Below are 114275 nucleotides of genomic sequence, written 5' to 3' on the forward strand. Positions count from 1 at the left end.
GACTTGCATGTGTAAAGCATGCCGCCAGCGTTCAATCTGAGCCAGGATCAAACTCTTCAGTTCAATCTCTGTTTGTTGACTCTTTCGAGTCACCCGTTATTGCTAACGGGGTCGCTCACTCAAAATACTGACCGTTACTTCATTGCTGAAGCAACGTATTTCTTTTTTGTGAACATTTGATAATTTAAGTAATCAAGAACGGAAGTTCCTGGCACCTTCATCAAACGCCCACACTTATCGACTGTTAATTTTTAAAGAACTTTATTCGGTACTGCATCTGCCGTTTGCTTCGAATCGTTGTGTTCGTCAGCAGCAGAGGAAAGAGAGTATGAAGTGTTTTTCGTTTTTCGTCAACCCCTTCGTTTCGCTTCGTCGCAGTTTTCACTGCTGACCTCATCACGCTAACCGTTTGATTTGGCTTGCGTTTTTCGGTCAGTGCCGAAGCGGAGGCGAACTATAGCAAACCGACTGCCGAGTCCGCAAGAGGGTGCGAAAGAAAGTGTGGCGGCTACAACAGCCAGTCGATCGGCAGCCAGGACAATGCCTTTACCGCGGCCCGCTTGAACCAGCTGGCCCCGGGCTCCGTCTCATGGCGAATCACCTGATCTCCGCGCCGTTCCAGCCAGACCACCGAACCACGATCATCGAGCTTTACTTCATAGGCGCGCGTCGGCAAGGTCCGGTCCAGCGTCTCGGTCAGGCGTGTCGCCAGGGCCGGGCTGTCGATCACCATCCCCATTTCGGTATTCAGGTGAATGGAACGCTGGTCGAAGTTGAACGATCCGACGAAGATCCGATTCCCGTCCACGCCAAAGGTCTTGGCATGCAAGCTGGCATCCGAACTGCCGATTCCGCTGCCGCTACCTCGCTTTCCCCGCGACGGCTCGTCGGTCGCCTCCCGACGCAGCTCATACAGTGTCACGCCCGACTCGAGCAGCGGCTTGCGCCATTTGGCATAGCCCGCATGCACAGCCGCGACGTCGGTCGCTTCGAGCGAATTGGTCAATATCCTGGTTCGGGTGCCTTTTTTGGCCAGGTCGACGAAAGCGGCGGCCCCCTCCTTGCCGGGAACGAAATACGGCGAGACGAGGTCCAGGCTGCGCTGCGGCTCGCCCAGGAGGTCCTTCAATTTGAAAGCGATATTCGCTTCCGGCGCCGCCGTCCCCATCACCTTGGCCGGATCGTCGCTGACGAACCTGGCGCGCGCCCACTCCAGCGGCAAGCTCCCCTCCACCAGTTGCTCGAGGAAGGCCGAACGCTTGATCGCTTCTATATAGGCCTGCGCTTCGGCATCGGGTTTCAAGGCCGGCGCGGCGACGGCGTCCGGCGCCAGCAGCACCAGCGGGTAGGCGGATGGACTGTTCCAATACAGGTCGAAGTCGTCCGAAACGGCACGTACCACCGGGCCGGCGGCAATGACGTCGAGGTCGGCGAACGAGATTTCGCCAGCCGCACCGAAATACTCGTCGCCCACATTGCGCCCGCCAATGATCGTGACCTGGTTATCGGCGGTGAACGATTTATTGTGCATGCGCCGGTTCAGGCGCATGAAATCGGCGGCCATGCCGGCCGCCCGCACTGAACGGATGCCGTTCGGATTGAACAACCGTACCTCGATCATCGGATGCGCGTCGAGGGCAGCCAGCGCCCCGTCGAGCCCAGCCGTATTGTTATCGTCGAGCAGAAGCCGCACACGTACGCCGCGCTCTGCCGCGCTCCTGAGCGCGTCGAACATCAATCGGCCGGTGGTGTCGTCACGCCAGATATAGTATTGGACGTCCAGGCTGCGGTCGGCAGCCTGCGCCAGCACGGCGCGCGCGGCGAAGGCGTCGCGCCCATCCGCAAGGGCGTGGATGCCGGCCAGGCCGGGATGGGCCATCGTCAGGGGCATGAGCGCCTTGCCGAGACGCGTATCGTCGGTGTCGACAATCGCCGTGCTCGCCACCCTGCCCTCCAGCGGCGGCAGCGACGAGCAACTCGTCAACGCCAGGGACAGCGCCAGCAGCGCCCCCGGCAATACCAGCCACACCCTGCGCGCGCCCATCGATTACAGCCCTTCGAAGTCCGGCTTGCGCTTTTCTAGAAAGGCCGACATGCCTTCTTTCTGGGCAGGCGTGCCGAAACCGGCGTGGAAATAGCGGCGCTCGTAGGCCACGCCCTGGCTCAGGGTCGTCTCATACGCCTGATTGACGCAATCCTTGATCTGCATCGCCACCGACACCGGCATCTCGGCGATGCCCTGGGCGATCTTGATCGACTCTTCCATCACCTCGGCCGCCGGGTACACGCGCGACACCAGGCCGGTACGCTCGGCTTCAAGCGCGTCGATCATGCGCGTGGTGAGCAGCATGTCCATCGCCTTCGACTTGGAAATCGCGCGCGGCAGGCGCTGGGTGCCGCCTGCGCCAGGGGTGACGCCGACCTTGATTTCTGGCTGGCCGAATTTGGCGCTGTCGGCGGCGATCAGGAAATCGCACATCATCGCCAGCTCGCAACCGCCACCCAGGCAATAACCCGAGACCACGCCGATGACCGGCTTGCGGATGTCGAGGATGTGCTCCCAGTTACGGCCGATGTAGTTATTGCCGTAGGTTTCCTGGTAATCGTAGTTGGCCATCGCGGCGATATCGGCGCCCGCCGCGAACGCCTTCTCGCTGCCCGTCAGCACGATCACATTGATCGCCGGATCCTTGTCGAACTTGCGCAGGGCCTCGCCCAGCTCGTTCATCATATTGTCGTTCAGCGCATTCATCGCCTTCGGACGGTTCAGACGCACCACGACAACCTTGCCATGGTTCTCGATCAACAGGTCAGCATATTCCATATCACACCCTTATTTGGTTAATCACGACTCTGCGATTCTAGCGCTTTACGCGCACGTCAAGTCGAGCGGGTTGTTGAGTCAGGGTAGATACGCTGCAAATGATCTGCCGGACGCAAGCCTAGCGGGCCGTGTCCGGCGCCGCTGCCTTGGGCAGCAGCACCCACAACGAACCCTGCTGCTTCATCAGGCCCGCGTTCTCGGTCGCCTCCGGCCCGAAGCCGAAGAAGAAGTCGGCCCGCACCGCGCCGCGGATGGCGCCGCCCACGTCCTGCCCCATCACCAGGCGCTGCAGCGGCGCGCCATCCTTGGGCATGGTGGTCGACAGCCAGACCGGCGCGCCCAGCGGCAGGATGCTGCGATCGATCGCGATCGAGCGGCCCGGCGTGAGCGGCACGTTCAGTGCACCGCGCGGGCCGGCGTTCGGATCCGTCACCTTCTGCTCGGTGAAGAAAATATAACTGGCGTTCACGTTCAGCACTTCCTGGCGGCGCGCCGGATTGGCCGCAAGCCAGGCGCGGATCGACTGCGCCGACACCTGGTCGGGGCTCAATATGCCCTGCTCCACGAACCAGCGCCCGATCGCCTTATATGGATGGCCATTCTGGTCGGCATAGCCGACGCGCACCGTGCCGCCGCCCTCGAGCTGCACGCGGCCCGAGCCCTGCACCTCGAGGAAGAAGGCCTCCACCGGATCGTTCACCCACAGCAGTTCCCTGCCCTTCAGTGGCGCGCGGTCGATCTCGGCGCGACTGTAATAAGGCACCAGCGACTTGCCGGACAGCCGCCCGCGCAGGCGCCGGTTCTGCAGGTCGGGATAGATGCCGCCCAGGTCGACCGTGATCAGGTCGTCCGGCACCCGGTACAACGGGGTCTGGTAAGCGCCGCCGCGCTTGCGCGAACCGTACAGCATCGCCTCGTAGTAGCCGGTGATCATGCCGGTGTCGCTGCCGTCGGGATTGCGCACCTGGTTGGGCACGAAATACGTCTCGAAGAAGCGGCGCACCGCCGCCGTATCGCCGGCATCGACCGAGCGCGCCGCCACGCATGGCGTCTTCCACTCGGCCGCGCGCGTGGCCAGCACGCTGCACGACTGCTGGAAGGCCGGCCAGGCCTGGCGCACGTCGTCCTGCTGCCAGCCGGGCAGCGCCTCGAAACTCACCGGCGTCAGGGGCGGCGTCGGTGCGGGCGGAGGTTCGGGTGCAGGCGCCGGCTGCTCGGTGGGCGGCGTTGGCGGCACCACTACCGGCCCTACCGGCGGCGGCATCGTGATGGGCGGCTGTTCCGGCTGCGGCGTACTCGAGCAGGCGCTCAGCAGGCAGACGAAGGCGATCAGGGAAGGTACACTGCGGCGTGTCGTATACATAAAAGGCATGGAGACGAAAATGTGGATCCTGATGGTGGAAGCCGGCGTGGCGCTGTTCCTGCTCGTATTTATCGTCTGGTGGACCATGTTCGCCGGCCGCAAGGACGTCGACCGCAAGGACGACGACAGCAGCGACAAGCGGCCCTGATCAGTGCAGCGAACGTGGCGGCGACAGCACGAATTCGGGAATCGGGGTCTCGAAGCGATGGCCATCCTCGGCCACGCAGAAGTATTCGCCGCGCATCGAGCCCTGGGCGGTGCCGAGCTGGGTGCCGCTGGTGTACTCGAACTGTTCGCCCGGCTGCAGCAGCGGCTGGTGGCCGACCACGCCCAGCCCGCGCACTTCCTGCATCTGGTTGTTGGCGTCAAGGATCACCCAATGGCGTGAGATGAGCTGGGCCGCGATGCTGCCGGTGTTCTTGATCGTGATCGCGTAGCTGAACACGAACTGGCTCCGGTCAGGGTCGGACTGCTCCGGCAGGTATTGCGTTCTGACGGTAACAGTGAAATCGTAGGCGGGCATCGGGTTTCCTTGGATGATCATTAACAAGGCCGCGGCACTCTGGGCGGCGGCCGGCGCGCCGTGTGGCGCAAACAACAATAATGATACCGCCTGCGGCCCGATCCCGGCGCTGCAAGCGGGAAGAACGGGCCGCAAGACGCCAACCCGGGCCCCGACCGGCGTAGAATAGCGGCTTCTTGTTCAATCCCGCCCCATCGTCCCATGACCACCTACCGCATCGCTCCCAGCATCCTGTCCGCCGATTTCGCCCGCCTGGGCGAGGAAGTGCGCAACGTCGTCGCCGCCGGCGCCGACATCATCCACTTCGACGTGATGGACAACCACTACGTCCCGAACCTGACCATCGGCCCGCTGGTGTGCCAAGCGATCCGCCCGCATGTGGACGTGCCGATCGACGTGCACCTGATGGTCAAGCCGGTGGACCGCATCATCCCCGATTTCGCCAAGGCCGGCGCCAACATCATCACCTTCCACCCCGAGGCTTCGGAACACATCGACCGCACCCTGCAACTGATCCGCGACCACGGCTGCAAGGCCGGCTTGGTGTTCAACCCGGGCACGCCCATGCACTACCTGGAACACGTGATGGACAAGATCGACATGATCCTGATCATGTCGGTCAACCCGGGCTTCGGCGGCCAGTCCTTCATCCCCGAAGCACTGAAGAAGATCGCGATCGCGCGCCGCATGATCGATGAATCGGGCCGCGACATCATGCTGGAAGTCGATGGCGGCATCAAGGCCGAGAACATCGCCGCCGCCGCCGCCGCGGGCGCCGACACCTTCGTCGCCGGCTCGGCCATCTTCGGCAAGCCTGACTACAAGGCCGTGATCGACGCCATGCGCGCTGAGTTGGCGACGGTGGGTAAATAATGCGGGCCGGCGCAGCAGGCATCCGGGCCGCCATCGTCGACCTCGACGGCACCATGCTCGACACGGTGCCCGACTTCGAAGCGGCCCTGAACGGCATGCGCGCCGACCTGGGCCTGGGTCCCATCACCCAGGCCGTCATCAAGCCGCTGGTCGGCAAGGGCTCCGAAAAGCTGGTGCGCGATGCGCTCCTGCTCGACTGGGACGCGGCGCGCGTGGAAGCCGTGTACGAAGAAGCGATCGCCGGCTACCAGCGTCACTACCTCGCCATCAACGGCGACCGCAGCACGCTGTTCGACGGTGTGCTCGAGGGCCTGCAAGCCATGCGCGACCTCGGCCTGCGCCTGGTATGCGTGACCAACAAGCCCGTCGCTTTCACGCTTCCATTGCTCGAGCAGAAAGGCCTGGCGCCCTACTTCGAGCAGGTGTTCGGCGGCGATTCGTTCGCGAAGAAGAAACCGGACCCGATGCCGATGCTTGGCGCCTGCGCCGCGCTCGACCTGCCGCCGGGCTGTGTGGTGGCGATCGGCGACTCGTCCAACGATGCCGAAAGCGCCCGTGGCGCGGGTTGCTTCGTGTTGACCGTCCCATATGGTTATAACCACGGACGCCCTGTACAAGAAATTCAATCCGATGGTATAGTTGATTCGCTACTGGATGCGGCGCGCCTCATCGGCGCCCATAATTCGGCGGCTCTTTAATCAGACACCTACTTATCTATACATGTTTTTCACCAAAAAACACACTGTCAACCAAACCGGTGCCCTTGAGGCCTGGCTTTGGCGACGCTGGCAATCCTGGGCTAACTAAGCCGTATCGATTGCTGCCGGGTGCGTTCGTTTGCACACTTCCCCCGGCAGGTTTTTTGAAGTACACCACCGCCCCACCATATCCGGGCGGCACGGAGAAAACATGACCGAACTCGAATTCAAGTCGCTGGCCAACCAGGGCTACAACCGCATTCCACTGATCGCGGAAGCCTTCGCCGACCTCGAAACCCCGCTCACGCTCTACCTCAAGCTGGCCCAGTCCCAGCACACCGGCAAGAACACCTTCCTGCTGGAGTCGGTGGTGGGCGGCGAGCGCTTCGGCCGCTACTCCTTCATCGGCCTGCCGGCCCACACGCTGCTGCGCACCACCGGCAACCTCACCGAAATCGTCCGCAACGACGAAGTGATCGAGACGCACGAGGGCAATCCGCTCGACTTCATCGAGCAATTCCAGGCGCGCTTCAAGGTGGCCCTGCGTCCCGGCCTGCCGCGCTTCTGCGGCGGCCTGGCCGGCTACTTCGGCTACGACACGGTGCGCCACATCGAGCGCAAGCTGGCCGACACCGCCCCGCGCGACGAACTGGGCCTGCCGGACATCCAGCTGATGGTGACCGAAGAACTGGCGGTGATCGACAACCTGTCGGGCAAGCTGTACCTGATCGTGTACGCCGACCCAGGCCAGCCAGAAAGTTATTCGCGCGGCCGCCAGCGCCTGAAAGACTTGCGCATGATGCTGCGCCGGAGCGTCGACGCGCCGGTCACCTCGAGCTCGGTGCGTACCGAAGCGGTGCGCGACTTCAGCAAGGAAGACTATCTGAAGGCCGTCGCGAAAGCCCATGAATACGTGATGGCCGGCGACCTGATGCAGGTGCAGATCGGCCAGCGCATCCGCAAGCCCTACGTCGATTCGCCGCTGTCGCTGTACCGCTCGCTGCGCTCGCTGAACCCGTCGCCGTATATGTACTACTACAACTTCGGCGACATGCAGATCGTCGGCGCCTCGCCCGAGATTTTGGTGCGCAACGAGCTCTCGCTAGACGCCGGCCGCAAAGTCACCCTGCGCCCGATCGCCGGCACCCGCGGCCGCGGTGCGACGCCCGAGCAGGATGCGGCGCTGGCCGAAGAACTGCTGAACGATCCGAAGGAAGTCGCCGAGCACGTGATGCTGATCGACCTGGCGCGCAACGACATCGGCCGCATCGCCGACATCGGCTCGGTCAAAGTCACCGACCGCATGGTCATCGAAAAATACTCGCACGTGCAGCACATCGTCTCCAACGTCGAGGGCAAGCTGAAAGACGGCATGTCGAACCTCGACGTGCTGCGCGCGACCTTCCCGGCCGGCACGCTCACCGGCGCGCCGAAAGTACGGGCGATGGAAGTGATCGATGAGCTGGAACCCGTGAAGCGCGGCATCTACGGCGGCGCCTGCGGCTACCTGAGCTTCGGCGGCGAGATGGACGTCGCCATCGCGATTCGCACCGGCGTGATCAAGGACGGCAACCTGTACGTGCAGGCCGCGGCCGGCATCGTGGCCGACTCGATCCCCGAGATGGAATGGCAAGAAACTGAAAAGAAAGCGCGCGCCGTGCTGCGCGCGGCCGAGCAAGTGCAAGATGGCCTGGATGGGGAGTTCTGACATGCTGCTAATGATCGACAACTACGACTCGTTCACCTACAACATCGTGCAGTACTTCGGCGAACTGGGTGAAGACGTGCGCACCGTGCGCAACGACGAGATCACAATCGAACAGATCGCAGCATTGAGGCCGGACCGCATCTGCATCTCGCCGGGCCCGAAGGCGCCGAAGGACGCCGGCATCTCGCTCGATATCCTGCGCGAATTCAAGGGCAAGCTGCCGATCCTGGGCGTGTGCCTTGGCCACCAGGCGATCGGCGAAGCTTTCGGCGGCAATGTGATCCGCGCCAAGCAGGTCATGCACGGCAAGACCTCGAGCATCGCCCACATCGGCGAAGGCGTGTTCACTGACCTGCCCAGCCCTTTTACCGTCATCCGCTACCACTCGTTGGCGATTGAACGTTCCTCGCTGCCGTCCTGCCTCGAAGTGACGGCGTGGACCGACGACGGCGAGATCATGGGCGTACGCCACAAGGACTACGACATCGAGGGCGTGCAATTCCACCCCGAATCGATCCTGTCCGAGCACGGTCACGCCCTGTTCAAAAATTTCCTGACGCGCTAAGCGCGCGCTTGAAGTCGCTGCACGCACGCCGACACGTCACCGAACACCCGCGTCCCCAGCACGTCATTCCCGCGAAGGCGGGAATCCAAGTCCTCTCCGCAACCCGGTAATTATTGAATACCGGGTACGCAACGAACTTAGGTTCCCGCCTCCGCGGGAACGACGGCTCAAGCGCTAGCGAATACTGAAACCCTACTGGAACCGCCATGCCGATCACCCCACAAGAAGCGCTGCTGCGCTGTATCGAACACCGCGAGATCTTCCACGACGAGATGCTGCATCTGTTCCGCCAGATCATGGCGGGAGAGATGTCGCCGACCATGGTCGCGGCCCTGACCATGGGCCTGCGGGTCAAGAAGGAAACCATCGGCGAGATAACCGCCGCCGCCCAGGTGATGCGCGAGTTCTCGTCCAAGGTGCCGATGGCCGACACCACCCACCTGCTCGACATCGTCGGCACCGGCGGCGACGGCGCCAACACCTTCAATATCTCGAGCGCCTCGATGTTCGTGGCCGCCGCCGCCGGCGCGCGCGTGGCCAAGCATGGCGGCCGCAGCGTCTCGTCCTCGTCCGGCAGCGCCGACGTGATCGAGGCTTTCGGCGCCCACATCGACCTGAAGCCCGAGCAGATCGCCCAGTCGATCGCCCAGACCGGCATTGGCTTCATGTTCGCTCCCAACCACCACGCGGCCATGAAGCACGTGGCGCCGGTGCGGCGCGAACTGGGCGTGCGCAGCATCTTCAACATCCTCGGGCCGCTGACCAATCCGGCCGGCGCACCCAACATCCTGATGGGCGTGTTCCACCCCGACCTGGTCGGCATCCAGGTGCGCGTGCTGCAGCGCCTCGGCGCCGAGCATGCGGTGGTGGTGTGGGGCCGCGACAATATGGACGAAGTCTCGCTCGGCGCCGGCACCCTGGTCGGTGAGCTGGTCAACGGCGAGATCCGCGAATACGAGATCCACCCGGAAGACTTCGGCCTGTCGATGATCTCGAGCCGCAACCTCAAGGTGAGCAATGCCGAGGAGTCGAAGGCGCGTATACTGGAAGCGCTGCGCGGCGAGCCGGGTCCGGCGCACGACATCGTGGCCCTGAATGCCGGCACCGCGCTGTATGCGGCCGGCGTGACCGATTCGATCGAAGCCGGCCTGCAAAAAGCGCGCGAAGCGATCGCCTCCGGCGCCGCCATCGCCAAGCTGGAGCAGTTCGTCCAGGTCACGCGCCAGCTCGGCGCCGTCAATTAAACGTATTGCGAGAGCATCGATGTCCGACATCCTCAACAAGATCCTGGCCGTGAAGGCCGACGAAGTGGCCGCAGCGCGCAAGCACCGCGACCTGTATAGCCTGCGCAGCGAGGTCGAAAGCGACCGCGACGCACGCGCCGCCCTGCGCGGTTTCGAAGCAGGCCTGCGCGCCAAGATCGCTGCTGGCCAGGCCGGCGTGATCGCCGAAGTCAAGAAAGCCTCACCGTCGAAAGGCGTGCTGCGCCCCGACTTCCAGCCGGCTGCGATCGCACAGAGCTACGCCGAACACGGCGCGGCCTGCCTGTCGGTGCTGACCGACGTCCAGTTCTTCCAGGGTTCGACCGACTACCTGAAGCAGGCGCGCGCCGCCTGTGCCCTGCCGGTGCTGCGCAAGGATTTCATGGTCGACCCGTATCAAGTGTATGAAGCACGCGCGATGGGCGCCGATGCGATCCTGTTGATCGTGGCGGCGCTCGACCACGGCCTGATGGCGGAACTGGAAGCCTGCGCCATGGACCTCGGCATGGACGTGCTGGTCGAAGTGCACGACGGCGATGAACTCGATGCCGCGCTCAAGCTCAAGACGCCGCTGCTGGGCATCAACAACCGCAACCTGCGCACCTTCGACGTCACCCTCGACACCACGCTGGGCCTGCTGCCGCGCATCCCGAAGGACCGCCTGGTGGTGACCGAATCGGGCATCCTCGGCACGGGCGATGTGCAGCGCATGCGCGAAGCCGACGTCCACGCCTTCCTGGTCGGCGAAGCCTTCATGCGCGCGGAAAATCCTGGCCGCGAACTGCAGCGCCTGTTCGCCTGAAGTAAAGGAACGGTAGAGGAACTCCGGATGCACGGATGGGTCGAACTGGTACGCCAATACCGGCGCGACCTGCGACTGTCCTGCATCCGCCATGAAGAACTCTTATCGCAGCATCTTCGTCTTTTTCTCACTGGTCGTGCTCGCGGCCCTCGCAGCATGCGGCACGTCGACCCAGCCACCGGCGCCGGCGCCACAAGCCTCAGTGGTGACCATTCCGCTGACACCGATCCCAGCCCCTCCGCCAACGCGCACGCTCGACGCCTATAAAGCCGACGTCGCGCGCCACGTCATGCAGCGCAATCCAGAAAGAGTGTTCGAGGGAGAATTGCCGCCCATGCTGCCAGCGGTGGTGGTGCTGAACATCACGGTCGATCGAGCGGGCCAACTGACCGACGTCCAGGTGCAGCGCTCGCGCGACCAGGGCGCCTCCGAGGTCGCGCTGGCCTCGCTGCGCCGCAGCGGTCCGCTGCCGCCACCCGATGGACTGGGGCCGGCACATGCCGACCTGATGACGTTTTCCGAGACCTTCCTGTTTGGCGAGCGTTACCGCTTCCAGCTGCGCACGCTGGCGGGGCCGCAGCGCGCAGGCTTGTAGTCTGGATTAGTGAGGGTGGCAGGATGCCGGCGCCGGATGGCCGGCGGCGTCCTGTGCGCGAGCGCCGCAACGCTTGCAGTGACGGCGGTTGCGCAGGTGCGCATACAGCAGCATGAAGCCGCTGATGACGGCCAATACCGCTTCGGCGGTTTCGCCGAACAGCGGGCTGACGACGAAGACGGCGCCCAAGAAGATCGCCAGGCCGGCGCAGCCGACCAGCAAGGTGGTCTTGTCGCGATGCTTCAGGTAGCCAGGCACCAGCGCCAGCAAGACCGGCAAGGTGATCGCCGCGATCAGCGTGTCGTGGAAGGTGTCGTGCACGTGGGCCAGTCCGAGCATCGGAAACGCCAGGATCACGAGCGGCATGGCCATGCAGTGCAGCAGGCACAGGATCGATGCCGCCATGCCGGCGACATCGCCGTATTTGATCAGGGATTTCATGAACCCTGTTCCTTTCTTTAAAACCGGCTTCGCGAGAAGAGTCCGCGACGCCGGTGGATTGGGTTCGTTTAGAACAGTACGCGCAGGCCGGCCGTCAGGTTACGGCCGGTGAGCGGTGCATAGTCCTTGATGAACGAGGTGTGGCTGTAAGCCAGGCGATCGGTCACATTGTTCAGGCGCAGGTACAGTTGTGCCGGCAGCGTGCCGATGCGGGTCGAATAGTGCGTGCTGAGGTTCAGCGTGGTGTAGCCGGGCGTCTCGGTTTCGAACTCGGCGATCTTGTCCTGCTTGCCCACGCGGACCAACTCGGCCAGGCCATTCCAGGCGCCCCAGTCGCCTTCGAGCTTGACGCCGATGCGGTGCGCCGGGGTGCGCGGGATGTCGCGGCTGCCCGGGCCTTCGTCGAAGCGGGCGCGGACATAATCGCCGAACAGGGTCGTCTTCCACACCGACGACAAGTTATGCGCAACCTCGCCTTCCAGGCCGGTGAAGGTGGCGTCGCGCTGGGCGTAGTTGATCAGCTGCAGGCCCTGGAACTCACCGCGCGTCTGCGAATAGATGTAGTCGCCGATGCGGTTGTGGAAGGCGCTGAGCGAAAAGGTGGTGCGGCCGGCGAACTTGCGCAGGGTCAGGTCGAGGTTGTTCGACGTTTCCTTGACCAGGTTCGGGTTACCGATCTCATAGGTGTTGGTCGCCAGGTGCGGGCCGTCCGCGAACAATTCTTCGGCGGTCGGCAGGCGGTGCGTGTGCGACAGCGAGGTGCCCAGCGAGTATTCCGGCGCGAATTTCCAGACCGCGCCGACCGACAGCGAGGTGCCGCGCGTGTGGCTGTCGGGCTTGTCCACCTCGACGTCGACGTCCTGCCATTCATGGCGTGCGGCGGCCTCGAAGCGCACATTGCCCAGCTTGTATTCCTCGGTCAGGAAGGCCGCATGCTTTTTGGTCAGGGTCGGCGGCACATAGGCCTCGGCGCCGATGGCCGAGAAATCGCGGCGCGTGGTCTGCAGGCCGAACACGCCATGCCAGCCCGCAATCGGCGCATGCACGAATTCCAGGCGGCCGTCGTGGCCCTTGTTCTTGAAGGTGGTGGCGACCGCGCTACCCTCGACCTCGTCGTGGATGTAGTCGGTGAACGAGGCGCGCAGGCGCACGCGCTCGATGCCGGCCACCGGATTGCGGTATTCGCCGCGCACGTCCCAGCGCTCGCTATCGAGGTCCACCACCGGCGCCTCGATCTCGCCCGCCTCGTTCTCGAAGCCGTGGCCCGGCAGGCCGTACTTGCCGCGCTCCTTGGTGAAGGCGGCGCCCAGGTAGCCATCCTTGCCGACCCAGGACAGGCCGACGGTGCCGGTCTCGGTTTCCTTGTAGCTGCCCGGGACGCGGCGGCCGCCTTCCCAATCCTTGCCGACACGGTAATCGTCGGCATCGCGCTTGACGCCTTCGAGGTGCAGGGCCAGGTTGCTGCCGGCGGCCACGGTGAACTCCGCCGCGCCGGTCTTTTCGCGCGCCGCCGAATTGGCGCGCACTTCGGCGCTGCCTTCCAGGCCGTTCTCGGGCATCGCGGTCGGCACTTTGCGGTCGATGATGTTCACCACGCCGCCGACGGCGCCGCCGCCATAGGCCAGGGCTGACGGGCCGCGCAATACTTCGATGCGCTCTGCCAGGACAGGTTCAAAGGCAACAGCGTGATCGGGGCTGATGGTGGACGCATCCTGGATCTCGGAACCGTCGGACAGGATCTTCACGCGCGGGCCATCCATGCCGCGGATGATCGGACGGCTGGCGCCGGCGCCGAAGTGGCTCGATGTAATGCCCGGCATGCTCGACAAGGTTTCGCCCAGGGTCGACTGACGGGTCCGCACCAGCTCATTGCCGCCGATCGACGTCACCGGCGTGACCATATCGTCGCTGGCTACGCCGAGCCCACTGGCGGACACGACGACAGTCGCAGGGGCCGCGGTCGATTGCGCATGGGCGGCCAACGGCGCGCCAAGCGCCAGCATGCAGGCCAGTGCGAGCGGCGTGCGCTTGCCGGTGAAGTCAGTCATGGGAATCCTTGGTCGTCGAATGCGCCGTGGTGACAATGGTGCACCATAAGCAGAATCTAATGATAACCGATTATCGTTAAGGATTCAACGCAGCGCAGCAATTGTGTGCAGCTATAAAACGGCTGTACACCATCAACGTCGTTCTATCGGCACCATAAATACGTCGTCCCCGCGCAGGCGGGGACCCAAGTCCTTCGCGCAGCCACTACGCTCTACGTAGTCGCGACGCTGGAAAACTTGGGTCCCCGCCTGCGCGGGGACGACGTGCTTGGGCTAACGGTGAACGGTGATCAGAAAATGACGCGAATACCCGCCGTCAGATTACGCCCGGTCAGCGGCGCCGCATTCTTGATGAACGAAGTGTGGCTAAACGCCAGTTCGTCCGTCAGGTTGTTCAGGCGCGCATAGAACTGCGTCGGCACGCCGCCAATGCGGGTCGAGTAGTGGGCGCCGACGTTGAGCATATTGTAGCCGGCGGTCTCGGTCTCGTAGTCGGCCAGCTTGTCCTGCTTGCCCACGCGGTAGAACTCGACCATGCCGTGCCACTGGTTCCAGTCGCCGTCCAGCTTGACGCCGAGGCGCGAAGCCGGGATGCGCGGCAGGTTGCGGCTGCCCTCGCCCTCGTCAAAACGGGCGCGCACGTAGTCGCCGAACACGGTCGCGCTGATCGCCGGGGTCAGCTTCTGGCGAATTTCTCCTTCCAGGCCGGTGAAGGTGGCGTCGCGCTGGGCGTATTCCACCAGCTGGAAGCCTTCGTGGTTGTCCAGCGTGTGCGCGTAGATGTAGTTGTCGACGCGGTTGTGGAAGGCGCTGACCGAGAAGGTGGTGTCGCCTTCGAATTTGCGTAGGGTCAGGTCGACGTTGTTCGAGGTTTCCTTGTCCAGGTCCTGGTTGCCGACTTCATAGGTAGCGGTGGCCAGGTGCACGCCGTCGGCGTACAGTTCTTCGGCGGTCGGCAGGCGGTGGCTGCGCGACAGGGAGGCGCGCAGCGAGTATTGCGGCGCCAGCTTCCAGACCGCGCCGACCGAGGCCGAGGTGCCGCGCGCATCGGTGTCGCGCAGGCCCGGGGCATCGACCTCGATGTCCTGCCATTCGTGGCGGAGGCCAGCCTCGAAGCGCCAGTTCTCGAGCTTGTACTCCTCGGTCAGGAAGGCGGCGTGCTTCTTGGTGAGCGTCGGCGGCACATAGGCTTCCTCGCCGATTGCGGAGAAGTCGCGGCGCGTGGTCTGCAGGCCGAACACGCCGCGCCAGCCGGCCAGCGGCGCATGCACCGCTTCCAGGCGGGCGTCGTGGCCCTTGTTGCGGAACGAGGTCGAGACGACGTTGTCTTCCAGCTCGTCGTGGACGTAGTCGGTGAACGAGGCGCGCATGCGCACGCGCTCAATGCCGGCCACCGGGTTGCGGTACTCGCCGCGGATGTCCCAGCGTTCGCTGTCGAGCTTCACGACCGGCACTTCGCCGTGCTCATGATCATGGTCGTGATCGTGGCCTTCTTCGCCGTGCTCGTCATGGTCATGGCCCTCTTCCTCTTCGTGGCCGCCGCAGTGCAGGTGCGAGCCATGCGGGTGGCAGCTCTCGAACTCGTGGCCGTGGCCCGGGATGCCGTATTCGGTGCGCTCCTTGGTGAAGGCGGCGCCGATATAACCGTTCTTGCCGATCCACGACAGGCCGACGGTGCCGGTCTCGGATTCCTTGTAGCTGCCGTTCACGTGGCGGCCTTCGCTCCAGTCCTTGCCGACGCGGTACTCGTCCGCATCGCGCTTGACGCCTTCCAGGTGCAGGGCCAGGTTGCTGCCGGCGGCGGTGGTGAATTCGAAGGCGCCGGTCTTTTCGCGCGCCGCCGAGTTGGCGCGTACTTCGGCGCTGCCTTCCAGGCCCTTCTCGGGCATCGCGGTCGGGATCTTGCGGTCGAGGATGTTCACTACGCCGCCCACCGCGCCGCCGCCATAGGCCAGGGCCGACGGGCCGCGCAGCACTTCGATGCGCTCGGCCAAAACAGGTTCAAAAGCGACGGCGTGGTCGGGGCTGATGGTCGAGGCGTCCTGGATCTCGGCGCCGTCGGACAGGATCTTCACGCGCGGGCCGTCCATGCCGCGGATCACCGGACGGCTGGCGCCGGCGCCGAAGTGGCTCGAGGTGATGCCGGGCTGGTGGGCCAGGGTTTCGCCCAGGGTCGATTCGCGGGCGCGCACCAGTTCACTGCCGCCGAGCGAAGTCACCGGGGTGATCATGTCGTCGTGGACCACGCCCAGGGCACTGGCGGACACGACCACGGTCGGCACGCTGTCCGGATCCGAAGCCGCACGGCTCGTCGTCTGGGCCTGGACGGCCAGGGGCGCGCCAAAGGCCAGCATCAGCGCCAGGGTCAGCGGTGTGCGCTTGCAGGAAAAGTGAGACATGGTGGTTCCTCGAAATGATTGAACGGCAGGATGCATATAAAGCCGATAACGATAATCCGTTATCATTAACAGTGAAATGATAAGGCATTATCATTAAGCATTCAACCGCTTTTTGATCCTGGTGCGCGCTTTGAGGTATCCTTCGGCCTATGCAACGCAATACACGTCAAAAAACCGCCATCCTGCATGCGATCGAGCATGCGCAGCGCCCGTTATCGCCACAGGAGATCCTGGACGAAGCCAGCCGCGAGGTCAGCCAGCTGGGCATGGCGACCGTGTACCGCAACCTGAAGTCGCTGGTGGACGACGGCGCGCTCAAGGTCGTCACCCTGCCGGGCGAAGGCGCGCGCTACGAGTCGACCAGCGCCGCCGAACACCACCATCATCACTTCCAGTGCACCGTCTGCCAGCGCGTATTCGACGTGCACGCCTGCCCCGGCGACATCGAGCACATGGCGCCGAAAGGCTTTAGCGTCGAAAGTCACGAGCTGACCCTGTACGGCCGCTGCGTCGACTGCCTCAAGTCCTGAACAACCGCACAAAAACAAAAACGGCCGGCGCGCAAGCGACCGGCCGTTTTCATATGGCTTGGCTGTTTATTTGCCGAGCACGTTCAGCACGGCCAGGGTCATCGCCTGGGCGCCGGTCTTGATCGACGGTTCCGGCACCGGCGCGTAGAACGGCGAGTGGTTGAAGGCGATCGGCTTGCCGCCCTCGCGCTCCGCTTCGGCCACCACCTTCGGATCGTAGACGCCGGTGAAGAAGAACATCGACGGCACGCCTTCATTGGCGTACAGCGAGAAGTCTTCGCTGGCGGTCATGGCCGGCATGCGCTTGGCCTTGTCGGCGCCGAAGGCTTCCTTGAACACCACCTCGGTCTTGTTTACCAGCTCGGTGCTGTTGACGATGGCCTGGCCGCCGCCGCCGATCAGCATGTCCGGCTTCGGCGCGCCGGCCATCGCGGCCGAACCCTCGGCCACGCGGCGCACGCCTTCGAGCAGCTTGGCGCGCACAGTCGGGCTATACGAGCGGATGGTGCCGCGCACCTGCACGCTGTCCGGGATGATGTTGCCAACCGTGCCGCCCTGGATCGAACCGACCGTCACCACGCCGAATTCCTTCGGATCCTTCTCGCGGCTGACCACGGTCTGGACGTCGACCACGAACCGCGCCGCGATCGCCACCGGGTCGATGGTTTTATCAGGCGCTGAGCCATGGCCGCCACGGCCCTTGAATGTGATCTCGAGCCAGTCCGAGTTGGACGATACCGGGCCGTCGTTGAAGCCCACCGTGCCATGGGCCAGCGGCCAGGAATGCAGGGCGAAGGCGTAGTCCGGTTTCGGGAAGCGCTTGAACAGGCCGTCGTCCAGCATGGCCTTGGCGCCGGCGACGATTTCCTCGGCCGGCTGGCCAATGAAGACCAGGGTGCCCTTCCACTGCGATTTCAGCTCGACCAGGGTGCGGGCGGTTGCGAGCCAGCTGGTCATGTGAATGTCGTGGCCGCAGCTGTGCATCACGAAGGTGTCGCGGCCTTCGCTGGTGGCGCGGGCGCGGCTGGCGTACGGCAGGCCGGTGCGCTCTTCCATCGGCAGGCCATCCATATCGGTGCGCACCAGGACCGTCGGGCCGGCGCCGTTCTTGAGCACCGCGACGATGCCGGTCTTGCCGACCTTCTCGGTGACGGTGAAGCCAAGCTTGCGCATCTCGGCCGCCAGCTTGCCGGCGGTGCGCACTTCCTGGAAGGCGATCTCGGGATGCGCGTGCAGGTCTTTATAGACCGCGTCGAGCCATGGATACATGGCGTCGACCTTGGCGACGACGTCATTCTTGAGCGGCGCGGCCTGCTGGGCCTGGGCGACGTTTGCGGACAGGGCCAGCGACGCGAAAACGGCGGCTGCCGCGGCGATACGGGTAAAGGTCATGGGATGCTTATCGTTGTGAAGATTCTTGTCCATTACACGGCGCTCGGCCGCTTGATCGCGGCCGACTTGCGCCCGGCCACCGCCTGCGCCAGGCTGATGCCCGGCACGCGGTCGCCCTGCAGGGTGACGTCGAAGGCCATCAGCTCGTCGCGGCGGAAGGCGTGCACGGTGACGCGGTCGCCGACGCGGTAGCGCGCCAGCAGCGCGTCGATGTTGGGCGGATTGCCGTTCACGCGCAGGCCGTCGATCGCAATCACGACGTCCAGCGCCGACAGGCCGGCCTGGTGGGCAGCGCCGCCCTCGTGCACCTGGGTGAGCTTGGCGCCCAGCGGGTCGCGGCCGATGCCGGCGTCCAGCGAGGCCTTTCCGCCCTTGCGCTCGTCGACCAGCTTCACGCCCAGCGGCGCGTACAGCTTGACCAGCGGCAGGTCTTCGGTGCCGCGCACATAGCGCTCGAACATGTTCTTGAGTTTGAGGCCGCTGATCTCGTCGAACAGCGCTTCGACTTCGTGTTCCGTCACGCCGCGGCCGGCGCCGTTGTAGAAGTCGCGTCCGTAGCGCTCCCACAGCGCCAGCATGATGTCGTCCAGCGATTTCGCGCCGCCCGTTTTGGCGCGGATGGTCAGGTCGAAGGCCAGCGCGATCAGCGAACCCTTGGTGTAGTAGCTGATGATCGCGTTCGGCGAGTTCTCGTCCTGGCGGTAGTACTTGCTCCAGGCGTCGAAGCTCGAATCGGCCACGCTCTGCTTGAGGCGCCCGCTGCCGCGCAGCACGCCGCCGACCGTCTTGGCCTGCAGCTTGAAATAAGTCGCTTCGCCGATGATCCCGGCGCGCACCAGCATCAGGTCGTCGTAATAGCTGGTGAAGCCTTCGAACAGCCACAGGAGCGGCGTGTAATTCTCGGCCTGCAGGTCGTAGGGGGCGAAGGCGGCCGGCTTGATGCGCTTGACGTTCCAGGTGTGGAAATACTCGTGGCTGCACAGGCCCAGGAAGCGCAGATAACCCTCGCCCGGTTCGGCCGCCTTCGGCGTGGCCAGGCTAGGCAGGTCGGCGCGCGCGCAGATCAGGGCGGTCGAGGCGCGGTGTTCGAGGCCGCCGTAGCCATCGCCCACGGCCATGGTCATGAACACGTAGCGCTCGAGCGGCGCGCGCTTCGTTCTAGGTTCGAAGAAGGCGATCTGGGTCTCGCAGATCGCTTGCAGGTCGGCCTGCAGGCGCGCCATGTCGAGGTTGGGCACGCGGCCGGTGATCACGATGTCGTGCGGGATACCATGGGCCTTGAAGGTGGCCAGCTCGAAGTCGCCCATCTCGACCGGATGGTCGATCAGTTCGTCGTAGTTGGCGCAGGCATAGGCGCCGAAGCCGTAGCGCTTGGCGCCTGCTTCAGGCATCGCGGTGGCCACGCGCCAGGTTTTGGCGGCCGGGTCGGCGGGGCGCTGGATGTCGACCTGGTGGGCGAGCGACTCCTGTCCCACCACGCGCAGGAACACGCTGGTGCCGTTGAAGAAACCATGGGTCTGGTCGAGGTGGGCGGCACGCACCGACAGGTCCCAGGCATACACCTCGTAGTGCAGGGTCAGGGGGCCGGCGCTAGGGGCGGCGCGCCACGCGTGTTTATCCAGCTTGGTGAGGGCCACGGCATTGCCGCCGCTCTCGGCGCGGATGCGCACGATATTGCGCGCAAACTCGCGGATCATGTAGCTGCCCGGGATCCAGGCCGGCAGCACGAACGCCTGGCCGTCGGGATCGGGATTGGCGACCGTGACGGTGACGTTGAACAGGTGACCGGCCAGGTCCTTGGGGACGATGGTGTAGTGGATGGCGTTCTGCTTTTTCTGCGATGGCTTTTTCATGATCTTCTTGAATGGTCTCTCGGGACGCGCCGAATGGACATAGTGTAATCCATCGAGCGAAGCAAAACGCGCGCCATGCATGGCGGGTGGGTGGCGCGTCGCTTAGGAAGGCAGGTCGGAAGGGGAATCGATGTCGCGCAGGACGCCGGGGTCGGGCACGTCGATCGTGGCGACCGGGCTGCTTTGCAACAGGCGCCGCGCGCCCTGGTCGCCGTCCAGCGCCAGCAGGGCGTCGCGGTGCTGCGCGCCGAAGGCGACCGGATTTCCGCGCCGGCCCTCGAACAGGGGCGCGGCGATGGCGGCGCCCTCCCTGACCGCAGCGTCCAGCGCATGCAGGGTGGATGGGGCGACGAAGGGCATGTCGCCCAGCGCCACCAGCCAGCCCTGGCCGGGCGACTGGTCGTGCAACTGAGCATGCAGGGAATGACGGATCGCGTGCGCCAGCGACAGGCCCATGCCGCTGTCAGCATCCGGGCACACCGTCACCTCGCAGCCGAGCTGGCGCAGCACGTCCCCTACCCCACCGTCGGCGGGCGGCACCACCGCCACCACGCGTGGGAACACGGCCAGCAGCGTGCGCGCGCTGGCGGCGACCACCAGTTCGCCGCCGGGCAGGCGCTGCAACAGCTTGTTGTGATTGCCGGCCGGGTCGAAGCGGCGGCCCCGTCCCGCGGCCAGCAGGATGCCCGTCAGCGCCATGGGGTCATGCCTCCAATGCCGCGGCGGCATCCTTGATGGCCGCGCGGATCCGCTGATAGGTGCCGCAGCGGCACAGATTACCGCTCATGGCGTTGTCGATGTCGGCGTCCAGCGGGCGCCGGTTGGTGCGCAGCAGCGCGACGGCGCTCATCACCTGGCCGCTCTGGCAGTAGCCGCATTGCGGTACGTCGTGGCGTACCCAGGCATCCTGGACCGCCTTGCCGACCGGGTCGTCCTGCATCGCTTCGATGGTGGTGATCGCCTGGCCCGCGACCGCCGCGATCGGGGTGACGCAGGCGCGGATCGGGACGCCGCCCAGGTGCACGGTGCAGGCGCCGCACAGGGCCGCGCCGCAGCCGAACTTGGTGCCGGTGAGGTTGAGGTTGTCGCGCAGCGCCCACAGCACGGGCGTGGCGGGATCGGCGTCGACTTGCAGGTCTCTGCCGTTGATGTTCAAGGTCAGCATGCACGCTCCTGGGCGTCAACCATGACCGGCGGCTGCCTTATTTTGCCGGCTTCGCTTCCAGCGAATCGAATTTGGCTTCGAGCGCTTTCAGGTCGATCGCGCCCGGGATGCGGGTGCCGTCGCTGAAGAAGATGGCCGGCGTACCGGTGATGCGCAGCTTCTGGCCGAGCGCCAGCACCTTGTCGTTGGGCGATTCGCAGGCATTCGGCGCCGCCGGTGGCACCTTACCGTTGATCATCCAGTCATCCCAGGCCTTGTTGCGGTTCGGCGCGCACCAGATGTTCTTCGACTTCGTGAACGAATCCTGGGACAGGATGTTATACATGAAGGTATAGATGGTGACGTTGTCGATCTCGTTGAGCGTCGTCTGGCGCAGGCGCTTGCAGTAGCCGCAGTTCGGATCCTCGAACACCGCGATCACGCGCTTGCCATTGCCCTTGACCTGCTTGAGCGCCATCTCGAGCGGCAGGTCGCTGAACTTGATCTTGTTGATGTCGTCGATGCGCTCGCGCGTCAGGTTGCGCGAACTCTTGACGTCATACACCTGGCCGATCACGAGGAACTCGCCCTTCTTGTCGGTATACAGGATGTCGCCCGCGACCCGTACCTCGTACAGGCCGCCGTACGGAGTCTCCTTGACCGATTCGATCTTGGCGCCGCCCAGGTGCGGTTCGAGCGCCTTCTTGATGTTTGCCTCGACCGTGTTCTGCGCATCGACACACGATGCGAGCAGCGCCGTCGCCAGCAGGACGGCGAGCTTCATTTTGATCATGCTTGATTCCTCAGATTGATGACTTGCCCATCGCATGCGCCATCAGGCGCCGCTTCAAAGCAGGCATTTTATCAAGCAAGTTGAGTCCAAGATTGCGCATTACGCGTACAGGCTCCAGATTTGCCCCGAACAGGCGCTCCAGCCCATCGGTGGCCAGCTGCATCATGACCACGTCTTCCTTGCGCTTGCGGGCATAGCGCGCCAGCACCCGCTCGTCGCCGATGGCGCGCCGTTCCTCGCGCTCGCGCACGGTGGCGAGCAGGTCGACCACGTCGCCGAAACCCAGGTTCATGCCATGCCCGGCCAGCGGATGCACGGCGTGGGCGGCGTCGCCCACCAGCGCCACGCGCGGCGCCACGATCGCATGCGGCTTGACCAGCGCCAGCGGCACCGCCGCCACCGCCTCGGGTTGCAGGGGACGCAGGGCGCCCAGTTTCTCGTCGGCGTACTCGCCGAGCCGGATCGCCAGTTCGCCCAGCGACTCGTCCATCAGGGTGTCGGCCAGGGTCTCGGGCGCCGACCACACCAGCGAGACGCGGTTGCCCGGCAACGGCAGCAAGGCGATGATGCCGTCGGCGCAGGTGAACCACTGGTGGGCCACGCCATGGTGCGGCTTCTCGCAGGCGAAGTTGGTGACGATGGCGCGCTGGTGGTACATACGGTAGTCGACGCCGATGTCGCACTGCCCGCGCACCCAGGATTCGCGGCCGTCGGCCCCGACCAGCAGCGCGCATTCGAGGCGGCGGCCGTCTTCCAGGCGCAGCGCGGCGCCCTCGTCGCTGCAGGTGAGCTCGCAGGCCCGGCCTTCGACCCGCTGCACGTTGTGGGCGAACTTGAGCGCGGCATCCAGCGCGCCGTTCAGGTTATGGTCTTCGACGATCCAGGCCAGGGTGCCGACCCGGGCGCCGAAGGCGTCGAAACCGAGATTGCCGCCACCCTCGCCGTCGCCATGCACGTCCATCGCATCGACCGCGGCGACGCGCGCCAGGTCGAGGGCGCCCCAGACCTTGAGCGAGGCCAGCAGGTCATGGGCCGTATGGTTGAGCGCGTAGACACGCACGTCCCACGGACGCTCCGCAGCCGAGGATGACGACGGCGCCTCGGCCCCGGGACGCGCGGGCGGCGCCAGCAGGGTCACGCTATGCCCGGCCTGGGCAAAGCCGAGGGCGGTGGTCTTGGCGATGGCGCCATTGCCGACGATGCAAACATCGGTCCGGGTAGTGGAGGTCGTGGGCGTGGTCATGGTGCTCATTATAGCGATATGCCAAGCCATGCCTTGCCGGCGTCGCCATGGATTGACGGCTGAGCCAGGGTCGATATGCCGCCCGGCACACACAAAGCATTCAAGAGTACTTGCGCAACTGAAAATCGCTGGCTATAATCATGCCTCTCTTGGCCTGGTAGCTCAGTTGGTAGAGCAGAGGATTGAAAATCCTTGTGTCGGTGGTTCGATTCCGCCCCGGGCCACCAAGAATAAGCCTAACGCAACGCCCACTCATGCAAGTGGGCGTTTTTGTTTCTGCTGTATTCCCGGCCTCCCAGGACGCTTGCCGCCTGACTCCCCAGATCCTGCTTTGGGAGTTAAATCTCCGGCAACGCCACTTCACACCCGCAAACCCCAAAACCTGGCTGCGCGCCGCGCTCGCCCGACGCCAGCCAGTCGATCTTCTTGCGAAGGTAGTCCGTCATCCTCGCCAGGTCGGCGGCCTTCGCCTCCAGTTGCGCCAGCTGCGCCCGCAAAATTTCCACGGCGCGAGCGCCATCGATGCCGTTCTCACGCCGCTCCGTATCCAGCGCCGCAATGTCCTTCAACGACCAGCCCAGCGCCTGACCGATGCGTATGACCTCCACTGCCTGCATGTCCTCGCTGTTAAAAAAATGGTAGGGCTTGCTGCCGCCCTTGCCATTCGTCTTGGGCTGTAACAAGCCCAGGCGCATGTAGTAGCGCACCGTATCGCGGCTCAATCCCGCTGCCGCCGCAAACTCCGAAATCAACATGTCCTATCCCTTGACTGTGGAGCGTGCTCCACACTTACAGTTCCTGCATCCGCAACCCCGGAAGAGTGGCGAATTCTACTCCAGCTGAAATCCGGCAATTGCGGCCTGTCACTACTGTTATCAAACCAACACAGGACTTCACGCATGAACAAAATCAAGACATGGCTGATCACAGGCTGCGCCCAGGGACTGGGCCGGGCCATCGCGGAAACCGTATTGGCCAACGGCGACCGCCTCGTCGCCACGGCGCGCCGCCCCGAACTGCTGGCCGAGCTGCAGCAGCGCTACCGCGCGCAGATCGTCGTGGGCCATCTCGACGTCACCGATGCCGTCGCTGCCCAGGCGGCCGTCCAGCTCGCCGTCAAGCACTTCGGCGGCCTCGATGTGCTGGTCAACAATGCCGGCTACGCCTCGCTGGCGCCGTTCGAGCAAATGGCGGAGGACGACTTCAAGACTCAGATGGACACGAATTTCTACGGCGTCGTCAACCTGACGCGTGCCGTCCTGCCGCTGATGCGCGGGCAGCGGGCCGGCCACATCATCAACATCTCGTCGGGCGCCGGCCGTCTTGGCATGCCCGGCATGAGCGCCTACCACGCCGCCAAGTTCGCCGTGGGCGGCTTTACCGAATCGGTGGCGAAAGAGCTGGCTGCGCTTGGCGTTCAGATGGTGGCCGTAGAACCAGGCAGCATGCCCACCAGCTGGGCGCCAACGGCGCTGAACAGCGCAGCCGCGCTGCTGCCCGAGTACGAGGCCACCGTGGGCCACATGCTGGCCATGCTCGGCGGCCTGCCCGGCAACGAAATAGGCGACCTAAGCCGCTATGCCCAGGTGATCTTCGACCTTTCCCGCGCCGATAGGCTGCCTAATCACTTGATACTCGGCAGCGACGCGCTCTACGCCGTGCGCATGGCCGAAGCAGCGCGCGACCAGGCCACCACCGAATGGGAGCATGTCAGCACCTCCACCGATCGTCCCGGCGCGGACCTGTCCTTCCTCGATGGACTCAAGCACTGAGACGCGTACCAGGCAGATACGCCCAGCCCGGTAATCATTGCGCGCCTTGGCCTGGTAGCTCAGTTGGTAGAGCAGAGGATTGAAAATCCTTGTGTCGGTGGTTCGATTCCGCCCCGGGCCACCAAGAATATCGAAAAAACGCCAACCCTCACCGGTTGGCGTTTTTTTTGTGCCTGCGATCACATTGCACGCGGATCGGCGTTGCTTGCCGGCGTCAGCAGTTTTTCCATGATCGCCAGGCGCACGCCACGGTATTGGGGAGACAGTTCCGGACCGCTCGACGCCGTGCGCTCGCCCATGTGGACGAAACCGAAGCGGGAATAATAGTCGCTCAAGCGTGGGTTGTCCGCCCAGGTATCCAGGCGCAGCCGGTCGAATCCCAGGCGCAGCGTCTCGCGTTCGCTCCAGGCCAGCATCAGCCCGAACAACGACCTCCCTTTCCATAGACGCCCGACGATGATGCGGTTGATATAGCGGGCCGCATGCGGTTGCAAGCCCTGCCACAGATCCTCGTCCATGGGCGATGGCGGACAGAAACTGAAGATGCCGACGGTGTGCATATCGACCGACAACAGATATTGGGCCCCCACGGCAATGTCGGCCTCGACCACTGCCAGGTCCAGCGCATTCCAGTAGGGCAGCCCCTGCCGGCGCTGGAAGGCGATCGCTTCCTCATACAATTCCTTGATTTTCGGTATGTCCGCAGTGTGTGCTCGATGGATGTACATGGTTCTGCCGGGAAGTGGAAAGCGTCCAGTGTGCTGCGGGGCCGATGACCTCGTCTTGTATGGCTGTAACCTCGGCCGCTGCCCGGTTGGCGTGTTTACAGCTGTACAAGCATGCTGAGCAAAAGCCTGCCATCATGTGTTGCGGCTGACGCGACGCCAGGGCAAGCGCGGCCGTGTGCGGCCTTTCGTTTCATTCCTGGCATTTCTTGCAGATAGCGATGGACACAGAGAACCACGACCAAACCGGACCGGAACCGCCATCGAAGGCCGACTGGGTGCGCTATCGCCCCACCGGTGTGCAGGGCGTGACCCTGATGCGCGCTCATTTCACCGACTACACTTTCGAGCGGCACAGCCACCCTGAATTCGGGATCGGCCTGACCTATCGCGGTGTCCAGACCTTCAACTGCCAGGGCAGCAGGCAGGTCAGCGCGCCGGGCAACGTCATCTTCCTGAACCCGGACCAGGCCCATGACGGCTTGCGCGGCAAGACCGACAGCTACGACTACAGCATGCTGTATGTCGATCCCGCCGTGATGACGGTGCTGCGCGAGCAGGCGGCAGGCGTTCTTCCTGCGAGTTATTTTCGCGATGCCGTCGTGCATGCGCCAGAAGCAGCAAGGCAATTGCACGACGCCATAGAGGCCACCGGCCAAGCGCAGGAAGCGCTGCGCGCGGAGTCGCTGCTGCTCAAGGCCTTCATGGGCTTGCTCCTGCGCTTCGGCGAGACCCAGGCGGCGGCGCAGGCGCCTGTGCTCGCCGGCCTGGCCCGGCTGAATCGGGTGCGCGACTATATTCGCGCCCATGCGGGCAACGATATCTCGATTGCCGAACTCGCGCGCGAAGCGGGCGTGTCACGCGTCTACCTGAGCCGTGCGTTCGAACGGCAGTTCGGCGTGCCGCCCCATGTCTACCTGAACGCGGTCCGGCTGGCCAATGCACGTCAGCTCTTATTGAGCGGCATGTCGCTGGCGACGGTCGCGGTGAGTGCGGGGTTTGCGGACCAAAGCCATTTCACCCGGCGATTCAAGGGCGCGGTTGGGCTGTCGCCAGGGGCGTGGCTAAGGCAGATGCGTAGAGGCTGATGTGGCAACCATCATGCCAAGCCTGCATGCCGGGGCCGTGGCGCTGGCTGAGGAACGCGCCGCGACCGCCAGTCGGCATGTTTCCTTCTGGTATCATACGCGCTGACTGATGGTAGTCGGCGCCTGCCCTAAGCTCTAGATCGTCGACGATGCACGCTCAGTCCGATGGTGCGCATCCGCATCGACGACGCGACGTCCGATTACCACCCTCCCTGTTTGCGGCCCTCCCTGGCCAGCGTTTGATATTCCAAGGTTCACATGCACACCCTCCCTCCATGCCCCCAATGCCAGTCCGCCTATACCTATGAAGATGGCGGCGGCCAATATGTCTGCCCGGAATGCGCCCATGAGTGGCCAGTCCAGGCAGCCGCCGCGGCGACCGACAGCGTGCGCGTCTATAAAGATGCGTCAGGCAATATCCTCCAGGATGGCGACACCGTCACCGTGATCAAGGACCTGAAACCGAAAGGTTCGGGCGGCGTGATCAAGCAAGGCACCAAGGTCAAGAATATCCGGCTGGTCGACGCCGACCACGACATCGACTGCAAGATCGACGGCTTCGGCGCCATGAGCCTCAAGACGGAATTCGTGCGCAAGGTATAAGCACGCACGGCTCCCGGCCCCGGGAGCCTAATGCAGCGCGCCCGCCGCCTCGCGGGTCAGTACGATCTCGAGGTATTCGGCCGGCGCCACCATTGAATCCGGCCCGGCCGTGTTGAAGCGGTCGATCAGGGCCAGCAAGTCTTGTTCGAGCGCGTCGGCGGCAGACGGCGCGAGGGCGGCGAACGCCCGGTTGAGCGGCCCGTAGTAATCGCGGAACACATGCACCCAGTGCGTGGGCGACGCGTAACGGAAGTTGAACATCCTGCGCGTGATGCGCGCCTGCAGCGCGTCGGCGCCGAACAGCTGGCGCACATGGTCTTCATTCCCCCACAGTAGCGGCGACGCCACCCCGGCCGGCGGCGCAATGTGCTTGCCGACCGCCTTGAACAGCTGGCCGATGAAGCCTTCGGGCGTCCAGTTCGCCATCCCGATGCGTCCACCGGGCCGCACCACGCGCCGTATCTCGGCGGCGGCGCGCGCCTGGTCGGGCGCGAACATCACGCCGAAGGTGGACAGCGCCACGTCGAAGCTGGCATCCGGGAACGGCAGCGCCTCGGCGTCCGCTTCACGAAAATCGATCGCCAGGCCCTCGGCGGCGGCGCGCGCCCGCCCCTTCTCGAGCAGGGCCGGCACATAGTCGGTGGAGGTGACGCGGGCAAAGCGGCGCGCCGCGGCCAGTGTGGCGTTGCCGTTGCCGGCGGCGACGTCGAGGACGCGCTCGCCGGCGCGCACGTCGACGGCCTCGGCCAGCAGTTCGCCGACGATCTGCAGGGTGACGCCGACCACGGCGAAATCGCCGCTGGCCCAGGTGGCCTGCTGGCGCTGCTTGATGGCCGCGAGGTCGGGGCCGGGAGTGGCCGATGCCGGCTGAGACGACGGCGCGGGTTGGGCTGGCTGGGTCATGATCGGTTTCCTTGAGCAGGCATGTTCTCGATATGACTGGCCGCGCCACCCGTGGTTCGGCGCCACACCTTGTGCCTTCTCAATCCCGAAGTGGGAAATCGGCGCGCCGATGCGACTCCAATGACACAGCAGGCACCGCAGACACGGCGCCGCCTTGGGAGGAAGTATGAAACCGCGCCTTGTTTCGCGTGGCGTCGCCGCCATTACCGCACTCGCCGTGCTTGCCATCGCCGTCATCGGCGCAGTGGCGCTCGCCGCCATGCCGTCGCTCTGGTCCGGGCGCGGCACGGCCAATACCGGTTTCGACCCGCTGTTCGCCGAAACCACCGGCGCCACCTGCGCGCCGGCGCGCGCCGGCACGCCGCCCCTGCTGGCCCATCTGGTGCAGGCCCAGGCCCAGGCACAGACCCAGCCCCAGACCCAGACCCAGACCCAGCCCCAGCCCGAAACCCGCCCCTTCACGCCCGGCCAGCAGGCGCCAGCCAGCCCGGGCGACAAGCCCGCGGACAAGCCGGCCAGGGCCGCACCGCCGCCCCTGTACGACAACCTAGGCAAGCTGCACGTGCCGGTCACCACCGCCAGCAAGCGCGCCCAGGCCTATTTCGACCAGGGCATCCGCCTGACCTTCGCTTTCAACCATGCCGAAGCGGCGCGCGCCTTCCGCGCCGCGCAAGACGCCGACCCCGACTGCGCCATGTGCTACTGGGGCGAGGCGCTGGTGCTGGGCCCGAACATCAACGCCCCCATGTTCCCCGAGGCCGTGGCGCCGGCGGTGGCCGCCGCGGCCGAGGCCAGCCGCCTGGCGCCGCGCACCCGGCCCGAAGAGCAGGCCGTGATCCGCGCCGTGGCGCGCCGCTACAGCGCCGATCCCGGCGCCGACCGCGCCGCGCTCGACAAGGCCTATGCCGATGCCATGACCGAGGCCGCGCGCGACTTCCCGACCCACGACACCATCCAGGTGCTGTTCGCCGAATCGCTGATGGACCTGTCGCCCTGGGACTACTGGGCGGCCGGCGGCGCCAAGCCCAAGAACCGCACGGCCGAGCTGGTCGCCGCACTCGAGAGAGTATTGGCGCGCAACCCGACCCATGCCGGGGCCGCCCACTACTACATCCACGCCATGGAAGCCTCGAGCCGGCCCGAGAAAGCCCTGCCCGCCGCGCGCGTGCTGGCGAGCCAGATCCCGGGCGCCGGCCACATCGTGCACATGCCCTCGCACATCTATTACCGGCTGGGCATGTACCGCGACGCGCTGCGCTCGAATGTCCTGGCGGTCGCCACCGACGAACGCTACTTCGCCGACGCGGCCAGCGATCCCGTCTATCGGGGCGCCTATTACCCGCACAATATCCACTTCGTGATGGTGTCGGCCCTGATGGGCGGCGACGGCCGTACGGCGCTCGAAGCCGCAGGCAAGCTCGACAAGGTAATCACGCCCGATCTCCTGACCGCCATCGGCGCGCTGCAGCCGGTCAAGTCGGCGCCCTACTTCGCCCACGTCCAGTTCAGCGATGCGGACACCCTGCTCGCGCTCCCCGATCCAGGCCCCCAGTTCGTGCTCGTTCAGGCGATGTGGCATTACGCGCGCGCCGTCGGCCATGCACGCAAGGGTGACTTCGATGCGGCCGCACGACAAGTCGCCGCGCTCGACAAGATCGAGAAGAACGGCGACTTCAAGCCGGTGAACGACTGGAATATTCCCGGCCGCGAGATCGTCCAGACCGCCCGTTCGGTGGCCCAGGCCCGGATTGCCGATGCGCGTGGTGACTTGCCGCGTGCGGTCAAGGCCTACCGCAGTGCGATCGCGGTGCAGGACGCGCTGCCCTATATGGAGCCGCCCTACTGGTATTACCCGGTGCGCCAGTCGCTCGGCGTGGCGCTCCTGCGCAGCGGACAGCCGGACGCTGCCGAAAAAGTCTTCCGCGATTCGCTGGCACGCACCCCAAGCAATGGCTGGGCATTGCGCGGCCTCATGGAGGTGTACCGCAAGCGTGGTGACGAAGCCGCGCTCGCGGCCGTGCAAAAGCAGTTCGCGACCACCTGGCTTGGCAAGTCGGATGGGCCGGCGCTGTCCGCACTGTAGGCCTGGAGGCGGTTGCGCGCGCGGCATGGCAAGTACCGTCATGAGCGCGTATGCAAATCATGCGACACAGCAATCCCATTGTCATTTATGCTAGGAGCCCGAATATTTACAAGAGGTTCCGATGAACGCCAAGCCTTCGTTCTTCGCGTCATGCGCCGCCCTGGCCCTGTCCGCCCTGTGCGCCGTTCCGGCGCTGGCAGCAGACAGCGCCCGGCCGCTGCAGCCGATCGAATCGCTCGTGGTGCCGCGCTATATGGGCATCTGGTACGAGATCGCAAAACTCCCCAACGACTTCCAAAAAAAATGCGTCGGTGATACCACCGCCACCTATAACCTGGGCGAAGATGGGCGGGTGCAAGTCGTCAACCGCTGCCGCACCGCCGAGGGCAAATTCGACATGGCCGACGGCGTGGCGCGCCAGCTCGGCGGCGCCACCTCGCCCAAGCTCAAGGTGCGTTTCGCGCCGGCGATCCTGTCCTTCATCCCGATGGTGTGGGGGGATTACTGGGTCATCGACCTCGACGACAAATACCAGTTGTCCGCGGTAAGCGAACCCAAGCGCGAATACCTGTGGATCCTGTCGCGCACGCCGCAGGTCGAACCGGCCGAATACGACGCCCTGCTTGCACGCCTCACGGCCCAGGGACTGGATGTGTCCAGGCTGGTGCGCACGCCGCAAACGCAATTGCAACAACCCGCACAGTAAGACCAGACCGGGCAGACCGCGGCGACCGATGCCGCGTCGCTTGCCACGGTCGATGCCGCCGCACCTGCTGCAGGCGCCAATGCATCTGGAAATCCCGGCAGCCGTCCCCATCTCTCCCACCAGCCCAGAAAACCGCGCCGACTCCATTGGCGTTCTTGCTTTTTAAATTTTTCATCCCCAGTCCATATGGCGCACCGGCTTTGCCTGCAGTCATGCCGTCCTTGAAGAGTTCGATGCCAGGTCCACAATCCCCTGCACTGCGCCGGGCGCTGCTGACGGTGGCGGCCACCCTGCTGGCGCTGCCTGCCGCGTATGCCCTGCCCGCCCAGGCCGGTAGTAGCGATTCCTTGGCAACACTGGTCAATGCCTACCGCGCCAATCCCGGCGCCTGCGACGGCCTTCCCGCCGCGGCCGCGACCGCGCTCGATCCGCAACCGGCCCTGGCCCAGGTACGCATCGGCGCCGGCACCTTCATCGAATCCGCACTGGAACGCGCCGGTTACGCTGCGGCGCAGGCCCAGGCGGTCTACGTCACCGGCCCCGAGGATGCCCAGGCCGCTATGAATGTGTTGGCACAGAAATACTGCAAGGTATTGCTGAGCGATCGTTTCTCGGCCGTCGGCAGCTACCGCGAGGGCACGACCTGGACCGTCGTGCTGGCGCGCCCGGCGCCGCCGCTACCCTCGGCCACCTATCCAGACTGGCGCGAAGCCGGCCGCGCGATCCTGGATGAAGTCAATGCCGCGCGCGCCAGCGCCCGCTCCTGCGGCAAGCAAGCGTTCCCGGCAGCGCCGCCCCTGAGCTGGAACTCCGCGCTGGGCGATGCCGCGCTGGCCCATAGCCGCGACATGGCAACGCGCCGCTACTTCAGCCACCGCGCCAAGGATGGCAGCCAGGCCACCGACCGCGCCCTGCGCGCCGGCTACAGCTGGCGCCGGGTGGGCGAAAACATTGCCTTCGGCCAGCGCTCGCCGCGCGAAGCCGTCGAAGGCTGGCTCGAGAGCCCCGGGCATTGCGCCAACATCATGAACCGCGATTTCATCGAGATGGGCGCCGCCTATGGCGTCACGCCGGAGCGGCAGAGCGGCGTCATCTACTGGACCCAGGTATTTGGCGCGCCGCGCTAAGTTAGTCGTGCAGGGCAAGCGCCATGCCTGCCCCGCCTTCGACCCGGATTGCGTCCTGACTGGTGCATCTCCTTAAAGCTGCTTCGGATAGACTGCCTCTCAACATCAACCTCCCGTCCGCGTCTCGCTGCGCCGGCCCAGAACACATGACCCAGTCCGCCCCGCAACCACGACTCGGCCTCGTCTGCATCACCGTTTCCAAAGACGTGCGCTATCGCGCGCTCACGCGCAAGCGCCTGCTCGAACATTCGGAAGATGGCCAGCGCCGCGTGCTGGAAGACATTTATCGCGACAATATCCAGACCCTGGACAATGCGCTGCGTTATTGTGAGCGCGAAGGTATCGCCCTCTACCGCATGCCCTCGTCGATCTTCCCGTTTTCCGATACGCCGTTCGGGCTGGAGATCCTGCAACAGTTCAAGGAAACCCTGGGCCGCTCGGGCCGGCGCGCGATCGAGCGCGGCATCCGCCTGGTGATGCATCCCGACCAGTTCGTGGTGCTCAGCTCGGACTCGGACGACGTGGTGGCCAACAGCGTCAAGATCTTGCAGATGCATGCCGACATCATGGATTTGCTGGACCAGCCGCGTTCGCCCTGGGCACTGCTGGAAATCCATGGCGGCAAGGCCGACCGCGAAGACAAGCTGGTCGCGCGCATTGCCGAACTGCCGGACGCGATCCGCTGCCGCATCGGCCTGGAGAATGACGAATACGCCTACAGCGCCGACGAGATCCACGCCGTCTGCGTGCGCGCCGGTGTGCCGATGGTGTTCGACGCCCACCACCACATCGTCCACGAAAAACTGGACAGCTACGAACATCCGAGCGTGGCCGAGATGGTGGCCAGGGCGCGCGCCACCTGGCCCGACCCGGCCCAGCAGCTGGTGCACATCTCGAACGGCCGCGAAGGCTTCAACGACCGCCAGCATTCCGACCTGATCGCGACGATGCCCTCGTCCTATCTCGCCGCGCCGTATATCGAGATCGAGGCAAAACTAAAGGAAGAAGCGATCCGCGGCCTGGACGGCTGGTGCGCAAGGTTCACGCCGGCCTGATTCAGGCTTCCGGCACCTGCACCCGCAGTTGCGCCAGCCACGGCACGATCACATCGCACAATGCTTGCGGCGCCTCGAGCGGAATCATGTGCCCGCTATCCTCGACCAGCGCGAACTGCGCCCCCGCGATCCCCGTATGCAGCTCTTGCGCTTCCTCCAGACTGCGCAAACGGTCATGCCCTGCCGCCACCACCAGGGTCGGACAACGGATCTCGCCCAGCAGATGCAGGTCGCCCGGCCGCTCGACCATCGACTGATTACGAAAAGCCTCGCCGCCAAGCCGCACGCCCATCATGCGCACGCGCTCGATCAGCGCCTCGTTATCCACCTCGCGCGGATGCAGTGAGCTGGCGATCGCGGTGCGGCTCAGCCCCGCGAACGAGACCGACGCCGCCGCCCGGGCCACCGTGCGTTTGCCCTGGCGGACGGCGTCGGAATCGGGCCGGGTCGAAGTGGCGATCAGCACCAGCGCGCGCACGCGTTCGGGCGCCTGGCGCACAATCTCGCGCGCGACGTAGCCGCCCATCGAGAAGCCGATCAGGATGAAGGACGGCGGCGCCTCGGCCAATACGCGGCGCGCCAGGTCCTCGAGAGTGGAATCGTGACGCAGGTCGGCATGCGCCAGCGGGCCGAAGGGGGCCAGCCGGTCGCGCATACCGTCCCACAGCGTCTCGTCGGCCATATAGCCGGGAACCAGCAGGATAGTCATCGCGCCATCATAGCAAAGCGCGATCAAGGTCGTATCAAGCGGCCTTCTTGGGCAGGATATCGCTGGCCATCATCTCGCCGAACGGTCCGGTGATCGACTGCTCTCCGTGCTCGGTTCCTTTCCCCAGCAGCGGGAACACCAGCTCGGCGAAGCGATACGATTCTTCCAGGTGCGGATAGCCCGACAGGATGAAGGTCTCGATGCCCAGATCCGCGTACTCGCGCACGCGCGCCGCCACCGTCTCGGGATCGCCCACCAGCGCCGTCCCCGCGCCGCCGCGTACCAGGCCCACGCCAGCCCACAGATTGGGCGAGACTTCGAGCTGGTCGCGCCGCCCGCCATGCAGGGCCGCCATGCGGCGCTGGCCGACCGAATCCATCTTCGCGAACGCGGCCTGGGCCTTGGCGATGGTGTCGTCGTCCAGGTGACTGATCAACTCGTCGGCCGCGCGCCAGGCTTCTTCATTGGTCTCGCGCACGATCACGTGCAGGCGGATGCCGAATTTCAGCGTGCGGCCGTGCTTCGCGGCCCGTGCGCGGATGTCGGCCAGCTTCTCGGCCACCGCAGCCGGCGGTTCACCCCAGGTCAGGTAGACGTCCATCTGCTCGGCCGCAAGCTCGTGCGCCGGTTCGGACGAGCCGCCGAAGTACAGCGGCGGATACGGCTTCTGCACGGCCGGATACAAGGTCTTGGCGCCCTTGACCTGGATGTGGGTGCCCTCGAAATCATAGCCGGCCGCGCCGCCCTCGCCCGCCATGCTGGCGCGCCAGACCTTGAAGAATTCGCTCGAGATCTCGTAGCGCTTGCTGTGGTCGGCGTACAGGCCGTCGGCTTCGAGCTCGCCCTGGTCGCCGCCGGTGACGACATTGATCAACAGGCGCCCGTTCGACAGGCGGTCGAAGGTGGAGGCCATGCGCACCGCCAGCCCCGGCGTCGACAGGCCGGGACGGATCGCAACCAGGAATTTCAGCCTGGTGGTGGCGTTGATCAGCGACGAGGCAACGATCCAGGCGTCTTCGCAGGACCGCCCGGTCGGCAGCAGCACGCCGTCGTAGCCGAGGGTATCGGCGGCAACCGCGACCTGCTTCAGGTAATCGGCATTGACCGGGCGCGCACCCTTGGTGGTGCCGAGATAACGGCTGTCGCCGTGAGTGGGGATAAACCAGAAAATGTTGGGAGTCGACACGGTAAGTCCTCGGGGAATCAGGCAGCAGCCGCGGTCTGCACGCGCGCCTGCAATTCGGCATCGAGCTGTTCGATACCCTCGGCGACACGCTCGGCGATCGGGCCCGCCAGGCGCGTGCCGCGCTCGCTGTCCCAGGCGACCTGCTCGGACGTGGCATAGATGCTCGACAGGATGGCGCGCGCCGACATCGACGCCAGCACCGGACGCAGCGCATAATCGAGCGCCAGCAGGTGCGACTGGCTGCCGCCGGTCGCCAGCGGCAGCACGACCTTGCCGCGCAGACCGTCCTGCGGCAGCAGGTCGAGGAACAGCTTGAGCATGCCGGTATAGGCCGCTTTATAGATTGGCGTGGCCACCACCAGCGCGTCGGCCTGGGCCACCAGCGCCAGCGCGCGCGCCAGTTCCGGGTCGTTCGCGTCCATGCGCAGCAGGGCGGGGCCGGGCAGCTCGCGCACCTCGAGGCGCGTCGTGCGCCAGCCGTGGACGGCGAGTTTATCTCCCACGTGCTGCAACAGGCGGCTGCAGGACGATTGCGACGACGGGCTACCGCCCAGCAAGATGACGCTCATGGTGAATTCCAGTTCTGACAACGATCGCCACAGCGTACGCCGCGCGCGAGATCCGCCCAACGAATCGTTTCGCTCATCGATATGCGTTTGCCGTTTTAACTTTTCGCGCATATTCATGGCCGGTTTTCTTCGTTCACGCGGCGCCGGCTTGGGATGCAAGATGGCAGTTCACCCAACATCGGCACACGGTCCCATGTCCTCCATCCTGCAGCAATTGCGTCCACAAGACGACTACGCCACCGCGGTCACACCCGATCCGCTGGCCATCGCCGCCGACCTGGCCGAGCGCCTGGCCGCCACCGCCGTCGAACGCGACCGCGCCGGCGGCCACCCGAAGCACGAGCGCGAACTGATCCGCGCTTCAAGCCTGCTCACGCTGTCGATCCCCACCGAGTTCGGCGGCCAGGGCACCGACTGGGCCACCGTGATGTCCGCCGTGCGCATCCTGGCCAAGACCGACAGCGCGCTGGCCCACCTGTTCGGCTTCCACCACCTGCAGCTGGCCGGCATCCAGCTCTACGGCACCGAACTGCAGCAACGCAGCCTGCTCACCGCCACCGTGCGCCAGAAGCTGTTCTGGGGCAACGCCCTGAACCCGCTCGACAAGCGCACCCGCGCCACCGCCTCGCCGGCCGGCTACATACTCGACGGGGTCAAGAGTTTTTCGTCGGGCTCGGTGGGTTCCGACTGGCTGACGGTGTCGGCCTGGGACAGTGAAGCCGACGCCGCCCTGATCGCCGTGGTGCCGACCGAGCAGGCCGGCGTGCACGTGGAGGCCGACTGGGACGCCTTCGGCCAGCGCCAGACCGACAGCGGCAACGTCCACTTCGAGAAGGTCTACCTGCCGACCGCGCTGGTGCTGCAGGCCCCCGGCCAGGCGCCGACCGCCCGCTCCACCTTGCGTTCCCAGGTCGCCCAGCTGATCATGGCCAATCTGTATCTCGGCATCGCCCAGGGCGCCTTCGACGCCGCACGCGACTACACGCTGGAGCAGGCCCGGCCCTGGTTCGCATCCGGCGTGGACGATGCGATCGACGATCCGTTCACCCAGCACCGCTACGGCCAGCTGTGGCTGACGGTGCGTCCCGCCGCGCTGCTGGCCGACGAGGCCGCGCGCCAGCTCGATGCCGCCATCCGCAAGGGCGAGGCCGTGACGGCGCGCGAACGCGGCCTGGTGGCGATCGCGGTGGCCGAAGCCAAGGTGCTGGCCCACCGCGCCGCGATCGACATCAGCAACCAGATGTTCGAACTGCTCGGCGCGCGCGCCACGTCGGGCCGCTTCGGCTTCGACCGCTTCTGGCGCAACGCGCGCGTGCACACCCTGCACGACCCGGTCGACTACAAGCTGCGCGACCTGGGGCGCTACGCGCTCAGCGGCCGCGTGCCCGATCCGACGCCCTATTCCTGACCGGCCCGACATGACAGCTTCCGTACCCGTCATCCGCGTCGAACGCGCCAGCAAGGCCTTTCCGCTGCCCGAAGGCGGCCGCTTCGACGCCGTGCGCGACGTCTCGCTCGACATCCTGCCGGGCGAGATCTTCGGCCTGGTCGGCCGCAGCGGCGCCGGCAAGTCGACCTTGCTGCGCCTGATGAACCTTCTCGAAAAGCCCGATAGCGGCAGCATCAGCGTCGCCGGCCAGGAACTGACCGCCCTCGGCGCGCGCGAGCTGCGCGAGGCACGGCGCCGCATCGGCATGATCTACCAGCACTTCAACCTGCTCGCCAACGCCACCGTATTCGAGAACGTGGCCTTCCCGCTGCGTATCCACGGCGCGATGAATGCGCCGCGCCTGAAGGCGCGCGTGACCGAATGCCTGGAACTGGTCGGCTTGCTCGACAAGGCCGGCAGCTATCCGGCGCGCCTGTCGGGCGGCCAGAAGCAGCGGGTGGCGATCGCGCGCGCGCTGGCCAGCTATCCCACGGTACTGCTGTGCGACGAGCCGACGTCGGCCCTCGACCCGGACACCACGCGCAGCGTGCTCGATACGCTGCGCGACATCAACGCGCGCCTTGGCGTGACGATCGTCATCGTCAGCCACGAGCTGCAGGCGCTGGGCAGCCTGTGCCAGCGCGCGGCCGTGGTCGAGGATGGCCGCATTGCCGAGCTGTTCGACCTGCGCGACCACCGCGAGCCGCGCAAGACCTCGCTCGGCCGCGAGCTGCTGTATCACGCCACCGAAGCTCACGCCGCCGAAGCCCATGCCGCCGCCGCCCATGCCGGCCTTCCGCCAGGAGAACTGCATGCTTGAAAAATTCCTGATCGTCGCCCCCGAGCTGTGGCGCGCCTTCGGTGAGACCCTGCTCATGCTCGGCATCGGCCTCTCGGCCGCGGTATTGCTGGGCGGCCCGCTTGGCGTGGTCCTGTTCCTCAACGGATCGGGCGAACCAGGCCGTGGCCGCAGCATCGGAAAAGTGCTGGGATGGCTGGTGAACACCGTGCGCTCCTTCCCCTTCATCATCCTGATGGTGGCCCTGGTGCCGTTTACGCGCATCGTCGCCGGCACCTCGATCGGGCCGCTGGCCGCCAGCGTGCCGCTGTCCTGCGCCGCCATCCCCTATTTCGCGCGCCTGGTCGAGCAGCAGCTGCACGAAGTGCCGCGCGGCGTGATCGAGGCCGCCGAAGCGATGGGCGCCACCCGCCTGCAGATCGTCACCCGGGTGCTGTTGCTGGAGGCCAGGTCGGGCCTGGTGCTTGCGCTGACCGTGCTGGCCATCAGCTTCCTGTCCTATTCGGCGGTGGCCGGCGTGGTGGGCGGCGGCGGCATCGGCGATCTCGCCATCCGCTACGGCTACTACCGCTTCGAGACCGACGTCATGGTGGTCACGGTCGCGATCCTGATCGCCATGGTGCAGCTGATCCAGTTCGGCGGCGGACGCATCGCGCGCCGCCTGGACAAGCGTTGAACCGTCAATGAAAAAAGAAACGGAAGGAACCCCAATGAGCCTGAACCGCCGCATCCTGCTCGCCAGCCCGCTGATCCTGGCCATCGCCCTCGCCGTCGCCACCAATGCGCAGGCGAAGGACCCGAAGGAAATCGTCATCGGCACCAGCGCCGGGCCTTATGCCGACCAGGTCAGGCTGGGCATCAAGCCGATCCTCGAGAAACAGGGCTACAAGGTGCGCATCGTCGAATTCAACGACTACATCCAGCCCAACTTCGCGCTGGCCGAGGGCTCGCTCGACGCCAACGTGTTCCAGCACGTGACCTACCTGGACCGCTTCGCCGCCCAGCACAAGCTGGCGCTGTCCGAACTGGTCAAGGTGCCGACCGCGCCGATCGCCATCTACAGCCGCCGCCACAAGAGCCTCGACGCCGCCAAAAGCGGCACCACCGTGGCGCTGCCGAACGACCCGACCAACCAGGCGCGCGCACTGGTCATGCTCGACCAACTGGGTTGGATCAAGCTGCGTCCCGGCATCGATCCGATCCGCGCCTCGGAACGCGACATCGCCGCCAACCCGAAGGGCATCAAGCTGCTGCCGCTGGAGGCTGCCCAGCTGCCGCGCTCCCTGCAGGATGCCGACTACGCCTTCGTCAACGGCAACTACGCGCTGGCCTCGGGCCTCAAGTTGCGCGAGGCGCTGCGCACCGAGAAGATTTCGCCGGCCTACGCCAACCTGGTGGCGGTCAGGACGCCCGACCGCGACAAGCCCTTCGCGCGCGACCTGGCCGCCGCCTACAAGTCGCGCGCCTTCCTGGACGTCACCAACAAGCATTTCGCCGACTACGCCAAGACCGATTACCAGCTGGCGCTGCAATCCCCTGGAGCCAGGTGATGGCGCGCCGCATCCGTTTCAACGCCTTCCAGATGAACACCCCGAGCCACCAGTCTCCGGGGTTGTGGACCCATCCGAGAAGCGACAGCGAACGTTACCTGACGCCCGGCTACTGGATCGAGCTGGCGCAGTTGCTGGAGCACGGCGGCTTCGACGCCATCTTCCTGGCCGACGTGCTGGGCGTGTACGACGTCTACCGCAAGGGACCGGAAGCCGCGCTGCGCCACGGCGTGCAGGTGCCGCTGAACGATCCGCTGGCCCTGGTGCCGTTGATCGCCCACGCCACCACGCGCCTGGGGATCGGCGTCACCGCCGCCCTGACCTACGAACATCCCTATACCTTCGCGCGGCGCATGTCGACGCTCGACCACCTGAGCGGTGGCCGGATCGGCTGGAACATCGTCACCGGCTACCTCGACAGCGCCGCACGCAACCTGGGCCTCGGCCAGCAACTCGGCCACGACGAGCGCTACGACCTGGCCGACGAGTACATGGAGGTCGTCTACAAGCTGTGGGAGCGCAGCTGGGAGGACGACGCGGTGAAGCGCGACAGGGAGCGCGGCATTTACACCGACCCGGCCAAGGTGCATCCGATCCGGCACAAGGGCCGCTACTACGAGGTGCCGGGCTTTCACCTGTGCGAACCGTCGCCGCAGCGCACGCCCTTCCTGTACCAGGCTGGCGCCTCGCCGCGCGGCGCCCGTTTCGCCGCGCGCCATGCCGAAGCCACCTTCATCAGCGGTCCGAGCAAGGCGGTGGTGAAACGCGGCGTCGACGCCGTGCGCGCCGCCGCGCGTGTGGAGGGCCGCGATCCGGATGCGCTGCTGGTGTATGCCCAGGCCCTCGTCGTCACCGGCGCGACCGAGGCCGAGGCGCAGGCGCGGCTGGAGGAATACCGGCGCCACGTCGACGTCGAGGCCGCGCTCACCCTGCTGTCCGGCTGGACCGGCGTCGACTTCGCGCGCCACCACCTGGACGACACCATCGAGTACATCGACACCGACGCCGGCCGCTCGGCCCTGGCCTCGCTCAGCGCCGCCGACCCGGGCCGCGACTGGACCGTGCGCGAAGCGGCCGAATTCATCGGCCTGGGTGGGCGCGGCCCGATCATCGTGGGCGACCCGCGCCAAGTGGCCGACCAGCTCGAATCCTGGATCGACGACACCGGCGCCGACGGCTTCAACCTCGCCTTCGCGCTGCCGCTGGAAGACATGACACTGGTCGTCGAGCACATCGTGCCCGAACTGGCGCGGCGCGGCCGCTACGACGCTGCACCACGCGGCGGCACGCTGCGCGGGCAACTGCTCGGCCAGGGCCCGCGCCTGGCGCCCGGCCACCCGGGAAGCCGGGTCGACATCGCATCCCCGCTGTCTGGCATCCAGGCAGCTTGACGCATCACACCAGAACCACACCAAAGGACCATCATGAAACGAAGAAGCCTGTTGCAACTGGCCGCCAGCGGCGCCGCCCTCGCCGCCTTGCCCGCACGCGCAGCGCCGCTGCAGGAGCTGCGCCTCGACTACGCCCACTACTCGCCTACCAGCCTGGTGCTGCGCCATTTCGGCTGGCTCGAAGAAGAATTCAAGGCCGACGGCACCCGCATCAAATGGGTGTTCAGCGCCGGCAGCAACCGCGCGCTCGAGTACCTGAACGCGAACAGCATCGACATCGGCTCGAGCGCCGGCCTGGCGGCCCTGCTGGCCCGCGCCAACGGCAATCCGATCCGCACGCCCTACCTGTTCTCGCGGCCCGAGTGGACGGCGCTGGTGGTGCCCAGGAACTCCCCAATCCGCAGCCTGGCCGACCTGAAGGGCAAGAAGGTGGCCGCCACCACGGGCACCGATCCCTATCTGTTCCTGCTGCGCGCCCTGCAGACCGTGGGCCTGAAGCGCAGCGACATCGAACACGTCAGCCTGCAGCACGCGGACGGCCGGGCGGCGCTGGAACAGGGCCGTGTGGATGCCTGGGCCGGCCTCGACCCGCATATGGCGGCGGCCGAACTCGATGGCGGCGCGCGCCTGCTGTACCGTAACGTCGGCTTCAACACCTATGGCTTCCTGAACGTGCGCGAAGAGTTCCTGGCCACCCGCGCGAACGAGACCGCGCGCGTGATCAAGGCCTACGAGCGCGCCCGCGCCTGGACCCGCGCCAATCCGTCCGAAGCAGCGAAGATCCTGTCGACAGAGGCCAAGGTGCCGCTGCCGGTGGCGCTTCTGCAGGTCAAGCTGCGCTCGGACTTCAGCAACGCCCAGCCAACCGCCGAGCACCTGCGCGCGCTGCAGCTGGCGGCGCCGATCCTGCGCGACGAGGCGCTGGTGCGCCCCGGCACGGACCTGGACAAGGCCATCGCCGGCCTGGTCGACACCGGCTTCGCGCGCCAGCTCACCAAGGCCTGACATGGAACGGCAGGCCATCACCCTGGAAGCGCCACCGCAATCACCACCGCCGCGCGCATGGCGCCGCCTCGGCTTCCCTTTGGGCTTGCTGCTGCCGGCCTTGGTTCTGATCGGCGCGGAAGCCGGCGTGCGCGCCGGCCTGGTGCCGGCCAACCTGCTGCCGCCGCCGAGCGCCATCCTCGAATCCCTGTCCTGGCTGCTGGAGAACGGCCTGGCCGGCCACGTCGGCGCCAGCACGCTGCGGGTGGCGGCCGGCTTTGCCGCCGGCGCCCTGCTGGCGCTGCCGCTCGGCGCGCTGGTGGCGCTGAACCGGCGCGCGGAAAGCGTGCTCGATCCCAGCTTCCAGGCGCTGCGCGCGATTCCGTCACTGGCCTGGGTGCCGCTGCTGCTGCTCTGGTTTGGCATCGACGAGGCGCCCAAGATCATCCTGATCGCGATCGGCGCCTTCTTCCCCGTGTACATGGGTGTGGTGGCCGGCATCCGGGGCGTCGACCGCGGCCTGACCGAGGTCGGCTTGCTGTACCGCCTCTCTCCCCTGGCGCTGGCGCGCCGGGTACTGCTGCCGGCGGCCCTGCCCTCGGTGCTGACCGGCCTGCGCAACGGCCTGAGCCTGGCGTGGATGTTCATGGTGGCGGCCGAGCTGATCGCCGCCAGCCGCGGCCTGGGCTATCTGCTGACCGACGGCCGCGAATCGAGCCGCGCCGACATCATGCTGGCGGCGATCGTACTGCTGGCCCTGCTGGGCAAGGCCAGCGACAGCGCGATGCAGGCGCTGGAACGGCGCTGGCTGGCCTGGCGCGACAGCTATGTGGAAAGGACGACGCGATGAGCTTCCTCGAGATCGCCATCGATGACAAGCGCCACGGCGCGCGCACCGTGCTGCGCGGCCTGCGCCTGGGGGTAGGCCAGGGCGAGATCGTCAGCCTGGTCGGCGCCAGCGGCTGCGGCAAGAGCACCTTGTTGTCGATCGTGGCGGGACTGGACGGCGACTACCGCGGTGCGGTGCGCCTCGAAAGCCGCCAGTTGACGGGGCCGGATGCGGACGTCGGCCTGGTATTCCAGGCGCCGCGCCTGTTCCCATGGCTGACCGTGGCACAGAACGTCGTCTTCGGCGGACACGCGCGGCCGAACCTGGATCGGGCCCACGCCCTGCTGGAAGAAGTTGGCCTGAAAGGCTATGCCGATGCGCTGCCCAAGCAGCTGTCGGGCGGCCAGGCCCAGCGCGCAGCCATCGCGCGCGGCCTGTACCTGGAACCGCACGTGCTGCTGCTGGACGAACCGTTTTCGGCGGTCGACGCCTTCACCCGCATGCGCCTGCAAGACCTGCTGGCGGAAGCGGCTCGCCAGCGCGGCCTGACCGTGCTGCTGGTGACGCACGATATCGATGAGGCGATCTATCTGAGCGACCGCGTGGTGCTGATGGATGGCGTGCCCGGCCCGGTACGCGCCGAATTCACGATCGACGCGCCGTGGCCGCGCGAGCGCAGCAAGCTGGCGCTGTCGCCGTTGAAACCGGCGATCCTCGACAGCCTGCATGCGGTGCACGCCATCTGATGACTCAGGTGTTGCGCATCTGCGCCTGCGACACATTGCTGCCTGGCGGGACGCTCTGGGTCAGCCAGACGTTGCCGCCGATGGTCGAACCAGCGCCGATCGTGATGCGGCCGAGGATGGTGGCGCCGGCATAGATAACGACGTCGTCCTCGACGATCGGATGGCGCGGCGTGCCTTTGACCAGGGCGCCGCTCTCGTCGACCGGGAAGCGCTTGGCGCCCAACGTGACGGCCTGGTACAGGCGCACGCGCTCGCCCAGGATCGCGGTTTCGCCGATGACGACGCCGGTGCCGTGGTCGATGAAGAAGCTGCCGCCGATCTGCGCGCCGGGATGGATGTCGATGCCGGTGAGCGAGTGGCCGATGTCGGCCGCCACCCTTGCCAGGAACGGCACGCCGAGGCGATTCAGGCAATGCGCGATGCGGTGGTAGAGGATGGCGATGGTGCCGGGGTAGCACAGCATGATCTCGGCCACCGAGGTGGCGGCCGGATCGCCAGCCAGCGCGGCCTGCACGTCGGACACCAGCAGCGCACGGACGCCGGGCAGGCTGGCGGCGAACTCGCGCGTGATGGCGCGGGCGCGCTCGGCCAGCACGGCATCTTCGGTCTGGTCATGCTCGGAAGAGAACTCGGGCGAAAAACGCAGCGCGCGCCGCACCTGCTCGGCCAGGCGGTCGAGCGCCACGTTGAGCGTGTCGGCGACGAAGTAGTCGATGCTTTCGTCGTTCAGGTCGGGGCGGCCGTAATGCGTGGGGAACAGGGCGGCGGAAACGCCGTCCACGATCTGGCGCACGACGTCGCGTGACGGCAGCTCGCGCACCCTGCCCTGGTGCCGGATATTGTGGGTGGATTCGCGCGAGGTGCGCAATGCGTCGATGACGGGACCGAGCTGCCACTGCACCGATCCGCCTTGATGGAAAAATTCGCTGTTCATTCGCCGAGCCTATACGATTCGTTTTTCAATGACTACGATTTTATTGGTATGTCGATATGCGTGCTTTGACGCGTTCAAAAACGGCCTCCACCTACGGCCGAACTTGCCGCGCAGCAGTTTCTAAGGCAACATCAAGCACCGAATACCTTTTGTAACGACACGACCATGAACCTGCCTTCCCACCAGCTCAGCATGACGGTGCTGATGACGCCCGACACTGCCAACTTTTCCGGCAACGTCCACGGCGGCACCATCCTGAAACTGCTCGACCAGGTCGCCTACGCCTGCGCCAGCCGCTACGCCGGCCGCTACGTGGTGACGATGAGCGTCGACCAAGTGACCTTCCGCCAGCCGATCCACGTGGGCGAGCTGGTGACTTTCCTGGCTGCCGTGAACTACACCGGCCGCAGCTCGATGGAGATCGGGATCAAGGTGATTGCCGAGGACATTCGCAGCAAGGTGGTGCGGCACGTGAACAGCTGCTTCTTCACGATGGTGGCGGTGGGCGACGACAAGAAGCCGGCGGCGATTCCGCCACTGGAACCGTCGACGCCGGATGAATTGCGCCGCTTCGAGGAAGCCAAGGGCCGGCGCGAGTCGCGTCTGGCGCTGGAGCGGGACCATGCGCAGCGGATCTCGTCCAGGGGATAATGGTTGCCGCGCCTGAGTTGTTGACCGGGCGCAAACGCTGCTATAATTGCGGCCTCTTGGCCTGGTAGCTCAGTTGGTAGAGCAGAGGATTGAAAATCCTTGTGTCGGTGGTTCGATTCCGCCCCGGGCCACCAAGATTCAACCCAATGCCCACTCATCGAGTGGGCATTGTCGTTTCTGGGCTGCATTGATGGCGCCGCCGGAGCGGCGCCCCCTGATCTCGTCAGCGCTCCGCCGGATAGTCATACGACGAGCCAATCCCCAACGGCAGCTCCAGCGCCCAAAAAGCGAGCAGGAATGCGGTCCACGTCACGATCAGGCTGAGCGAATAAGGCAGCATCAGTGCAATCAGCGTACCGATCCCTGTCGACTGCACATATTTCTTGCAGAAGACGATAATTAGCGGGAAATACGGCAGCAGCGGCGTGATGATATTGGTCGACGAATCGCCCACCCGGTAAGCTGCCTGCGTCATGTCCGGCGACACGCCGAGCTCCATCATCATCGGCACCATCACCGCCGCGATCAGAGCCCATTTGGCGGACGCGGAACCGATGAACAGATTGACCGTGGCCGACAGAATCACGATGCCCGCCAGCGTGAGGCCCAGCGGGAACGCCATCTCCCTGAGCCACAACGCGCCCTTCAGGGCGATGAGGGCCCCCAGGTTGGACTGTCCAAAGGCGAAGATGAACTGCGCGCAGAAAAATGCCATGACCACGTAGTAACCCATGCCGCTCATCGCATGGCTCATGCCCTTGACGATGTCGCGGTGGTTCTTCGCTGTGCCGGCGACGTAGCCGTAGACGACGCCGGGAATCAGGAAGAAAATGAAGATCAGCGCGACAATCGACTGCATCAGTGGCGCCGACGAATGCGTCAGCTCGCCCGTACTCGGCGAGCGCCAGGCCGAGCCTTCCGGCATCAGCGAGAGCAGCAGCAAGGCCAGGCTGGCCACCATCGCAATGCGCGCCCAGCGCAAGCCCGTGATCTCATTCGGCTGCAGCGCATCCATCGTGGGCAGGCCGGCAGGATCGCCGTCGACCGGCGAACTCTTGTTCAGCCGCGGCTCGATCACCTTGTCGGTGAGGAACCAGCCGACCAGGATCACGAGGAAGGTCGAGGCCGTCGTGAAATAGTAATTATTGAGCGGATTGATCACGATCGATGCAGCGGCCGGGTCGGACGACAGCCGCGCCGCGACCTGGGTCAGGCCGGCCAGCAGCGGATCGAGGCTGGAGGGCACGAAGAAGGTCGCCGAAAAGCCGCCCGATACGCCGGCGAAGGCGGCCGCGATACCGGCCAGCGGATGGCGCCCGGCGGCGTAGAAGATGACGGCGCCCAGCGGAATGACCAGCACATAGCCGGCGTCGACGGCTACGTGGCTCAGGATGCCGACACCGATCAGCACGGGCGTCAGCAGGAACTTCGGTGTCACCGCCAGGATCTTGCGCAGCCCGGCATTGATGAAGCCCGTGTATTCCGCCACGCCCAGCCCCAGCATCGCCACCAGCACCACGCCGAGCGGCGGGAAGGTGACGAAGGTATTGACCATCTTCGCCATGAAATCCGTCAGGGCAGCCGGGGCCAGCAGATTCCTGATCTCGATCGGCGCACCGGTGCGCGGGTCGATGTCGTTGAAGACCAGGCCGGACATGGCCCAGGACGTGGCCCAGACCACGGCCAGCAGCAGTGCGAACAGGATGGCCGGATCGGGCAGCTTGTTGCCTGCCACCTCGATCCAGTTCAGGACACGGTTCAATCCACGCGGTTTGGCGCCAGTTGCTTGTGCAGTCATCGTAGCCTTTGCTTAAAAGGGACTTTGAAATCGTCGATACACGCAGCTGCAAGCCCTGCCTGCCAGCTGTTATCTCCAAGACACATCAAGCCACATAGTACGCAGAAGCCGCGCTGTCGAAAAGCTCCTTGATGAGCAAATATCCTGAGGAAGGATAGTCGTATTTACCGATGCGAGGCAGGTACGGCCGCCAGGCGCGGTCGTGAGAAACAACGCACACCGACAGTGCGCCGAGATGGCGTTGTTGATCTGGGCGAGCAATCCTAACGAACGCAGTCGTTGTGCCCGCTGCGGTACGCTGGCGGCAACCGCACGCCCGTGCGATGGGAGGATCGACCATGCATCACATTCGTTGCGGCACCGGCAAGCCTTTGCTTCTGATTCATGGCCTTGGCGGCCATTGGCAGAGCTGGAATCCCATTCTGGCCGATCTCGCGACGCGGCGCGAAGTCATCGCGGTGGACCTGCCCGGCTTTGGCCAGACGCCGCGCCTGGCCGGCGAAACCTCGATCCGCACCCTGGCCGATGAAACCGCCGCCTTCCTCCATGCCCATGGCTTGAGCGGCATCGATGCAGTCGGCAGCTCGATGGGCGCGCGGCTGGTGCTGGAACTGGCGCGACGCGGTGGGATCGTCGGCGGCGTGGTGGCGCTCAATCCGGGTGGTTTCTGGCAGGGATGGGAGCGTCACGCATTCTTCAGCTCGATCTACCTGTCGATCCGGTTGCTGCGGCTGCTGCGTCCTGTATTGCCGGCGGTCTGCGCGAATCCCCTTGGTCGCGCTTTATTGCTGGCACAATTTTCTGCGCGGCCGACCAAGCTGGCGCAGGACATCGTGAGCGATGAATTGTGCAGCTATGTGGCCTCGTCGGCGTTCGATGAACTGCTGGCCCAGCTCGCCTACGGTGAGGAACAACAAGGGGCTCCTCGCAACAGCATCGCGCATCCGCTCGTCATCGGCTGGGGACGGCGTGACCGGGTCTGTTTTCCACGGCAAGCAAGGCGCGCGCTGGCCTTGTTCCCGGATGCTCGACTGCACTGGTTCGAGCGGTGCGGCCATTTCCCGCACTGGGATGCGCCAGCAGAGACCGCAAAGCTGATTCTAAGCGCACTTGCCGGTGAGCGCACGGATGCCGCGGTCACGCTTTCGCACAATGGCCATGGAGGCCATCCTGAACTACCCTCCAGCCTGCAACTGCCACAATCCACGCTGCTGGTGTAACGCCGCGATCAGCCGTCATGCGACAGTCGCAGCGAAGAATGGACCAACGTGGGAAGATGTACTTTTTGGTACATCACTCGTTCAAGCAAAGGAAATCAATGACGACGCAAACTGAAACCGCCATCCTGGCCGGCGGCTGCTTCTGGGGCATGGAGGAATTGCTGCGCAGTATGCCCGGCGTGCTGTCAACGCGCGTCGGCTACACTGGCGGAGACGTGCCCAACGCCACCTACCGCAACCATGGCACGCACGCAGAAGCGCTCGAACTGGTGTTCGATCCGGGTCAGATCAGCTATCGCCAGATCCTCGAATTCTTCTTCCAGATCCATGATCCGACCACCGAGAACCGTCAGGGCAATGATCGGGGGATGAGCTATCGCTCTGGCATCTATTATCTCAATGACGCACAAAAGCGCATGGCCGAGCAGACCATCGCCGACGTCGACGCGTCCGGCCTTTGGCCCGGCAAGGCCGTCACCGAGATCGCCGCGGCGGGACCTTTCTGGGAGGCCGAGCCAGAACACCAGGACTATCTGCAACGCATCCCGAACGGGTACACGTGCCACTTCATCAGGCCGGGCTGGAAGCTTCCCGTCAGCCAGTGATCTGAGTAATGCTGGTACGGACTGGTCGCCCGCTTGCCAAAGCAGAAGATCGCAAATTCGTGTGTCGGTGCTTCGATGTCACCCTGGGCTCAGCTGCTGATTTAGCTAGTCACTTCCCTGGCGCATCCAGATAGAAGATGGCGTACAGCTTGGCGCCGGAACTGACGGTCGGCTTGTCGATCTTGATCTGGGCGCAGTCCTCGGCCACCAGGCTGCGCCAGTTGGTGATGCCTGCGTTGGCGAACACGGAATTGACCTTGCACGCCAGGCTCATGTCGAGCGCCAGGCGGGCGTTGCGCTGCTCACCCTTGGCGTAATTGACGCCGCGGATCTCGATGCCGAAGCTGCTCAGCCACGGCTCCCACAGGCCCATTTCCACACCCTGCACGATCCGTTCCAACATGGTATCCAGCGATACCCCTTTCTTGACGACTGCACGCAGCAATTGCAGCGACGGCGCCGTGCGCATGTCGGTGCTCTGCTTGCCCGCGCCGCTTTCATTGATGGCGGCCAACTCTTTCGAGAAGGCGGCATCGCGTTCGGTGTAGTCGCGCATCCGGTGGTAGAACTCGGCATCGAGGAAGGGATTTGCCACTCGGCCGGTGGATGCCCCGGCTGGCTGTTTGGCTGGAGGCTGTTGTTTGTTGGTCATGGCAGTGGCTTTGGAGTGTAAGGCGCGCAGTGTAGCACCCGCGCCCAGCGCGTTGCGCGCAAGGAGAGTGCTTACGACGCGGTTTTCCGCATGTGGCCGGCAGCAATCGAGCTCATTCTTTCCGTTCCCTGAATTCACCTTCAATGACCGTATCGTCGGTGCGCTCGGGGCGCTTTTGGCCGGCGAATGTGAACACAGACGAAGACATGCGATCGACAATCGCTCGCCGCAGCCATGGGTAAGCGAGGACAAACGCCGTCGCGACACCGGTAAACAGTGCAGGCACGTAGTCGCCTCGCGCCACGAAGGTGAACAGGCCCAGTGCAAGTATGCTCACGATAAGCGGTCGACGGACAGGCTTGGGCAAGAGGCCGACAATGCGCAGCTTGCCCTGACTTATCCAGGGAAATCTCGCGAAAAGAATGCCGAGCAGCAGCCCTGCCGCGATCCGGCCCGTGCCGAGATAATCGGCCACCACCCCGATGACGAGATAACCCGTATAGGTCATCGTCCCGGCCAAGGCGGCCAACATGAATATCGCAACGGCGGCCGTCAATCTTGGCCTGCCGATTGCCGCAGTGATGAGAAAACGTAGGATGTCTGTACTCCTGAAAATGGGCAGTGAGGCTATGGCAAATTCTAACAGCCGCACCTGTTTCAGGGCGCCTGGCGCCTAGCGCGCCCCGCCCTGCGCCTGCGCCATTTCCACCGCCGGCAAGGTGACGGTCAAGAACGACGACACCTGCCCGATCAAATCCGCCGCCTGCTGCCGCACCTGCTTCATCTGCAGCACCGACAACTCCGCCTGGCGCACCGCCTGCTGGATCAAGGTGCGGCGCTGCACGAGCGCATCGCGCAAGGCCGCATCCGGCGCATCCTCGACGAGTGTCGACACCACGGCCAGCACGAGCAGGTGCAAGCCCAGCCCCTTCGCCGATTCCTCCAGATTGCGCATGGCGACCTCGCTGTCGGCCATCAACTGCATGAGCTGCGTGCGCGACGACGTCAGCACCGGCCGGTACTCGGCAGGCGTTGTCGGGCGACGGAACAGCCGGCCGAACATGCTCGGCGCCCCCTTGGTGGTCTCGAGCGCCGCTTCCAGCAGCGCCGGCACGCCCATCTGCGTGAATTTCAACACGAGTTCGGTGATGGGCTGGAGCAGCGCCGCCTGCTCCATCAGCGGCCCTTCGGCCCACTCGGTCACCAGCGCCAGCCTCACTGGCAAGATGCGGCGAAACAGGATGGCCAGGCGCTGCTCCGAATGCACGAACACATTCGGATACTCGGCGTGGACGGTGGCAAGCGCATCGCGCACCGCCGGATGGTCTTCGCTGTCGAACAGCGGCCGGGCCACGGTTTTCCTGGTCACGGCAGACGCAGCCGGAACCGCAGGAACATCGTCGAAGGACAGCGCCCTGGGCGGACTATTGCGGTCTGGCGTCGCCGGGTCATCGTGCTCGTCGCCGAAATCGAACGCCCGCGGCCCAGCCGGACGGTCGACCGGATCGGAGGGCGGCTCTGGCGCATCGCCGAAGTCGAATGCCTTGGGCTTCTGGTCTGTCATCGGTCTACCCGCCGGCGCAAGCCATTAGCGCTCAGGAAGAGAAAACGTACCGCTGCTCAGACAGTGCCGCCCAGCTTGCGAATAAACGTCGCCAGGTTCAGCTTGAACCCCGCGCCAACGGCCTGGAAGCGCCACTCGCCATCCTTGCGGTACAGCGAACCGAATTGCAGCGCGGTCTTGTCCGAGTAGTCTTCGTTCAGGTTGTATTCAGCGATCGTCTCGCCGGTATCGGCGTTGTACACCTTCACATAAGCGCCAGAGACGCTGCCGAAGTTCTGCTTGCGCACTTCGGCATCGTGGATGGTGACCACGATCGGCATTTCCATCACCGCCGCATCGACCTTGCCCAGGTCGACGGTGATGATTTCGTCGTCGCCATCCTTGTCGCCCGTGCGGTTGTCGCCCGAGTGCACCACGGCGCCATCGGGCGAGGTCGTGTGGTTGTAATAGACGAAGTGGGCGTTGCTGATCATGACCGGATGGTCGTCCACGTCCTTCTTGCACAGGAACACCGACGAGTCGAGATCGAAGGCATGGCCCTCGGCCGCATTGACCTTCCATCCGAGGCCGATCCGTACGCGCTTCAAGCCCGGTGCGGATTTTTCGAGGTTGATGCGGTGGCCAGTCTGGAGCGTCGTCGACATGAGCTCTCCTTGTATAGTGAGTTGAAATTACGCCGCGCCTGGCGAGAACCGGGCGATCAGCTCCTGCTCCAGCGCCTGCAGTTTCGGCAGCTCGTCGCGGCGGCGTTGCTGGCCTTCGTTCGAGATCTGTTCGAGCTTGTCGAACGCGGTCACCAGCTGCGTCTGCACGTGCTGCGCGGTTTCAAGGCTGACGATGGAGCGCTGCTTGGCGCGCGCGACCGTCTCGGTATTTTCCAGCAGCATATCGGCCTGGGCGCGGAAGGCCGCGTCGGTGGCGTCGTAGGCGGCGTTGGCAACCGCCGCGCTCTGCTTGGCTTCCAGCTGCAGCAGGTAGAGCGAGAACACATTGCGCCAGGCCGGGATCGACACGTTGACGATGTCGGTGAAGGTGTCGGTCAACGCGCGCGCATTGTCTTGCGACAGGCGGATCTGCGGCACCATCTGCGTGGCCATCAACATCGCGCGGCGCAGGTCGTCGATGCGTTTTTCGAGACGCTCGAGACGGCGCCTGAGTTCCGTCGCCTGCTGCGCCTCGAAGGCATTGGCCGCCGCGGTTTGCTGCGCGACCGCCTGGCGCAGGCGGTCGGCCCAGGCCTCGCCCTTCTTCACGTCGGCATCCAGGCCTTGATAGTAGATCTCGAGACCCTTGTACATCTCGTCGAAATCGTGGATGCGCGCCCGGTGCACATTGGCGTGGCGCGTCATCTCGGACACCAGGGTATCCATGCGCGACTCGACCACCTGGTATTGCGACAGCATCTTTTCCTTCACCGAGCCGAACATGTTCGACACGCGCGACAGCAGGCCGCCCGATTTGAGCTTGGCCGGGTCCAGCCCCTTCGAGGTGGCGATCAGTTCGTTCAGCTGCGTGCCGAAGACGTCCGCGTCCGAGGCGCGCACGGTGCCCAGCAGCTTGGCCGACACCTTCGCCACACCCGGGCCAGCGGCGCTGCCCAGGGTCTCGATGGCCTTGTCGTCGATGCCGGTGAGGTCGACGGGGATCACCGGTGCTGCGCTCGCCTCCGGCCGCAGTGCCGGCAGCGCGTCCGGCGTGATGGACGGATCCAGCAAGGGCGGCAGACCGGCGGCAGGCGTCACGGGGGTCGTCGACGCGGCCTTCGCTTCGTCATCGGAGGAGAACAGCGGTTTCATGGAATCCCTCTGGGTTGGTATGACAACATCAATAGCTTACCACTGGACAATCGGGCTGCAAGGGTTTCTGCGGCGAGCAGTCTGCCTCTTGTATTGCACCTGGACCATCATGCTATTCTTACATTGCCCTGACCACCTAGAGAAGACATGACCCGCTCGCTCCCCAATACCCTACGCACTGCGCTGCGCACGGCGCTGTGCACTGCGCTATTCGCCGCCCTCCCCGCCGTCGCCCAAGTCAAGACGCCGGCCACGCCGGAAAAGATGAACCAGTTGTATAGCGACTACTGGGAAGACTACCTGCGCGAAAACCCGATCGCCGCCACCTTCAATGGCGACCATCGCTACAACGACCGCTTCGGCCCGACCTCGTCGGCCGAGAGCCGCAAGCAGACCCGCGCGCTGGCCGAAAAATACCTCGCCAGCAGCGACAAGTTCGATCCGGCGCCGCTGCCCTCGGAAGACCGCATCAGCTATGACCTGCTGCGCTACCGCCTGCAGCAAGACCTCGACAGCCTGCGCTTCCCGTCCGACCTGGTGCCGGTGGATCAGTTCTCGGGCCTGCATCTGTTGATGGCCCAACTGGGTTCCGGCGCCTCGACGCAGCCGTTCCAGACCGTGCAGGATTACGAGAACTGGCTCAAGCGCGCCGCCGGCTACGCGCCGGCCGTCGACGACAGCATTGCCAATATGCGCGCCGGCATCAAGCAGGGCATCGTGATGCCGAAGGCGCTGATCCAGCGCGTGCTGCCGCAGCTCGAGAACGTCGGCAGCGACAATCTCGACACCAGCACCTATATGGGGCCGACGAAGAAATTCCCGGCGTCCTTCAGCGCCGCCGACAAGGCACGCCTGACTGCAGCCTACGGCAAGATGGTGCGCGAACAGCTGGCGCCGGCTAACCGCAAGCTGCTGGCCTTCATGAAGGATACCTACCTGCCTGCGGGCCGCGACACGGCCGGCATCGGCTCTCTGCCAGGCGGCAAGGAGTGGTATGCCTTCCTCGCGCGCCGCTCGACCACCACCGATCAGACGCCGGAGGAAATCCACGAGATCGGCCTGCGCGAAGTCGCGCGCATCCGCGCCCAGTTCGAGGAAGCCAAGGTCAAAGTCGGCTTCCAGGGCACGCTGAAGGAATTCTTCAATCACCTCAATACCGCGCCCGAGCTGCGCTTCAAGTCGCGTGAAGAGATCCAGGCGGCCTACGAGGCGATGCGTCCGCGCGTCGAGGCCAAGGTCGACCAGCTGTTCGCGCGCGTGCCCAAGGCGCCGTTCGAGATCCGTCCGGTGGAAGCCTTCCGCGAGGTGAGCGCGGCCCCGGCCTCTTACCAGCGCGGTTCGGTCGACGGCAAGCGTCCGGGCGTCTTCTACTTCAACGCCTACAAGCCGGAGACCCGCACCAACTTCACGACCACCGCCTTCTTCCTGCATGAAGCCATTCCCGGCCACCACTTCGAGCGCAGCCTGGCGCAGGAAACCACTGGCCTGCCGGCCTTCCGCCGCTTCGGCGGCAGCACCGCCTTCTCGGAAGGCTGGGGCCTGTACAGCGAAATGCTGGGCCAGGAAATCGGCATGTACAACGACCCATGGCAGTGGGTGGGCCGCCTGACCGCCGAAATCTGGCGCGGCGTGCGCCTGGTGGTCGATACCGGCATCCACTCGAAAGGCTGGACGCGCGAACAGGCGATCGCCTACTTCATGGACAACGTGCCGCAGAACGAAGTGACGGCGGTGCAGGAAGTCGAGCGCTATATCGCGATTCCGGGCCAGGCCCTGAGCTACAAGATCGGTGAACTGAAGCTGCGCGAACTGCGTACGCGCGCCGAGAAGACCTTGGGCAAGGACTTCGACCTGCGCGCCTTCCATAACGAGGTGCTGTCGCACGGCGCGGTGCCGCTCGACGTGCTCGAAGCGGCGACCGACCGCTGGATCGCGGCCCAGAAGAAGGGTTGATTGCCTCCTACGGCGCAGTCACTTCCACCTCCTGGCTGACCACGGTGCGACGGCCATCCCGGCCGACCACCGTGGCCGTCACCGTGTAGTTCCCCGGCGCCGAGAAACTGTGGCTGGCGCGCGCGCTGGCCACGCCGCCGCGCTCGTCGATCCGGCGCGCCGCCCCACCACTGCCGTCTCCCCACGACCAATCCACGCCGCGCGTGCCGACCTGGTCGCCATCCACGAACGACACCGACGCCTGCAGCGGCGCACCGACCTCGATCGTGCGTGCTGCGACAATCGGCCCGACCGTGGGTCCGGCTTTGCGCCCATCATTCGGCCTGAGTAATACCAGTCCGGCATTCGAACTGGCCACGATTTCACCCCGCTCGTTGATCGCCATCGCGTGTTCAAGCACCAGCGTCGGCGGCACGCGCCGCAGGCGCCAATTCAGGTCCAGCATGCCGCTGCCCGCGGTCCAGACGAAGGCGCGCATGGCGCCGGCCTTGTCCTCGGCAAAGCCGACGATCTGCCCCTTTGCATTGACGCCGCGCGCGACCGAGGTCCTGCCTCCCAGGGTGCCGAGTTCGCGCATGCCGCTGCGCCGTGTCCATGACATCGCACGCTGGCGTCCGTCGGCAAAACCGATGCCGCCGGCGATGTGCAGGCCCGGCGTCATCGCATTGACCCAGGCCGTGGTGCCGCGGCCGATCCCGAGGTCGACCATGCCGGTGGCGCGCGTCCACAGGAAGGGGCGATCGCCGCCATCGTCCCAGGAAGCCAGGCGATTGCCCGCCACCTCGCCCCCGGCGCCTACGGCCACAGGCGAAGATTCGACGCTGCCCAGCGTGTCGATGTCGACCAGGCCGCTCGCACGCGTCCAGGCGAACACGCGCGTGAATTCGTCGTCGATCGTGGTCACGCCCGCGATCAGGCCGGCGTCGTTGAGTACGCGGCCGGCAGGTTGCTGGAAGGCCGGCGTGACGCCCAGGTCTTCCACGCCGCCGGCGTGACTCCAGCGGAACGGACGCGCCGAGTCGCCGAATGAGCCAGTGACGACGCCGCGGTTGTTGATGGCCCAGCCATACGAGCGGCCCCGGCCCGGTTCGGCGCGGATGTCGAGCATGCCGCCACCCGTGCTCCAGACGAAGGCGTTCTCGACGCCCTGTTCGTTGATCGAGGTGCCGGCGATCTGGCCGGCCTCGTTCAGGTCGTTCGCATACGTGATGCCGCCGCCCAGCGAGCCGATGTTTTTTATCGCGGCGCCGTCAAAGAAGAAACCCGTCGTGCGCCCGCCGTTCACCATCGAGAATGCCACCTGGCCGGCGGCGTTGATGTCGGGGTAGGTCGCGATCGTGCCGGGGCCGAGGTTGATTACGCGGTAGCTCGTGCGCTGCGTGCCATTTTTTCCATCCACCTCGCCTGACGCCGGCTGCGCAAGCGCCGTTGCGGATGTCCACATCGCGACCACCAGCAAGGCCAGGCGGGACAGCCCCGATATCGGGCTGCCGGTCGACACATCGTTTCTTCGAGCGATACGCATGCATGTCTCCATTAAAAGTGGTACGTCGGGCCGGTCGCCATGGATGGCGCCGGGAAGGGGCTCCATCATGCGTTGCAGCCGATGCGCACGGTATGTCGCAGCTCGCACTTGCGCCGCCGTTTGTGCTGGACCAATGGCCTCTTCCATGGCCCGACGTTGTCGATTCTCCAGTTCCTATTCCTGCGCTCTATTTCCATCTCATGAGCTTGCGTCAACGCACATCGCCTTCCTATCATGAAGCGAGGCGTCGAACCAACCATCTGCGAGGTGCGTCATGAACACGTTGACGAATGGGCAGTTCAATGAGTTACGGGGTGTAATACGAGGAGAAATCCTCCAGGCCAATGATCCGGGCTACGACGATGCCCGTGCCGTCTGGAATGCGATGATCGACCGGCATCCGGCCATCATCGTGCGCTGCGCCGGCACGGCCGACGTACGCGCGTCGCTGGCCTATGCGCGCAACCACCAGCTGCGGCTGGCCGTGCGTGGCGGCGGCCACAATATCGCCGGCAGCGCGCTGTGCGATGACGGGCTGGTGATCGACCTGTCGCGCATGAAGTCGGTGCAGGTCGATCCGGAGCGACGCCGCGCCTGGGTGGAAGGCGGCGCCACCCTGCGCGACTTCGACCACGAAGCCCAGGCCTACGGATTGGCGACGCCGCTGGGCATCAACTCCACCACCGGCGTGGCGGGCCTGACCCTGGGTGGCGGCTTCGGCTGGCTCAGCCGCACGCTGGGCCTGGCGGCCGACAATCTGCTGTCCTCCGAGATGGTTACTGCCGACGCCGGGCGCCTGCAGGTGAGCGCGACCGAGCATCCCGACCTGTTCTGGGCCATTCGTGGCGGCGGCGGCAATTTTGGCGTGGTCACGCGTTTCGAGTTCGCCCTGCACCCGGTGGGCCCGCACATCAAGGCCGGGCTGATCGTCTATCCGTTTGACCAGGCCCGGTCGGTGTTGCAGCAATACCGCGATGCCGTCGCTACCATGGCGCCCGACCTCACGGTCTGGGCCGTCCTGCGCAAGGCCCCGCCATTGCCGTTCCTGGCGCCGCAAGTGCATGGCCAGGACGTGCTGGTGCTGCCGGTGTTTTCCCCATCGCCGAGCGACGCCGTGGACGCCGGCATCGCGCGCATGGCCAAGCTGGGCGAACCGCTGGGCATGCATGTCGGCCCCATGCCCTATGCGGCCTGGCAGCAGATCTTCGATCCGATGCTCACGCCAGGCGCGCGCAACTACTGGAAATCGCATAATTTCGCGCAACTGAGCGACGGGGCCATCGATGTCGTCATGCGCTATGCCGGCAACCTGCCCACCTCGCAGTGCGAAATCTTTCTTGGTCTGTTGGGCGGCCAGGCCGGGGCGCCGCCGCCGCAGGCGACCGCCTATCCGCACCGCGACGCGCTGTACGTGATGAACGTGCACACGCGCTGGGACGATCCGGCCGACGACGAACGTTGCATTGCCTGGGCACGCGATTTCTTTGCGGATGCCACGCCGTATGCGAGCGGCGGCGTCTATGTCAACTTCATGCCGCAGGACGAAGGCGAGCGTACGTCCGATGCGTATGGCGCCAACTATGCGCGCCTGGCGCAGATCAAGGCGACCTACGACCCGGACAATCTGTTCCGTACCAATCAGAATATTCGGCCGGCGTCCGCTGCAGCTGCGGCCGGCTGACCCGCTGCGGCTTCGCTGGCGCCGCAGAAACGGCGCCAGCGGCCGGAACTCGCCATCGTTGTGTCCGCACTGCTCATTGCAGCAAGCTCGTCGCACGCGCGCACGATATGCGGCGTTGTCTGACACGTGCCTGCCGGGATCGGTTTTGCTGTTAGATTATTAATATCGAATACGCCCGTCAGCCCACTCTTATTTCTGCCATGAAAACCTTTCACTGCGACAAGTGCTCACAACAGATTTTTTTTGAAAACACCCTCTGCTTCAACTGCGACAGCACGCTCGGCTACCAGCCGGCCACGCGCAGCGTCAACAGCTTCGAGCAGACCGAGGAGGGCCTGTGGCGCAGCCTGAACCGCACCGACGCCGGCAAGGTCTATAAACAATGCAGCAACTATGTTCAGCACAATGTATGCAACTGGATGCTGCCTGCGGATGACCCTCACGATTTATGTGCCTCGTGCCAGCTGACCGTGATCATCCCGGCGCTGACCTCCGAAAAAAACCGCATCCTGTGGGCGCGTCTCGAAGCGGCCAAGCGCCGTCTGCTGTTTTCGCTGGCGACGCTGAACCTCACCCCGGCGTCGAAGGAAAACGAGCCGGAGACCGGCCTTGCATTCCAGTTCCTGGAAGACGGCGTGACGGACCAGTGCGTGATGACCGGCCATGCCGACGGCGTGATCACCCTGAACATCGCCGAAGCCGATCCGGCCGAGCGCGAACGCACGCGCGAGCAGATGCACGAGCGCTATCGCACGCTGCTGGGCCATTTCCGTCACGAAAGCGGCCATTACTATTTCGACCGCCTGGTGGCCAATAGCCCGTGGATCGACGAATACCGCTCCCTGTTCGGCGACGAGCGCCAGGATTACGGCGAGAGCCTGAAGCGTCACTATGAGAACGGGCCGGCCGACGACTGGGCGGAGCGCTTCGTGAGCAGCTATGCCAGCTCGCACCCATGGGAAGACTGGGCCGAGACCTGGGCCCACTACCTCCATATGATCGATACGCTGGAGACGGCGCACTCCTGCGGCCTGCAGCTCAAGCCGCGCAAGGCCGACGAGCCGGCGCTCGACGGCATCACCTTGCCGACCAGGACGGACGCGTTCGACGATACCCTGAGCGACTGGTTCGCGCTGACTTATGTGCTCAACAGCCTGAATCGCAGCATCGGGATGCCGGACTCCTATCCGTTCACGCTCAGCCCACCGGTACTGGAAAAGCTGCACTTCGTGCACCGCGTCGTGCGCGCCCAGATCAAGCAAGCGACGGCGCCGGTCAAGCCGGCCGCGACGCCGGCGCCTGCCACGCCGGGCGCCTGAGCCGACGCACCGTCATGAAGCCCGCACCGCCGTTTTCCTCAAAACGGTGCGGCGCGCGCCATGCCGGTGCATCCCGTCACGCCGTCTGGGTCTGGGTTTGCGTCATCCCGCCCAGGGTCTGCGTCTGGGATTGAGTCTGTCCTTCTTCGGAAGAAACCGGCTCGATCGGGATCAGGAAGTCGCGGCTGATGCCGTTGCCCAGTGCGTCGACCGACGCCAGGAAGCGGGTCAGGAAGGCGTGCAAGCCTTCTTCGAGGATGTCGCCGATCGGGGCCGACTGCAGCATGGCGTACAGTTCCATGGCCAGGCGCTCGGTATCGTGCGACTGCGCATTGCGCACGTCCTTCAGGTTGGCCACCACCGCGGCGATGCACGCCACCAGCGAGCGCGGCATTTTCTCTTGCAGGATCAATAGCTCGGCCACGCGCTTCGAGGTGATGGCGTCCCGATAGACCTTGCGGTAGGTCTCGAAGGCGGACACCGAGCGCAGCAGCGCCGCAAGCTGGTAGAACTCCGCCTGCGTCCCGGCCTGGACCGCATCGTGCGCTCCGAACCTGAACTTGACGTCGAGGATGCGCGCCGTGTTGTCGGCCCGTTCCAGGAAGGTGCCGAGGCGGATGAAGTTGAACGCCTCGTCCTGGAGCATGGTGCCCAGCGTGACGCCGCGCGACAGGTGCGAGCGGTACTTGACCCATTCCAGGAACTGGCCGGGATCGTGCTCGAAGGTGCGCTTGCCGAGATGCTGCTGCAGCATCAGCCAGGTCGTGTTCTCGGTTTCCCATACCTCGGTGGTCAGGGAGCCGCGCACGGCGCGCGCGTTCTCGCGGGATGCGCGCAGGCAGCTGGTGATCGAGGACGGGTTGTCCGGATCGCGGACCATGAAGTCGATCACGTTCGCTTGCGTCAGCGCGGGGTACTTGGCCTCGAACTGCGCCTCCAGCTCGGACACGCCCAGCATGCTGCGCCAGCCCTTTTGCTCGGCCTGCGCCGACTGCGGCATCAGCGAATACTGGACCCGGACATCGAGCATGCGGGCCGTGTTTTCGGCCCGCTCGGTGTAGCGGGCCATCCAGAACAAATGATCTGCGGTGCGGCTCAACATGCTAGTTCTCCAAAATCCAGGTGTCCTTGGTGCCGCCGCCCTGCGACGAATTGACCACCAGCGAACCTTCCTGCAGCGCCACCCGGGTCAGGCCGCCCGGCACCATCGACACGGTCTTGCCCGACAAGACGAAGGGACGCAGGTCGATGTGGCGCGGCGCGATGCCCGCTTCGACATAGGTCGGGCAAGCCGACAAGGCCAGCGTGGGCTGGGCGATATAGCCGTCCGGGTTGGCCACCAGGCGCTCGCGGAAGGCCTCGATCTCGGCGTGGGTCGAGGCCGGCCCGACCAGCATGCCGTAGCCGCCCGCGCCGTGCACTTCCTTGACCACCAGCTCGGGCAGCCGCGACAGGGTGTACGCGAGATCTTCTTTCTTCCGGCACTGGTAAGTCGGCACGTTGTTCAGGATCGGTTTTTCGCCCAGGTAGAACTCGATCATGTCCGGCACATAGGGATAGATCGACTTGTCGTCGGCCACCCCGGTACCGATGGCATTGGCCAGGCCGACCCGTCCGGCACGCACCGCGTCGAGCAGGCCCGGCACGCCCAGGGTGGACTCGGCGCGGAAAGCGCGTGGATCAAGGTAGTCGTCGTCGATGCGGCGATAGATGACGTCGACCTGCTTCGGCCCGCGCGTGGTGCGCATATAGACGGTGTCGTCGCTGACATACAGGTCTTGCCCCTGCACCAGCGCCACCCCCATCTGCTGGGCCAGGAAGGCGTGTTCGAAATAGGCAGAGTTATGCATGCCCGGCGTGAGCACGACCACGGTCGGATCGTCGAGGCCGTGCGGCGCCACGGTGCGCAGGTTATCGAGCAGCAGGTCGGGATAGTGCTCGACCGGCGCCACGCGGTTGCTCGCGAACAGCGCGGGGAACAGCCGCATCATCATCTTGCGGTTTTCCAGCATGTAGGACACGCCGGAAGGCACCCGCAGATTGTCTTCCAGGACGTAGAACTCGCCCTCGCCCGCGCGCACGATGTCGACCCCGGCGATATGGGCGTAGATATTCGAAGGCACCCTGACGCCCTTCATGGCGGGCCGGTACTGCGCATTGTTCAGGATCTGTTCGGGCGGGATGATGCCCGCCTGCAGGATATCCTGGTCATGGTAGACGTCGTGCAGGAAACGGTTCAGTGCGGTCACCCGCTGCACCAGGCCGGCCTGCAGCTTGGCCCACTCGGCGGCGTCGATCACGCGCGGGATGATGTCGAAGGGGATCAGCCGCTCCTTGCCGGCATTGTCGCCGTAGACGGCGAAGGTGATGCCCACCCGCTGGAAGGTCAGCTCGGCCTCGGCCCGCTTTTGCGCGATCAGTTGCGGCGACTGCAAGGCAAGCCAGCGCGCGAAGGCGTCGTAGTGAGGCCTTGCTGTTGCCGCAGAGGAATACATTTCATCGTAAAATTTCGGCATCGGATCCTCCAGTGGCATAGGTGCAATCAAGAAACGTGCCAGCTCGGCGGCGCCGCACCAGCGAATTATATTGCGGGTATGAATCATGCTTGTGCACAGTTGAAACAGGAATATATCGATGTGCTGGTATCGTTCGTGACCACCCCTATAAAGGCATTCCCGCATGGCTATCCGGATCGCGCTGCACCACAAGACCAGCTACCGTTATGACCGGCAAGTCGCCCTCTCGCCGCATGAGGTGCGCCTGCGTCCGGCCCCGCATGCGCGCACGCCGATCCTGTCGTATTCGCTGTCGGTGCTGCCACAAGAGCATTTCATCAACTGGCAGCAAGACCCATACGGCAATTACATCGGCCGTTTCGTGTTCCCGGAAAAAACGGACACACTCGAGTTCACGGTCGACCTGATTGCGGACATGACCGTCATCAATCCCTTCGATTTCTTCATCGAGAGCTATGCCGAGAATTTCCCCTTCGCCTATCCGGCGCAACTCAAGGCGGAGCTGAGCGCGTATGCCCAGGCCGAGCCGCCCGGTCCCCGCCTGCTGGCCTGGGTGGAGGCGGCGCGGCGCGAGCTGCTGGCGCAGCCGATGAATACCAACGACTTCCTGGTGGCGATCAACCAGCGCCTGCAGCGCGATATCGCCTACCTGTTGCGGATGGAGCCTGGCGTGCAGACGCCGGAAGACACACTGGAAAAGTGTTCCGGCTCATGCCGCGACACCGGCTGGCTGCTGGTGCAGATCCTGCGCGAAATGGGGCTGGCGGCGCGCTTCGTCTCGGGCTACCTGATCCAGCTGCGCGCCGACCAGGAAGCACTCGACGGTCCGAGCGGCCCCCTCGAAGACTTCACCGACCTGCATGCCTGGACCGAGGTGTACATTCCCGGCGCCGGCTGGATCGGACTCGATCCGACCTCGGGCATGCTGGCGGGCGAAGGCCATATCCCGCTGGCCTGCACCGCGCTACCCTCGTCGGCGGCGCCGGTGACGGGCTTCAGCGACCAGGCCGAGGTCACCTTCATCCACGAGATGACGGTCACCCGCATCCATGAAGACCCGCGCGTAAGCAAGCCGTACACGGAAACCGACTGGCAGGCCATCGACCGTCTCGGCCAGCAGGTCGATGCCGATCTGCTGGCCCAGGACGTGCGCCTGACCCAGGGCGGCGAGCCCACCTTCGTCTCGATCGACGATATGGACGGACCGGAATGGAATACCCTGGCACACGGCGACAAGAAGCGCGAACTGGCCGGCAATCTGATGCACCGGCTGAAAAACCACTTCGCGCCGGGCGGCATGCTGCACTATGGCCAGGGCAAATGGTATCCGGGCGAGCCGCTGCCGCGCTGGGCCCTGAATATCTTCTGGCGCGTCGACGGCCAGCCAATATGGCTCGATCCGTCCCTGTTCTCGGACGAATATATCGACGATGGCTATGGCAGCGAGGAAGCCGGCCACTTCATCGTCGAGCTGGTCAAGTCGCTCGGCCTGCCGGCGGGCAGCGCCATCGCGGCCTATGAAGACGTGCTGCTGCAGGCCCAGCGCGAGCAGGCGCTGCCGCGCAACCTCGATCCCTTGCAAGCCGACCTCAAGGCGCCGGAGGAACGGCGCCGGCTGGCGCGCCTGCTCGAGCGCGGCCTGGGCCAGGTGGCCGGCTATGTGCTGCCGCTGCAGGCGAAGGAATACGACCCGGCCGTCATGCTCGGCACCAGCTGGCGCACCTCGCCCTGGCCGCTGCGGCGCGAAAACCTGTACCTGCTCGAGGGCGATTCGCCGATCGGCCTGCGCCTGCCGCTGGCCACGCTGCCGTGGGTGCTGCCCGAAGAACGCGATCCCGGGTTCGATGTCGATCCGTTCGCGCCGCGCGCCGCCTTGCCGGCCGTGAAGAAGGACCGGCGCCCGGTGCTGGGTCTGGCCGCCGGCAAATCGGCGGACAAGGCCGCCAGGGCCGGCAAACCGGTTACGCCGGCCGCGCCAGCCGAACCGGCCGCGCGCGACGTGATCCACACCGCGCTGTGCGTCGAAGTGCGCGCCGGGCGCCTGTATGTGTTCATGCCGCCGCAAAAGCGCATCGAGGATTACCTGGCGCTGGTCAGTGCGGTCGAAACCACTGCCGCCAGGCTCAAGATGAAGCTGCGGATCGAAGGCTATGCACCGCCGCGCGACCCGCGCATCAAGTTGCTCAGCGTCACGCCCGACCCTGGCGTCATCGAAGTCAATATCCATCCGGCCGCCACCTGGAATGAGCTGGTGCACAACGTGACGACCCTGTACCAGGAAGCACGCCTGACGCGCCTGGGCACCGAGAAATTCATGCACGATGGCCGCCACACAGGCACCGGCGGCGGCAACCACGCCACCCTGGGCGGCGCCAGCGTCGACGACAGCCCGATGCTGCGCCGGCCCGACCTGCTCAAGAGCCTGATCACCTATTGGCAGGTGCATCCGGCCCTGTCCTACCTGTTCTCGGGCACCTTCATCGGGCCGACCAGCCAGGCGCCGCGGGTCGACGAGGCGCGCGACGACAATCTGTACGAGCTGGCGATCGCCTTCCAGCAAATGGACCAGGTGCTGCCCACCCTGCACCCGGGCGACAAGCCGTGGATGGTCGACCGCCTGCTGCGCAACCTGCTGGTCGACCTGACCGGCAATACGCACCGCGCCGAATTTTCGATCGACAAGCTGTATTCGCCGGACGGCCCGACCGGCCGCCTGGGTCTGGTCGAATTCCGCGCCTTCGAGATGCCGCCGCACGAACGCATGAGCCTGCTGCAGATGCTGTTGCTGCGCGCGCTGGTGGCGCGCTTCTGGAAACAGCCCTGCCAGGCCCGTCTGGTGCACTGGGGCACCGCCCTGCACGACCGCTGGATGCTGCCGCATTTCGTCGCCCAGGATATCCGCGACGTCGCGCGCGACCTGCGCGCGGCCGGCTATGCCTTCGAAGACCGCTGGTTCGATCCCTTCATCGAGTTCCGCTTCCCGCGCTTCGGCAGCGTCGTCTACGAGGGCGTCGAGATGGAGTTGCGCCAGGCGATCGAGCCGTGGAATGTGCTGGGCGAGGAAGTCTCGGCCGGCGGTACCGCGCGCTATGTCGATTCGTCGGTCGAGCGCATGCAGCTGAAGGTCACCGGCCTGACCGACGGCCGCCACGTGGTGGCCTGCAACGGCCGCATGCTGCCCTTGCAACCGACCGGCGTGCCCGGCGAGTACGTGGCCGGCGTGCGTTTCCGGGCCTGGAGCCCGTGGTCGGCGCTGCACCCCAGCATCAAGGTGCAGGCCCCGCTCGTCTTCGACCTGGTCGACACCTGGAATGGCCGCTCGATCGGCGGCTGCACCTATCATGTGGTGCATCCGGGCGGGCGCAACGAAACGGGCTCGCCGGTCAATGCCAACGCCGCCGAGGCGCGCCGGGTTGCGCGGTTCTGGCCGCATGGCCATACGCCGGGCCCGTTCACGGTACGCAAGGAAGAGCCCAATCCGGGCTTCCCGATGACGCTGGATTTGCGCTGGCAGCCGGTTTGACCTATTGTTTCGTACCAAACGTATTGCTGCCTTCATGTCCAACCAGTTACTAGCCCATTATCTCGCCGCACCGGACGGTTTCGATGAAATGCTCGACGCGGCGAAGATGCCGCGTGCCCACTGGCGTGCGCTGCTAGCCAACCTGGAGCAGGAAGCGCCGGGCATGATGCGCCAGCGGCGCGAGATGGTGCAGCGCCAGGTGCGCGAGAACGGCGTGACCTATAACGTGGCCGCCGACGCCCACGGCAAGCAGCGGCCATGGGACCTGAACGTGCTGCCGCTGATCCTGCCGCACGAGGAATGGAGCGGCATCGAGGCGGCCGTGATCCAGCGCGCCACCTTGCTCAACAAGATTCTGGGCGATGTGTATGGCAAGCAGGAGATGCTGCACGAGGGCCTGCTGCCGCCGGCGCTGGTCGACGGCCATGCCGGCTTCTTGCGCCCTTGCCACGGCATGCGGCACCACGACGACGTCGCCCTGCATTTCTACGCGGTCGACCTCGCGCGCGCGCCGGATGGCCGCTGGTGGGTCATGGCCGACCGCACCCAGGCGCCGTTCGGCGCCGGCTATGCGCTGGAAAACCGCGCCATCATCGCCCCCACCTTCCCCGACCTGCTGCGCCAACTGAAGGTGCAGCCTCTCGGCAGGTTCTTCCGCACCATGCACGACAGCCTGGTGCACTGGGGGCGCTTGTGCGCGGCGACCGGCGACCATCCCGCGCCGCTGCGCGAGGGCGAGGCGCCGCTGATCGTGCTGCTCACGCCAGGCCCGCGCAGCCAGAGCTACTACGAACAGGCCTACCTGGCGCGCTATCTCGGCCTGCCGCTGGTCGAAGGCGGCGACCTGACGGTGCGCGATGGGGTGGTGTACCTCAAGACCCTGGCCGGCCTGCACCGGGTGCATGTGATCATGCGCCGGGTCGACGACGAATCGTGCGATCCGCTCGAACTGCAGCACTCGCTGCTGGGCGTGGCGGGCCTGACCCAGGCCGCCATGCGCGGCAATGTGCTGGTCGCCAACAGCCTCGGCTCGAGCCTGCTCGAATCGGGCGCCCTGCTCGGCTTCCTGCCGGCGCTATCGAAGCGCCTGCTGGGCGAGCCCCTGAAAATGCCGTCGGTGGCCACCTGGTGGTGCGGCGAGCCGAGCGCGCTGGACACCGTCATCGCCAGGCTCGATCGCCTGGTCATCAAGCCCAGCTTTTCACAGCGTCCGCAGGCTGCGCTGTTTGGCCAGGACCTCGATGGCGAGGCGCGCGCGGCCTTCGTCGCCAGGATGCGCGCCAATCCCAACGATTACATTGCCCAGGAACTGGTGCGGCTGTCGCAATCGCCGGTATGGCGGGACGGGCCGGCGCCTGGCCTCGAGGCGCGCGCCGTCGGCCTGCGGGTGTTTGCCTGCGCCACCCCGAACGGCTATGTGGTGATGCCCGGCGGCCTGACCCGGGTGGCTACCGGACCGGATGCGCGGGTGCTGACGATGCAGATGGGCGGATCCAGCAAGGACACCTGGGTCCAGGCGCGCGCCAGGGTCGAAGTGCACCGCCTGCAGCAGCGCAGCATCTCGGGCCGCGACCTGGTGCGGGAAGACACCAACCTGTCTAGCCGCGTGGCGGAAAACCTGCTGTGGTTCGGACGCCATGCGGAACGCACCGACAATATCTGCCGCCTGCTGCGGGTCGCGCTCGATTTCTTGTTCAACGTCCGTTTCGACCAGCGCGGCGCGGAATGGCCGACCGTCGAGGCGCTGTGCATCTGGTTCGGCCTGCTCGACGAAGGCAAGAAGCCGGCCGGCCCCGGCGCCAGCCAGGCCGGTCCCATCTTCACCGATGCCGAGATCGAGTCGGCCCTGCTGACGGCGGTCGTCTCGCCCACGGTCCCCGGCCTGGCCCGCCAGCAGCAGCAGTTGCACCGGCTCGCCGGGCTGCTGCACGAACGCTTCTCGGTCGACAACTGGCGTGCACTGAACCGGATGGTGCAGCCCGCCGCCGCCGCCGGCGAGCGGCCTTCGCAGTCGGGGGTCATGACGATCCTCGACGATGCCGCCGCCGCGCTGATGACACTGGCCGGCTTCGCCCTCGATGGCATGACGCGCGATCTTGGCTGGCGTTTCATGTCGATCGGACGCCGCCTGGAGCGCCTGCAATTCCAGAGCGTGGTGCTGCAGCGCGCGCTCGCGATGGACGGGAGCGGCAACCTCGACTGGCTGCTGGAGCTATCCGACAGCATCATCACCTACCGGGCCCGCTACCGGGCCCAGCCCGAATGGCTGCCGGTGCTCGACCTGCTGCTGCTCGACGAGACCAATCCGCGCTCGATCGTCTTCCAGCTCAACGGCATCCTGGGCACGCTGGGAAAGATCGAACAGACCAACGGTCCTTGCGGCACGCATATGCTGGCGCCCCTGAAAACGGAGCTGCTCGCGCTCGCTCCGGACACCGACCTGAAGCACGGCAATCCCCTGCTCGGCGGTTTGCTCGACCGGATCGGGCGCGCCAGTGCGGCCCTGTCCGAGCAGATCAGCGTGCAATTTTTCAGCTATACCGACAACGGCCGCCAAAGGAACCGCACGTCATGATCGATTTCGCGGCGAACGGCGTATGCGCGCGCTATCGCGTGGTGCATGAAACCCGCTACCGATACAGCAGCACGGTGACCCTGTCGCAGCAATTCCTGCACCTGACGCCCCGCTCCTTCGCCTGCCAGCAGACCGAATCGCACCTGATCTGGCTCGACCCGGCCGTCAATGACGGCAAGGATGGCGTCGATTACTTCGGCAACATCACCCGCCACGTGGCGCTGGCCGTGCCGCACGACAGCCTGCTGGTGCATGCCGAATCGACGGTCTCGCTGCGCGCACGCTACACCCTGGCGCAGATCGCCGCCACGCTGCCCTGGGAGTGCGTGCGCGACATGATGGGCAAGGAAAAAAGCGCCGCGACGCTCGAAGCCTGCCGCTATCTGTACACCTCGCCCCACGTCAAGAGCTTCCCGGAGCTGGAAGCCTATGCCCGTGCCAGTTACACCCCCGGCCGGCCGCAGCTCGATGCTGCGCTGGACCTGACGCACAGGATCTTCGACGACTTCGAGTTCGATGCCAAGGCGACCGAGATCTCGACCCCGCTCGATCAGGTATTGCGCGGCCGGCGCGGGGTCTGCCAGGATTTCGCCCAGCTGATGATCGGCTGCCTGCGCAGCATCGGCCTGCCCGCGCGCTATGTCAGCGGCTACATCCTGACCCATCCCCCCGAAGGCAAGCCGCGGTTGATCGGCGCCGACGCTTCGCACGCCTGGGTGTCGGTGTTCTGCCCGGCGCTGGGCTGGGTCGATTTCGATCCGACCAACCGCTGCCTGGTGCAGCATGAACACATCACGCTGGGTTGGGGCCGCGACTTCAGCGACGTGACCCCGTTGCGCGGCATCGTGCTCGGGGGAGGCAAGCAGGAACTCGAGGTCCAGGTGACGGTGACGCCTTTGCCCTTGCTCGAAGGGGCGTAACTAGGCGCCATCCTTGTGCCCAAGTCCGGCGGGGATGGGCATGCCCCCGCCGCCGCCGTCCATGCCGCCGCCCCGGTTTCCACCGCCGCCGGCCTCGCCTTTCGCACGACCGCCACCACCCTGCGTGCGCGTCGGTCCTTGCAGCGGAATCATCACCTCATCCGGCATCGGATCAAGATCCAGCGCCGCGCGAATGAAGGTGCGCAGGCTGACGACCAGCTCCGCCGTATGAATCGGCCGCCCCGCCGCAAGGTCGGCCGCCGCCTGCGCCGCCAGCCGGCAGTGCTCTTCGGTGCCAAGCAGCAGGATGTCCGCCAGCGCGGCTTCGACGGCATCGCGGATGCGGCGTGAGCGGTCCGAGCTCGCGGTTCCATCACTTCCCCCCTCTTCGCCCGATCCGGCCCGCTCGCGCAGGTCGCGCAGATGCGTCGGATCGACCGTCAGCTGCCCGGTGAACGAGCCGCCCAGGGTGCGGTAGGCGGCGATCAGGGTTTTCAGGCGCTCGTTGATCTGGCGGTTCATGCGCTCGCGGCGCTGCTGGATGGTCTGAATCATGAGGATGCGGATGCCCACCCCCAGCAAGGTAAACACGGCAAGCCCGATGATCGTCGTCATCGCGCCTTGCCACGAACTGAAATCCATATAGCGCATGCTGGTTCCGGTGCTTGTCATCGATGCAAGACAGTGTACCGATTCAAGAAAATACGCCTCGGCCGATTGATTTTTTGCGCGCGATGTCACACAACCGTCGCCTCGCTCGTCTACCAGGCAGCCGGCCTGTTCGCCGGCATCGACTCGTTCAACCTGAGGAAACAAGACAAATGAATCGCGAAAACTGGATCCAGGCCTCGCCTGAAGGCGCCCAAGCGCTGGGCGGCGTCCATCACTACGTCACGAAGAACACCAATCTTCCCTCCCCACTGATCCACCTCGTCTTCCTGCGGGTGTCGCAAATCAACGGCTGCGCATATTGCATCGACCTGCACTCGCGCGACCTGGTCAAGGAAGGCGTGTCGGTCGACAAGCTGGTTCTGGTCCCGGTCTGGCACGAAGCGGCCTACCTGTTCTCGGACCAGGAACGGGCGGCGCTGGCCTGGGCCGAAGAAGTTACCCGCGTCAGTGAAACCCATGCGTCCGACGAAGCCTATGCCGCAGCCTCGAAAGCATTCGATTCCAGGGACCTGGTCGACCTGACGATCGCCATCGCCGCCATGAACGCGTTCAATCGCATGGGCATCAGCTTTCGCCTGAAACCGGCCGCCAAGGCCTAGCCGCAGGCAGGCTTGAATGAAGCTGTGTCCTGAAAACCTCAGTCAAGCCTGCATCCTCACGTCGCGCATCGCAAACGGCGAACATCCGCCGTTTTGTCACACGCCTGTCATTACGTGGGCGGATGATGGTCAAAAGTGAGCTCCGGCATGTGTTCACGCCGGACCGGCCAACGCTACCCGGATGCGCAGACATCATGTACAAAAGCGACAAGAAGCTCTTGATCCTCGATGCGGACGGCACCACCATCGATGCCTTCTCCGCCATCGAAGCGGCATTCTCCCACCATGGACTGGTGATCGGCGACGAGACCCGGTTCCAGAAGCGGCACAAGCTGCTCAAGTACATGGGCGGGCTGAAGGAATTCCCCTCGATCATCCGCAAGAACCTGCGCAAGAACAGCCGCGCCCAGCTGATCGACACCCTCACCGGCATCTACCGCCAAGAGGCCCGGCTCTATGACGGCATCGCCGACCTGATCCGCGAGCTGATCGCCGCGCCCGACATCACGGTCGGCATCGTCACGCGCAACGTCACGATCGAACCCCTGGAAACCCTGCGCCAGCTATTCCTGCGCCACGACATCGACATCGCCGAACTCGACTTCCTGGTCCACATTCCCCTCAAGGAGACCAAGACCGCCCAGTTCCGCGCCACGCGCGAACAGTTCGGCGTCAACCCGGCGCGCGCCTTCATCTGCGGCGACGAACACAAGGACTTCATGGCGGCGGTCAGCACCGGCATGCACCCGTTCATGGTCTCCTACGGCTTCGAATGCCACGACCGGCTGACGACCAAGTTCGAGATCCCGCACGAGCTGATCTCACGCAGCTCGGCCGAGCTGTGCTGCCGGATCCGGCACGCGCTCGACCTGGGCGTGCTGGCTCAGGCGCCGTACCAGAACAGCAGCAGGCTGATGGCGCCGAATATCCAGTAGTCGACCGGCGCGCCGAACGCCCAGTGCTTATGCCAGGGCACGAGTTCCTGCTTGAAGCGGCGCCAGCCGAAGGCCGGGTTGATGACGAACCACAGGTAGTCCTCGACGATCCAGAACAGCATGATCGACGCCGCCACGCAAGCTTCCAGCTTCCATGACCACTGCCCCATGAAGAACAGCGGGAAGTGGAAGATCAGGCCGATGAAGGCGAACATCCACAGATGGTAGCCGGTCAGCGCGCGCCCACCCATGAAGATGTCGAGCAGCGGATGCTGTTCGATACGCCAGGTCGGCAGGTTCGCCGCCCAACCGGCTTCGCCCTCGATTTCCACTTCCACCCGCGCGAACAGGTAGGCCGCCACCAGTACCGCACCCACCATCGATACGACCCTGCCACCATCCGACAATTCAACCATAAGCCTCTTCACATAGATGTTCACACTGCGGTTTGCACTGCGGTTCCAACTGGCCCAGCACGGTTTCCAGCACCTGCATGGCGGCGTGCGGCCGGCCCAGCGCCCGCGCACGGGCGGCCATGGCCTGCAGCTGTTCGGGATGCGCCAGCAGGTGGCGGACCCGGTATTCGAGGGTGGACAGGTCGGACGCCTTGAGCGCCGCCCCCTGCTCGAGCAGGTAGTTCGCGTTGTGCTCTTCCTGCCCCGGGATCGGCGCATTCACGATCATCGGCACCCCCATCGCCAGGCATTCGGCGCTGGTGGCGCCACCCGGCTTGGTCACCACCAGGTCGGCGCAGGCCATCAGGCGCTCGACACGGTCGATAAAGCCCTGCGGCGCCAGCCGGCCCGGATAACGCACCGCCAGCCGCTGCAGGGCGGCCAGCTCGGCGGCATTCTTGCCGGCCAGGGCGATCAGCTGGAAGTCGCCGGGGATGTAGAGGAGTTTTTCCGCCACCCGGCTCAAGCCGCCCAGCCCGGCCCCGCCGCCCATCAGCAGCAAGGTCGTCAGCGCAGGGTCGAGGCCGAGCTCGCGGGCGCATTCTTCACGTTCGTGCACCTGGGAAAACGCCGGCATGGTCGGAATGCCGGCCACGTGGACCGCCTGCGCCGGGATGCCCTGCTCGCGCATGCGGAACGCCACTTCGTCGTTGGCGGCGAAGTAACCGGCGACGTGCGGGTGGATCCACATGCGGTGCAGGTCGAAGTCGGTCACCTGCACCCAGACCGGGCAAGCCAGCTTGCCGGCCGCGATCTGCTGCGACAGGATCTCGGCCGGCTGGAAGTGGGTACAAATGACGGCGTCCGGCGCCAGCGCGGCGATCTCGTCGGCCAGCAGGCGGCAATCGCGCCGCTCGACCCAGCGCCGCAGGCGGTTGAACCAGCCGTCCGGATTGGCCTCGTCGGTCAGCCGGTACACATGGCGCCACAGGCCGGGCGCGCGGCCGATCAGGAGCAGATAGAAGTTGGTGTAGACCTTGCGCAGGCGCGGCGCGGCGAAGGCCATCGCGTCCAGGTGAATGACCTTGACGTCGCCATAGTCGGCTGCAGCGCGGGAACGGATGGCCTCGGCGACCCGGGTATGGCCGGCGCCAGCAGGAATGCTGAGCAAGAGAATCTTTTTCCCAGCAATGCCTTGTTGAAAGTCGCCCTGCCTCATGCACACGCCCCTCGGGTCACGGTATGCAGGCGAATGTAATCGCGAAATATGACCCGCCCATGACGGCGGGGTGGACAATTACGCCAGGGCCAGCGACTCGCCCTGCTTGAGGATGGAGCGGAACAAACGCAGCTGGCCGGCCGTGGTGTCATCCCAGCTGAAGCCTTCGGCATAGCGGCGCACGGCGGCGCGGTCGGGGTAGTTCGCGCGCAGCCGCTTGACGCCTTCGGCCACACCGTCGGAGGTCCGCTCGTTCATCAGCACACCCGCCTCCGGCGCCGCCACGACTTCGGGCGTGCCATATACGCGGCTGGCCACCACGGGGGTGCCGCAGGCCATCGATTCGAGCAGCACATTGGCCCAGCCTTCGCGGCTGGACGACAGCACCATCGCGTCGGCCTTGCCATACTGGACGCGCAATTCCTGCTGCGAGACGGCGCCCAAAAAGGTGACGCGGTCTTCCAGTTTCAGTTCGCGCACGAGATTTTCGAGCATGCCCCGGTTCGGGCCTTCGCCTGCGATCACCAGGCGCACGCCCGGCAACTGGGGCAAGGCGCCAATGGTCAGTTCCTGGGCCTTGACCGGCACCAGGTGGCCGACCGTGATCAGGGTGAACGGCCGCTCTTCACGCTGCTCCGGCGGCCGGAACAGCTGCAGGTCGACGCCATTGCGCAGCGCGACGACGCGCGCCGGATCGATGCCCAGCTTGACCACCTCATCGCGCAGCGCATTGGCCACCGTGATGATGCCGTCGGCGCGGCTGGCGGCCCAGTGGATCATCTTGCGCGGCAGCGCGAATTTGGGGAATAGCGTGATGTCCGAACCGCGCGCCGTGATCACGAAAGGCTTGTTGAAGTAGCGCGCCAGCATGGCCGCCGCCACGCCGTCCGGATAAAAATAGTGGGCGTCGATCAGGTCGAAATCATAGCCCTCGTCGATCATGCGCGCGATCGTGCCCTTGGCCGACTGGAACAGCAGCGCCGGCGCCACGTTCATGCCGATCTTCGGCACCACGAGATAGGGCGGATGCTCGACCTGGATGCCGTGGCGCACCTCGCGCCGCGGCACCCTGGCCTGGCGCGCATACTGGCCGAAGCGCGGGTTCTGCGACGGGAACCACGGCGCCGGCGCCACCACGCGCGCCTCGACCTGGCCGCTGGCGACCAGGTGGCGCAGCCGGGTTTCCACAAAAATGCCGTGGCCCGGCTTTTCGCTGTTCGGGAACAGCGTGCTGAACGTCAGGATCTTCATCAGGCCGCGGCTCCGGTCAGGCGGCCGTAGATGCTCTTGTAGCGGCCCACGCTGGCTTTCCAGTTGCGCTCGCTCTCCACGAACTGGCGGCCGGCCGCGCGCAGCGCCGGCCATTCGGCCTGGGCGTCGATCAGGGCGCCGACCTTGACGGCCAGCGCCTGCGGATCGTCGGCCTTGAACAGCACGCCGGTCTTGCCGTCGACGATCAGTTCCTTGTGGCCGCCCACGTCGGACGCCGCCAGCACCCGGCCCTGGGCCATCGCCTCGAGCGGCTTGAGCGGCGTGACCAGGTCGGTCAGGCGCATCGACAGGCGCGGATAGACCAGCACGTCGAGCAGGTCGTAATACATCTGCACCTGCTCGTGCGGTACGCGGCCCGTGAACACCACCTTGTCGACGATGTCCAGGTCCTTGGCCAGCTGGCGCAGGCGCGCGTCTTCGGGCCCGCCGCCGACCAGCAGCACGCGCAGGTCTGGACGCTCGGCGGCCAATGCCGGCACCGCGCGCAGCAGGATGTCCAGGCCCTCGTAGGCGTAGAACGAGCCGATGAAGCCGATCAGGCGCGCGCCTTGCAGGCCGAGCTTGGTCTTGAGGTCCTGGTCGGCCACGCCGCCGACGGCGAACTTGTCGATGTCGACCGCGTTGGGGATCACCGTGATCTTGTCGGCCGGGATGCCGCGCGCCACGATGTCGCGGCGCAGGCCTTCGCAGATGGTGGTGACGGCGTCGGCCTGCTTGAGCGCATGGGTTTCCAGCGCGCGCGTCAGGCGGTAGCGCAGGCCGCCCTCGCTCGAGGTGCCGTGGTCGACCGCGGCGTCTTCCCAGAACGCGCGCACCTCGTACACCACCGGGATGCCGAATTTTTTACCGGCGCGCAGGGCCGCGATCGCGTTGAGCGACGGCGAGTGGGCGTGCAGCACGTCCGGCTTGATCTGCGGGATGATCTCGGACAGGCGGCGCTCGAGACCGTCGATCACCTGCTTCTGGTTCAGCACCGGCAGCTTGGCCAGCGGGCTGTCCGCGACGGCCGTGCGGTAGAAATGCAGGCCGTCCACCGTTTCTTCGCGCATGTCTCCCGAGTTCTGCTTGGAACCCGTCACATGGAAGGTCTCCCAGCCCAGCGCGCGCTGTTCGCGCAGGATCGATCGGGTGCGGAAGGTGTAGCCGCTGTGCAGCGGAATCGAATGATCCAGGACGTGGAGAACACGCATGAGGAATTCCTTTACGAGCGTTAGCGGCCGGTGGCGCTGAGGTAGCCGCAGGTATCGATGATCACCTTGTCGGCGAACAGCGACTCCTTGAGCGCCAGGAACGGCTTGTGATTGACCAGCATGACGACGATCTGCGAACGCGCCAGCGCATCCTGCGGCGTGCGCAGCTCGCCCTTGTCCAGGCTGGCCGGCAGCGCCGAGATGTTCGGCTCGACCACGATCACGCGGCTGCTGTGCGTTTTCGCGATCTCGGCGGCGATGTCGAGCGCCGGGCTTTCGCGCAGGTCGTCGATATCGGGTTTGAAGGCCAGGCCGAAGCAGGCAATGGTGACGTCCGATTCCTTGCGCTCGGGGTTGGCGGCCAGGTAGTTCTGGACTTCTTCCCTCACCTTTTCCAGCACCCAGTGCGGCTTGTAGTCGTTGACTTCGCGCGCCGCCCTGATCAGCTTCGACTGCTCCGGCGCGCTGTGCACGATGAACCACGGGTCGACCGCGATGCAGTGGCCACCCACGCCCGGACCCGGACGCAGCACGTTCACGCGCGGATGGCGGTTGGCCAGCGCGATCAGTTCCCACACATCGATATCGAGCTTGCCGCAGATGACGGACAGTTCGTTGGCGAAGGCGATGTTCACGTCGCGGAAGGAATTCTCGGTGAGCTTGCACATCTCGGCCGTGCGCGAGTTGGTCTCGATGCACTCGCCCTGCACGAAGGTCTGGTACAGCGCGATGGCGCGCTCGGAGCAGGCCTTGGTGATGCCGCCGATGATGCGGTCGTTCGACACCAGCTCGTGGATCACCTTGCCCGGCAACACGCGCTCGGGGCAATAGGCCAGGTTGATGTCGGCTTCGTCGTCCGGGCCCAGCGGGATCTTGAGGTCGGGGCGTTCTTCGGCCAGCCATTTGGCCAGGCTTTCGGTGGTGCCCACCGGCGAGGTCGATTCGAGGATGACCAGGTCGCCTTTTTTGAGCACCGGCGCGATCGAGCGCGCCGCCGCTTCGACGTAGCTGACGTCGGGTTCGTGGTTGCCGCGGAACGGCGTCGGCACGGCGATCAGGAAGGCGTCGGCCGGCTGCACCGTGGTGGACGCCTTCAGGTAGCCCTGGTTGACGGCCGCGGCGACGATCATGTCCAGGTCGGGCTCGACGATGTGGGTCTGGCCACTGTTGATGGTGTCGACCGCATCCTGGTTGATATCGACGCCGATGACGTTTTTCTTGCGGGATGCAAACATTGCAGCGGTTGGGAGACCAATGTAACCCAGACCGATCATCGAGATAGTATCAAAGGTGCTGCTCATGTTTTTCTCTTAAAAAGTTAAGGATGCGGGTCGCGGCGGTGCCGTCGCCGTAGGGATTGGTGGCCGAGCTCATGCGTTCGTACTCGGCCGGGTCGGTGAGCAGCGTGCGGATGCCGCCGACGATGGAATCGATGCCGGTGCCGACCAGGCGCACGGTGCCGGCCGCCACGGCTTCGGGCCGCTCGGTGGTGTCGCGCATGACGAGCACCGGCTTGCCGAGCGATGGCGCTTCTTCCTGGATGCCGCCGGAATCGGTCAGCAGGATCGCCGCGCGGTTCATCAGGTAGACGAAAGGCAGGTAGCTCACCGGATCGATCAGGTGCACGTTCGGGTTGCCTTTCAGGATACGTTGCACCGGTTCCTGCACGTTCGGATTCAGGTGCACCGGATACAGCACTTCGACATCGGGCATGCGGCTCACTTCATCCAGCGCGCGGCAGATGTTCTCGAAGCCGTCGCCGAAATTTTCGCGCCGGTGACCGGTCACGAGGATCAATTTCTTCTTGCTGTCGAGGAAGTCGAATTGGGCTTCCATCTCGCGCTTGAGCCCGGTATCGGTTTCCAGCCGCTTGACGACGTCCAGCAAGGAATCCACCACGGTATTACCCGTGACGCAGATATTCGCGGCCGGCACGCCTTCGTTCAGCAGATTCTGTTGCGCATGCTCGGTCGGGGCGAAGTGCAGGCTGGCGATCACGCCGGTCAGGCAGCGATTCACCTCCTCCGGCCACGGCGAGTAGATGTTTCCGGTACGCAGGCCCGCTTCCACATGGCCGACCGGTATCCGCTCGTAATACGCGGCGAGGCTGGTCGCAAAAGTCGTGGTAGTATCGCCGTGAACAAAAACAACATCCGGACGCCACTCGCGCAGCACGCCGCGCATCCCGGTGAGCACCTTCGAGGTGATGTCGGAAAGGTCCTGCCCCGGGGTCATCAGGTTCAGGTCGAAATCGGGCGTGAGCGAAAACAGGCTCAATACCTGGTCCAGCATTTGCCGGTGCTGGGCGGTGACGCAGACCTTGACGTCGACGTCGGGCGATTCGGACAGTACGCGCACCACGGAAGCCATTTTGATTGCTTCCGGTCGCGTCCCGAAAACGGTGAGAACTTTAATAGTCATCTAATTGATTGCTGTCGTGAGACGATCGGAGGCGGCAAACGCCAGTGCGCATTCTGGAAGGATGTCAACGGCGTTATGTTTCCTGGTGGATAATTTTTTGACCAGGAAATTATACATCAAGCAATCTGATACGATTTTCAATCGTGCGTTCCTATCGGAAAGCCCAACACCCCCTCCCAGCCCCACCGGATGCGGCCTCAAGGCGTAAAGACACCTGCGATACTACCGCATCCGTTAAAAATAAAATAAGCGATTTTTGTGGTCAATAGCACAACCATACCGTGGTTGCGCCATTGATAACTTGACCATACCCCGCTACACGACGCTATTCCACGACTTCGACAGACGCATGGCGCAGTTGATCAGGCCAACCATCGAATACGTCTGCGGGAAGTTGCCCCACATTTCACCGGTGACCGGATGCGTGTCTTCCGACAGCAGCCCCAGGTGGTTGCGCGCCGCCAGCATGGCCTCGAACACCTCGCGCGCTTCCTTCGTGCGCCCGATCCGCGCCAGCGCGTCGATGCGCCAGAAAGTACAGATATTGAAAGCGGTCTCGGGTACGCCGAAATCGTCCGGCGCCTCGTAGCGGCGCATATAAGGGCCGTCGCACAGCGATTTTTCCAGCGCGTCGACGGTGGCGACGAAGCGCGGATCTTTCGGATCGATGAAATTGATCTCGGCCATCAGGAGCACGCTGGCGTCCAGGTCGCGTCCGCCCAGGCTTTCGGCGAAGGCCTGGCGCTCTTCGCTCCAGGCTTCGGCCAGCAGGCGATTGCGGATCAGTTCGGCGCGCTCGGCCCAGTAGGCGGCGCGGTCCGGCAACTCCAGCACGTCGGCGATCTTGGCCAGGCGATCGCAGGCGGCCCAGTTCATCAGCACCGACGAGGTGTGCACGCGGGCCCGGGTGCGCAGCTCCCACATGCCGGCGTCCGGCTCGGCCCACACGCGGAAGGCTTGCTCGCCGACCGCCTCCAGCAGGCGGAACTCGGGAAGGCCTGCGCGGCGGAACAGGCGGTGGTCGAAGAAGGCCTGGGCTGCGCCGAGCACGATATTGCCGTACACATCGTGCTGGAAGTGTTCTTGCGCCTGGTTGCCGATGCGCACCGGGCGGTGGTTGCGGTAGCCGGGCAGGTGCTCGACGATCGATTCCGGCAACTGCTCCTCGAGGCCGATGCCGTACAGCGGCTGGATGTGCCCGCCCTTGGCGCGCGCCACCACATTGCCCAGCCAGCGCAGGTAGTCTTCCATGGTGCCGACCTCGGACAGGCTGTTCAGGGCCCGGATCACGAAGAAGGCGTCACGCAGCCAGCAGAAGCGGTAATCCCAGTTGCGCTCGCTGCCCGGGGCTTCCGGGATGCTGGTGGTCATGGCGGCGATGATGGCGCCGGTGTCCTCGAACAGCGACAGTTTCAAGGTGATCGCGGCGCGGATCACGACGTCCTGCCATTCGAGCGGCAGCGCCAGGCGGCGGGTCCAGGTGCGCCAGTAGCCGATCGTTTCTTTCTCGAAGCGGTGGGCGGTGTCCTTGATGCCGTCGGCCAGGGTCTCGTCCGGTCCCAGCATGAAGTTCATCGGCCGGTCGAGCAGGAAGAACGATTCGGACAGCACGTAGCTGAGCGAGGCGTCGGTGTTCAGGCGCAGCGTCTGGTCCGGTCCGACGTAGCGGATGTGGTGGCTGCCCTGGGTGACCTCGGGCTTTTTCGCGCCATATTCAAAGCGCGGCCGCAGCTTGATGCGCACGCGCACGCCGGCGCCGAGCGGTTTCACGCGCCGGATCAGCATCAGGGGCCGGAACATGCGGTCGCGGCTCAGGAAGCGCGGCGCGAAGTCGGTGATCTCGATGCCGTTGCCGGCCGCGTCGTACAGGCGCGTGCGCAGCACCGCCGTGTTCGGCTCATAGGCTTGCTCGCTGCGCACGACGTCCTCGAGCTCGATGCTCCACAGGCTGCCGTTCTCGCTCGGGTCGAGCAAGGCGTTGAACACCGGATCGCCGTCGAAGCGCGGCAGGCAGGACCACACCACGCGACCCATGCGGTCGATCATGGCGCTGAAGGCGCAATTGCCGACCACGCCACAATCGAGGGAGCCCGGCGCGTCGTGCACTGCGGTCGATGTGCACTCTGGGGAAATATCATTCATGCTGAATCCTTTCCTAAGGTTGACGTGGCGGCGGCGTGCGCCAGCGCATCGCGCACCGCCTGGCTCGATGCGATGCGGCAGCTGGCCACTGTCGGCCCCGGCCCGACCTTGAGGCCGATGCCGCCGACGCGCTCTACGTGATCGAAACCGGCTTCGTCGGTGGTGTCGTCGCCGATGAACAGCGCGCGATGACCGAGGAACGGCGCCTCGGCCAGGAAGTCGCGGACCGCCGTGCCCTTGCTGACGCCGGCGGCCTTGATCTCGACGATCATCTTGCCTTCCATCAGGAGCAAGCCCAGGCTGCTGCGCACCGCGTCCGCCATGGTCTCGACGCACAGCGCCTGCAGTTCCGGCGCCTGGCGATAATGCAGCGCCAGCGCGCCATGCTTTTCCTCGACCCAGAGGCCAGGATGGCGCGCCGCCAGCGCGTGGGCCTGGGTGCGCACCGCCGTGAAGTCGGGCGCCGGCAGTTGGCGCAGCACGCCGTCGAAGCCGCGCCGCTCCATGCCGTGCACGCCCGCGGCCGGCAGCACCAGCGGCGCCAGCAGCCGATCGAGTTCGGCGACGGGGCGGCCCGAGACGATGGCCAGCCGGCCGTCCAGCCGCGCTTGCAAGGTCGCGAGCGATGTCAGTAATTCGGGCGTGACGACCACTTGGTCCGGGCGCGGCGCGATGTCCACCAGCGTGCCGTCGAAATCGAGGAACAGGGCGCAGTCGGACGCGGCCAGCAGGTCCAGCGCCGACTGTTCGTTGGTCAGGATAGTTGAGCTCATGCGTCCCCCTTTCTCACCCGGTTCTGGCTCAGCGAATTGATCCTGGAGCGCACGCGCTCGCGCTGACGCAGGCGCGCCGCGTCCTGCAGCATGCGGCCGGCCCAGCGGTAGACGTTGAAGTCGCGCACCCGCAGGCGCATGGTGCGCATGCGTTCGCGCTGCTCGTCCTGCGGCATGCGCAGGGCGCGGTACAGCGCCTCGGCGCCCTCTTCGATGTGATACGGGTTGACGATCAGCGCCTCGTGCAGCTCGCGCGCGGCGCCGGTGAACTGGCTCAGGATCAGCACGCCCTGCTCGTCGTCGCGGGCGGCGATGAATTCCTTGGCCACCAGGTTCATGCCATCGTGCAGGCTGGTCACGCTGCACACCTCGGAAGCGCGGAAATACGTGCGCAATTGTGCTTGTTCATGGTGTTCGGTCTTGAGGATGATAGGCAGGTAACTGCCGCTGGAAAAGCGCTGGTTGATGCGCTGGGCCAGCGCGCGCACCCGCGCTTCGAAGTTCTGGTACTCGTCGAGCGAGGACCGGGTGGGCGCGGCGATCTGCACGAAGGTGAATTTGCCGACCATGTCCGGATGCAGCTCGAGCATGCGCTCGACCGCCTGGAAGCGCTCGACGATGCCCTTGGTGTAGTCGAGGCGGTCGACGCCGATGCCCAGCAACTGGTCGGCCGGCAGCGACAGCGCCTGGCGGATCTCGGCGCGGCAGGCCGCCACGTCGCACTCGCCCGGCGCCGGCTCGGGCCAGGCGATCGAGATCGGGTACGGCTTCACCTGGGTCAGCTCGTTTCCGTAGCTGACGGTCGAGGCCTCGTTCTCGATGCGGGTTTCGAGATAGCGGTCCACCGTGTCGAGGAAGTTCTTGCGGTGGAACGGCGTGTGGAAGCCGAGGATCGTGCTGCCCAGCATGCCGTCGAGGATTTCTTCGCGCCACGGGCAGATGCCGAACGATTCCGGATTCGGCCAGGGAATGTGCCAGAAGGTGATGATGGTGGCCTTCGGCAGCACCGCGCGCACCATGCGCGGCAGCAGCGCGAAGTGATAATCCTGGACCAGCACCACCGGGTTGTCGGAGCGCGCCTCCGCGATCACGGCGTCGGCGAAGCGCTGGTTGACCCTGACGTATTCGGCCCAGTCGGTCGAGCGGAACACCGGCCGCACGTGGGCGATATGGCATAGCGGCCACAAGCCCTCGTTGGCGAAACCATAGTAGTAGCCCTGCTCTTCTTCCTTCGACAGCCAGACCCGACGCAAGGTATAGCTCGGGTTCTCGGGCGGCACGCGCACATGGTCGTTGGCGTCGACCGTGTCGCGGTCGGCCGAGCCGGCGCCGTGCGCGATCCAGGTGCCGGAGCAGGCGCGCATCACGGCCTCGACCGCGGTCACCAGGCCGCTGGCCGGGCGCTGCACCTTGACGCCATTGGGCGTGTTCACGTGGATGTAGGGCTCGCGATTCGAGACCACCAGGATCTCGTCGCCCGCCAGGTCCTGGTTCAGCAGGGTCTTGAGCGTGTCGGCGCCCCAGGTCTGGGATTCGACGCCGCTGCCCTGCAGGTCGCGGTTGTATTCGTTGAGCAGGGCGCGCAGTTCGCTCGCCAGCGGCGCGATTTCCGGCGACATCGGCCCCGGTGGACGGGGCGACAACTCGCCGCGCAGCATCTCGCGCACGCCGTTGAGCCAGCCGTGCCAGCTCAGGTGGGCGATCAGTACGGTGATCAGGGAGATGGCGCCCGCCAGCACGACGAACAGGCCGATGATGTATTTCTTGGTGTCTTCGCTGCGCCGCTCGATGAAGCTCATGTCCTGCACCAGGATCAGGCGGCCGGCGGAGATGCCGTCCTGGGTCAGCTCGCGGCTCGAGACGTGGACCGGCCCGCGCGGCAGCTGCACGACGGGACTGGCGTCCTCGCCGTCCGCGCCCTGGCTGCAGCCGAGGGTCACCGGATAGGTATCGGTCTTGTACAGCAGCGTCCCGTCGGGCGTGCAGAAGGCGAGCGCATACAGGCGCTCGTCCTGGATCGCACGGCTGAACGCATCATTGATACGTGCCGAATCATCGTCCTCGAGGTAGTTGAGCAACGGTTGTTGCAAGGTACTCGAGACCAGCTGGGAACGCGTATCGAGGTCCCGTACGAACCAGCGTACGGTGAGATTTTCCATCCATGGAATCGCGAAATAACCGAACAGCGCCAGCACCAGGGCCAGCGGGACGATGAAGCGCATGGATAGTTGTACCGATCTGAACCGCATGAAGCTCCTTCAAGATGGGACGACGTCGCCGACCATTTGAGTATAGCTATTTGCAAATTATCACGTCGCAACGTTGCGCACTGCAACATGCGGCCAGATCGGCATGGCACTAGCGCCGTGGAAGTTTATCCCTGTATGCGCTGCAACACGAATTCGGCACGCGGCTTGGCGTGACGCTCCAGGCGATAGGTCAGGGTCTTGCCATCCTCGCTCAGGGTGACGGTCCAGACATTCGTTTCCGCACCGGGTACGAGGTCCGCGGTGTATTTATCGGCCAGGAAAGCCTGGGAGAGCGCGCTGCCGCCCTCTTTCGCCATGCCGCCGTACATCGTGACCTTGTGTGGCTTGCCGTCGGGGTAGCGGTGATCGTGGCGCAGTTCCAGCCCGGCTTGCGGACGGGTGAAGATCCAGGTGCGCGAACGGTCTTCGCCGACTTGCACCGGCATGCGGATATCCGCCGCGCTGCAATTGACTTGGGTCGAGATCTTCTTGCCGGCAAATTCATTGTTCGGGTCGACCGCATACGATTGCGCGCCTTCGAAGCGCTGGCCGCACATGCCTTGCAGCGTGGCCATGAATTGATCGCGCGAGTCGGCTGGCGACGGGGTGGCGGCGCAGCCGGCAATCAGGGTGGTCACGGCAAGGATCGGCAGGATGGCTTTCATGGGTTTCCAGGTTGTTATTGGAGGAATAGCAAGAGTAGCACGACGGCATCTACACAAATCGCTCTTGCTTTCTCACTTATATTCTTTGCACACTTACATTCCTGCATTCAAGATAGGCCTGCACATGCCCTTTTCCGATCGCCTGCGCCTCACCGGCGCCCTTCTCTTCGCCATCTCCGCAATGAGCCTATCCACATCGTCCAGCGCCACCACCATCCTCTTTGTCGGCAACAGCTTCACCTATGGCGCCGGCGCCCCGACGGTGAACGGCTTCCGGCCGCACACGGTAACCGACCTGAACGGCACGAAGATCGGTGGCGTCCCCGCGCTGTTCAAGGCGATGACGGAGCACGCGGGACTGGACTACGAAGTCAGCCTGGAGACGGAAGGCGGCGCCGGCCTCGACTTCCACTACAAGCAGCGCTTCGGTGTCATCGTGAAACCATGGGATGTCGTGCTACTGCAAGGCTATAGCACGCTGGACCAGGACGTTCCCGGCGATCCCGCCAAGCTGATCCATTACAGCGGCCTGCTGGCCCAGGCATTCCACAAGCAGAATCCGCAGGTTGACGTACGCCTGAGCGCGACTTGGTAGCGCGCCGACCAGACCTGGCTGGCAAGCGGCGCCTGGTACGGCAAGCCAATCTCGCAAATGGCGCTGGACGTGCGGCGCGGCCATGACGCGGCCCATGCCGCTTCCCGCTTCATTGACGGCGTGATCCCGGTTGGCGAAGCATGGAACCGTGCGATCTCCAGCGGCGTGGCCGCCGCCAATCCCTATCGCGCCATACCGGCCGGCCAGGTCAATCTATGGGGAGATGACGCCTATCATGGCAGCGTGTATGGCTATTATCTGGAGGCGCTGACCATCTTCGGCAGCGTGACCGGAGGCGATCCGCGCTCGCTCGGCGCCGGCGATGCGATCGCACGTGAGATCGGCATCGACGCGCATACCGCCGCTGCACTGCAGGGCATCGCGGCGAAACAGCTGGCTTCTAAAAAAATCCTCGAAGCGGCCTTGCCCTGACGCTTGAAATCCGGGCACAAAAGAAAACGCCACCTCGACGGTGGCGTTTTCTTTTGTGCGACCGACACGCGTCAGCCGAAGATGAAATACAGAATGACGAGCACGACGGCAGGAATACCCAGCAGCCAACCAATGAAATATTTACCCATGATTTACTCCTCTCACATGCTTGTTGTCGATGGGTTCATGATGCCGGGCATGAGCACAATGGTCAGTTAGGTACTGCACATCCCAAGAGAAATTGATTGCGGCCTTGTTTCAACAGCGCAAGACGCGCACGCCAGAGAAGTCGGTGCGCCGGGCATTTTCATGCAGGGCTATACTGAATCATCACTTGTCGCCATGCAGAAGTCCTGGCTCAACATTATCGGGACGATGTTGCGGGCGATTTCATCACACCATTTTTACAGGGGGTAATATGCCAACAACCTGGACGATCGCAGCCAATGCCGGCCGTGCACGCATTTTTTCCGACGCCGATAACGCGGCATCCTTGAAAGAGGTCGAAGACCTGGTCAATCCGGCCGCGCAACAGCGCGTGCTGGACATCGTCACTGACAAGATGAGCCCGCGTTCCGCGCAGAATAGCGGCCACAATATCGGCGGCGGACAAGGTGGCGGATTCCAGCACGCCGCGCCTGCCGGCGCACAGGGCAACGATTACCAGCCTGCCGTCACGCCGGCCGAGCACGAGACCCAGAAATTTGCCAAGGATGTGTCGAACTACCTGCAGCAGGCACACCAGGCCGGCCGCTTCCAGCAACTGGTGATCTCGGCCTCGCCCGAGTTCCTGGGCGTTCTGCGCACGCAAATCGATCCGCAACTCAAATCGCTGATCAGGCGCGAAGTCAACAAGGACTATACGCACTCGAACGGCCAGGAGCTGCGCGCGCAGCTCGACGCGCACCAGGACAAATCGGCGTAAGCCCGCGTCGCGCCAGATGAAAGGCCCGCCCTGGTGGCGGGCCTTTTGCATGGCGCCTCAGACCTGCACCATCCCGCCATCGACAAACAGCTCGATGCCGTTGATGTAGCTGGCGGCGCTGGACGCCAGGAAGGTCACGGCCTTGCCGATTTCTTCCGGCTCGCCCAGGCGCCCCATCGGCACTTGCGCGGCCAGGTGGTCGAACAGGCCCTGGCGGCTCGCATCGTCGACCAGGCCGCCCAGGCCCGGGGTGCGGATCGGGCCGGGGCTGATGACGTTCACGCGGATGCCACGATCCTTCAGGTCCATCGCCCACGAGCGGGCGAAGTTGCGCACCGCTGCCTTGCTCGCGCTGTAGACACTGAAGCCGGGCGTGCCCTGCACCGAGGTAGTCGACGCGGTGAGGACGATCGCGCCGCCGTCCACCAGCAGCGGCAGCGCCTTCTGTACCGTGAACAGCACGCCGCGCACATTGGTCGCGAAGATGCGGTCGAAGTGGTCTTCGGTGATGGCCCCGAGCGGCATCATGTCGCCGCCGCCGGCATTGGCGAACAGGATGTCGAGGCGGCCCGCGTCGCGTGCGATCTGCGCATACACTTTATCCAGGTCCGTCAGGCTCGAAGCATCGGCGCGGATGCCGGTGGCGGCCGGGCCGATGGCCTCGACCGCGGCGTCCAGTTCGTTCTGGCGCCGGCCAGTGACATAGACGCGTGCGCCCTGGGCCGCGAATTCGCGCGCCGTCGCCAGGCCGATGCCCGAGGTGCCGCCGGTGACGAGGGCGATCTTGCCGTTCAATTGGGTGTTCATGGTAGGTCCTTTCAGTGATGGAGCGGTTCGTTGGTGCCTGTCGCGTATCGAAGGCATGGATGAACTTTAGCGGCCGTCTGTTTATTGATAAATCCTGAAAAGTGAAATACATTATTTACGCACGTAGATAATGCGGATGCTTGAAAGGACACCCTTGGACCAATTGCTCGCCATACGCGCCTACGGTCGCGTGGTCGAAGCCGGCAGCTTTACCCGCGCCGCCGATTCGCTGAACATGCCGAACGCCACCTTGAGCAAGCTGGTGCGCGAACTGGAAACGCACCTGGGCGTGCGGCTGCTGCAGCGGACCACGCGCCGCGTCACCGTCACGCCCGAGGGCCGCGATTACTACGAGAAGACGGTGCGCATCCTGGCCGACCTGGAAGAGATCGATACCTCGTTCGACGTCGCGCGGGCCAGGCCGCGCGGCCAGCTGCGCATCGACATCGGCTCGTCGACGGCCAGCGACGTCCTGCTGCCGGCGCTGCCCGAATTCCTCGCGCGCTATCCCGACATCCGGATCGAGCTCGGCGTGTCGGACCGGGCGGCGGACCTGATCGCCGACAACGTCGACTGCGTCATCCGCGGCGGCGGGCTGAACGACTCGTCGCTGGTGGCGCGCAGCATCGGCCGGGCCACGATGGTGACCTGCGCCGCGCCGTCCTACCTGAAGCAGTTCGGCACGCCGGCCTATCCGGACGAACTGAAAAACGGCCATCGTCTGGTCAGCTATGTCCTGACCTCGAATGGCCGCGCCCTTCCATTCAGGTTCGCGCGCGGCGGCGAGAGCGTGGAAATCAAGGTAGAGCACCGTGTCGGCATCAATGAAAGCAATGCGCACCTGGCGGCCGCCGTGGCCGGGCTGGGCATCGTCCAGACCTTCAGCTATTGCGCCGGCAAGCACCTGCGGGATGGATCGCTGGTCGAGATCCTTGCCGACTGGCGCCCGGACGGCTTTCCCTTCCATGTGGTCTATCCGCAGAACCGCCACCTGACGCAGCGCCTGCGGGTGTTCATCGACTGGCTGACGGAGAGCTTTGCGCAGCGTGTCAGTGGATGAGCGGCTGCGGTTGCCGGTGATGATGCTCTGCGGTACTCTTTCCGCATGCACATCAGTGAACAACCAACCCACACGCTGGACCTGCGCGTGCGCGAGCTGCAGCAACTGTTCAACTCGCTCGACCCGGCGCCTTTCCTGAACAAGGACCTCGACCACGCCTGCGAGGCGTATATCGAGAACTGGGCGCTATCGCTGCCGCCGGCCAGCCTCTTGCACCTGAACATCCACGTCGCGCAGTTGCCGCCGGTGGGACAGGCCGGCGACATGGTCGCGGACGCGATCCACAACTACTATGGCTACAAGGTGGAATTGGTGCGCGGCGAACTGACGCAGCTGCTGCGCCAGGGCCGGATCAGCCTGGCGATCGGCCTGGCTTTCGTCGTCAGCTGCCTGTTGCTGGCGGCGGCCATCGAGACGTTTTCCAGCGGGCACTTCGCCAGGATCGCGCGCGAAAGCCTGACCATCATCGGCTGGGTGGCGATGTGGCGGCCGGCGCAAATCTTCCTGTACGACTGGTGGCCGTTGACGGGCCGCATCAAGGTGTTCGAGAACCTGCGCTTCGCGCGCGTCAGCGTGGTGCAGGACTAGCATCCAGGGAGAAGATGGCGCGCAGATCATCCGCCTGCAGGCCCGGCGCAAGTTCCGTCTCTTCCTCATTGCTTAGCACCGCATTGGCCAGCTCGCCCTTGCGGCGCTGCAGTTCCTGGATTTTTTCTTCCAGCGTGCCGCGCGCGATCAGCTTGTAAACGAACACCGGCTGCCGCTGGCCGATGCGCCAGGCGCGGTCGGTGGCCTGGTTTTCGCTGGCCGGGTTCCACCAGGGATCGTAATGGATGACGGTGTCGGCCGCCGTCAGGTTGAGCCCCACCCCGCCGGCCTTCAGGCTGATCAGGAATACCCCGACCTGCCCCTGCTGGAAGGCGGCGACCTGGGCGGCGCGGTCGAGCGTGCTGCCGGTGAGCTCGACGAAATCGGTGCCGCGCTCGCGCAAGGCCGCACCGACCAGCGCCAGCATGCTGGTGAACTGCGAGAACACCAGCACCTTGCGGCCTTCGCTGGTCAGAGTGTCGAGCAACTCCATCAGCGTATCGAGCTTGGCCGAGCCGGTCGCGCTCGCAGGCTCGATCAGGCGTGGATCGCAGCACACCTGGCGCAGCTTGAGCAAGGCCTCCAGGATCACGATATGGCTGCGCGCCAGGCCCTTGCGGTCGATCTCGGCCCGCACCTTGCGGTCCATCGCCACCCGCACCGTCTCGTACAGGTCGCGCTGCGCGCCCCCCAGCTCGACCGGCAGCACGATCTCGGTCTTGGGCGGCAATTCGGTGGCCACCTTGTCCTTGGTCCGGCGCAGCATGAAAGGTTTGACGCGGCGCGCCAGGAATTCCTTGCGCTGCACGTCGTTCCCCTGCTCGATCGGCTTGCGGTAATCGGCCTTGAAGGATTTTTCGTCGCCCAGCAGGCCCGGCATCAGGAAGTTGAACTGCGACCACAGTTCTCCCAAATGGTTCTGCACCGGCGTGCCGGTCAGGCACAGGCGATGGCGGGCATCGAGCAGGCGCGCCGTCTGCGCGGCCTTGGTGCGGCTGTTCTTGACGTACTGCGCTTCATCCAGGATCAACAGGTGGTAGCGGTGCCGGCGCAGCGCGTCTTCGTCGCGGCCCAGCAAGGCATAGGTGGTCAGCACCAGGTCGTGTTCGCCGATGGCGTCGAACTGCTCCGCGCGCTCCTTGCCGTGCAGGAGCAGCACCCGCAGGCCGGGCGCGAAGCGCGCGGCTTCGGCCTGCCAGTTCGGCATCAGGCTGGTTGGCGCCACCACCAGGGCCGGCGCATCGAGCCGCCCCGCCTCTTTCTCGAACAGGATGTGGGCCAGGGTCTGGACGGTTTTACCCAATCCCATGTCGTCGGCCAGGATGCCGCCGAAGCCGTATTCGCGCAAAAACTGCAGCCAGGCCAGGCCGCCCAGCTGATAGGGACGCAAGGATGCCTGCAAGCCCGTCGGCGGCGCGACAGCCTGGATGCCGCCGAAGCTGTCGAGCTTGCGGCCCAGTTCGCGCAGGCGCTCGCCGCCGATCCAGCGCAGCCGCGCGGCGCGCTCCAGTTCGGCCAGGCGCGCGGCGTCCATGGCCGGCAGGCGCACCCCTTTGCCCAGGCGCTCGCCGAAATACAGCTCGCCCAGCGTGGCCAGGATCGGCTTGACGCGGCCCCAGGGCAGGGCGACGCGCTCGTAGGTATACAGCTCGACGATCAGCGCGTCCTCTTCACCGCGCGCGGCCAGCGCCGGCGCGGCGAAATCGCGCGGCGCGGCGCGCACCATCTGCACCAGCAGGGGCAACAGCGCATGGCGCTCACCACCGACGACGATGCCGAGCTCCAGCGAGAACCAGGCGTTGCCGCCCTCGCCTTCTTCGTCGAGTTCGGCGTACCAGTCGTCGACCTGCGCCAGGTCGAAGCGATAGTCGCCTTCCATCTCGATCTGCCAGCCGGCGGCCTGCAGACGCGGGATGTCCCGGCGCGCGAAGCTTACCCAGGCGGCTTCGTCCGCGAGCATGAGCGCATGCGGAAAGTCTTCCAGCGGCGAGTCGGCCGGCGGCTTGTAAAAGCCGAGTCCGGCCAGGAGGTCGGCGGCGGTGGCTTCGGCGGCATGGTCACGTTCGATGAGCTGGACCACGCCGTCCTGAACTGCACGAAGCACTGGTTCATCGACGTCTTCGGTGGACTGGCCGTCGTACTCAAAGGTCAGCAATGCGTAGTCTTGCCAGAGCTCGTTGCGGCCCCAGCCCAAGTCCATGCTGTCGAGCAGCAGGCAGGGCGTCGGGGCGATATCCTTGCGGACCCGGGTCTCGATGGCCTGCGGCGGCGGCACGAGGCGTTCCAGCCCCAGCTCGGCCAGGCGCGCAGCCATGCTGGCGCGCTGCTCGGGCTGCAGGCGCGGCGCCTGGGAGACCAGGTTAAGCAGGGATGTCGGCGGCAGCGCCGCCAGGGCGTCAGGCAGCGCCAGCTCGCCGAGCATGTAGTCGTGCACGTACAGGGGCGGATCGGTAGGCAGCACGCCGATCGGGGTATCAATATCCCGGCAGAACCAGTCGAGCCGGACGGCGTCGTCGCCAAAGGACGAACGCCAGCCGAGCGTGGCTTCGCGGCGCGGACCGGGACGCAGGTAATAGAACTTGTTGCGCCGGAGGTCATCGTCGGACCACGCCAGCAGCAGCCGTTCCTCGGCGCACAGGCGCGTTACCAGGCGTGCGCCAACCGCCCCCGACGCCGCGGCGTCGCTCGCAACCAGGCCGCCCGCCTGCAGCGCTGCAAACTGGCGCAGCAGTTCTTCATCGCCAGGATCGCGCGACGCCGGCAGTGCGCGCAGCAAGGCATGGACATCGTGGATCGGTGTGGTGCCGCTGATGTCGCCGTTCTTGCGCAAGCGCGCGCGGCGCAGGTGCAGGCGCGGCGCGCCGCCGGCCGGATCCGGGGTCAGCGTCCAGGCCAGCTTGAAGGAAGCGCCTTCGGTTGCCGTGGCTTTCGCCGGGGGCGCCTGCGACAGCCCCGCCATCTGCTGCAGCCAGTCCTCGGCGCGCGCCGCGATGGCCGCCGGCGACTGCGCCATCTCGCGCCGGTAGCGTTCGAGCTCGGCAAGCAGCACCGCCACCACGTGCTTGCAGTTGTAGCTCATGGGACAGCTGCAACTGCCCTGGAAATCGATGCCGCCACGGCCCGACTTGAAGCGGATGGTCTGGCGGTACAGCTCGCCGCCGCTGCCGCCGACTTCGCCGATCAGCGTGTCGCCGTCGCGGCGCGCGGTGCGCACCTTGCCCTTGCGCGCGACGTCTTCTCCGCGCTGCAGGGTGCCGGCGTCGAAGTTGCGGGTCAGGTCGGCATGGTCGTAGTACATGGGCGGCATGGCGTGACGGTCAAACCGCCATTATCGCCCACGCCGCCCACCGCAGAGCTTAGTTGCTCACGACCTTGATCTGCTCGACGTCCAGCTTCGATTCGCCGAACATCTCCTTGTCGAACTCGCCGGTCAGCTCGACCGTGGTGTTGTGGTCGACCTTCACGCCTTGCGGGAAGCGGTCGGCGTCGATCTCGACGGTGATCTTGCCGCTGGCGTCGGTGAACTCGTAGTCCTCGTCGCCCTTGTGGCTGGTCAGCTTGCCTTTCAGACGCACGTACTGGTCGTCCTTGCCCTTGGCCTGCAAGTCTTTCGCCGTCATCAGCGGGGCGCCCGACGGGCCGGTGTAGCCCGAGACCGGCTTGACATCGACCGCCGCGCCGGGCGGCGCATCGGCGATATTCTGTGCGGCAGTAATACCCGAAGCGGCGAGCAGCGCGGCGATGCAGGAGATCTGGAAGATGCGTTTCATGGTCGGTCCTTTGTCTTGGTCTGTTGGGTTTGCCTGCACTGCTTGGCAGGCACAGGCGCATTACAACGGCCGGACATTAAACCGATCTTAAGAAGGCTGATGACTGGCTCAGGACGCATCGTCCCGGCGGTCCTCCTTCCGCACAAGGGGTCCGATGCGTTTCTTCTTCTTTTTCACGACGACGGCCTGCTCCTGCGCCGGCTTGGTAGCCGGCGGCGGGGCGACCGGTAATGGAAAGCCCAGGAAAGCCATCACGAAAAAGATCGGCAGAAGAACGTAAAACAGGGGCCGCTTCCAGTTCAGTTTCTGTTTTAGCATGCCCAGCACATAATGCCGAGTTGGCGCAATACAAGTACCAATAGTTACCCAAAGTGGATAATCTATAAGGAGGGCAAGTCCAAAGTCACGCCCAGGCCACGGCCGTCGATCCCGGGCCCGAACGCCAGGTCAATGCCATGCAGGTCGGCGATGCGCTTGACGATCGACAGTCCCAGCCCGCTGCCCTGCTGCCCCTGCCCCAGCACGCGGAAGAAACGCTCGGTCAGGCGTTGGCGGCTCTGTGCATCGACGCCGGGGCCATCGTCGCGCACCGCGATGCGTGAGTGGCCGGCGTGCTGCACGGCCGCAATCTCGATCCGGCTGCCGTCCGGGCAGTAGCGCAGCGCATTGTCGACCAGGTTGCGCAGCACGATCTCGAGCATCTGCGGATCGGCCTGCACCTCGTTCACCTCGCAGCGCAGCGCCAGCGCGATGCCTCGCGCGGCCGCCTCTTGCGCATGCATGGCAGCCACGCGCTCGAACAGGGGCGGTAGCGGCACCGGCTGGCGCACCAGCTGTTCGCGCGCCAGCGGATCCAGGCGCGCCAGCGTCAGGAGGCTGTCGACCAGCGCCGTCAGGCGCGCGATGTCCTGGCGCAGCTTCTGGAATGGCGCGGCCAGCTCGGGATGCTGGCGCTGCAGCAGCTGCACGTGCATATGCAGGCCCGCCAGCGGCGTGCGCAGCTCGTGGGCGGCATCGGCGGTGAAGCGGCGCTCGGCCTGCAGGGCCGCGTCCAGCCGTCCCAGCACGCCATTCAACGCTTGGACGATCGGCAGCACCTCGCGCGCCTGACCCGCGGTCGGGACCTGGGCCAGGTCGTCGGGCGTCTTGGCCGCGATGCTGGTGGCGGTGCGGCGCAAGGGCTTCAAGACACGGCCGGTCAGGACCCAGCACACCAGCGCCAGCAGCAGCAAGAAGCCCAGCACGGGCAGCCACAGCGAATCGGCCAGTTCTTCCAGGATGTCATACCGCTTGTCGACCTGCTGGCCGACCTGCACCTCGAAGTTGCGGGCCTCGTCGCGCACCACGAACACGCGCCAGCGCTCGCCGTTCGCCAGCGCCTCGGCAAAGCCGTGGTCGTCGTCGAAGTTGGACACATAGGGCCGCAGCGGCGCATCGCCGGTACGCTGGATCACGCGGCCGTCGACCACGATCTGGTATTGCATGTCGACCTTGCGGCCATGTTCGCCGCTCGCTCCCGCCTGCGGCAGCAGGCCGCGTTCGTTCCAGTCGGTCGTCGCCGCCATGATCATGTAGCCCGACTCTTCGAGCGCGTCGTCGAACACCTCGTTGGTTTCCTGCCAGGCGATCACGGTGACGATGCCCAGGCTCGCGAGCCACAGCACGGTGCTGGCGGCCACGATGGCGGCCAGCAGGCGGCGCCGCAGCGACCATGGCGCGTCCGTGGCCACGGGCTTATTCGCCATCGTTCTTCAACCGGTAGCCCAGGCCGCGCACGGTGACGATGCTGTCGCCGCCAAGCTTCTTGCGCAGGTTGTGGATGTACACCTCGATCGCATTGCTTTCCACCTCGTCGCCCCAGCCGTACAGGGTTTCTTCGATCTGGGCACGGGTGACGATGGAATTCTTCCTCAATAGCAGCGCATACAGCACATTGTATTCACGCGCGGTCAGCGCGACCGGCTGGCCGGCCAGGGTGGCCTGTTTGGTGTCGAGGTTCAGGGCGATATCGGCGTGGCGCAACTCGTTGCTCACCTGGTTGGCGCCGCGCCGCACGGCGGCGCGGATGCGGGCCGACATCTCTTCGAGCTCGAAGGGCTTGACCAGGTAATCGTCGGCGCCCAGGTCCAGTCCCTCGACCCGGTCGGCCAGCGCATTGAAGGCGGTGATCAGGATCACGGGCACGCCGTTGCCGGCCTTGCGCAACTGCGCCAGCAGGTCGTCGCCGGACAGGCCGGGCAGCCCGCGGTCGAGCAGCACGCAGTCGTAATGGTGGGTCTTGAGGGCGGTGTCGGCGGAGTCGCCGCGCTGGACCCAGTCCACCGCGTGCTGGTCCAGGCGCAGCCAGGCCTGGATGGTTTCGCCAAGGGAGATATCGTCTTCGACCAACAGGATGCGCATGCGGGAGTCCGGCAACAGGGGAACGCCAGTATGGCGTAAACAACCCGCCGCCGAGCATGCCGCGCGAAGGTGAAGCGAATCTTAAGCGCAGTCCATCAAGCCTTCTTCAGCGATCCCGGCTTGTGCGCCGCCTCGGCCCCGGTCTTGTCGCTGGCGACCAGGTATTCCGGGTTGTCCTTCGATGCCGCCACGTGATGGCTCTTGATGTCGGTCGGCGTGGTCAGCTTCTTCTTGACCTTGCCCGTGACCGTGCCTTGCGACGACTTCCACTGCACCTTGTCGCCTGCCTTGAATGCCTGCGTCATGCCGCACCTCCGAAGTGACTGGATGAAGCGGTATTTCACCATACATCCGACGCCCGCACGCGACGTCAGCGGGACAAACCGGCGACAGGCCCGCCGAAGCGGGCAAGATATTTTGATGCCGTAAAGACATGATTTCTAAGGCAAAAAATGTAGAATGCGCCGTCCGCCCCCGTCGAGACGGGACAGCCATCTTCCTCCTTCACCTGGACCCACGAATGCAGAATGCTTCCCCGCTGGTCACCAACGATGCCGTCGTCCTCGGCATGCTGGCCGTCATCCTCGGCGCCGTCTTCTGGAGCGCTTCCCGCAAATCCGGTTTCTGGCACAAGTTCTATACCTATGTGCCGGCCCTGCTGCTGTGCTACCTGATCCCGGCGCTGCTCAACACCGCCGGCATCATCGACGGCAATGCCTCCGGCCTGTACCCGATGGCGCGCGACTACCTGCTGCCGACCGCGCTGGTGCTGCTGTGCGTGGCGATCGACTTCGGCGCCGTGCTGCGGCTCGGCCCCAAGGCCATCGTCATGTTCCTGACCGGCACCCTGGGCGTGATGCTGGGCGCCATCGTGTCCTTCGTCGCGATGGACTTCATCCATCCCGAGACCGTGGCCGGCGACACCTGGCGCGGCATGACCACCATCACCGGCGCCTGGATCGGCGGCGGCGCCAACCAGGCTGCGATGAAGGAAGTGTTCGAAGTCGACGCGACCCTGTTCGGCCAGTTCGTGGCGGTCGACGTGCTGGTCGCCAGCCTGTGGATGGCGGTGCTGCTGTTCCTGGCGGGACGGGCCCAGGCCTTCGACCGCTGGACCGGCGCCGATGTTTCCGCCATCACCGCGCTCAAGGACAGCATCGAGCATTACAAGGCAGAGCATGCGCGCATTCCCACGCTGACCGACGTGATGGTGGTGCTGGCCGTGGGCCTGGGCGCGACCGGCCTGTCGCATGCGCTGACCGGCCCCACCGTGGCCTGGATCTCGAGCCTGCCGGCCGAATGGCGGTTGCAGGACTACAGCCTGACCTCCAGCTTCTTCTGGATCGTGGTGTATGCCACCACCATCGGCCTGGTGCTGAGCTTTACCCGCGCGCGCAGCCTGGAAGGCGCCGGCGCCTCGACCATCGGCTCGGCCATGCTGTACATCCTGGTGGCGACCATCGGCATGCACATGGACCTGAACGCCCTGCTCGACCGCCCGTGGCTGTTCCTGCTGGGCCTGATCTGGATGGCGGTGCACGGCGGCCTGATGCTGCTGGTGGCCAAGCTGATCCGCGCGCCGCTGTTCTTCATGGCGGTCGGCTCGCAGGCCAATATCGGCGGCGCCGCCTCGGCGCCGGTGGTCGCCAGCGCCTTCCATCCGGCGCTGGCCCCGGTCGGGGTACTGCTGGCGGTGATCGGCTATGCGCTGGGCACCTACTGCGCCTACATCACCGGCCTGCTGCTGCGCGCGCTGGCCACGTAAGACTTTCGCGCGCCCCGTCCAGGGGCGCGCTTTCCTTCTTATTTTTCGACCATCTGGCGCATGCGGCGGCGCAGTTCGCGCTCGCGCTTCTCGTGCGCCGTCCAGTCCTCGCACACGGCACGGTGGAGCGAGACCATCATCAGCACGATCACCACCGTAAACGGCAGGGCGAACACGATGGTCGCCGTCTGCACCGCCTTCAGGCCGCCGGCCAGCAACAGGCTGATCGCGATGCCGGCCACCAGGGCGCCCCACATCAGCTTGGATTTGTTCGACGGGTTCGGATTGCCGCCGCTGCTCATCATGCCCAGCACCAGCACCGCCGAGTCGCCCGAGGTGACGAAGAAGATCAGCACCAGCACCGTGGCCACGGCCGACATGATGGTGCCGAACGGCAGCGCGTCGAACAGTGCGAACAGCGCGGTCGAGGTGTCGGCGCGCACCGCGTCCGAGATCGGGATGTGCTGCCAGATCTCCATGTGCAGCGCGGTGCCGCCGAAGATCGAGAACCAGACGAAGGCGGCCAGCGACGGCGCCAGCATGGTGCCGACGATGAATTCGCGGATCGTGCGGCCGCGTGAGACGCGCGCGATGAACAGGCCGACGAATGGCGACCAGGAGATCCACCAGGCCCAGTAGAAGATGGTCCAGCTGCCGACCCAGGTGCTGTCGCGGAACGGGGTGGCGCGCAGGCTCATGCGCACGAATTCGGTCGCGTAGCTGCCCAGGGTACTGGTCAGGGTGTCGATGATGGCGACCGTGGGGCCGACCAGGAACACCACCAGCGCCAAGAGGCCCGCCATGATCATGTTCACGTTCGACAGCAGCTTGACGCCGCGACCCACGCCGCTGATGGCCGAGGCCAGGAACATGGCGGTGGCGACCAGGATGATGCCGATCTGGGCCATGTCGCTCACTGCCAGCCCGAACACCTTGTCCAGGCCGCTGTTGATCTGCAGGGCGCCGACGCCGAGCGAGCCGGCCACGCCGAAGGCGGTGGCCACCACCGCCAGGCCGTTGAACAGGCCCGACATGCGCGCAAAAGCCTTCCACGGCAGCGCGCTGATGCTGCTGCTGACGAGGGCGCTGCCGCCGCGGCGGTACTGGAAGAAGGCGATGGCCAGCGCTACCGCGCTGTACACGGCCCACGGGTGTATGCCCCAGTGGAAGAAGGTGAAGCGCATCGCCACGCCCGCCGCTTCGGGCGTACCGGACACGGTGCCGGGCGGCGCATCGATGTAGTGCGAGATCGGCTCGGCCACGCCGAAGAACACCAGGCCGATGCCCATGCCGGCCGCGAACAGCATCGAGAACCAGCTGCCGATCGAGAATTCGGGCTCGTCGTCGTCGTCGCCCAGCTTGAGGTTGCCGTAGCGGCTAAATGCCAGGAACACGGCGAACACGACCATCCCCAGCACCATCCACAGGTAGAGCCAGCCGAAGTTGCGGGTGATCGAAGCGAGGGCCGTGTCGAACACCGACCCCATGGTGGCGGGCGAGATCACGCCCCATAAAACGATGGCAAGGATGAAACCCGCCGAGAGTGCTGTCTGCATGTGTTCTCCCGTAGACAGTAACGCGCGTCGGCGTTCTTATGTTATGAAACTATTCATCATTGTAAGTGATTTATTCACTTATTGCAGCGCAGCAGGACTTCTTGCGTAACGATCGATCTTATACTTTTTACACGAAAATGCATGTACAGTTGCGCAAGCTCATACTGTTGTCGTGGATACACACAGTTCGCCATGTCCAGGCGTTTGGCCGCATAATTGATTCAGTTTTGTAATGACATTATGCGATGTCCGCTCCCGCCCCTCCCAGCGTCTCTTCCATGCCACGCACGCGCATCGACTCGCGGCCCGCCGGGCGGGCTACGGCGCGCGATTCGCGCCTGTACGAGGTGATGGACCTGATGCTCGATTCGGTTGGCGACCCGCTGGCCCTGGGCAGCCTGGCCGCCTCGGCCAGCTATTCGAGCTACCACTTCGACCGCATCTTCCGCGAACTCACCGGCTTCTCGGCGGTCGAATACCAGCGCAAGCGCCGCCTGCGCCGCGCCGCCCACCTGCTGCGCCACGAGCCGGACGTGCCGGTCGGGCGCATTGCCCAGGATTGCGGCTTCCCGTCCAACGCGGCCTTCTCCAAGGCCTTCCGCCAGCAGTTCGCGATGTCGGCCAAGGAGTGGCGCGACGGTGGGTGGCGCGCCTATATGGACGCCCAGGTCGGGCGCGAGAGCGACGTCAGTTTCTTCGTGGCCGAGCCGAGCAACCTGGCGGCCCTGCAGGCGCCCTACTGCCCGCCCGAACCGGGCAGCATCGCCGCCCGCGTCACGGTGCGCAGCCTCCCCGCCGTCAGCCTGCGCTACCAGCGCTTCTTCGGCCAGTCGGGCGCCGCCCTGTCGCTGGCCTGCAATGCCTTCATCTGCGAGCGCGAACGCTCTAGCCTGGCGCGCGGCACGGCCTGGTATGGCGTGTTCGACGAGGATCCCGGTTTTACGGGCGAGCGCGAATACTGCTATGACTTCGGCCTCAAGGCCGATGAGCCGGACGACGACCCGACGCTCGGCCTGCGCCTGCTGCCGGCCGGCAGCTACGCCTGCCTCGATTTCGACGGCGACTGGCCGCGCTTTCGCGCGATGTACGAAGACTGGCTCGAGCGCCAGGCCGTATGGCGGCTGGACGCCACCCGCCCGCATATCCAGAAGGTCGAGCGCGATGGCGCCGGCGGCTGGCGCGGCTGGCTGGCGCTGCCGGTCAAGAAGCGCTAGAGGCGGACTTTTCCCCGGGCGCGATCCGCATGAAGCGGCTCAGCACCAGCACCGGCACGCTGGCCAGCAGCACCCACAGGAAGAAATCGCGGTAGCCCAGCGCCTGCTGGATGTCGCCGCTGATCGTGCGGAACAATACAAAGCCCAATTGCATGAAGCCGGTGCCCAGCGCATAGTGGGCGGCCTGGTAGCGACCGCTGGCCACCACCTGCATGATGAACAGGATCACGCCGACGAAGCCGAAACCGTAGCCGAACATCTCGATCCCCAGCAGGCCGACGATCAGCGGCATCGACTCCGGTTGCGCATGGCTCAGGTACCAGAAGGCGGCGTTCGGCAGGTTCATGGCCAGGATCAGGATCGGCAGCGCGCGCTTGAGGCTCAACCATGCGGTGAAATAGCCGCCGGCGATGCTGCCCACCAGGAAGGCGGCGGTGCCGACCGTGCCGTAGGCCCAGCCCACTTCGGCGGTGGTAAGCCCCAGGCCGCCGACCTCGCGCGCATCGCGCAGGAACAGCGGGCCGATCGACTGGATCTGCCCTTCACCGGCGCGGAACAGGATGATGAACAGGATCGCCACCCAGATGCCAGGCTTGGCGAAGAAGGTCTTGATCACGTCCAGCAGGGTGGCGCCGATGGCGCCCAGGCTGCGCGCCGTACCGCCCACCTTCGGCGTGGCCGGCAGCGCACGTATGTGATACAGCCCGAGCAGCGCCATCAGCCCGCCCAGCAGCAGGAATACCGCGGTCCAGGCGGCCTCGATGCCGAAGCGCTGTTCCAGCGCCCCGGCCAGGATCAGCAGGCCGCCCAGTGAGATGAATTTAGCGGCATTGAAGAAGGCGCCCTGCCAGCCGGCATAGGCGGCCTGCTCGCGCGCATCGAGGCTGGCGATATAGATGCCGTCGGCGACGATGTCGTGGGTGCTCGAGGCCAGCGACACGATCGCCAGCAGTGCGATGCACAGGGCAAACCACATGGGCAGCTGCAGCGCCAGGGCCACCAGCGCCAGGCAGGCGCCGCCGATCAGCTGGCAGGCGACCACCGCCAGGCGGCGGCTGGGGGCGAGCTCCATGAACGGACTCCACAAGGCCTTGAAAGCCCAGGCCAGGCCCAATAAACCGGTCCAGCGCGCGATCTGGTCGTTGGGCACGCCCATACTCTTGAGCATCTGGCCCGCCACCAGCGCCACCGCGTAGAACGGCAGGCCCTGGGCCAGGTACAGGGTCGGGACCCAGGACAGCGGATGGCGGCGTTCGATCTTGGCGACGGGAGCGTCGTTCATCGCGGTCATGGCAATTCCAGGTTCAGGGTAACGATGCGGCTGGCGCGGCCACGGGTGTCGACGCTGGCCAGCTTCACGCTGCGGCTGCCGGCGAGCGGCACCGGCGCCGTGTAGCGCGGGCTGTGGGCGCCGGGCGCGCTGCCATCCAGAGTGTAATGCACGGCCAGGCCCGGCAGGGCGATATTCGCCTGCAGCCGGCCCTCCCTGACCACCGCGCCGGGCGGTGGCAGGCGGTAGGCCCAGGGTTGTGGCTGACGGTCCAGGCGCGGCAGCTCACGCTGGCCGAGGCGGTTGGCGAACTCGTTCCAGTCGGCGGCCAGTTCATCGGGATGCTTCCAGCCCGGATCGGCGCTCCAGGCCCGTTCGGCCAGGCCGATCAGGCGCGGCAGCGCCAGGTACTCGACCCGCTCGCGCGAACGCGCATTCTCGCCCCACAGCTGCCCTTGCAAGCCCTTGATGCGCCCGCGGCCCGCGGGGTCGAGCGGTGCCAGCGCCGCCACCCGCTCCGGCGCGGGCGCGCGGCCCATCGCGTCATGCTGAGGCAGCAGCGGCGCATCGAGGGGAACCATGCCGAACGGCTCACGGGCATCGACGAAGCCGGCCCAGTAATAGCCCGGCTCCTGAGGATGCTTGGCGTAAGCGAAATCGAAGTACAGGCTTGCAGCGCTGGAGAGCACCACCTCGTGGCCGGCATTGGCCAGGCGGTTGGCGCAGTCTTCCTGGCCTGAACCCCAGCCGTTGTTCCAGACGTAGACGTCTGACTCCTGCCCTGCGCCGTTCGAGGTCAGCGCGGTCTCTTCCCAGCCGCTGAAGGCGATGCCGTGACGCGCCAGGATCGCGCGGCAGCGCGCCTGGAAATCGTCGCGTAACTGGCGCGCCTCCAGCCAGCCGTGTGCGCGCATGCGCGCCTGGCAGGCCGGTGAGCCCAGCCAGGCGCCGACCGGCACCTCGTCGCCGCCCGTGTGCAGCACGTGCAAGGGTGCGCCGGCTTGCCGGTACAGCGCCGCAACCTCGGCGACCACGGTGTCGATGAAGCGGTCGACCGAGGGCAGCGCGATGCACATCACGTTGTCGTGCCACAGCTGCACCGATTCGTAGACCGAGGCGTCATTTGGATCGCTCAGCAGGTACTCTTCGGCGCCGGCGGCATCGCCCGCCGCCATCAGGCGCGCATGGCGCACCCGCATCGCCTCGACCGCCGCGCGCGCGTGGCCCGGCATATTGAATTCGGGGATCACCTCGATGTGCAGGCGCTGCGCGTGGCGCAGGATGGCCACGAATTCGTCGGCCGTATAGAAGCCGCTGCCGCCGGGCGCATGCGTGTCGGCGCCGGAGCCGAACGATGGCGGCAGGCAGGGCTGCTCACCCGGCGCGGGCACGCCGCGCCGGGCGCCGACCTCGGTCAGCTCGGGCAGCGCGGCGATCGCCAGGCGCCAGCCTTCGTCGTCGGTCAGGTGGAAGTGGAAGCGGTTGAGTTTATAGGCCGCCATGCAGTCGAGCAGGCGCAATACCGTGTCGACGCTGGAAAAGTGGCGCGCCACGTCGAGCATCATGCCGCGGTAGGCGAAGCGCGGCGTATCCACTACCCTGCCACAAGGCAGCGTGCCGTCTGGCGCCAGGAGCTGGGCCAGGCTTTGCAGGCCGTTGAACACGCCGTGCGCGCCGGCGCCGCGGACCAGGACGAGGTCGGGCGCGATCTCCAGCAGATAGGCTTCGGCTTCCATCCCCGGATGGGTCTCGAGCACGATGCGGGCGCCGCCTTCGCCATCGGGCAGCGTTGCCAGGAGCGAACGCAGATACGCCGCCTCGTTATCGAGGTCCGCGCCGCTGTCGATCGGCGTCGAGCGTCGGAGTACACAGCTGCGCGCATCGAAGCGCGCCATGCGCGGACGCGGCGTGATGCGGCCAACAGCCTCCTGGTCCAATAGCGACAGCGCCTCGTTCTGCGCATGACGCCAGGCCGCATCGGCCGTCGGCAGCAGGTCGCCGCGCATGCGATGGCGCTGCTCGGGCAGCACGAAGGGCGCGATCTCGGGATCGCCCAGGTCGAACGCCCTCCCCGCCGCATCCAGCAGATAGAAACCCAGGGGCGCATCGGTGATGCTGATTGCCCAGTGCAGGGACTCGTAGACGATCTCGTATTCCTGGCCGGGCAGCCATTCGCCCCCGTCCGGCAGCTCCAGGCTGAACAGGTCGCCGTTCAGGTGCGTGGTGCGAAAACCTGCGCTGACCGTCTCGGGCAAGATCTTGCGGCAGGTGTTGAAGCACAGGGTCCAGCCTGACGCGATCGCGTCGCGGCCATCGTTGCGCAGCGTGAGCCGCGCCGTGAACGCGTCGTCGCGCGTGAAGTTGGAGAGGCATTCCCAGGCGATCGCGATCGCCGGGCCGCCGTCTGGTCGGTACGTCATGGGATGTATTCCAGGTTGGGGAGGCGCGCGCGGCGCCTCCCCTTGGTGACTTACAGCTTGCCGCGCAGGCCGAGGTAGAAGGTGCGGCCGTTCGAGTAGAAGGCGCGCGGCCGGTCCTCGTTTTCGGCGTACATCTTGATGGTCTCGTTGGTGAGGTTCAGCGCATCGAAGGTCAGCGTCAGCTTGTCCGTCAGCTTGACGTTGACCGAGGCCGCCAGCGACGGCATGTCGTCCACGTGCTGGCTGGCGCCGCGGTCCACGCCGGCCTTGTACTTCGAGCGCCAGTTGTAGGCCAGGCGCGCCGAGAAGCGCTCATTCTCGAAGTAGCCGGTCACGTTATAGGTGTTCTTCGAAGAGTTGAGCAGCTCGCCGCCATCGTCCAGCTCACCGTCGGCGTAGGTGTAGTTGACCAGCATGCCGAAGTTGTCCAGGAACGGCTGCTGCCAGCTCAACTCCACGCCCTTGTTCTTGCCGCTGGTGTTATAGGGCGACGTGATCAGGTAGTCGGTGAAGGTCTCGCGCTTGTTGTTGTAGTAGTTGCCGGTCGCCGTGCCCTGGGCCACGATCGAGCGCAGGTCCATGTAGAACAGGCCGGCCGACAGCAGCGCCTTCGGCGCGTAGTACCACTCGGCGCCGATGTCGAAGTTGGTCGAGCGCACCGGGTCGAGGTTCACGTTGCCGCCGCTGCCGCTCAGCGCGTCGTCGTTGAGCGAAACCGAACCGCCCAGCGCGCTGTAGTCGGGCCGCGCGATGGTCTTGGCCAGCGCGGTGCGCAGGGTCAGGTCGGGCGTCACGTTGTACTTCAGGTTGGCGCTCGGCAGGTAATCGCGGTAGGTGCGCTCGAAGGTGGTCGGGGTATAGGGACCGAAGGCCGAGCCGGTGATCGGCGTCGGGCCGCCCGGCAGGTTGACCACCGTGCGCTGGCGCGTCTCGATCGCGCGCAGGCCGATATTGCCGCTCCAGCCGTCGCCGCCGAAGTCGACCATGCCGTACAGCGCCGTGGTCTTCTCGGCCACCTCGAATTCGTTCATCCAGTTATGGCGCAGCACGTAGTCGAGCAGGCGGTTGCCGGGGATCGCGCCCCAGGCGCCGAGCGCCGCGCCGTCGTACTTGAAGTAAGGGATGCCGCTGTAGCCGCCGATGTCGCTGCCGAAATCGCTCGGGTACATCTGGCCGCTCCAGGCCGGCTGCGGATTGGTGAAGCCGACCGGGCCGGGACGGGTTTCGAGCGGATGCTCGGCGGTGCGCTTGTGGTCGGTCCAGCGCGCGCCGAAGCGCAGCGACTGGAAGGTCGGATTATCCAGGCGCAGCTCGCCGTCGAGCTGGGCGTATTCTTCCTTGTCCACCGATTGCGATTCGCCGCCGCCAGCCCAGGCGGTCGAGCCAGGCACGGCGGTGTTGCCGCCGGGGTAGCTGACCGAGGCCGGCGACAGGCCGTTCAGGGCGTAGACCATGCCGCCATCGACGTTGTTCTGGTAATAGACGTCGTCGCGGTCCCAGCCCACGCCGTGGGTCTTGCCGACTTTGCCCGACAGGCTGAAGCGTTCGCTGACGCGCCACTTGCCGTTGAAGTCGAGGTACCACGATTCGCCGCCCGCATCCGGACGGTAGATATTGTCGACCTCGCCCGCATTGCGGGTGAATCCGGCGCCCACCAGGGTGCCGTTGCGCACCACCGGATTGATCGGGATCAGGCCCAGGCTGTTGATCGAGTTGGCCGGCGCCGCCAGCGAGTTGGTGTTCTGGTGCGGCGCTTCCAGTTTCGAATAAAAGCCGTTCAGGTCCAGCGTCAGGTCTCGGTTGGGACGCACCTCGATGTCGAAGGCGCCGCCTTCGCGTTTCTTGGTCTGCTCGAACAGGGCGGCGCCGATAAAGGTCGGCACCACCACGCCGGCCAGCGCCGGGTTGGCGATGGCCGCCGCGCTGGTCCCGCTGATCGGGGTGTAGCCCAGGATTTCCTGGCCGTCGCGGCGCACGCTGGCCTTCTCGGAGAAGCCCTGGAGCAGGATGCCGGCGGTGTTGGCGGCGTTCTTCCAGCTCACCAGGCCCGACAGGTGCGGCTCGGTCTTGCCCGACAGGTCATTGTAGTTGGCCTGCACCGAACCCTCGACCGTCAGCTGCTGCCTGAAGTCGAGCGGACGGCGCGTGATGACGTTGATGGCGCCCGAGACGCCGCCTTCGACCAGGTCGGCGGTGGGGCTTTTCTGGACCACGATCGAGCCCACCAGCTCGGACGGCAGCAGCGAGAAACTGCTGGAGCGGCCGACGTTGCCGCCGATCTGGTTCAGCACGAACCAGTCGCCGGTGCTGATCGCATGGCCGTTGAACAGGGTCTGCTGCAGGCTGGGGCTGGTGCCGCGCAGGCTGACGCGGTCGTTCTCGCCGAAGCCGCCCTCGCCGCCGGCGGACGATTGCGTGTTCACGCCCGGCAGGCGCTGGATCGCATCGGCCACGTTTTTATCGGGCATCTTGCCGATGTCTTCGGCGGTCACGACCTCGACCACGGCATCGGCGTTGCGCTTCTGGCGCAGCGACTGCTCGAGGGCGGCGCGCACGCCGGTCACCACCACGGTCTGCGGTCCGGCAATGGGCGCCTCTTGCGCTTGTGCCTGCCCCATCGACATCGCCACCCCTGCCACCGCCGCCGCAATCGCGGTGCGCTGGTACTGCCGTGCCATCAACTCGTTCATGTGCTTCTCCAAAGCCAGATTGGTTGTTCTCACCCGCGGTCGCGACTTCCTGGACGTTCGGGCGTCTCTTGATGTCTATTTATGAAACACATTCTGGCGGCATCCAACGCACTGGTTTTGTCAAATCTTGCTATCCAATCTGCAATTTTTCATCGTGATGACATCTGCATGTGGCAGGCTGAGGCGCGCGTACGCCTTCCCGCCCGGCCGGGCAGGAAGGCATACGACTGGCGAGAAGAGAAGATCAGGCGGCGGTGAATGCCGCCTTGGCCATGGCGCGCTTGAGCGCGTCGAAGCAGGCGGGGTCGAGCGCGGTCCCGACCGTCTTTTCCATCATCTCGAGCGCCTGGGGAATCGGGATGGCGCCGCGGTAGGGACGCTCGGCGGTGATGGCGTCGAAAATATCGGCGGTGGTGATGATGCGGGTTTCCAGGCGAATCTCTTCGGCCGCCAGGCCGCGCGGATAGCCGCCGCCGTCGAGCCGCTCGTGATGGGCGCCGGCGATCGCGGCCAGCTCGGAGAACGCCGCGATGCGGCCGAGGATGGTCTCGGTGAACTCGGCATGCTGGCGCACCGCGTCCCACTCGGTGCGGTCGAGCGAGCCCGCCTTGTCGAGCACGCTGTTGCTGACGCCGAGCTTGCCGACGTCGTGCAGCAGCGCACCACGCTTGAGCCAGCGGCGGCGCTGCGGCGACAGGCCCAGCGCTTCGCCGATCATGTCGGTGTACAGCGCTACCCTGGTACTGTGGCCGCTGGTATACGGGCTCTTGGCATCGACCACCTGGCCAAAGGCGGCGGCGATATCGTCCAGGTAGTCCTCGTCGAGCGCGACCTCGTGGCCGGCAGGCTCCAGCGCCAGGATGTCGCGGTCGATCCCGGGGCTGGCCAGGATATCCCAGAACGCATCGTCTTTTGCACAGGCTTCGAACGCCGCCACCAGGCGCGGATCGAACCAGCTACCGGCCCGCGCGCCGGCTTCGCGCAGCGCCGCTGCGCGCCCGCCGGCGGTATGGAACACGTCGATCACCTGGGCCAGCAGGGCGATGCGCGCAATGACCGGAATGGATTCGCCAGCGAGCTGGTCCGGCTTGCCCTTGCCGTTGAAATGTTCGTCGAGCGAATAGATGCCTTGCGCTACGCCCTCGGGAAAACGCAGCAGGCGCGCGATGTCGGCGCCGCGCTGGCAGCGGGTGGCGATCAGGCCCTGTGCGATCTCGGGACCATCACGCAGGATCGTCATCACGCTGCGAAAGCGTTCCGCCAGCCCGGCCTTCAGCCCGGTGTGCTTGAGCACGAAGCCCAGCACCTGCGGCAGGCTGTCGCCCACGGTCTTGAAGTCGCGCTTGAAGTCCAGGTCGTCGGTGAGATAGAGCTCGCAGATGCGGGCCGCGTTGCTGCTGCAGCCGAGATCCTTCAGCAGCAACGCGTAATACAGTTCCCACAACTGCGGCTCGGAGAGGCCGGCGGCGCGGCCGATGTGCATGCCAATCCAGCAACAACGCACGCAGTGTCCCGCCGGCTGGCCCTCGGTGATGTCGAGCGCATAGCTCAGCGCCCCGATCAGTTCGGAGAGCTTCATGGCGCTAGGCAGCAGGGTTTCAGGGGGAACGGCGAGCGGCTTCATTTTAATTCCGGTATGCAATAAGAGTGGATACTAAGCCATAAAAGTCGCGATGCGCACGCCCTCCGCCAGAAATCCCCTGCGATGCGGCAACGACGCCACATCGTGCACCCTGCTTCGTGTCGGCGCGCTAGACTGGCTTTCACAATTGGCGGAAATCGGTGGACTTGATCATGCGCGGCGCGACCAACGGCAGCTCGACTTCGCTCTGGATGGACACCGCCACGGTGCCCGTCTTCCCCCCGCTCGTGGGAGCGCAGGAGGCCCAGGTGTGCGTGATCGGCGCCGGCATCGCCGGCCTCACCGCCGCCTATCTGCTGGCGCTTGAAGACAAGGACGTGGTCGTCGTCGACGCGCTCGGCGTCGGCGCCGGCGAGACCGGCCGCACCGCCGCCCATTTCTTCCCGCCCGACGAGTGGTACCACGGCATCGAGCGCCGCTTCGGCCGGGCCCAGGCGCGCCTGGTGGCCGGCAGCTATGCCCATGCCCTGCAGATGGTCGAATCCATCGTGCGCACCGAAGGCATCGCCTGCGAGCTCGAGCACCTGGACGGCTACCTGGCGGCCCGGGATGCGGGCGACAGGCCGCGGCTCGAACGCGAATGCGACGCCGCGGTGCGCGCCGGCGTGCAGGCCGAGATGGTTGCAGGCGTGCCGGGCCTGGGGTTCGAGAGCGGTCCCGCCGTGCGCTATCCGGGCCAGGCCCAGTTCCATCCGCTCAAATACCTCGACGGCCTGGCGCGCGCCTTCATCCGGCGCGGCGGCCGCATCCATGGCGCCAGCCACGCCCACCGTATCCGCGGCGACCAACGGCGCCAGGTCGTATCCCTCGACCATGGCGAGATCCGGGCGCGGGACGTGGTGGTGGCCACGCACACGCCGTTCAACGACCGCGTCGTGATGCATACCAAGCAGGCCGGCTACCGCAGCTATGTGATCGGCCTGCGGGTGCCGCACGGCACGCTGCCGCACTTGCTGCTATGGGATCTTGGCAGTCCCTATCACTATCTGCGGCTGGCGTCCGGCATCGACGGCGACGAGGTGCTCATCGTGGGCGGGGCCGACCACAAGACGGGCCGCGATGCGCATCCCGGCCACCGCTACGACGAGCTGGAACGCTGGGCCCGCGAACGCTTTCCGACGGCGCGCGAACTGGCCTGGCGCTGGTCGGGCGAGGTGATGGAACCGAGCGACGGCCTGGCCTTCCTGGGCCGTAACCCGATGGACGACGACAACGTCTACCTGATCACGGGCGACTCCGGCAACGGCATGACCCACTGCACCATCGGCGCCATGCTGGTGACCGACCTGATCATGGAGCGGCCGAATCCCTGGACCGCGCTGTACGACCCGGCGCGCAAGCCCGTGCATGGGCTCGGGGAATTCGCCAGCGCTCAGGCGCATGTGGCGGCGCGCTACGGCGACTGGCTGCGCGGCGGCGAAGTCGATTCGGTGCAGGCGATCCCGCCAGGCGAAGGCGCGGTGCTGCGCGACGGCTTGCGCCGCGTGGCGGTGTATCGCGATCCTGACGGGGAACTGCATGCGCTCTCGGCCAGGTGCACCCATCTCGGTTGCGCGGTGCACTGGAACGGCGCCGAGCAGTCCTGGGACTGCCCCTGTCACGCCTCGCGCTTCGATATCGAGGGCAATGTGCTGCACGGCCCGGCGCCGACGCCGCTGGCGAAGGTCGCGCTGGCGCCCGGCGACGCCCCGCCGCCGCAGGACAGTCACGGCGGTGCGCGGCGCGGCATGCCTTAGCAGGTCACGTGCGTAAACGCGAACACCGGCGCGAGCCGGTGTTCGGGATGGCGGCCGGGGACGCCGCCGTTATTGCTGAAGCGCTATCGGCTGGATCAGTAGCCGCGGCCGGTGGTGCCGGTCGTACCGGTGGTGCCAGTCGTACCGGTGGTGCCGGTGGCGCCAGTCGTACCCGTGGTGCCCGTGGTGCCGGTCGAGGTGCCGGTGCGGCCGGTGTCATCCATGGTGCCGGTGGAACCGCTGGTGCCGGTACCCATCGATCCGCTCGAACCGCTGGTCGTGCCGGTGGTACCGGTAGTGCCCGTGGTGCCGGTCGTACCCGTGCCGGTCGTGCCCATCGTACCCGAGGTGCCGCTGCTGGTGCCGGTTTTGCTGCGGCGGTCGCGGTCACGCTGGGTCTGCGTATCGGTGCTCTGCATGCTGCCGGTCGCGCCGGTCGATGAGCTGCCGCTGGTCTGGTCGCTCATGGTGCCGGTGCGATCACGCATCGGGTCGGTCTGGACGGTGCCGATCGGGCTGGTCGTCGAGGTGCCGGTGGTGGTGCCGGTGGTGCTGGTCTGGGCGTGGACCGCAGTGGCGCCGAACATGGCGGCGGCAACCGAAGCGCCGAGCATTCCTTTGAGTAGCGTATTCATTTTCATGGTGTTCTCCTCGATGTAACTGATATGTCAGGGGCGATACCCGGTGCAGATGCCACAGTCGGTGGCGTGCTGCGTCGAGTGAGGAGTCCAGCTTACGGTCAAGCTACGGATGGGAGCGCACGGTAGCCGCGCGGAAACACATCATCTTCTTTTAATTTTCATTATCTCGTCCTTATCTTTCGCTTATTGCAGAGCTCCACGGACGACCTGAGCAGAGAGCGTACCGAGCTGCGTGTATAGCGGCAGCACCACGCTGCCGTCGTCCGGATAGACCCGGTTCGACAGGAAAACATAAAAACTTTGTGACTGCGGATCGACCCACAGGATGCATCCGGTGAAGCCGGTATGGCCGTAACTGCCGAGTGGATAGAGATCGCCGCGCGGACGCTTGGCATACGGCGAGTCGATGTCCATGCCCATGCCTCGCAGCGCCGCGATGCCGGGCGGCGACTGCACCGTCGTCAACAGGCGCACGCTTTCCGGTTTTAATATCCGCACACCATCCAGCGCGCCATTGCCCAGCAGCATACGGCCGAAGCGGGCGACGTCGCCCACGGTCGAGAACACGCCGGCCGAACCGGCCACGCCGCCCATGCGGCGCACGGTTGGATCGTGCACCACGCCTTGCAGCGGCGCACCCGGCGCCAGGTCGCCGTGGGCCGTCGGCAGCTGTGCCGCATCGCTGGCGCCGCGCTGGGTCGGCGCGATGCGCGCCGCCGGCATGCGTTCCAATGGGCGGTAGCCGGTGTCGGCCATGCCCAGTGGGAAAAAAATACGCTCCTGGGCAAAGCGGTCGAGCGGCATGTCCGCCGTGCGCTCGACGAGCAGGCCCAGCAGGATGTAATTGATGTCCGAGTAGCGGAAGAAACTGCCCGGCGTATGGGTCACCGACTGCCCACAGGCCAGGGACAACGCCGCCGCCTTGCCCTGCCACGCCGGCTTCGCCGGCAGGCCGGACTTCAGGCCCGACACATGCGTCAGCAGGTGCCGGATCGTGATCGCTTCCTTGCCGCCGCCGGCACATTCGGGAAAATAGCGTATGAGCGGCGCCTCGAGGTCGATCTTGCCCTCCTCGGCCAGCATCAGCACCGCCGGCGCCGTCACCAGCACCTTGCTCAGCGAGGCTGCATCGAATACGGTCGCGGGCGTGACGGCGGCGGCGTCCTCTTCGTAGCTGAGCCGGCCGTAACCGCGTTCGTACCGCGCACCGCCGCGTTCGAGGTGATACACCGCGCCCGGCAGCTTGCGGGCGGCGATCGCGGCTTCGATGGCGTGGTCGACCGCGGCTACGCGTTCAGGATTGAATGGGGGTTCGGAGGTCATGGCACTCGGCTGGTGGGCGCAGCCGACGAGTAGCATGGCGGCAGAGAAGGTGGCAGAACGCAGGCGAAAACAGTGTCGGGGCATCATGAAGAAATAGTAACCCAAGCAGCGGCCCCGGCGTTTTTGGGTGGCCGCGCACGCGCTTTTTCGCATCGGCGTATCATGGATCCATGATTCCTTTCTCGATACTCGACCTCTCGCCGATCGCTGAAGGCAGCGATGCGGCCACCTCGTTCCAGCGCTCGCTCGACCTCGCACAACATGGCGAACGCTGGGGTTACAACCGCTTCTGGCTGGCCGAACACCACGGCATGCCGGGCATTGCCAGCGCCGCCACCGCGGTGCTGATCGGCCACGTGGCGGCCGGCACCTCGCGCATCCGCGTGGGCGCCGGCGGCATCATGCTGCCGAACCATTCGCCGCTGGTGATCGCCGAACAATTCGGCACGCTCGAGGCGCTGCATCCGGGCCGGATCGACCTCGGCCTGGGCCGCGCGCCCGGCTCGGACCAGACCACGGCGCGCGCCCTGCGCCGCAACCTGGCGTCGGATGCCGACGAATTCCCGCAGGACGTCGTGGAGCTGATGGATTATTTCGCCGGCTCGACCCGCCGCCCGGTGCAGGCCGTGCCCGGCGCCGGCCTGGACGTGCCGGTGTGGATCCTCGGCTCGAGCCTGTTCGGCGCCCAGCTGGCGGCCCACCTCGGCCTGCCGTATGCGTTCGCCTCGCATTTCGCGCCGCAGATGATGATGCAGGCGATCGATATGTACCGCAGCAACTTCCGCCCATCGGAACAGCTCGACAAGCCCTACATCATGCTGGGCTTTAACGTGTTCGCCGCCGACACCGACGAAGAGGCGCACTTCCTGGCGACCTCGATGCAGCAGGCCTTCGTGAACCTGCGCACCGGCCGCCCGACCAAGCTCAAGCCGCCGGTGAGCGGCTACCTGGAAGCGCTCGACCTGCCCGAACGCATGATGCTCGACAGCGTGCTGTCGTGCTCGGCGATCGGCTCGCGCGTGACGGTGGCCCACCAGCTGCGCGCCTTCATCGAGAAGACCAAGCCGGACGAGCTGATGATCACCTCGCAGATCTACGACCACGCGGCGCGCCTGCGGGCCTACGAGATCACGGCGGATATCCAGCGCGCGGGTTGATCCCATTGACCGGCGTCACGCGGCGCCGGTCCCTGCCTGCAACACGTCGATCAGGGTGCGCGTCGAGCGCACCCGCCCCATCTTCGGGAAAATCTTCTCGCACGCGAAACGGTGGGCATCCGCATCGAAGCTGCTCATCGCGTCCTCCGCGAATACCAGCTTGAAGCCGAAGTCATAGGCCGCGCGTGCGGTCGACTCGACGCCGAAATTGGTGGCGATTCCTCCCATGACCAGCGTGTCGATGCCGCGCCGCCGCAGCTGCTGCTCGAGTTCGGTGCCATAGAAGGCGCCCCACTGGCGCTTGACGATGACGAGGTCTTGCGCCTCGACGCCGGCCTCCGGCGCCAGCCACGAGGCATCGGGCGGCGCCGCCGGCGCGCCCTGCGGCCGCAGCGGAGAGTCGGCCGGCACTTGCGGCAATTCGTTCAGCAACACGTGCACGTAGATGACCAGGCCGCCGCGTTCGCGCATCTCTTGCGCCAGCAGCACGCAGTTGCCGACCACGTCCTCGGCGCCGTGCGGCGCGAGTGCGTGCTTGACGTTGCTGTTCTGAAGATCGATCAGGACCAGCGCGGTATGCGCCGGGTCAAGTGTGAGTTGTTGGTCCATGAGCATTCCTCCTGCCCATAGTGTCCCCGAAAGCGGACATGCCCGGCGCACAGGCCGGGCATGCTTTCATCGAGAGACATTTACGGCAGTGGCTTGCCGTCCACGTCGATGCGGCGCACCTCGCCCAGGTTCAGGGCGCGGATGTCCTTCTCGACCTTGGCCATGTCGCCCACCACCACCCACACCAGCCGATCGGCCACGAAGCTGCGTGCGGCCAGGGCGTTGGCCTGCTGCGGCGTGAGCGCCAGCGCCTTCTCGGTAAAGGTGTTGAAGTAGTCCTCGGGCAAGCCATACTGCAGGATCGTGGAATAGGCCCCGGCCAGCTGGCCCGCGGTCTCGAAGCTGCCCGGCAGGCGCAGGGTTTTATTGTCCTGCGCGAACTTGAGCTCTTCGTTCGCGATCGGCTTGGCGCCGGCGATGTTGCGGTACTCGCCCACCAGTTCCTTCAGCGCATCGCCGGTCTTGTCGGTCTGCACCGGCGAGATGCTCACGAACTGGCGCTGGCCGATCGCCGGCGACACCTGGCTGCGCACGCCATACGACCAGTGCTTGTCCTCGCGCAGGTTCATATTGATGCGCGAGCTGAAGGTGCCGCCGAACACGTCGTTGACGAGTTCCAGCGGCAGCGCCTCTGGGCTGTTGCGCGGCGGCGCCAGCTGGCCGCCCAGGATCACGCTCTGCAGCGCGCCGGGACGGTCGACCAGGTAGACCACCGGCGCGGCACGCGGCGCCACTTCGGCAATCGCTTTCTTCGGCACCTCACCGGCTTTCCAGGCGCCAAACGCTTTCTCGAGCATCGGCTTGATCTCGGCCAGCGTGGTGTCGCCCACCACCAGCAGGGTGGCGTTGTTCGGCTTGAACCAGGTCGCGTGGTACCTGGCCAGGTCGGCGCGGGTCATGCGCTTGACGGCGTCTTCGGTGCCGGTGCCGGTGCCCGGCTTGGCGTACACGTGATCCTGGCCGTACAGCAGCGCCGGCGCCACGCGCATCGCGATCGATTGCGGATCGGATTTTTCGCGCGCGATCGCGGCCAGGCGGTCCTGCTGCAGGCGCGCGAACTCATTCTGCGGGAAGGCGGGGTTGAGCACCAGGTCCGAATACAGGTTCAGCGCCTGCGGCAAGGTGGCCTTGAGCGCGTTCATGGAAACGAAGGCGCCATCGAGATTGGTGCCGGCGCCAAAGCTCGCACCCAGGCTTTCCAGCTCCTCGCCGATCTGCAGCGATTTGCGGCTGCCCGTGCCTTCTTCGAGCATGCGCAGAGCCAGGCTGGCCACGCCGGGCATGTCAGCGCTGTCCGAGGCGTAGCCGCTATCGACCAGCATCTGCAGGTTGACAATCGGTGCCTCATGGCGCTCGGCCAGCACCACCTTCAGGCCGTTCGACAGGGTGGTGCGCTGCATCGGCGGCAGCTTGAGCGACATCGCCTTGCCGGTGTCCGGCGCCTTGCTGCGGTCCAGGCCGGTTTGCGTAGCGGCCAGGCCGGTCGGGAACGGGTCGATCTGCAGCACGAAGTCGCCGTCGCTGAGCCAGTCGTTCATGGCCTTCTTCACCATGGCCGGAGTCGCGTCCTTGATGCGCTGCAGATAGACCTTGTAGCAGTCCGGATTGCCGGTATAGGTCTCGCACGAGGCCAGCAGGTCGCTCTTGCCGCCGAAGCCGCCGACACGCTCGATCATGCGCGTGTACTGAGCCAGGGTCGCGGTCTTGGCCAGGCGCAGTTCAGCCTCGGTGGGGCCGTTCTTCATCAACGCGCGCAGCTCTTCGTCGGCGATGCGTTCCATCTTCTTGACGTCGCCGCCCGGACGCGCGGTCAGGGTCATGCTGAACTGGCCGCCGATCTCGGACGAGCTGTCGCTTGCGGTAGCACTGGTGGCCAGTTGATCCTGATACACCAGGCGTTTGTAAAGGCGCGAGGTCTTGCCGCCGCCCAGCACGCGCGCGGCCAGGTCGAGCAGCGCTTCCTCTTGCGTGTGCGCGCCCGGCACATTCCAGGTGCGGTAGATGCGCGATTGCGGCACGCGGTCCTGCGCCACCGTGCGGTGGGTGCCGGTGCGCTTGGCGATCCAGGCGTCATGCTTGGCCAGCGGCGGGCCGGGCGGGATCGCGCCATAGAAACGCTCGACCTTCTCGCGCGCTTCTTCCGGCGAGATATCGCCCGACAGCACTAGCACCGTGTTGTTCGGGCCATAGTTCTGCTTGAACCAATCCTGCACGTCGGTCATCGAAGCCGCGTCGAGGTCTTCCATCTTGCCGATCACGGTCCAGGAATACGGGTGGCCGGCCGGGTAGGTATTGGTGGTCAGGAGTTCCCAGGCGATGCCATAGGGCTGGTTCTCGTACTGGCGTTTTTCGTTCTGCACCACGCCGCGCTGGATGTCGAGCTTCTTCTTGTCGACCGTGCCCAGCAGATGGCCCATGCGGTCGCTCTCGGCGAACAGCGCATAGTCGAGCATCGAGGTCGGCACGTTCTGGAAGTAATTGGTGCGGTCCTGGTTCGTCGTGCCGTTGAGGTCGGTCGCGCCGATACGCTCCATCGCGTTCAGGTAGGTATGGTTGAAGTTGTCGCTGCCGCTGAACATCAGGTGTTCGAACAGGTGGGCG

Annotated in this window: 100 protein-coding genes, 3 tRNA genes and 1 rRNA gene (1 of these 104 running past the window's edge); 47 read left to right on the forward strand and 57 right to left on the reverse strand. The window is 65.6% G+C overall.

All coding sequences use genetic code 11. From position 1 onward, the window contains the following. The 4 genes from SOM28_RS20490 to mltA all read right to left on the reverse strand — a co-directional run. Window positions 1-63, reverse strand: a 16S ribosomal RNA gene (locus SOM28_RS20490); the annotation flags it as partial. Between the two features lie 445 nt (window positions 64-508). Continuing rightward, window positions 509-2044: a phospholipase D family protein gene (locus SOM28_RS20495; protein ID WP_320469265.1), complete on the reverse strand. Its 1536-nt coding sequence runs from the start codon at window positions 2042-2044 to the stop codon at window positions 509-511. Window positions 2045-2047: 3 nt separating this feature from the next. After that, window positions 2048-2824, reverse strand: coding sequence for an enoyl-CoA hydratase (locus SOM28_RS20500; RefSeq protein ID WP_123071558.1), 777 nt, complete (start codon window positions 2822-2824; stop codon window positions 2048-2050). A 118-nt stretch (window positions 2825-2942) separates the two neighbouring features. Beyond that, entirely contained in the window at window positions 2943-4187 is a 1245-nt protein-coding gene (gene mltA, locus SOM28_RS20505) for a murein transglycosylase A (protein ID WP_123071557.1), read from the reverse strand. Between the two features lie 19 nt (window positions 4188-4206). On the opposite strand from mltA, the gene SOM28_RS20510 reads away from it, so the two are divergent. Then, on the forward strand, window positions 4207-4335 hold the full coding sequence (locus tag SOM28_RS20510; protein WP_267874139.1) for a hypothetical protein: 129 nt from the start codon (window positions 4207-4209) through the stop codon (window positions 4333-4335). On the opposite strand, the gene apaG is transcribed toward SOM28_RS20510, so the two are convergent. Further along, window positions 4336-4710 carry a Co2+/Mg2+ efflux protein ApaG gene (gene apaG, locus SOM28_RS20515; RefSeq protein WP_109345171.1) on the reverse strand — a complete coding sequence of 125 codons (375 nt, stop codon included), beginning with the start codon at window positions 4708-4710 and terminating at the stop codon, window positions 4336-4338. 201 nt (window positions 4711-4911) lie between these two features. Here apaG and rpe point away from each other — a divergent pair, with 201 nt between their 5' ends. From rpe to SOM28_RS20550, 7 genes are all read left to right on the forward strand, one after another. Beyond that, window positions 4912-5583 carry a ribulose-phosphate 3-epimerase gene (rpe, locus tag SOM28_RS20520; protein WP_123071556.1) on the forward strand — a complete coding sequence of 224 codons (672 nt, stop codon included), beginning with the start codon at window positions 4912-4914 and terminating at the stop codon, window positions 5581-5583. Further along, window positions 5583-6281 (forward strand): phosphoglycolate phosphatase, encoded by a 699-nt coding sequence (gene gph, locus SOM28_RS20525; protein ID WP_320469266.1) that lies wholly within the window; start codon window positions 5583-5585, stop codon window positions 6279-6281. The genes rpe and gph overlap by 1 nt, the downstream gene beginning before the upstream one ends. A 211-nt stretch (window positions 6282-6492) precedes the next feature. Beyond that, window positions 6493-7989, forward strand: a complete 1497-nt coding sequence (trpE, locus tag SOM28_RS20530) for an anthranilate synthase component I (RefSeq protein ID WP_123071554.1) — start codon at window positions 6493-6495, stop codon at window positions 7987-7989. Window position 7990: 1 nt separating this feature from the next. Continuing rightward, the gene (locus SOM28_RS20535; RefSeq protein WP_320469267.1) at window positions 7991-8554 is read left to right on the forward strand and encodes an anthranilate synthase component II; all 564 of its coding nucleotides are present in this window, start codon (window positions 7991-7993) and stop codon (window positions 8552-8554) included. A 206-nt stretch (window positions 8555-8760) separates the two neighbouring features. Further along, entirely contained in the window at window positions 8761-9798 is a 1038-nt protein-coding gene (gene trpD / locus SOM28_RS20540; protein ID WP_320469268.1) for an anthranilate phosphoribosyltransferase, read from the forward strand. Between the two features lie 19 nt (window positions 9799-9817). Then, window positions 9818-10618 carry an indole-3-glycerol phosphate synthase TrpC gene (trpC, locus tag SOM28_RS20545; RefSeq protein ID WP_320469269.1) on the forward strand — a complete coding sequence of 267 codons (801 nt, stop codon included), beginning with the start codon at window positions 9818-9820 and terminating at the stop codon, window positions 10616-10618. A 91-nt stretch (window positions 10619-10709) separates the two neighbouring features. Then, on the forward strand, window positions 10710-11213 hold the full coding sequence (locus SOM28_RS20550; RefSeq protein WP_320469270.1) for a TonB C-terminal domain-containing protein: 504 nt from the start codon (window positions 10710-10712) through the stop codon (window positions 11211-11213). A 6-nt stretch (window positions 11214-11219) separates the two neighbouring features. Here SOM28_RS20550 and SOM28_RS20555 read toward each other — a convergent pair whose 3' ends face one another. The 3 genes from SOM28_RS20555 to SOM28_RS20565 all read right to left on the reverse strand — a co-directional run bounded on the left by SOM28_RS20555 (window position 11220) and on the right by SOM28_RS20565 (window position 16101). Further along, window positions 11220-11654, reverse strand: coding sequence for a MerC domain-containing protein (locus SOM28_RS20555; RefSeq protein WP_123071560.1), 435 nt, complete (start codon window positions 11652-11654; stop codon window positions 11220-11222). 68 nt (window positions 11655-11722) lie between these two features. Beyond that, the gene (locus SOM28_RS20560) at window positions 11723-13702 is read right to left on the reverse strand and encodes a TonB-dependent receptor (protein WP_320469271.1); all 1980 of its coding nucleotides are present in this window, start codon (window positions 13700-13702) and stop codon (window positions 11723-11725) included. Window positions 13703-13992: 290 nt separating this feature from the next. Further along, the gene (locus SOM28_RS20565) at window positions 13993-16101 is read right to left on the reverse strand and encodes a TonB-dependent receptor domain-containing protein (protein ID WP_320469272.1); all 2109 of its coding nucleotides are present in this window, start codon (window positions 16099-16101) and stop codon (window positions 13993-13995) included. A gap of 149 nt (window positions 16102-16250) precedes the next feature. Here SOM28_RS20565 and SOM28_RS20570 point away from each other — a divergent pair, with 149 nt between their 5' ends. Continuing rightward, entirely contained in the window at window positions 16251-16631 is a 381-nt protein-coding gene (locus SOM28_RS20570) for a Fur family transcriptional regulator (protein WP_320469273.1), read from the forward strand. A gap of 66 nt (window positions 16632-16697) precedes the next feature. On the opposite strand, the gene SOM28_RS20575 is transcribed toward SOM28_RS20570, so the two are convergent. The 6 genes from SOM28_RS20575 to SOM28_RS20600 form a co-directional block, all read right to left on the reverse strand. After that, window positions 16698-18023, reverse strand: a complete 1326-nt coding sequence (locus SOM28_RS20575; RefSeq protein ID WP_320469274.1) for an amidohydrolase — start codon at window positions 18021-18023, stop codon at window positions 16698-16700. Between the two features lie 32 nt (window positions 18024-18055). Continuing rightward, a complete protein-coding gene (locus SOM28_RS20580) occupies window positions 18056-19876 on the reverse strand; it encodes a M61 family metallopeptidase (RefSeq protein WP_320469275.1) in 1821 nt (606 codons plus the stop codon). 102 nt (window positions 19877-19978) lie between these two features. Beyond that, on the reverse strand, window positions 19979-20575 hold the full coding sequence (locus tag SOM28_RS20585) for a nucleotidyltransferase family protein (RefSeq protein WP_320469276.1): 597 nt from the start codon (window positions 20573-20575) through the stop codon (window positions 19979-19981). 4 nt (window positions 20576-20579) lie between these two features. After that, window positions 20580-21041 carry a (2Fe-2S)-binding protein gene (locus SOM28_RS20590; RefSeq protein WP_123072164.1) on the reverse strand — a complete coding sequence of 154 codons (462 nt, stop codon included), beginning with the start codon at window positions 21039-21041 and terminating at the stop codon, window positions 20580-20582. Window positions 21042-21078: 37 nt separating this feature from the next. Then, window positions 21079-21813, reverse strand: coding sequence for a DsbC family protein (locus SOM28_RS20595; RefSeq protein ID WP_147937164.1), 735 nt, complete (start codon window positions 21811-21813; stop codon window positions 21079-21081). A gap of 10 nt (window positions 21814-21823) precedes the next feature. Further along, window positions 21824-23056: an FAD-dependent monooxygenase gene (locus tag SOM28_RS20600; RefSeq protein WP_320469277.1), complete on the reverse strand. Its 1233-nt coding sequence runs from the start codon at window positions 23054-23056 to the stop codon at window positions 21824-21826. A gap of 151 nt (window positions 23057-23207) precedes the next feature. Between SOM28_RS20600 and SOM28_RS20605 the strand changes: the two genes are divergently transcribed. After that, window positions 23208-23283, forward strand: a tRNA-Phe gene (locus tag SOM28_RS20605). 111 nt (window positions 23284-23394) lie between these two features. Here the strand turns inward: SOM28_RS20605 and SOM28_RS20610 are convergent. Next, complete coding sequence (locus SOM28_RS20610; RefSeq protein ID WP_320469278.1) at window positions 23395-23811, reverse strand: MerR family transcriptional regulator; 417 nt, start codon at window positions 23809-23811, stop codon at window positions 23395-23397. A gap of 144 nt (window positions 23812-23955) precedes the next feature. Here SOM28_RS20610 and SOM28_RS20615 point away from each other — a divergent pair, with 144 nt between their 5' ends. Beyond that, window positions 23956-24828: an SDR family NAD(P)-dependent oxidoreductase gene (locus SOM28_RS20615; RefSeq protein ID WP_320469279.1), complete on the forward strand. Its 873-nt coding sequence runs from the start codon at window positions 23956-23958 to the stop codon at window positions 24826-24828. A gap of 48 nt (window positions 24829-24876) precedes the next feature. Next, window positions 24877-24952: transfer RNA gene (locus tag SOM28_RS20620), tRNA-Phe, on the forward strand. A 55-nt stretch (window positions 24953-25007) separates the two neighbouring features. Here SOM28_RS20620 and SOM28_RS20625 read toward each other — a convergent pair. Next, on the reverse strand, window positions 25008-25556 hold the full coding sequence (locus SOM28_RS20625) for a GNAT family N-acetyltransferase (protein WP_320469280.1): 549 nt from the start codon (window positions 25554-25556) through the stop codon (window positions 25008-25010). A gap of 218 nt (window positions 25557-25774) precedes the next feature. On the opposite strand from SOM28_RS20625, the gene SOM28_RS20630 reads away from it, so the two are divergent. Continuing rightward, window positions 25775-26641, forward strand: a complete 867-nt coding sequence (locus SOM28_RS20630; protein ID WP_320469281.1) for an AraC family transcriptional regulator — start codon at window positions 25775-25777, stop codon at window positions 26639-26641. A gap of 258 nt (window positions 26642-26899) precedes the next feature. Further along, window positions 26900-27244, forward strand: a complete 345-nt coding sequence (locus SOM28_RS20635) for a zinc ribbon domain-containing protein YjdM (RefSeq protein ID WP_123070404.1) — start codon at window positions 26900-26902, stop codon at window positions 27242-27244. Between the two features lie 27 nt (window positions 27245-27271). Here SOM28_RS20635 and SOM28_RS20640 read toward each other — a convergent pair whose 3' ends face one another. Then, on the reverse strand, window positions 27272-28147 hold the full coding sequence (locus tag SOM28_RS20640) for a class I SAM-dependent methyltransferase (RefSeq protein ID WP_123070403.1): 876 nt from the start codon (window positions 28145-28147) through the stop codon (window positions 27272-27274). A 166-nt stretch (window positions 28148-28313) separates the two neighbouring features. Here SOM28_RS20640 and SOM28_RS20645 point away from each other — a divergent pair, with 166 nt between their 5' ends. From SOM28_RS20645 to uvsE, 4 genes are all read left to right on the forward strand, one after another. Continuing rightward, window positions 28314-30230 (forward strand): tetratricopeptide repeat protein, encoded by a 1917-nt coding sequence (locus tag SOM28_RS20645; protein WP_123070402.1) that lies wholly within the window; start codon window positions 28314-28316, stop codon window positions 30228-30230. Between the two features lie 121 nt (window positions 30231-30351). Further along, on the forward strand, window positions 30352-30936 hold the full coding sequence (locus SOM28_RS20650; protein ID WP_123070401.1) for a lipocalin family protein: 585 nt from the start codon (window positions 30352-30354) through the stop codon (window positions 30934-30936). 233 nt (window positions 30937-31169) lie between these two features. Continuing rightward, window positions 31170-32063, forward strand: coding sequence for a CAP domain-containing protein (locus tag SOM28_RS20655; protein WP_320469282.1), 894 nt, complete (start codon window positions 31170-31172; stop codon window positions 32061-32063). A gap of 146 nt (window positions 32064-32209) precedes the next feature. Then, window positions 32210-33118: a UV DNA damage repair endonuclease UvsE gene (gene uvsE, locus SOM28_RS20660; protein WP_320469283.1), complete on the forward strand. Its 909-nt coding sequence runs from the start codon at window positions 32210-32212 to the stop codon at window positions 33116-33118. Between the two features lies 1 nt (window position 33119). Here the strand turns inward: uvsE and SOM28_RS20665 are convergent, their stop codons facing one another. From SOM28_RS20665 to ssuE, 3 genes are read right to left on the reverse strand one after another with little or no spacing between them, the layout of a single operon-like run. Next, window positions 33120-33827, reverse strand: a complete 708-nt coding sequence (locus SOM28_RS20665; protein ID WP_320469284.1) for an alpha/beta fold hydrolase — start codon at window positions 33825-33827, stop codon at window positions 33120-33122. Between the two features lie 34 nt (window positions 33828-33861). Continuing rightward, on the reverse strand, window positions 33862-35013 hold the full coding sequence (ssuD, locus tag SOM28_RS20670; RefSeq protein WP_123070398.1) for an FMNH2-dependent alkanesulfonate monooxygenase: 1152 nt from the start codon (window positions 35011-35013) through the stop codon (window positions 33862-33864). 17 nt (window positions 35014-35030) lie between these two features. Further along, entirely contained in the window at window positions 35031-35582 is a 552-nt protein-coding gene (ssuE, locus tag SOM28_RS20675; protein WP_123070397.1) for an NADPH-dependent FMN reductase, read from the reverse strand. 193 nt (window positions 35583-35775) lie between these two features. Here ssuE and SOM28_RS20680 point away from each other — a divergent pair, with 193 nt between their 5' ends. The 8 genes from SOM28_RS20680 to SOM28_RS20715 are packed head-to-tail and all read left to right on the forward strand — an operon-like array spanning window position 35776 to window position 43310. Then, window positions 35776-36990: an acyl-CoA dehydrogenase family protein gene (locus SOM28_RS20680; protein ID WP_320469285.1), complete on the forward strand. Its 1215-nt coding sequence runs from the start codon at window positions 35776-35778 to the stop codon at window positions 36988-36990. Between the two features lie 10 nt (window positions 36991-37000). After that, entirely contained in the window at window positions 37001-37831 is an 831-nt protein-coding gene (locus SOM28_RS20685) for a methionine ABC transporter ATP-binding protein (protein ID WP_320469286.1), read from the forward strand. Then, a complete protein-coding gene (locus tag SOM28_RS20690) occupies window positions 37824-38486 on the forward strand; it encodes a methionine ABC transporter permease (RefSeq protein ID WP_320469287.1) in 663 nt (220 codons plus the stop codon). Before SOM28_RS20685 ends, SOM28_RS20690 begins: the two co-directional genes overlap by 8 nt. 34 nt (window positions 38487-38520) lie before the next feature. Further along, window positions 38521-39360, forward strand: coding sequence for a MetQ/NlpA family ABC transporter substrate-binding protein (locus SOM28_RS20695; protein WP_320469288.1), 840 nt, complete (start codon window positions 38521-38523; stop codon window positions 39358-39360). Further along, on the forward strand, window positions 39360-40751 hold the full coding sequence (locus SOM28_RS20700) for an LLM class flavin-dependent oxidoreductase (protein ID WP_320469289.1): 1392 nt from the start codon (window positions 39360-39362) through the stop codon (window positions 40749-40751). The genes SOM28_RS20695 and SOM28_RS20700 overlap by 1 nt, the downstream gene beginning before the upstream one ends. 33 nt (window positions 40752-40784) lie before the next feature. Beyond that, window positions 40785-41756 carry an aliphatic sulfonate ABC transporter substrate-binding protein gene (locus SOM28_RS20705; RefSeq protein ID WP_320469290.1) on the forward strand — a complete coding sequence of 324 codons (972 nt, stop codon included), beginning with the start codon at window positions 40785-40787 and terminating at the stop codon, window positions 41754-41756. 1 nt (window position 41757) lies between these two features. After that, window positions 41758-42585 (forward strand): ABC transporter permease, encoded by an 828-nt coding sequence (locus tag SOM28_RS20710; protein ID WP_123070410.1) that lies wholly within the window; start codon window positions 41758-41760, stop codon window positions 42583-42585. After that, window positions 42582-43310, forward strand: a complete 729-nt coding sequence (locus tag SOM28_RS20715; protein ID WP_320469291.1) for an ABC transporter ATP-binding protein — start codon at window positions 42582-42584, stop codon at window positions 43308-43310. Before SOM28_RS20710 ends, SOM28_RS20715 begins: the two co-directional genes overlap by 4 nt. Window positions 43311-43314: 4 nt before the next feature. Here SOM28_RS20715 and epsC read toward each other — a convergent pair whose 3' ends face one another. Further along, a complete protein-coding gene (gene epsC, locus SOM28_RS20720) occupies window positions 43315-44244 on the reverse strand; it encodes a serine O-acetyltransferase EpsC (RefSeq protein ID WP_320469292.1) in 930 nt (309 codons plus the stop codon). 165 nt (window positions 44245-44409) lie between these two features. On the opposite strand from epsC, the gene SOM28_RS20725 reads away from it, so the two are divergent. Beyond that, a complete protein-coding gene (locus SOM28_RS20725; protein WP_123070407.1) occupies window positions 44410-44895 on the forward strand; it encodes an acyl-CoA thioesterase in 486 nt (161 codons plus the stop codon). 58 nt (window positions 44896-44953) lie between these two features. Beyond that, window positions 44954-45029, forward strand: a tRNA-Phe gene (locus SOM28_RS20730). Window positions 45030-45118: 89 nt separating this feature from the next. Here the strand turns inward: SOM28_RS20730 and SOM28_RS20735 are convergent. Then, window positions 45119-46693, reverse strand: a complete 1575-nt coding sequence (locus tag SOM28_RS20735; RefSeq protein WP_320469293.1) for an AbgT family transporter — start codon at window positions 46691-46693, stop codon at window positions 45119-45121. Window positions 46694-47031: 338 nt separating this feature from the next. On the opposite strand from SOM28_RS20735, the gene SOM28_RS20740 reads away from it, so the two are divergent. Together SOM28_RS20740 and msrA are read left to right on the forward strand one after the other, a co-directional pair. Further along, a complete protein-coding gene (locus SOM28_RS20740; protein WP_320469294.1) occupies window positions 47032-47913 on the forward strand; it encodes an alpha/beta fold hydrolase in 882 nt (293 codons plus the stop codon). 98 nt (window positions 47914-48011) lie between these two features. Further along, entirely contained in the window at window positions 48012-48518 is a 507-nt protein-coding gene (gene msrA / locus SOM28_RS20745; protein WP_123070466.1) for a peptide-methionine (S)-S-oxide reductase MsrA, read from the forward strand. Between the two features lie 109 nt (window positions 48519-48627). On the opposite strand, the gene SOM28_RS20750 is transcribed toward msrA, so the two are convergent. From SOM28_RS20750 to SOM28_RS20770, 5 genes are all read right to left on the reverse strand, one after another. After that, entirely contained in the window at window positions 48628-49170 is a 543-nt protein-coding gene (locus tag SOM28_RS20750; protein WP_320469295.1) for a hypothetical protein, read from the reverse strand. A gap of 112 nt (window positions 49171-49282) precedes the next feature. Then, window positions 49283-49726, reverse strand: coding sequence for a hypothetical protein (locus SOM28_RS20755; RefSeq protein ID WP_320469296.1), 444 nt, complete (start codon window positions 49724-49726; stop codon window positions 49283-49285). A gap of 117 nt (window positions 49727-49843) precedes the next feature. Then, entirely contained in the window at window positions 49844-50734 is an 891-nt protein-coding gene (locus tag SOM28_RS20760; protein ID WP_320469297.1) for a hypothetical protein, read from the reverse strand. 56 nt (window positions 50735-50790) lie between these two features. Then, window positions 50791-51378 (reverse strand): TerD family protein, encoded by a 588-nt coding sequence (locus SOM28_RS20765; protein ID WP_320469298.1) that lies wholly within the window; start codon window positions 51376-51378, stop codon window positions 50791-50793. A gap of 27 nt (window positions 51379-51405) precedes the next feature. Beyond that, window positions 51406-52530 (reverse strand): toxic anion resistance protein, encoded by a 1125-nt coding sequence (locus tag SOM28_RS20770; protein WP_147936838.1) that lies wholly within the window; start codon window positions 52528-52530, stop codon window positions 51406-51408. Between the two features lie 147 nt (window positions 52531-52677). On the opposite strand from SOM28_RS20770, the gene SOM28_RS20775 reads away from it, so the two are divergent. Further along, window positions 52678-54483 carry a DUF885 domain-containing protein gene (locus SOM28_RS20775; protein WP_320469299.1) on the forward strand — a complete coding sequence of 602 codons (1806 nt, stop codon included), beginning with the start codon at window positions 52678-52680 and terminating at the stop codon, window positions 54481-54483. A 7-nt stretch (window positions 54484-54490) separates the two neighbouring features. Here SOM28_RS20775 and SOM28_RS20780 read toward each other — a convergent pair whose 3' ends face one another. Then, entirely contained in the window at window positions 54491-56008 is a 1518-nt protein-coding gene (locus SOM28_RS20780; RefSeq protein WP_320469300.1) for a PKD domain-containing protein, read from the reverse strand. Window positions 56009-56282: 274 nt separating this feature from the next. Here SOM28_RS20780 and SOM28_RS20785 point away from each other — a divergent pair, with 274 nt between their 5' ends. Beyond that, on the forward strand, window positions 56283-57689 hold the full coding sequence (locus SOM28_RS20785) for an FAD-binding oxidoreductase (RefSeq protein ID WP_320469301.1): 1407 nt from the start codon (window positions 56283-56285) through the stop codon (window positions 57687-57689). Between the two features lie 200 nt (window positions 57690-57889). Beyond that, window positions 57890-59008, forward strand: a complete 1119-nt coding sequence (locus SOM28_RS20790; protein ID WP_320469302.1) for a zinc-binding metallopeptidase family protein — start codon at window positions 57890-57892, stop codon at window positions 59006-59008. Between the two features lie 76 nt (window positions 59009-59084). Here SOM28_RS20790 and SOM28_RS20795 read toward each other — a convergent pair whose 3' ends face one another. Together SOM28_RS20795 and SOM28_RS20800 are read right to left on the reverse strand one after the other, a co-directional pair. Further along, window positions 59085-60110 (reverse strand): alpha-E domain-containing protein, encoded by a 1026-nt coding sequence (locus SOM28_RS20795; protein ID WP_320469303.1) that lies wholly within the window; start codon window positions 60108-60110, stop codon window positions 59085-59087. A gap of 1 nt (window position 60111) precedes the next feature. Next, window positions 60112-61524 carry a circularly permuted type 2 ATP-grasp protein gene (locus SOM28_RS20800; protein WP_123068592.1) on the reverse strand — a complete coding sequence of 471 codons (1413 nt, stop codon included), beginning with the start codon at window positions 61522-61524 and terminating at the stop codon, window positions 60112-60114. Window positions 61525-61687: 163 nt separating this feature from the next. On the opposite strand from SOM28_RS20800, the gene SOM28_RS20805 reads away from it, so the two are divergent. Genes SOM28_RS20805 through SOM28_RS20815 form a run of 3 tightly spaced genes read left to right on the forward strand, consistent with a single transcriptional unit; the run spans window position 61688 to window position 68542 of the window. Beyond that, complete coding sequence (locus SOM28_RS20805; protein WP_320469304.1) at window positions 61688-65047, forward strand: transglutaminase family protein; 3360 nt, start codon at window positions 61688-61690, stop codon at window positions 65045-65047. A gap of 34 nt (window positions 65048-65081) precedes the next feature. Beyond that, window positions 65082-67622 (forward strand): circularly permuted type 2 ATP-grasp protein, encoded by a 2541-nt coding sequence (locus tag SOM28_RS20810; RefSeq protein WP_320469305.1) that lies wholly within the window; start codon window positions 65082-65084, stop codon window positions 67620-67622. Further along, window positions 67619-68542, forward strand: a complete 924-nt coding sequence (locus tag SOM28_RS20815; RefSeq protein ID WP_320469306.1) for a transglutaminase family protein — start codon at window positions 67619-67621, stop codon at window positions 68540-68542. The genes SOM28_RS20810 and SOM28_RS20815 overlap by 4 nt, the downstream gene beginning before the upstream one ends. Here SOM28_RS20815 and SOM28_RS20820 read toward each other — a convergent pair whose 3' ends face one another. Beyond that, complete coding sequence (locus tag SOM28_RS20820; protein WP_320469307.1) at window positions 68543-69193, reverse strand: hypothetical protein; 651 nt, start codon at window positions 69191-69193, stop codon at window positions 68543-68545. 170 nt (window positions 69194-69363) lie between these two features. Between SOM28_RS20820 and SOM28_RS20825 the strand changes: the two genes are divergently transcribed. Further along, window positions 69364-69813: a carboxymuconolactone decarboxylase family protein gene (locus tag SOM28_RS20825; RefSeq protein ID WP_320469308.1), complete on the forward strand. Its 450-nt coding sequence runs from the start codon at window positions 69364-69366 to the stop codon at window positions 69811-69813. A gap of 194 nt (window positions 69814-70007) precedes the next feature. Further along, window positions 70008-70748 carry an HAD family hydrolase gene (locus SOM28_RS20830; RefSeq protein ID WP_123068536.1) on the forward strand — a complete coding sequence of 247 codons (741 nt, stop codon included), beginning with the start codon at window positions 70008-70010 and terminating at the stop codon, window positions 70746-70748. Here the strand turns inward: SOM28_RS20830 and SOM28_RS20835 are convergent. The 10 genes from SOM28_RS20835 to SOM28_RS20880 all read right to left on the reverse strand — a co-directional run bounded on the left by SOM28_RS20835 (window position 70697) and on the right by SOM28_RS20880 (window position 83074). Next, window positions 70697-71164, reverse strand: coding sequence for a hypothetical protein (locus SOM28_RS20835; protein ID WP_320469309.1), 468 nt, complete (start codon window positions 71162-71164; stop codon window positions 70697-70699). The two genes, SOM28_RS20830 and SOM28_RS20835, sit on opposite strands and share 52 nt — an antisense overlap. Next, on the reverse strand, window positions 71157-72362 hold the full coding sequence (locus SOM28_RS20840) for an MGDG synthase family glycosyltransferase (RefSeq protein ID WP_320469310.1): 1206 nt from the start codon (window positions 72360-72362) through the stop codon (window positions 71157-71159). The genes SOM28_RS20835 and SOM28_RS20840 overlap by 8 nt, the downstream gene beginning before the upstream one ends. A gap of 78 nt (window positions 72363-72440) precedes the next feature. Further along, complete coding sequence (locus SOM28_RS20845) at window positions 72441-73613, reverse strand: glycosyltransferase family 4 protein (protein ID WP_320469311.1); 1173 nt, start codon at window positions 73611-73613, stop codon at window positions 72441-72443. After that, on the reverse strand, window positions 73613-74824 hold the full coding sequence (locus SOM28_RS20850; protein ID WP_320469312.1) for a TIGR04063 family PEP-CTERM/XrtA system glycosyltransferase: 1212 nt from the start codon (window positions 74822-74824) through the stop codon (window positions 73613-73615). The genes SOM28_RS20845 and SOM28_RS20850 overlap by 1 nt, the downstream gene beginning before the upstream one ends. Window positions 74825-74844: 20 nt before the next feature. Continuing rightward, on the reverse strand, window positions 74845-76125 hold the full coding sequence (gene wecC, locus SOM28_RS20855; protein WP_320469313.1) for a UDP-N-acetyl-D-mannosamine dehydrogenase: 1281 nt from the start codon (window positions 76123-76125) through the stop codon (window positions 74845-74847). Continuing rightward, a complete protein-coding gene (gene wecB, locus SOM28_RS20860) occupies window positions 76109-77245 on the reverse strand; it encodes a non-hydrolyzing UDP-N-acetylglucosamine 2-epimerase (protein WP_320469314.1) in 1137 nt (378 codons plus the stop codon). Before wecB ends, wecC begins: the two co-directional genes overlap by 17 nt. Window positions 77246-77560: 315 nt before the next feature. Continuing rightward, on the reverse strand, window positions 77561-79387 hold the full coding sequence (locus tag SOM28_RS20865) for a glycoside hydrolase family 15 protein (RefSeq protein WP_320469315.1): 1827 nt from the start codon (window positions 79385-79387) through the stop codon (window positions 77561-77563). Further along, a complete protein-coding gene (gene otsB, locus SOM28_RS20870; RefSeq protein WP_320469316.1) occupies window positions 79384-80160 on the reverse strand; it encodes a trehalose-phosphatase in 777 nt (258 codons plus the stop codon). Before otsB ends, SOM28_RS20865 begins: the two co-directional genes overlap by 4 nt. Next, entirely contained in the window at window positions 80157-82409 is a 2253-nt protein-coding gene (locus SOM28_RS20875) for an alpha,alpha-trehalose-phosphate synthase (UDP-forming) (protein ID WP_320469317.1), read from the reverse strand. The genes otsB and SOM28_RS20875 overlap by 4 nt, the downstream gene beginning before the upstream one ends. Window positions 82410-82534: 125 nt before the next feature. After that, window positions 82535-83074 carry a hypothetical protein gene (locus SOM28_RS20880; RefSeq protein ID WP_320469318.1) on the reverse strand — a complete coding sequence of 180 codons (540 nt, stop codon included), beginning with the start codon at window positions 83072-83074 and terminating at the stop codon, window positions 82535-82537. A 124-nt stretch (window positions 83075-83198) separates the two neighbouring features. Between SOM28_RS20880 and SOM28_RS20885 the strand changes: the two genes are divergently transcribed. From SOM28_RS20885 to SOM28_RS20895, 3 genes are all read left to right on the forward strand, one after another. Further along, entirely contained in the window at window positions 83199-83669 is a 471-nt protein-coding gene (locus SOM28_RS20885; RefSeq protein ID WP_320469319.1) for a hypothetical protein, read from the forward strand. A 57-nt stretch (window positions 83670-83726) separates the two neighbouring features. Continuing rightward, window positions 83727-84101 (forward strand): hypothetical protein, encoded by a 375-nt coding sequence (locus SOM28_RS20890; protein WP_320469320.1) that lies wholly within the window; start codon window positions 83727-83729, stop codon window positions 84099-84101. A gap of 418 nt (window positions 84102-84519) precedes the next feature. Beyond that, on the forward strand, window positions 84520-85026 hold the full coding sequence (locus SOM28_RS20895) for a host attachment protein (protein WP_320469321.1): 507 nt from the start codon (window positions 84520-84522) through the stop codon (window positions 85024-85026). A 57-nt stretch (window positions 85027-85083) separates the two neighbouring features. Here the strand turns inward: SOM28_RS20895 and SOM28_RS20900 are convergent, their stop codons facing one another. Continuing rightward, window positions 85084-85833: an SDR family NAD(P)-dependent oxidoreductase gene (locus tag SOM28_RS20900; RefSeq protein WP_123068548.1), complete on the reverse strand. Its 750-nt coding sequence runs from the start codon at window positions 85831-85833 to the stop codon at window positions 85084-85086. A gap of 154 nt (window positions 85834-85987) precedes the next feature. Between SOM28_RS20900 and SOM28_RS20905 the strand changes: the two genes are divergently transcribed. Both SOM28_RS20905 and SOM28_RS20910 read left to right on the forward strand, forming a co-directional pair. Continuing rightward, a complete protein-coding gene (locus SOM28_RS20905) occupies window positions 85988-86893 on the forward strand; it encodes a LysR family transcriptional regulator (RefSeq protein WP_320469322.1) in 906 nt (301 codons plus the stop codon). 45 nt (window positions 86894-86938) lie between these two features. Continuing rightward, a complete protein-coding gene (locus SOM28_RS20910) occupies window positions 86939-87481 on the forward strand; it encodes a hypothetical protein (RefSeq protein WP_320469323.1) in 543 nt (180 codons plus the stop codon). On the opposite strand, the gene SOM28_RS20915 is transcribed toward SOM28_RS20910, so the two are convergent. The 6 genes from SOM28_RS20915 to SOM28_RS20940 form a co-directional block, all read right to left on the reverse strand. Further along, a complete protein-coding gene (locus SOM28_RS20915) occupies window positions 87462-90779 on the reverse strand; it encodes a DEAD/DEAH box helicase (protein WP_414675190.1) in 3318 nt (1105 codons plus the stop codon). The two genes, SOM28_RS20910 and SOM28_RS20915, sit on opposite strands and share 20 nt — an antisense overlap. Window positions 90780-90837: 58 nt before the next feature. Then, on the reverse strand, window positions 90838-91251 hold the full coding sequence (locus SOM28_RS20920; protein WP_123068552.1) for a YgiW/YdeI family stress tolerance OB fold protein: 414 nt from the start codon (window positions 91249-91251) through the stop codon (window positions 90838-90840). Window positions 91252-91359: 108 nt separating this feature from the next. Further along, the gene (locus SOM28_RS20925; protein WP_320469325.1) at window positions 91360-91569 is read right to left on the reverse strand and encodes a hypothetical protein; all 210 of its coding nucleotides are present in this window, start codon (window positions 91567-91569) and stop codon (window positions 91360-91362) included. 62 nt (window positions 91570-91631) lie between these two features. After that, window positions 91632-92996: an ATP-binding protein gene (locus SOM28_RS20930; RefSeq protein WP_320469326.1), complete on the reverse strand. Its 1365-nt coding sequence runs from the start codon at window positions 92994-92996 to the stop codon at window positions 91632-91634. Then, the gene (locus tag SOM28_RS20935) at window positions 92986-93651 is read right to left on the reverse strand and encodes a response regulator transcription factor (protein WP_320469327.1); all 666 of its coding nucleotides are present in this window, start codon (window positions 93649-93651) and stop codon (window positions 92986-92988) included. The genes SOM28_RS20930 and SOM28_RS20935 overlap by 11 nt, the downstream gene beginning before the upstream one ends. Before the next feature lie 95 nt (window positions 93652-93746). Beyond that, window positions 93747-93956, reverse strand: a complete 210-nt coding sequence (locus SOM28_RS20940) for a hypervirulence associated TUDOR domain-containing protein (protein ID WP_123068556.1) — start codon at window positions 93954-93956, stop codon at window positions 93747-93749. Between the two features lie 215 nt (window positions 93957-94171). On the opposite strand from SOM28_RS20940, the gene SOM28_RS20945 reads away from it, so the two are divergent. Further along, window positions 94172-95416, forward strand: a complete 1245-nt coding sequence (locus SOM28_RS20945; protein ID WP_123068557.1) for a DUF819 family protein — start codon at window positions 94172-94174, stop codon at window positions 95414-95416. Window positions 95417-95454: 38 nt separating this feature from the next. On the opposite strand, the gene SOM28_RS20950 is transcribed toward SOM28_RS20945, so the two are convergent. After that, on the reverse strand, window positions 95455-96972 hold the full coding sequence (locus SOM28_RS20950; RefSeq protein ID WP_320469328.1) for a BCCT family transporter: 1518 nt from the start codon (window positions 96970-96972) through the stop codon (window positions 95455-95457). Window positions 96973-97250: 278 nt separating this feature from the next. Between SOM28_RS20950 and SOM28_RS20955 the strand changes: the two genes are divergently transcribed. Further along, on the forward strand, window positions 97251-98186 hold the full coding sequence (locus tag SOM28_RS20955; protein WP_123068559.1) for a helix-turn-helix domain-containing protein: 936 nt from the start codon (window positions 97251-97253) through the stop codon (window positions 98184-98186). Here the strand turns inward: SOM28_RS20955 and SOM28_RS20960 are convergent. The 4 genes from SOM28_RS20960 to SOM28_RS20975 all read right to left on the reverse strand — a co-directional run bounded on the left by SOM28_RS20960 (window position 98173) and on the right by SOM28_RS20975 (window position 106190). Further along, a complete protein-coding gene (locus SOM28_RS20960) occupies window positions 98173-99477 on the reverse strand; it encodes an MFS transporter (protein WP_320469329.1) in 1305 nt (434 codons plus the stop codon). The genes SOM28_RS20955 and SOM28_RS20960 overlap by 14 nt on opposite strands. After that, window positions 99474-101876: a family 20 glycosylhydrolase gene (locus SOM28_RS20965; protein WP_320469330.1), complete on the reverse strand. Its 2403-nt coding sequence runs from the start codon at window positions 101874-101876 to the stop codon at window positions 99474-99476. The genes SOM28_RS20960 and SOM28_RS20965 overlap by 4 nt, the downstream gene beginning before the upstream one ends. A gap of 50 nt (window positions 101877-101926) precedes the next feature. After that, window positions 101927-104566 carry a TonB-dependent receptor gene (locus SOM28_RS20970; protein ID WP_320469331.1) on the reverse strand — a complete coding sequence of 880 codons (2640 nt, stop codon included), beginning with the start codon at window positions 104564-104566 and terminating at the stop codon, window positions 101927-101929. A gap of 244 nt (window positions 104567-104810) precedes the next feature. After that, window positions 104811-106190, reverse strand: a complete 1380-nt coding sequence (locus tag SOM28_RS20975) for an HD-GYP domain-containing protein (RefSeq protein WP_320469332.1) — start codon at window positions 106188-106190, stop codon at window positions 104811-104813. Between the two features lie 158 nt (window positions 106191-106348). Between SOM28_RS20975 and SOM28_RS20980 the strand changes: the two genes are divergently transcribed. Then, window positions 106349-107944 (forward strand): FAD-dependent oxidoreductase, encoded by a 1596-nt coding sequence (locus SOM28_RS20980; protein ID WP_320469333.1) that lies wholly within the window; start codon window positions 106349-106351, stop codon window positions 107942-107944. A gap of 95 nt (window positions 107945-108039) precedes the next feature. On the opposite strand, the gene SOM28_RS20985 is transcribed toward SOM28_RS20980, so the two are convergent. Both SOM28_RS20985 and SOM28_RS20990 read right to left on the reverse strand, forming a co-directional pair. Beyond that, entirely contained in the window at window positions 108040-108585 is a 546-nt protein-coding gene (locus SOM28_RS20985) for a hypothetical protein (protein ID WP_320469334.1), read from the reverse strand. Between the two features lie 183 nt (window positions 108586-108768). Next, window positions 108769-109908, reverse strand: coding sequence for a serine hydrolase domain-containing protein (locus tag SOM28_RS20990; RefSeq protein ID WP_320469335.1), 1140 nt, complete (start codon window positions 109906-109908; stop codon window positions 108769-108771). Window positions 109909-110078: 170 nt separating this feature from the next. On the opposite strand from SOM28_RS20990, the gene SOM28_RS20995 reads away from it, so the two are divergent. Then, entirely contained in the window at window positions 110079-111065 is a 987-nt protein-coding gene (locus tag SOM28_RS20995; RefSeq protein ID WP_123068566.1) for an LLM class flavin-dependent oxidoreductase, read from the forward strand. 15 nt (window positions 111066-111080) lie between these two features. Here SOM28_RS20995 and SOM28_RS21000 read toward each other — a convergent pair whose 3' ends face one another. Then, a complete protein-coding gene (locus tag SOM28_RS21000) occupies window positions 111081-111674 on the reverse strand; it encodes an isochorismatase family protein (protein WP_320469336.1) in 594 nt (197 codons plus the stop codon). An 80-nt stretch (window positions 111675-111754) separates the two neighbouring features. After that, window positions 111755-114275, reverse strand: the 3' portion of a protein-coding gene (locus SOM28_RS21005) for a M16 family metallopeptidase (protein ID WP_320469337.1). The gene runs 257 nt beyond the window's last position; the window shows 2521 of its 2778 coding nt (coding positions 258-2778); its start codon lies beyond the right edge, outside the window; its stop codon occupies window positions 111755-111757.

Origin of the sequence: Massilia sp. CFBP9026 (assembly GCF_034045165.1) — a bacterium.
Classification (GTDB): domain Bacteria; phylum Pseudomonadota; class Gammaproteobacteria; order Burkholderiales; family Burkholderiaceae_D; genus Telluria; species Telluria arenae.

Coding starts and splice junctions, on each gene's coding strand:
- SOM28_RS20910 (WP_320469323.1), top strand. CDS start 86,939: ATGCACATCAGTGAACAACCAACCCACACGCTGGACCTGCGCGTGCGC.
- SOM28_RS20785 (WP_320469301.1), top strand. CDS start 56,283: ATGAACACGTTGACGAATGGGCAGTTCAATGAGTTACGGGGTGTAATA.
- SOM28_RS20735 (WP_320469293.1), bottom strand. CDS start 46,693: ATGACTGCACAAGCAACTGGCGCCAAACCGCGTGGATTGAACCGTGTC.
- SOM28_RS20665 (WP_320469284.1), bottom strand. CDS start 33,827: ATGACTATCCTGCTGGTTCCCGGCTATATGGCCGACGAGACGCTGTGG.
- SOM28_RS20750 (WP_320469295.1), bottom strand. CDS start 49,170: ATGACCAACAAACAACAGCCTCCAGCCAAACAGCCAGCCGGGGCATCC.
- apaG (WP_109345171.1), bottom strand. CDS start 4,710: ATGCCCGCCTACGATTTCACTGTTACCGTCAGAACGCAATACCTGCCG.
- SOM28_RS20705 (WP_320469290.1), top strand. CDS start 40,785: ATGAAACGAAGAAGCCTGTTGCAACTGGCCGCCAGCGGCGCCGCCCTC.
- SOM28_RS20865 (WP_320469315.1), bottom strand. CDS start 79,387: ATGAATGATATTTCCCCAGAGTGCACATCGACCGCAGTGCACGACGCG.
- SOM28_RS20790 (WP_320469302.1), top strand. CDS start 57,890: ATGAAAACCTTTCACTGCGACAAGTGCTCACAACAGATTTTTTTTGAA.
- SOM28_RS20970 (WP_320469331.1), bottom strand. CDS start 104,566: ATGAACGAGTTGATGGCACGGCAGTACCAGCGCACCGCGATTGCGGCG.
- SOM28_RS20875 (WP_320469317.1), bottom strand. CDS start 82,409: ATGCGGTTCAGATCGGTACAACTATCCATGCGCTTCATCGTCCCGCTG.
- SOM28_RS20975 (WP_320469332.1), bottom strand. CDS start 106,190: ATGAAGCCGCTCGCCGTTCCCCCTGAAACCCTGCTGCCTAGCGCCATG.
- wecB (WP_320469314.1), bottom strand. CDS start 77,245: ATGACTATTAAAGTTCTCACCGTTTTCGGGACGCGACCGGAAGCAATC.
- SOM28_RS20600 (WP_320469277.1), bottom strand. CDS start 23,056: ATGACCACGCCCACGACCTCCACTACCCGGACCGATGTTTGCATCGTC.
- SOM28_RS21000 (WP_320469336.1), bottom strand. CDS start 111,674: ATGGACCAACAACTCACACTTGACCCGGCGCATACCGCGCTGGTCCTG.
- otsB (WP_320469316.1), bottom strand. CDS start 80,160: ATGAGCTCAACTATCCTGACCAACGAACAGTCGGCGCTGGACCTGCTG.
- trpE (WP_123071554.1), top strand. CDS start 6,493: ATGACCGAACTCGAATTCAAGTCGCTGGCCAACCAGGGCTACAACCGC.
- SOM28_RS20565 (WP_320469272.1), bottom strand. CDS start 16,101: ATGTCTCACTTTTCCTGCAAGCGCACACCGCTGACCCTGGCGCTGATG.
- SOM28_RS20800 (WP_123068592.1), bottom strand. CDS start 61,524: ATGCCGAAATTTTACGATGAAATGTATTCCTCTGCGGCAACAGCAAGG.
- SOM28_RS20815 (WP_320469306.1), top strand. CDS start 67,619: ATGATCGATTTCGCGGCGAACGGCGTATGCGCGCGCTATCGCGTGGTG.
- SOM28_RS20830 (WP_123068536.1), top strand. CDS start 70,008: ATGTACAAAAGCGACAAGAAGCTCTTGATCCTCGATGCGGACGGCACC.
- SOM28_RS20915 (WP_414675190.1), bottom strand. CDS start 90,779: ATGTACTACGACCATGCCGACCTGACCCGCAACTTCGACGCCGGCACC.
- SOM28_RS20580 (WP_320469275.1), bottom strand. CDS start 19,876: ATGAAAAAGCCATCGCAGAAAAAGCAGAACGCCATCCACTACACCATC.
- SOM28_RS20925 (WP_320469325.1), bottom strand. CDS start 91,569: ATGCTAAAACAGAAACTGAACTGGAAGCGGCCCCTGTTTTACGTTCTT.
- SOM28_RS20890 (WP_320469320.1), top strand. CDS start 83,727: ATGGCGCTGGACGTGCGGCGCGGCCATGACGCGGCCCATGCCGCTTCC.
- SOM28_RS20960 (WP_320469329.1), bottom strand. CDS start 99,477: ATGACCGCGATGAACGACGCTCCCGTCGCCAAGATCGAACGCCGCCAT.
- SOM28_RS20945 (WP_123068557.1), top strand. CDS start 94,172: ATGCAGAATGCTTCCCCGCTGGTCACCAACGATGCCGTCGTCCTCGGC.
- SOM28_RS20650 (WP_123070401.1), top strand. CDS start 30,352: ATGAACGCCAAGCCTTCGTTCTTCGCGTCATGCGCCGCCCTGGCCCTG.
- SOM28_RS20595 (WP_147937164.1), bottom strand. CDS start 21,813: ATGATCAAAATGAAGCTCGCCGTCCTGCTGGCGACGGCGCTGCTCGCA.
- SOM28_RS20900 (WP_123068548.1), bottom strand. CDS start 85,833: ATGAACACCCAATTGAACGGCAAGATCGCCCTCGTCACCGGCGGCACC.
- SOM28_RS20775 (WP_320469299.1), top strand. CDS start 52,678: ATGACCCGCTCGCTCCCCAATACCCTACGCACTGCGCTGCGCACGGCG.
- SOM28_RS20680 (WP_320469285.1), top strand. CDS start 35,776: ATGTCCTCCATCCTGCAGCAATTGCGTCCACAAGACGACTACGCCACC.
- msrA (WP_123070466.1), top strand. CDS start 48,012: ATGACGACGCAAACTGAAACCGCCATCCTGGCCGGCGGCTGCTTCTGG.
- SOM28_RS20585 (WP_320469276.1), bottom strand. CDS start 20,575: ATGGCGCTGACGGGCATCCTGCTGGCCGCGGGACGGGGCCGCCGCTTC.
- ssuE (WP_123070397.1), bottom strand. CDS start 35,582: ATGAGCGTCATCTTGCTGGGCGGTAGCCCGTCGTCGCAATCGTCCTGC.
- SOM28_RS20510 (WP_267874139.1), top strand. CDS start 4,207: ATGTGGATCCTGATGGTGGAAGCCGGCGTGGCGCTGTTCCTGCTCGTA.
- SOM28_RS20635 (WP_123070404.1), top strand. CDS start 26,900: ATGCACACCCTCCCTCCATGCCCCCAATGCCAGTCCGCCTATACCTAT.
- SOM28_RS20955 (WP_123068559.1), top strand. CDS start 97,251: ATGCCACGCACGCGCATCGACTCGCGGCCCGCCGGGCGGGCTACGGCG.
- SOM28_RS20495 (WP_320469265.1), bottom strand. CDS start 2,044: ATGGGCGCGCGCAGGGTGTGGCTGGTATTGCCGGGGGCGCTGCTGGCG.
- uvsE (WP_320469283.1), top strand. CDS start 32,210: ATGACCCAGTCCGCCCCGCAACCACGACTCGGCCTCGTCTGCATCACC.
- SOM28_RS20930 (WP_320469326.1), bottom strand. CDS start 92,996: ATGGCGAATAAGCCCGTGGCCACGGACGCGCCATGGTCGCTGCGGCGC.
- SOM28_RS20965 (WP_320469330.1), bottom strand. CDS start 101,876: ATGACGTACCGACCAGACGGCGGCCCGGCGATCGCGATCGCCTGGGAA.
- SOM28_RS20990 (WP_320469335.1), bottom strand. CDS start 109,908: ATGACCTCCGAACCCCCATTCAATCCTGAACGCGTAGCCGCGGTCGAC.
- trpD (WP_320469268.1), top strand. CDS start 8,761: ATGCCGATCACCCCACAAGAAGCGCTGCTGCGCTGTATCGAACACCGC.
- SOM28_RS20950 (WP_320469328.1), bottom strand. CDS start 96,972: ATGCAGACAGCACTCTCGGCGGGTTTCATCCTTGCCATCGTTTTATGG.
- SOM28_RS20765 (WP_320469298.1), bottom strand. CDS start 51,378: ATGTCGACGACGCTCCAGACTGGCCACCGCATCAACCTCGAAAAATCC.
- SOM28_RS20845 (WP_320469311.1), bottom strand. CDS start 73,613: ATGAAGATCCTGACGTTCAGCACGCTGTTCCCGAACAGCGAAAAGCCG.
- SOM28_RS20820 (WP_320469307.1), bottom strand. CDS start 69,193: ATGCGCTATATGGATTTCAGTTCGTGGCAAGGCGCGATGACGACGATC.
- rpe (WP_123071556.1), top strand. CDS start 4,912: ATGACCACCTACCGCATCGCTCCCAGCATCCTGTCCGCCGATTTCGCC.
- SOM28_RS20880 (WP_320469318.1), bottom strand. CDS start 83,074: ATGAAAGCCATCCTGCCGATCCTTGCCGTGACCACCCTGATTGCCGGC.
- SOM28_RS20760 (WP_320469297.1), bottom strand. CDS start 50,734: ATGACAGACCAGAAGCCCAAGGCATTCGACTTCGGCGATGCGCCAGAG.
- SOM28_RS20700 (WP_320469289.1), top strand. CDS start 39,360: ATGGCGCGCCGCATCCGTTTCAACGCCTTCCAGATGAACACCCCGAGC.
- epsC (WP_320469292.1), bottom strand. CDS start 44,244: ATGAACAGCGAATTTTTCCATCAAGGCGGATCGGTGCAGTGGCAGCTC.
- mltA (WP_123071557.1), bottom strand. CDS start 4,187: ATGTATACGACACGCCGCAGTGTACCTTCCCTGATCGCCTTCGTCTGC.
- SOM28_RS20550 (WP_320469270.1), top strand. CDS start 10,710: ATGAAGAACTCTTATCGCAGCATCTTCGTCTTTTTCTCACTGGTCGTG.
- SOM28_RS20615 (WP_320469279.1), top strand. CDS start 23,956: ATGAACAAAATCAAGACATGGCTGATCACAGGCTGCGCCCAGGGACTG.
- SOM28_RS20825 (WP_320469308.1), top strand. CDS start 69,364: ATGAATCGCGAAAACTGGATCCAGGCCTCGCCTGAAGGCGCCCAAGCG.
- SOM28_RS20940 (WP_123068556.1), bottom strand. CDS start 93,956: ATGACGCAGGCATTCAAGGCAGGCGACAAGGTGCAGTGGAAGTCGTCG.
- SOM28_RS20685 (WP_320469286.1), top strand. CDS start 37,001: ATGACAGCTTCCGTACCCGTCATCCGCGTCGAACGCGCCAGCAAGGCC.
- SOM28_RS20610 (WP_320469278.1), bottom strand. CDS start 23,811: ATGTTGATTTCGGAGTTTGCGGCGGCAGCGGGATTGAGCCGCGATACG.
- SOM28_RS20895 (WP_320469321.1), top strand. CDS start 84,520: ATGCCAACAACCTGGACGATCGCAGCCAATGCCGGCCGTGCACGCATT.
- SOM28_RS20645 (WP_123070402.1), top strand. CDS start 28,314: ATGAAACCGCGCCTTGTTTCGCGTGGCGTCGCCGCCATTACCGCACTC.
- SOM28_RS20630 (WP_320469281.1), top strand. CDS start 25,775: ATGGACACAGAGAACCACGACCAAACCGGACCGGAACCGCCATCGAAG.
- SOM28_RS20710 (WP_123070410.1), top strand. CDS start 41,758: ATGGAACGGCAGGCCATCACCCTGGAAGCGCCACCGCAATCACCACCG.
- trpC (WP_320469269.1), top strand. CDS start 9,818: ATGTCCGACATCCTCAACAAGATCCTGGCCGTGAAGGCCGACGAAGTG.
- SOM28_RS20995 (WP_123068566.1), top strand. CDS start 110,079: ATGATTCCTTTCTCGATACTCGACCTCTCGCCGATCGCTGAAGGCAGC.
- SOM28_RS20795 (WP_320469303.1), bottom strand. CDS start 60,110: ATGTTGAGCCGCACCGCAGATCATTTGTTCTGGATGGCCCGCTACACC.
- SOM28_RS20690 (WP_320469287.1), top strand. CDS start 37,824: ATGCTTGAAAAATTCCTGATCGTCGCCCCCGAGCTGTGGCGCGCCTTC.
- SOM28_RS20715 (WP_320469291.1), top strand. CDS start 42,582: ATGAGCTTCCTCGAGATCGCCATCGATGACAAGCGCCACGGCGCGCGC.
- gph (WP_320469266.1), top strand. CDS start 5,583: ATGCGGGCCGGCGCAGCAGGCATCCGGGCCGCCATCGTCGACCTCGAC.
- SOM28_RS20555 (WP_123071560.1), bottom strand. CDS start 11,654: ATGAAATCCCTGATCAAATACGGCGATGTCGCCGGCATGGCGGCATCG.
- SOM28_RS20535 (WP_320469267.1), top strand. CDS start 7,991: ATGCTGCTAATGATCGACAACTACGACTCGTTCACCTACAACATCGTG.
- SOM28_RS20805 (WP_320469304.1), top strand. CDS start 61,688: ATGGCTATCCGGATCGCGCTGCACCACAAGACCAGCTACCGTTATGAC.
- SOM28_RS20640 (WP_123070403.1), bottom strand. CDS start 28,147: ATGACCCAGCCAGCCCAACCCGCGCCGTCGTCTCAGCCGGCATCGGCC.
- SOM28_RS20770 (WP_147936838.1), bottom strand. CDS start 52,530: ATGAAACCGCTGTTCTCCTCCGATGACGAAGCGAAGGCCGCGTCGACG.
- SOM28_RS20575 (WP_320469274.1), bottom strand. CDS start 18,023: ATGACCTTTACCCGTATCGCCGCGGCAGCCGCCGTTTTCGCGTCGCTG.
- SOM28_RS20840 (WP_320469310.1), bottom strand. CDS start 72,362: ATGAGGCAGGGCGACTTTCAACAAGGCATTGCTGGGAAAAAGATTCTC.
- SOM28_RS20920 (WP_123068552.1), bottom strand. CDS start 91,251: ATGAAACGCATCTTCCAGATCTCCTGCATCGCCGCGCTGCTCGCCGCT.
- SOM28_RS20625 (WP_320469280.1), bottom strand. CDS start 25,556: ATGTACATCCATCGAGCACACACTGCGGACATACCGAAAATCAAGGAA.
- SOM28_RS20885 (WP_320469319.1), top strand. CDS start 83,199: ATGCCCTTTTCCGATCGCCTGCGCCTCACCGGCGCCCTTCTCTTCGCC.
- SOM28_RS20560 (WP_320469271.1), bottom strand. CDS start 13,702: ATGACTGACTTCACCGGCAAGCGCACGCCGCTCGCACTGGCCTGCATG.
- SOM28_RS20725 (WP_123070407.1), top strand. CDS start 44,410: ATGAACCTGCCTTCCCACCAGCTCAGCATGACGGTGCTGATGACGCCC.
- SOM28_RS20695 (WP_320469288.1), top strand. CDS start 38,521: ATGAGCCTGAACCGCCGCATCCTGCTCGCCAGCCCGCTGATCCTGGCC.
- wecC (WP_320469313.1), bottom strand. CDS start 76,125: ATGAGCAGCACCTTTGATACTATCTCGATGATCGGTCTGGGTTACATT.
- SOM28_RS20835 (WP_320469309.1), bottom strand. CDS start 71,164: ATGGTTGAATTGTCGGATGGTGGCAGGGTCGTATCGATGGTGGGTGCG.
- SOM28_RS20780 (WP_320469300.1), bottom strand. CDS start 56,008: ATGCGTATCGCTCGAAGAAACGATGTGTCGACCGGCAGCCCGATATCG.
- SOM28_RS20570 (WP_320469273.1), top strand. CDS start 16,251: ATGCAACGCAATACACGTCAAAAAACCGCCATCCTGCATGCGATCGAG.
- SOM28_RS20655 (WP_320469282.1), top strand. CDS start 31,170: ATGCCAGGTCCACAATCCCCTGCACTGCGCCGGGCGCTGCTGACGGTG.
- SOM28_RS20935 (WP_320469327.1), bottom strand. CDS start 93,651: ATGCGCATCCTGTTGGTCGAAGACGATATCTCCCTTGGCGAAACCATC.
- SOM28_RS20985 (WP_320469334.1), bottom strand. CDS start 108,585: ATGAAAATGAATACGCTACTCAAAGGAATGCTCGGCGCTTCGGTTGCC.
- SOM28_RS20740 (WP_320469294.1), top strand. CDS start 47,032: ATGCATCACATTCGTTGCGGCACCGGCAAGCCTTTGCTTCTGATTCAT.
- SOM28_RS20810 (WP_320469305.1), top strand. CDS start 65,082: ATGTCCAACCAGTTACTAGCCCATTATCTCGCCGCACCGGACGGTTTC.
- SOM28_RS20850 (WP_320469312.1), bottom strand. CDS start 74,824: ATGCGTGTTCTCCACGTCCTGGATCATTCGATTCCGCTGCACAGCGGC.
- SOM28_RS20500 (WP_123071558.1), bottom strand. CDS start 2,824: ATGGAATATGCTGACCTGTTGATCGAGAACCATGGCAAGGTTGTCGTG.
- SOM28_RS20590 (WP_123072164.1), bottom strand. CDS start 21,041: ATGCTGACCTTGAACATCAACGGCAGAGACCTGCAAGTCGACGCCGAT.